The sequence below is a fragment of the Staphylococcus ratti genome, assembly GCF_020883535.1.
Lineage (GTDB): Bacteria > Bacillota > Bacilli > Staphylococcales > Staphylococcaceae > Staphylococcus > Staphylococcus ratti.
This window is the reverse complement of the sequence record NZ_CP086654.1, coordinates 1153432-1268774: the sequence shown is the minus strand read 5'-3', so window position 1 is coordinate 1268774 and position 115343 is coordinate 1153432. Positions and strand designations below refer to the sequence as shown.

Annotated in this window: 118 protein-coding genes, 1 other RNA gene and 1 riboswitch (2 of these 120 only partly in view); of the genes, 16 read left to right on the top strand and 103 right to left on the bottom strand. The window is 35.0% G+C overall.

The features are described 5' to 3' along the window. The 7 genes from LN051_RS06180 to LN051_RS06150 form a co-directional block, all read right to left on the bottom strand. Positions 1–284 carry the 5' end (the start) of a dynamin family protein gene (locus LN051_RS06180; RefSeq protein ID WP_229291674.1) on the bottom strand. Its footprint begins 3169 nt before the window's first position, so the window shows 284 of its 3453 coding nt (coding positions 1–284); the start codon lies at positions 282–284; its stop codon lies off the left edge, out of view. A gap of 149 nt (positions 285–433) precedes the next feature. Then, a complete protein-coding gene (rarD, locus tag LN051_RS06175; protein ID WP_229291673.1) occupies positions 434–1348 on the bottom strand; it encodes an EamA family transporter RarD in 915 nt (304 codons plus the stop codon). A 42-nt stretch (positions 1349–1390) separates the two neighbouring features. Then, positions 1391–2515, bottom strand: coding sequence for a THUMP domain-containing class I SAM-dependent RNA methyltransferase (locus tag LN051_RS06170; protein ID WP_229291672.1), 1125 nt, complete (start codon positions 2513–2515; stop codon positions 1391–1393). A 267-nt stretch (positions 2516–2782) separates the two neighbouring features. Continuing rightward, positions 2783–3165: RNase P RNA component class B (rnpB, locus tag LN051_RS06165), an RNA gene on the bottom strand. Positions 3166–3207: 42 nt separating this feature from the next. Continuing rightward, positions 3208–3543 (bottom strand): cell division regulator GpsB, encoded by a 336-nt coding sequence (gene gpsB / locus LN051_RS06160; RefSeq protein ID WP_229291671.1) that lies wholly within the window; start codon positions 3541–3543, stop codon positions 3208–3210. A 21-nt stretch (positions 3544–3564) separates the two neighbouring features. Continuing rightward, entirely contained in the window at positions 3565–4122 is a 558-nt protein-coding gene (locus tag LN051_RS06155; protein WP_229291670.1) for an SLOG family protein, read from the bottom strand. Next, positions 4115–4447 carry a DUF1798 family protein gene (locus tag LN051_RS06150; RefSeq protein WP_229291669.1) on the bottom strand — a complete coding sequence of 111 codons (333 nt, stop codon included), beginning with the start codon at positions 4445–4447 and terminating at the stop codon, positions 4115–4117. Before LN051_RS06150 ends, LN051_RS06155 begins: the two co-directional genes overlap by 8 nt. 373 nt (positions 4448–4820) lie before the next feature. Between LN051_RS06150 and recU the strand changes: the two genes are divergently transcribed. Both recU and LN051_RS06140 read left to right on the top strand, forming a co-directional pair. Then, complete coding sequence (gene recU / locus LN051_RS06145; protein ID WP_229291668.1) at positions 4821–5447, top strand: Holliday junction resolvase RecU; 627 nt, start codon at positions 4821–4823, stop codon at positions 5445–5447. After that, positions 5444–7651 (top strand): transglycosylase domain-containing protein, encoded by a 2208-nt coding sequence (locus tag LN051_RS06140; protein WP_229291667.1) that lies wholly within the window; start codon positions 5444–5446, stop codon positions 7649–7651. Before recU ends, LN051_RS06140 begins: the two co-directional genes overlap by 4 nt. A 94-nt stretch (positions 7652–7745) precedes the next feature. On the opposite strand, the gene LN051_RS06135 is transcribed toward LN051_RS06140, so the two are convergent. The 24 genes from LN051_RS06135 to cmk form a co-directional block, all read right to left on the bottom strand. Then, positions 7746–8069: a YpoC family protein gene (locus LN051_RS06135; protein ID WP_229291665.1), complete on the bottom strand. Its 324-nt coding sequence runs from the start codon at positions 8067–8069 to the stop codon at positions 7746–7748. Next, positions 8066–8740: an endonuclease III gene (nth, locus tag LN051_RS06130; RefSeq protein ID WP_229291664.1), complete on the bottom strand. Its 675-nt coding sequence runs from the start codon at positions 8738–8740 to the stop codon at positions 8066–8068. The genes LN051_RS06135 and nth overlap by 4 nt, the downstream gene beginning before the upstream one ends. Beyond that, positions 8730–9422, bottom strand: coding sequence for a DnaD domain-containing protein (locus tag LN051_RS06125; protein WP_229291663.1), 693 nt, complete (start codon positions 9420–9422; stop codon positions 8730–8732). The genes nth and LN051_RS06125 overlap by 11 nt, the downstream gene beginning before the upstream one ends. Positions 9423–9507: 85 nt before the next feature. After that, complete coding sequence (asnS, locus tag LN051_RS06120; RefSeq protein ID WP_229291662.1) at positions 9508–10800, bottom strand: asparagine--tRNA ligase; 1293 nt, start codon at positions 10798–10800, stop codon at positions 9508–9510. A gap of 102 nt (positions 10801–10902) precedes the next feature. Further along, positions 10903–13587: a helicase C-terminal domain-containing protein gene (locus LN051_RS06115; protein ID WP_229291661.1), complete on the bottom strand. Its 2685-nt coding sequence runs from the start codon at positions 13585–13587 to the stop codon at positions 10903–10905. Positions 13588–13605: 18 nt separating this feature from the next. Continuing rightward, positions 13606–14577 (bottom strand): biotin--[acetyl-CoA-carboxylase] ligase, encoded by a 972-nt coding sequence (locus LN051_RS06110; protein WP_229291660.1) that lies wholly within the window; start codon positions 14575–14577, stop codon positions 13606–13608. Then, complete coding sequence (locus LN051_RS06105) at positions 14564–15766, bottom strand: CCA tRNA nucleotidyltransferase (RefSeq protein ID WP_229291659.1); 1203 nt, start codon at positions 15764–15766, stop codon at positions 14564–14566. The genes LN051_RS06110 and LN051_RS06105 overlap by 14 nt, the downstream gene beginning before the upstream one ends. Further along, the gene (gene bshA, locus LN051_RS06100; RefSeq protein ID WP_229291658.1) at positions 15759–16895 is read right to left on the bottom strand and encodes an N-acetyl-alpha-D-glucosaminyl L-malate synthase BshA; all 1137 of its coding nucleotides are present in this window, start codon (positions 16893–16895) and stop codon (positions 15759–15761) included. Before bshA ends, LN051_RS06105 begins: the two co-directional genes overlap by 8 nt. A 20-nt stretch (positions 16896–16915) precedes the next feature. Next, positions 16916–17236 (bottom strand): nucleotide pyrophosphohydrolase, encoded by a 321-nt coding sequence (locus LN051_RS06095; RefSeq protein WP_229291657.1) that lies wholly within the window; start codon positions 17234–17236, stop codon positions 16916–16918. 148 nt (positions 17237–17384) lie between these two features. Continuing rightward, positions 17385–18080 (bottom strand): zinc metallopeptidase, encoded by a 696-nt coding sequence (locus LN051_RS06090; RefSeq protein WP_420853965.1) that lies wholly within the window; start codon positions 18078–18080, stop codon positions 17385–17387. 271 nt (positions 18081–18351) lie between these two features. Beyond that, positions 18352–18897, bottom strand: a complete 546-nt coding sequence (locus tag LN051_RS06085) for a YpiB family protein (protein WP_229291656.1) — start codon at positions 18895–18897, stop codon at positions 18352–18354. A gap of 9 nt (positions 18898–18906) precedes the next feature. Continuing rightward, positions 18907–20148, bottom strand: coding sequence for a tetratricopeptide repeat protein (locus LN051_RS06080; protein ID WP_229291655.1), 1242 nt, complete (start codon positions 20146–20148; stop codon positions 18907–18909). A 1-nt stretch (position 20149) separates the two neighbouring features. Further along, positions 20150–21439 carry a 3-phosphoshikimate 1-carboxyvinyltransferase gene (aroA, locus tag LN051_RS06075; protein WP_229291654.1) on the bottom strand — a complete coding sequence of 430 codons (1290 nt, stop codon included), beginning with the start codon at positions 21437–21439 and terminating at the stop codon, positions 20150–20152. Beyond that, on the bottom strand, positions 21440–22504 hold the full coding sequence (aroB, locus tag LN051_RS06070) for a 3-dehydroquinate synthase (RefSeq protein WP_229291653.1): 1065 nt from the start codon (positions 22502–22504) through the stop codon (positions 21440–21442). It abuts the gene before it with no gap. Between the two features lie 14 nt (positions 22505–22518). Further along, complete coding sequence (aroC, locus tag LN051_RS06065; protein ID WP_229291652.1) at positions 22519–23685, bottom strand: chorismate synthase; 1167 nt, start codon at positions 23683–23685, stop codon at positions 22519–22521. Between the two features lie 274 nt (positions 23686–23959). After that, a complete protein-coding gene (ndk, locus tag LN051_RS06060; protein WP_229291651.1) occupies positions 23960–24409 on the bottom strand; it encodes a nucleoside-diphosphate kinase in 450 nt (149 codons plus the stop codon). A gap of 81 nt (positions 24410–24490) precedes the next feature. Next, complete coding sequence (locus tag LN051_RS06055) at positions 24491–25447, bottom strand: polyprenyl synthetase family protein (protein WP_229291650.1); 957 nt, start codon at positions 25445–25447, stop codon at positions 24491–24493. 16 nt (positions 25448–25463) lie between these two features. Next, positions 25464–26177 carry a demethylmenaquinone methyltransferase gene (locus LN051_RS06050; RefSeq protein ID WP_229291649.1) on the bottom strand — a complete coding sequence of 238 codons (714 nt, stop codon included), beginning with the start codon at positions 26175–26177 and terminating at the stop codon, positions 25464–25466. Further along, positions 26178–26756, bottom strand: a complete 579-nt coding sequence (locus tag LN051_RS06045; protein ID WP_229291648.1) for a heptaprenyl diphosphate synthase component 1 — start codon at positions 26754–26756, stop codon at positions 26178–26180. It lies immediately after the preceding gene. A 274-nt stretch (positions 26757–27030) separates the two neighbouring features. Further along, positions 27031–27303, bottom strand: a complete 273-nt coding sequence (locus tag LN051_RS06040; protein WP_037564282.1) for an HU family DNA-binding protein — start codon at positions 27301–27303, stop codon at positions 27031–27033. Between the two features lie 288 nt (positions 27304–27591). Further along, positions 27592–28590: an NAD(P)H-dependent glycerol-3-phosphate dehydrogenase gene (locus tag LN051_RS06035; protein ID WP_229291647.1), complete on the bottom strand. Its 999-nt coding sequence runs from the start codon at positions 28588–28590 to the stop codon at positions 27592–27594. 16 nt (positions 28591–28606) lie between these two features. Further along, positions 28607–29917: a ribosome biogenesis GTPase Der gene (der, locus tag LN051_RS06030; protein ID WP_229291646.1), complete on the bottom strand. Its 1311-nt coding sequence runs from the start codon at positions 29915–29917 to the stop codon at positions 28607–28609. A gap of 373 nt (positions 29918–30290) precedes the next feature. Next, positions 30291–31475, bottom strand: coding sequence for a 30S ribosomal protein S1 (rpsA, locus tag LN051_RS06025; RefSeq protein WP_229293633.1), 1185 nt, complete (start codon positions 31473–31475; stop codon positions 30291–30293). 277 nt (positions 31476–31752) lie between these two features. Next, on the bottom strand, positions 31753–32424 hold the full coding sequence (gene cmk / locus LN051_RS06020; protein WP_229291645.1) for a (d)CMP kinase: 672 nt from the start codon (positions 32422–32424) through the stop codon (positions 31753–31755). A gap of 72 nt (positions 32425–32496) precedes the next feature. Here cmk and LN051_RS06015 point away from each other — a divergent pair, with 72 nt between their 5' ends. Further along, entirely contained in the window at positions 32497–33465 is a 969-nt protein-coding gene (locus LN051_RS06015) for an asparaginase (RefSeq protein WP_229291644.1), read from the top strand. Positions 33466–33508: 43 nt separating this feature from the next. On the opposite strand, the gene ypdA is transcribed toward LN051_RS06015, so the two are convergent. From ypdA to LN051_RS05995, 4 genes are all read right to left on the bottom strand, one after another. Further along, the gene (gene ypdA, locus LN051_RS06010; RefSeq protein WP_229291643.1) at positions 33509–34495 is read right to left on the bottom strand and encodes a bacillithiol disulfide reductase YpdA; all 987 of its coding nucleotides are present in this window, start codon (positions 34493–34495) and stop codon (positions 33509–33511) included. A 304-nt stretch (positions 34496–34799) separates the two neighbouring features. After that, positions 34800–36398, bottom strand: a complete 1599-nt coding sequence (locus LN051_RS06005) for a LysM peptidoglycan-binding domain-containing protein (RefSeq protein WP_229291642.1) — start codon at positions 36396–36398, stop codon at positions 34800–34802. A 167-nt stretch (positions 36399–36565) separates the two neighbouring features. Next, positions 36566–37942, bottom strand: a complete 1377-nt coding sequence (locus LN051_RS06000) for a RecQ family ATP-dependent DNA helicase (protein WP_229291641.1) — start codon at positions 37940–37942, stop codon at positions 36566–36568. A 1-nt stretch (position 37943) separates the two neighbouring features. Next, on the bottom strand, positions 37944–38888 hold the full coding sequence (locus LN051_RS05995; protein ID WP_229291640.1) for a helix-turn-helix domain-containing protein: 945 nt from the start codon (positions 38886–38888) through the stop codon (positions 37944–37946). A 105-nt stretch (positions 38889–38993) separates the two neighbouring features. Here LN051_RS05995 and LN051_RS05990 point away from each other — a divergent pair, with 105 nt between their 5' ends. After that, positions 38994–39242, top strand: a complete 249-nt coding sequence (locus LN051_RS05990; RefSeq protein WP_229291639.1) for a ferredoxin — start codon at positions 38994–38996, stop codon at positions 39240–39242. Between the two features lie 101 nt (positions 39243–39343). On the opposite strand, the gene LN051_RS05985 is transcribed toward LN051_RS05990, so the two are convergent. The 6 genes from LN051_RS05985 to LN051_RS05960 form a co-directional block, all read right to left on the bottom strand. Beyond that, on the bottom strand, positions 39344–39889 hold the full coding sequence (locus LN051_RS05985; RefSeq protein WP_229291638.1) for an ECF transporter S component: 546 nt from the start codon (positions 39887–39889) through the stop codon (positions 39344–39346). A gap of 343 nt (positions 39890–40232) precedes the next feature. Further along, on the bottom strand, positions 40233–41984 hold the full coding sequence (locus LN051_RS05980; RefSeq protein ID WP_229291637.1) for a sensor histidine kinase: 1752 nt from the start codon (positions 41982–41984) through the stop codon (positions 40233–40235). Beyond that, positions 41968–42693, bottom strand: a complete 726-nt coding sequence (locus LN051_RS05975; RefSeq protein ID WP_229291636.1) for a response regulator — start codon at positions 42691–42693, stop codon at positions 41968–41970. Before LN051_RS05975 ends, LN051_RS05980 begins: the two co-directional genes overlap by 17 nt. 126 nt (positions 42694–42819) lie before the next feature. Beyond that, entirely contained in the window at positions 42820–43563 is a 744-nt protein-coding gene (locus tag LN051_RS05970) for a pseudouridine synthase (protein WP_229291635.1), read from the bottom strand. Continuing rightward, positions 43560–44105 carry an SMC-Scp complex subunit ScpB gene (gene scpB / locus LN051_RS05965; protein WP_229291634.1) on the bottom strand — a complete coding sequence of 182 codons (546 nt, stop codon included), beginning with the start codon at positions 44103–44105 and terminating at the stop codon, positions 43560–43562. The genes LN051_RS05970 and scpB overlap by 4 nt, the downstream gene beginning before the upstream one ends. Next, positions 44089–44823, bottom strand: coding sequence for a segregation and condensation protein A (locus LN051_RS05960; protein WP_229291633.1), 735 nt, complete (start codon positions 44821–44823; stop codon positions 44089–44091). The genes scpB and LN051_RS05960 overlap by 17 nt, the downstream gene beginning before the upstream one ends. A gap of 90 nt (positions 44824–44913) precedes the next feature. Between LN051_RS05960 and LN051_RS05955 the strand changes: the two genes are divergently transcribed. After that, positions 44914–45423, top strand: a complete 510-nt coding sequence (locus LN051_RS05955) for a DUF309 domain-containing protein (RefSeq protein WP_420854006.1) — start codon at positions 44914–44916, stop codon at positions 45421–45423. Positions 45424–45447: 24 nt separating this feature from the next. Here LN051_RS05955 and xerD read toward each other — a convergent pair whose 3' ends face one another. From xerD to LN051_RS05940, 3 genes are all read right to left on the bottom strand, one after another. Continuing rightward, positions 45448–46335, bottom strand: a complete 888-nt coding sequence (gene xerD, locus LN051_RS05950) for a site-specific tyrosine recombinase XerD (RefSeq protein WP_229291631.1) — start codon at positions 46333–46335, stop codon at positions 45448–45450. Between the two features lie 26 nt (positions 46336–46361). Continuing rightward, positions 46362–46823, bottom strand: a complete 462-nt coding sequence (fur, locus tag LN051_RS05945) for a ferric iron uptake transcriptional regulator (protein WP_229291630.1) — start codon at positions 46821–46823, stop codon at positions 46362–46364. Between the two features lie 104 nt (positions 46824–46927). Next, positions 46928–47470: an NUDIX hydrolase gene (locus LN051_RS05940; RefSeq protein ID WP_229291629.1), complete on the bottom strand. Its 543-nt coding sequence runs from the start codon at positions 47468–47470 to the stop codon at positions 46928–46930. 78 nt (positions 47471–47548) lie between these two features. Here LN051_RS05940 and LN051_RS05935 point away from each other — a divergent pair, with 78 nt between their 5' ends. Together LN051_RS05935 and proC are read left to right on the top strand one after the other, a co-directional pair. Next, positions 47549–48457 (top strand): aldo/keto reductase, encoded by a 909-nt coding sequence (locus LN051_RS05935; RefSeq protein ID WP_229291628.1) that lies wholly within the window; start codon positions 47549–47551, stop codon positions 48455–48457. Positions 48458–48697: 240 nt separating this feature from the next. Next, positions 48698–49519 carry a pyrroline-5-carboxylate reductase gene (proC, locus tag LN051_RS05930; RefSeq protein ID WP_229291627.1) on the top strand — a complete coding sequence of 274 codons (822 nt, stop codon included), beginning with the start codon at positions 48698–48700 and terminating at the stop codon, positions 49517–49519. Positions 49520–49626: 107 nt separating this feature from the next. Here proC and rnz read toward each other — a convergent pair whose 3' ends face one another. Further along, positions 49627–50544 (bottom strand): ribonuclease Z, encoded by a 918-nt coding sequence (gene rnz / locus LN051_RS05925; protein ID WP_229291626.1) that lies wholly within the window; start codon positions 50542–50544, stop codon positions 49627–49629. Positions 50545–50702: 158 nt separating this feature from the next. On the opposite strand from rnz, the gene zwf reads away from it, so the two are divergent. Continuing rightward, positions 50703–52187 (top strand): glucose-6-phosphate dehydrogenase, encoded by a 1485-nt coding sequence (gene zwf / locus LN051_RS05920; RefSeq protein WP_229291625.1) that lies wholly within the window; start codon positions 50703–50705, stop codon positions 52185–52187. Positions 52188–52291: 104 nt separating this feature from the next. Continuing rightward, the gene (locus LN051_RS05915; RefSeq protein ID WP_229293632.1) at positions 52292–53149 is read left to right on the top strand and encodes an AraC family transcriptional regulator; all 858 of its coding nucleotides are present in this window, start codon (positions 52292–52294) and stop codon (positions 53147–53149) included. Positions 53150–53211: 62 nt separating this feature from the next. Here LN051_RS05915 and gndA read toward each other — a convergent pair whose 3' ends face one another. Beyond that, positions 53212–54615 carry an NADP-dependent phosphogluconate dehydrogenase gene (gndA, locus tag LN051_RS05910; RefSeq protein ID WP_229291624.1) on the bottom strand — a complete coding sequence of 468 codons (1404 nt, stop codon included), beginning with the start codon at positions 54613–54615 and terminating at the stop codon, positions 53212–53214. A gap of 77 nt (positions 54616–54692) precedes the next feature. Then, positions 54693–55805, bottom strand: coding sequence for a tripeptidase T (locus tag LN051_RS05905; RefSeq protein WP_229291623.1), 1113 nt, complete (start codon positions 55803–55805; stop codon positions 54693–54695). Positions 55806–55982: 177 nt separating this feature from the next. Between LN051_RS05905 and prli42 the strand changes: the two genes are divergently transcribed. After that, on the top strand, positions 55983–56084 hold the full coding sequence (prli42, locus tag LN051_RS05900) for a stressosome-associated protein Prli42 (protein WP_229291622.1): 102 nt from the start codon (positions 55983–55985) through the stop codon (positions 56082–56084). Positions 56085–56940: 856 nt separating this feature from the next. Here the strand turns inward: prli42 and LN051_RS05895 are convergent. The 20 genes from LN051_RS05895 to LN051_RS05800 all read right to left on the bottom strand — a co-directional run bounded on the left by LN051_RS05895 (position 56941) and on the right by LN051_RS05800 (position 76689). Beyond that, positions 56941–57918 (bottom strand): aromatic acid exporter family protein, encoded by a 978-nt coding sequence (locus LN051_RS05895; protein WP_229291621.1) that lies wholly within the window; start codon positions 57916–57918, stop codon positions 56941–56943. An 11-nt stretch (positions 57919–57929) separates the two neighbouring features. Then, the gene (gene brxB / locus LN051_RS05890; protein ID WP_229291620.1) at positions 57930–58367 is read right to left on the bottom strand and encodes a bacilliredoxin BrxB; all 438 of its coding nucleotides are present in this window, start codon (positions 58365–58367) and stop codon (positions 57930–57932) included. A 66-nt stretch (positions 58368–58433) separates the two neighbouring features. After that, complete coding sequence (locus tag LN051_RS05885; protein WP_229291619.1) at positions 58434–59714, bottom strand: dihydrolipoamide acetyltransferase family protein; 1281 nt, start codon at positions 59712–59714, stop codon at positions 58434–58436. 11 nt (positions 59715–59725) lie between these two features. Beyond that, positions 59726–60709 (bottom strand): alpha-ketoacid dehydrogenase subunit beta, encoded by a 984-nt coding sequence (locus tag LN051_RS05880; RefSeq protein WP_229291618.1) that lies wholly within the window; start codon positions 60707–60709, stop codon positions 59726–59728. Continuing rightward, positions 60702–61700 carry a thiamine pyrophosphate-dependent dehydrogenase E1 component subunit alpha gene (locus tag LN051_RS05875; RefSeq protein WP_229291617.1) on the bottom strand — a complete coding sequence of 333 codons (999 nt, stop codon included), beginning with the start codon at positions 61698–61700 and terminating at the stop codon, positions 60702–60704. Before LN051_RS05875 ends, LN051_RS05880 begins: the two co-directional genes overlap by 8 nt. A gap of 23 nt (positions 61701–61723) precedes the next feature. Further along, positions 61724–63142 carry a dihydrolipoyl dehydrogenase gene (gene lpdA, locus LN051_RS05870; protein ID WP_229291616.1) on the bottom strand — a complete coding sequence of 473 codons (1419 nt, stop codon included), beginning with the start codon at positions 63140–63142 and terminating at the stop codon, positions 61724–61726. A gap of 12 nt (positions 63143–63154) precedes the next feature. Continuing rightward, complete coding sequence (gene buk / locus LN051_RS05865) at positions 63155–64213, bottom strand: butyrate kinase (protein ID WP_229291615.1); 1059 nt, start codon at positions 64211–64213, stop codon at positions 63155–63157. A gap of 53 nt (positions 64214–64266) precedes the next feature. Continuing rightward, positions 64267–65169 (bottom strand): phosphate acyltransferase, encoded by a 903-nt coding sequence (locus tag LN051_RS05860; RefSeq protein ID WP_229291614.1) that lies wholly within the window; start codon positions 65167–65169, stop codon positions 64267–64269. A gap of 15 nt (positions 65170–65184) precedes the next feature. Next, positions 65185–66858: a DNA repair protein RecN gene (recN, locus tag LN051_RS05855; protein WP_229291613.1), complete on the bottom strand. Its 1674-nt coding sequence runs from the start codon at positions 66856–66858 to the stop codon at positions 65185–65187. A 12-nt stretch (positions 66859–66870) separates the two neighbouring features. Next, positions 66871–67323 carry a transcriptional regulator AhrC/ArgR gene (gene ahrC, locus LN051_RS05850; RefSeq protein ID WP_229291612.1) on the bottom strand — a complete coding sequence of 151 codons (453 nt, stop codon included), beginning with the start codon at positions 67321–67323 and terminating at the stop codon, positions 66871–66873. 369 nt (positions 67324–67692) lie between these two features. Next, complete coding sequence (gene dxs, locus LN051_RS05845; protein WP_229291611.1) at positions 67693–69567, bottom strand: 1-deoxy-D-xylulose-5-phosphate synthase; 1875 nt, start codon at positions 69565–69567, stop codon at positions 67693–67695. 34 nt (positions 69568–69601) lie between these two features. Further along, positions 69602–70486, bottom strand: a complete 885-nt coding sequence (locus LN051_RS05840) for a polyprenyl synthetase family protein (protein WP_229291610.1) — start codon at positions 70484–70486, stop codon at positions 69602–69604. Further along, complete coding sequence (locus tag LN051_RS05835; protein WP_229291609.1) at positions 70464–70688, bottom strand: exodeoxyribonuclease VII small subunit; 225 nt, start codon at positions 70686–70688, stop codon at positions 70464–70466. The genes LN051_RS05840 and LN051_RS05835 overlap by 23 nt, the downstream gene beginning before the upstream one ends. After that, positions 70672–72018 (bottom strand): exodeoxyribonuclease VII large subunit, encoded by a 1347-nt coding sequence (gene xseA / locus LN051_RS05830; RefSeq protein WP_229291608.1) that lies wholly within the window; start codon positions 72016–72018, stop codon positions 70672–70674. Before xseA ends, LN051_RS05835 begins: the two co-directional genes overlap by 17 nt. A gap of 8 nt (positions 72019–72026) precedes the next feature. Next, a complete protein-coding gene (nusB, locus tag LN051_RS05825) occupies positions 72027–72419 on the bottom strand; it encodes a transcription antitermination factor NusB (RefSeq protein ID WP_229291607.1) in 393 nt (130 codons plus the stop codon). Between the two features lie 18 nt (positions 72420–72437). Next, entirely contained in the window at positions 72438–72815 is a 378-nt protein-coding gene (locus LN051_RS05820) for an Asp23/Gls24 family envelope stress response protein (RefSeq protein WP_229291606.1), read from the bottom strand. Positions 72816–72836: 21 nt separating this feature from the next. Further along, the gene (gene accC, locus LN051_RS05815) at positions 72837–74192 is read right to left on the bottom strand and encodes an acetyl-CoA carboxylase biotin carboxylase subunit (RefSeq protein ID WP_229291605.1); all 1356 of its coding nucleotides are present in this window, start codon (positions 74190–74192) and stop codon (positions 72837–72839) included. Position 74193: 1 nt separating this feature from the next. Beyond that, on the bottom strand, positions 74194–74652 hold the full coding sequence (gene accB / locus LN051_RS05810) for an acetyl-CoA carboxylase biotin carboxyl carrier protein (protein WP_229291604.1): 459 nt from the start codon (positions 74650–74652) through the stop codon (positions 74194–74196). 389 nt (positions 74653–75041) lie between these two features. Then, positions 75042–75599, bottom strand: coding sequence for an elongation factor P (gene efp / locus LN051_RS05805; protein WP_229291603.1), 558 nt, complete (start codon positions 75597–75599; stop codon positions 75042–75044). A gap of 28 nt (positions 75600–75627) precedes the next feature. After that, complete coding sequence (locus LN051_RS05800) at positions 75628–76689, bottom strand: M24 family metallopeptidase (protein ID WP_229291602.1); 1062 nt, start codon at positions 76687–76689, stop codon at positions 75628–75630. A 101-nt stretch (positions 76690–76790) separates the two neighbouring features. Here LN051_RS05800 and LN051_RS05795 point away from each other — a divergent pair, with 101 nt between their 5' ends. Together LN051_RS05795 and LN051_RS05790 are read left to right on the top strand one after the other, a co-directional pair. After that, positions 76791–77393 carry a hypothetical protein gene (locus tag LN051_RS05795; RefSeq protein WP_229291601.1) on the top strand — a complete coding sequence of 201 codons (603 nt, stop codon included), beginning with the start codon at positions 76791–76793 and terminating at the stop codon, positions 77391–77393. A 12-nt stretch (positions 77394–77405) separates the two neighbouring features. Further along, on the top strand, positions 77406–77630 hold the full coding sequence (locus LN051_RS05790) for an SA1362 family protein (RefSeq protein ID WP_229291600.1): 225 nt from the start codon (positions 77406–77408) through the stop codon (positions 77628–77630). A 68-nt stretch (positions 77631–77698) separates the two neighbouring features. Here LN051_RS05790 and LN051_RS05785 read toward each other — a convergent pair whose 3' ends face one another. Beyond that, positions 77699–78529: a lipoate--protein ligase family protein gene (locus LN051_RS05785; protein ID WP_229291599.1), complete on the bottom strand. Its 831-nt coding sequence runs from the start codon at positions 78527–78529 to the stop codon at positions 77699–77701. Positions 78530–78676: 147 nt separating this feature from the next. Here LN051_RS05785 and LN051_RS05780 point away from each other — a divergent pair, with 147 nt between their 5' ends. Further along, positions 78677–79063 carry a rhodanese-like domain-containing protein gene (locus LN051_RS05780; protein WP_229291598.1) on the top strand — a complete coding sequence of 129 codons (387 nt, stop codon included), beginning with the start codon at positions 78677–78679 and terminating at the stop codon, positions 79061–79063. 161 nt (positions 79064–79224) lie between these two features. On the opposite strand, the gene gcvPB is transcribed toward LN051_RS05780, so the two are convergent. The 23 genes from gcvPB to LN051_RS05670 all read right to left on the bottom strand — a co-directional run bounded on the left by gcvPB (position 79225) and on the right by LN051_RS05670 (position 99728). Continuing rightward, positions 79225–80700, bottom strand: coding sequence for an aminomethyl-transferring glycine dehydrogenase subunit GcvPB (gene gcvPB / locus LN051_RS05775; RefSeq protein ID WP_229291597.1), 1476 nt, complete (start codon positions 80698–80700; stop codon positions 79225–79227). Further along, positions 80690–82039, bottom strand: a complete 1350-nt coding sequence (gene gcvPA / locus LN051_RS05770) for an aminomethyl-transferring glycine dehydrogenase subunit GcvPA (RefSeq protein ID WP_229291596.1) — start codon at positions 82037–82039, stop codon at positions 80690–80692. Before gcvPA ends, gcvPB begins: the two co-directional genes overlap by 11 nt. A gap of 12 nt (positions 82040–82051) precedes the next feature. Continuing rightward, positions 82052–83140: a glycine cleavage system aminomethyltransferase GcvT gene (gene gcvT, locus LN051_RS05765; RefSeq protein ID WP_229291595.1), complete on the bottom strand. Its 1089-nt coding sequence runs from the start codon at positions 83138–83140 to the stop codon at positions 82052–82054. Between the two features lie 76 nt (positions 83141–83216). Then, positions 83217–83311, bottom strand: a riboswitch (glycine riboswitch). 6 nt (positions 83312–83317) lie between these two features. After that, a complete protein-coding gene (locus tag LN051_RS05760) occupies positions 83318–83833 on the bottom strand; it encodes a shikimate kinase (protein ID WP_229293631.1) in 516 nt (171 codons plus the stop codon). 158 nt (positions 83834–83991) lie between these two features. Next, positions 83992–84429, bottom strand: coding sequence for a prepilin-type N-terminal cleavage/methylation domain-containing protein (locus LN051_RS05755; RefSeq protein WP_229291594.1), 438 nt, complete (start codon positions 84427–84429; stop codon positions 83992–83994). 466 nt (positions 84430–84895) lie between these two features. After that, positions 84896–85111 carry a prepilin-type N-terminal cleavage/methylation domain-containing protein gene (locus tag LN051_RS11500; RefSeq protein WP_420853963.1) on the bottom strand — a complete coding sequence of 72 codons (216 nt, stop codon included), beginning with the start codon at positions 85109–85111 and terminating at the stop codon, positions 84896–84898. Further along, a complete protein-coding gene (gene comGC, locus LN051_RS05750) occupies positions 85089–85409 on the bottom strand; it encodes a competence type IV pilus major pilin ComGC (RefSeq protein WP_274704558.1) in 321 nt (106 codons plus the stop codon). The genes LN051_RS11500 and comGC overlap by 23 nt, the downstream gene beginning before the upstream one ends. 12 nt (positions 85410–85421) lie before the next feature. Next, positions 85422–86489: a competence type IV pilus assembly protein ComGB gene (gene comGB, locus LN051_RS05745; RefSeq protein WP_229291593.1), complete on the bottom strand. Its 1068-nt coding sequence runs from the start codon at positions 86487–86489 to the stop codon at positions 85422–85424. Further along, on the bottom strand, positions 86458–87432 hold the full coding sequence (gene comGA, locus LN051_RS05740) for a competence type IV pilus ATPase ComGA (protein WP_229291592.1): 975 nt from the start codon (positions 87430–87432) through the stop codon (positions 86458–86460). The genes comGB and comGA overlap by 32 nt, the downstream gene beginning before the upstream one ends. Before the next feature lie 57 nt (positions 87433–87489). Then, positions 87490–88113: an MBL fold metallo-hydrolase gene (locus tag LN051_RS05735; protein WP_229291591.1), complete on the bottom strand. Its 624-nt coding sequence runs from the start codon at positions 88111–88113 to the stop codon at positions 87490–87492. A 15-nt stretch (positions 88114–88128) separates the two neighbouring features. Beyond that, the gene (locus LN051_RS05730; protein WP_229291590.1) at positions 88129–88440 is read right to left on the bottom strand and encodes an MTH1187 family thiamine-binding protein; all 312 of its coding nucleotides are present in this window, start codon (positions 88438–88440) and stop codon (positions 88129–88131) included. Next, the gene (locus LN051_RS05725) at positions 88441–89427 is read right to left on the bottom strand and encodes an ROK family glucokinase (RefSeq protein ID WP_229291589.1); all 987 of its coding nucleotides are present in this window, start codon (positions 89425–89427) and stop codon (positions 88441–88443) included. Further along, positions 89424–89627 carry a YqgQ family protein gene (locus LN051_RS05720; protein WP_229291588.1) on the bottom strand — a complete coding sequence of 68 codons (204 nt, stop codon included), beginning with the start codon at positions 89625–89627 and terminating at the stop codon, positions 89424–89426. Before LN051_RS05720 ends, LN051_RS05725 begins: the two co-directional genes overlap by 4 nt. 1 nt (position 89628) lies before the next feature. Further along, positions 89629–91068 (bottom strand): rhomboid family intramembrane serine protease, encoded by a 1440-nt coding sequence (locus LN051_RS05715; protein WP_229291587.1) that lies wholly within the window; start codon positions 91066–91068, stop codon positions 89629–89631. Next, positions 91065–91625, bottom strand: coding sequence for a 5-formyltetrahydrofolate cyclo-ligase (locus LN051_RS05710; RefSeq protein ID WP_229291586.1), 561 nt, complete (start codon positions 91623–91625; stop codon positions 91065–91067). The genes LN051_RS05715 and LN051_RS05710 overlap by 4 nt, the downstream gene beginning before the upstream one ends. A gap of 113 nt (positions 91626–91738) precedes the next feature. Then, a complete protein-coding gene (gene rpmG, locus LN051_RS05705) occupies positions 91739–91903 on the bottom strand; it encodes a 50S ribosomal protein L33 (protein WP_257053265.1) in 165 nt (54 codons plus the stop codon). A gap of 55 nt (positions 91904–91958) precedes the next feature. Then, complete coding sequence (gene phoU, locus LN051_RS05700) at positions 91959–92603, bottom strand: phosphate signaling complex protein PhoU (protein WP_229291585.1); 645 nt, start codon at positions 92601–92603, stop codon at positions 91959–91961. Positions 92604–92610: 7 nt separating this feature from the next. Beyond that, positions 92611–93483, bottom strand: a complete 873-nt coding sequence (gene pstB / locus LN051_RS05695) for a phosphate ABC transporter ATP-binding protein PstB (RefSeq protein ID WP_229291584.1) — start codon at positions 93481–93483, stop codon at positions 92611–92613. A gap of 29 nt (positions 93484–93512) precedes the next feature. Continuing rightward, entirely contained in the window at positions 93513–94391 is an 879-nt protein-coding gene (pstA, locus tag LN051_RS05690; protein ID WP_229291583.1) for a phosphate ABC transporter permease PstA, read from the bottom strand. A 1-nt stretch (position 94392) separates the two neighbouring features. Further along, positions 94393–95319 carry a phosphate ABC transporter permease subunit PstC gene (gene pstC / locus LN051_RS05685; protein ID WP_229291582.1) on the bottom strand — a complete coding sequence of 309 codons (927 nt, stop codon included), beginning with the start codon at positions 95317–95319 and terminating at the stop codon, positions 94393–94395. Between the two features lie 81 nt (positions 95320–95400). Beyond that, positions 95401–96372, bottom strand: a complete 972-nt coding sequence (locus LN051_RS05680; RefSeq protein WP_229291581.1) for a PstS family phosphate ABC transporter substrate-binding protein — start codon at positions 96370–96372, stop codon at positions 95401–95403. A gap of 439 nt (positions 96373–96811) precedes the next feature. Further along, positions 96812–98848, bottom strand: a complete 2037-nt coding sequence (locus LN051_RS05675) for a peptidoglycan D,D-transpeptidase FtsI family protein (protein WP_229291580.1) — start codon at positions 98846–98848, stop codon at positions 96812–96814. A 280-nt stretch (positions 98849–99128) separates the two neighbouring features. Next, entirely contained in the window at positions 99129–99728 is a 600-nt protein-coding gene (locus tag LN051_RS05670; protein ID WP_229291579.1) for a superoxide dismutase, read from the bottom strand. Positions 99729–100081: 353 nt separating this feature from the next. Between LN051_RS05670 and ispG the strand changes: the two genes are divergently transcribed. Beyond that, positions 100082–101191: a flavodoxin-dependent (E)-4-hydroxy-3-methylbut-2-enyl-diphosphate synthase gene (gene ispG / locus LN051_RS05665; protein ID WP_274704557.1), complete on the top strand. Its 1110-nt coding sequence runs from the start codon at positions 100082–100084 to the stop codon at positions 101189–101191. Positions 101192–101251: 60 nt separating this feature from the next. Here ispG and LN051_RS05660 read toward each other — a convergent pair. The 6 genes from LN051_RS05660 to LN051_RS05635 all read right to left on the bottom strand — a co-directional run bounded on the left by LN051_RS05660 (position 101252) and on the right by LN051_RS05635 (position 106995). Beyond that, a protein-coding gene (locus LN051_RS05660; RefSeq protein ID WP_229291578.1) for an IS3 family transposase occupies positions 101252–102393 on the bottom strand; the annotation gives its coding sequence in 2 pieces (ribosomal slippage) (positions 101252–102123 and positions 102123–102393; 1143 coding nt in all). 182 nt (positions 102394–102575) lie between these two features. After that, a complete protein-coding gene (locus LN051_RS05655; RefSeq protein WP_229291577.1) occupies positions 102576–102986 on the bottom strand; it encodes a Fur family transcriptional regulator in 411 nt (136 codons plus the stop codon). Next, positions 102949–103836, bottom strand: coding sequence for a metal ABC transporter permease (locus tag LN051_RS05650; RefSeq protein ID WP_229291576.1), 888 nt, complete (start codon positions 103834–103836; stop codon positions 102949–102951). The genes LN051_RS05655 and LN051_RS05650 overlap by 38 nt, the downstream gene beginning before the upstream one ends. Then, positions 103833–104603, bottom strand: a complete 771-nt coding sequence (locus LN051_RS05645) for a metal ABC transporter ATP-binding protein (protein ID WP_229291575.1) — start codon at positions 104601–104603, stop codon at positions 103833–103835. Before LN051_RS05645 ends, LN051_RS05650 begins: the two co-directional genes overlap by 4 nt. Before the next feature lie 144 nt (positions 104604–104747). Beyond that, positions 104748–105641, bottom strand: coding sequence for a deoxyribonuclease IV (locus tag LN051_RS05640; RefSeq protein WP_229291574.1), 894 nt, complete (start codon positions 105639–105641; stop codon positions 104748–104750). 13 nt (positions 105642–105654) lie between these two features. Beyond that, the gene (locus LN051_RS05635; RefSeq protein WP_229291573.1) at positions 105655–106995 is read right to left on the bottom strand and encodes a DEAD/DEAH box helicase; all 1341 of its coding nucleotides are present in this window, start codon (positions 106993–106995) and stop codon (positions 105655–105657) included. A 178-nt stretch (positions 106996–107173) separates the two neighbouring features. Between LN051_RS05635 and LN051_RS05630 the strand changes: the two genes are divergently transcribed. Next, positions 107174–108142, top strand: a complete 969-nt coding sequence (locus LN051_RS05630; RefSeq protein WP_229291572.1) for a 4-hydroxy-3-methylbut-2-enyl diphosphate reductase — start codon at positions 107174–107176, stop codon at positions 108140–108142. A 46-nt stretch (positions 108143–108188) separates the two neighbouring features. Here LN051_RS05630 and LN051_RS05625 read toward each other — a convergent pair whose 3' ends face one another. From LN051_RS05625 to ccpN, 6 genes are all read right to left on the bottom strand, one after another. Continuing rightward, positions 108189–109289 carry a Nif3-like dinuclear metal center hexameric protein gene (locus LN051_RS05625; protein ID WP_229291571.1) on the bottom strand — a complete coding sequence of 367 codons (1101 nt, stop codon included), beginning with the start codon at positions 109287–109289 and terminating at the stop codon, positions 108189–108191. Continuing rightward, positions 109286–109963 (bottom strand): tRNA (adenine(22)-N(1))-methyltransferase, encoded by a 678-nt coding sequence (locus LN051_RS05620; protein ID WP_229291570.1) that lies wholly within the window; start codon positions 109961–109963, stop codon positions 109286–109288. The genes LN051_RS05625 and LN051_RS05620 overlap by 4 nt, the downstream gene beginning before the upstream one ends. A gap of 190 nt (positions 109964–110153) precedes the next feature. Further along, on the bottom strand, positions 110154–111263 hold the full coding sequence (gene rpoD / locus LN051_RS05615) for an RNA polymerase sigma factor RpoD (protein WP_019165210.1): 1110 nt from the start codon (positions 111261–111263) through the stop codon (positions 110154–110156). Positions 111264–111280: 17 nt separating this feature from the next. After that, complete coding sequence (gene dnaG / locus LN051_RS05610; RefSeq protein ID WP_229293569.1) at positions 111281–113065, bottom strand: DNA primase; 1785 nt, start codon at positions 113063–113065, stop codon at positions 111281–111283. A 70-nt stretch (positions 113066–113135) separates the two neighbouring features. Next, positions 113136–113960, bottom strand: a complete 825-nt coding sequence (locus tag LN051_RS05605) for a pyruvate, water dikinase regulatory protein (protein ID WP_229293568.1) — start codon at positions 113958–113960, stop codon at positions 113136–113138. Positions 113961–113974: 14 nt separating this feature from the next. Continuing rightward, entirely contained in the window at positions 113975–114598 is a 624-nt protein-coding gene (gene ccpN / locus LN051_RS05600) for a transcriptional regulator CcpN (protein ID WP_229293628.1), read from the bottom strand. A 421-nt stretch (positions 114599–115019) separates the two neighbouring features. Between ccpN and LN051_RS05595 the strand changes: the two genes are divergently transcribed. Then, positions 115020–115343, top strand: partial view of a glycine--tRNA ligase gene (locus tag LN051_RS05595; RefSeq protein WP_229293627.1) — the 5' end (the start) only. Its footprint extends 1068 nt past the window's final position; 324 of the gene's 1392 nt are visible here — the first part of the coding sequence; it begins with the start codon at positions 115020–115022; the stop codon falls past the right edge of the window.

Here is a 115343-nt window from a genome sequence, read left to right as displayed (position 1 = left end):
TGTCCTTCAATATTCGCTGTAATACCAGATTCGTTTGCAACGGTGACCAGTGCAGTGTTACTTGTTGTTGGTACAGGAGAGCTCGGTAAAATATCTTGTCCTATTAAACGATTGATCACCGTGGATTTACCAGCTGAAAAATGGCCTACAAATGTCATAGTGTAATGTTCTAAATAAACTTTTTTTATAATTTGATTAATGGTATGTACAAAGGAAGTACGATTGGATTTTTCAACTTCCTTTTTTAATTTATATAAAATATCTAATTGTGCTTCGTTATGCATGATTGATTCCCCTTGTTTAGTTGGTACTATACTATTGTATTATATGTGACATTAACTAAAAACCCAATCATCTTGATAAATATAAATGGAGCAGAACAATGAAATATTATCGATTTCTGCTCTGCTCACATCAGTATTTTGTTATTGAACTATTCTTGGTATTTTAATGGTTTCGGTCGTCTGATTATTTTTATGACTTGTGAAACGATATATACGAATATACCAAACCATATAAAACAGAAAGTAATAAACTGGTCCATGTTAAAAGGTTCTTTGAATACAAAGACACCTAGAATAAAAATTAATGTAGGTCCTATATATTGGATGAAGCCCATCAATGAAAGCGGGATTCGAACGGCACCCGCTGAAAAGGCTAAAAGTGGGACGGCAGTAATCACGCCGGAAAAGAGTAACCAGAATGACGACATATTGAGCCCGATACTTAAACTATGATACATCATCATATAAATAAAATAAATGATTGCCATAGGTGCCGTCACTATAGTTTCGATTGTAATACTACTCATAGCATTCAATGGAACGAGCTTTTTTAATAAGCCATAAATGCCGAAAGAGAACGCAAGTATTAATGAGACGAAAGGAAACTCTCCTAATTTTAGAGTCATATATAAAACGCCTATAAAAGCAAAGAGAATTGCGACCCATTCTAAGCGATTGAAGCGTTCTTTAAAGAAAATCATAGCGAGTAAAATACTAACCAAAGGATTAATATAATAACCCAAACTTGTTTGAAGGACATATCCCGCTTCAATTGCGAAGATGAAGGTTCCCCAATTCAGCGTGACCACATACCCTGATACAATAATAATAAGTAATTTTTTGGGTGAAGCGATGAGTGAATGTAAATCGTTTTTAAAAGACCCCCATTGTTTCACGAGAGGTAGAAGTATGAGCATAAAAACTAAAGATAAAACAATTCTTACCATTAATGTTTCAAGTGCATCAATACCTTTAATAAGAGACCAATATAATGGCAAAGTCCCCCATATTATATATGCCACAAAAGCAAATCCAACGCCTTTTTTAAAATTTGATTCTTGCATTTTCAGCCTCCTTTTACATATGTACTCAGTTGAACATATGCGTTATTTCTTTGGAGCCCAATATTGATAATAGGTTGTTTCTATATAACCATTAAAAAGTTTGCGTCGTTTCGTTGCTTTGCGATTGACTAAGTATTCGAATTCTTTGTTACTTGTCATAATGTAAAGTGACAGATTTGAATGTTGATGTAACAATGTACCTAAATAGCGATACATTTCTTCGACTTCTGCACGATCTCCTATACGTTCACCATAAGGCGGATTGCCAATAATACCTATAGGACTTTCTTGATTAACAGTGAGTGTATTAACATCTTTAACACTAAATCGAATAATATCTCCCATACCGACTTCATCGGCATTTGCCTTAGCGATTTCGATCATTTGTGGATCAATATCAGAGGCATAAATTTCTACTTCTCTATCGTAGTCAGCTGCTTGATCGGCTTCTGCACGCAATTCATCATATAAGTTGCTAGGCATCATTTCCCATGATTCTGAAACAAATGAGCGATTGAAACCTGGTGCGATATTTTGAGCAATCATACACGCTTCAATTGCGATGGTGCCAGAACCGCAAAACGGATCGATTAATGGTGTATCTCCTGTCCAATTGGCAAGTTTTACTAAAGCGGCCGCAAGCGTTTCTTTAATTGGCGCTTCCCCTTGTTTTAAACGATAGCCGCGTTTATTTAACCCTGAACCAGAAGTGTCAATTGTAAGTAAAACTTGATCTTTAAGAATATTTACTTCTACAGGATAATTCGCCCCAGATTCTTCTAACCAGCCAGGGACATGATATGCTTTTTTTAAACGTTCCACGATTGCTTTTTTTGTAATGGCTTGAACATCAGGAACACTGAATAATTTTGATTTTAGACTTCGTCCTTGAACAGGAAACTTTCCATCTTCACTTATAATTGTTTCCCAAGGCAGTGCTTTGGTTTTTTCGAATAATTCATCAAACGTTAAAGCTTGAAACTGACCGACAATTAATTTTACACGATCGGCTGTTCTTAGCCATAAATTGGCTTTCGCAATCGCACTTTCATCGCCTTCAAAATAAATTCGACCATTCTCAATTTGTGTTTCGTAACCTAAGTCTTGGATTTCTTTTGCCACAATGGACTCTAGTCCCATCGGACAAACAGCTAATAATTGATACATGTTGAACCTCCTTTTTAATGAAACGGTGTAAATTTCTCAGTAATTTTAGAGCTTAATACTTAATCAAACTTTATGGTGTCCATGAAACATAAAAACGAACGGCATATAGACGTTAGCTAATTATGTATTATGTATAAATAAATTAAATTGTATCGTACAGGTGGATGCTTTTACGGTTGTATACATTGATGCTATGGTTTTATGTTTAAAAAAGCAAATTTTGGGGCTGGAACAAGTATTGTCCCAGCCCCTGACTAGTGGCGATATTCATATAAGCCATGTTCTGTACCGTTGTACTCATGATGTGCACTAGTTACACTGGTACGTCGGTCGTAATCATCTGTCTGAAAAGTAATTTTTACTTTCCCTCATCTATACGTTCATTTCCGTTAGACAAGTGCTCCTACCAAATTTGGATTGCTCACTCGAGGGGTTTACCGCGTTCCACCTTCGTTATTTCTAACAGAAGCTACGTCACTGTGGCACTTTCAAACTAATGTAACCTTATCCAAAGACTTAGGTTAGGTCGTTGCCGTCAATATTGCTATTGCCTTGACTTATTGTTTCATCAAGCACGAACACTACAATCATCTCAGATTGTGTGAGCATGGACTTTCCTCTATATTAAAATATAGCGATTACGCAAAATATCACCTAAAAAATTATATCACTTTGTTGCGTAAAAGCAATGTTTATTTGCCAAACACTGCTTTTTCGAGGTTAGAAATACGCTTAAGAATGTCGACATTACTATTTTGAGTTGCGCTTTGGTTAGCAAAACTTTTATTGTCGTGTGAGCGACCTGATGCGACACGAATGCGTAAATCTTCAATTTCTTTTTTTAATTTGTGATTCTGTTCTGATAATTTGATAACCTCGCTATTAAGGTCAGCCATTTTTTGATAGTCAGCGATAATATCGTCTAAAAAAGCATCAACTTCTTCTGGACGATAGCCACGTACCATCGTTTTTTCAAAATCTTTCTCATAAATATCTTTGGCAGATAGCTTTAAAGAAACATCTGACATGATTCCTTCACCTCATTTGATTCAAATTTCTTCAGACCATTGTAAATCATTGATAAAGCTTGTAATTTCGTCAAACGTCACAATATCACAAGTATAGTTTGTTTTTTCTGTAAAATCAACTAACTTACGTTTGAAAAACTTAGGACTCGCCTCTTGTTCTTCATCGTAAATTAATACAGTGATGTCAGTGTGGTCTAACATGAATTGGTCTCCGGCTTGAAATTGGTGAGGCCCTTCATAGGGACGTTGATAAATAGCGTTCACATAATCAGCTTGACCTATGACATGTTGATAACGCAACAGATTGGTGTCATTCCACTTTTCTGTGTGATTTTCAAAGGGGGTGATGACACCTAATTTCAAATCGGGGTATACCGACTTTAAATCAATGACACATTCTGCTGCCCATAATTCAATACCCAAATGACCTTGAATTAACACCCATTCAAGTCCGTCTTCAATATAGCCTGTTAATTTATGCGCAATAAATTTCTTTAGATAAGTGACTTCTTTAGCGGTCTCGTTAAAAATATTTAATTCATAAGGTTTGTAGCCAGTAATATACATCGTCTTATACATGTTTCGATTCACTCATTTGTTTAATATAATTCAAATCATGTGTAATGACTTTTTCTTTCTCATTAAAAATTTTAGTGCTTGTAGTTGCATAATGACATTCTATGGAGGTTTCTTCAATGAGTTTGATAAGCTGATGAAATTTTTGTTCATTGAAATATGGTAATTGAATGATTTTTGCTTGGTAGGTTTTAAATTTCGAAATAATAACATCTACATCATTTATAAAAGGTTTAATTTCAGTATCAAATTGGAAGGATTGGCCGCGTTTAGCTAAAATAAAACGATTTTGAATTTGCTCGTTGATTAAAATAAGTTGTTCTATCATTTCTAAAGGTCTCCTCACACAACTTTATGTTTTCTGAATGATATGTTGCGCTTGATTAATTCGATGTGAATAAGGGTAACGCAACAATAGCTTTTATGATACAATAATATCAGTTTATGAATACATTTAATTTGAGTTCATCAAACTTGTTGTTGACATTGCTATTGTGGAACACATGGCTACAGTATTGTAACTAAATCAATGATATCTCATAATACTGTAAAAATGAATGCGGAACAGAAATTTAATTACCAAGTATCTTATCTCTTGTATGCGTGCATGTAATGGTTTGTTATCTTTGTGGTAGCTACATTTTAAGATGAAGATATGTATATGTTCCTAACATTATATTTTTTAGAATTTAGGTGGCATTATGAATTATCCTAATGGTAAGCCTTTTAACCCAAATCAGACTAGAGGCGGAATCATGAACAGAGAGAGACGTAGTAAAATTGAATATGGTGGGCGCGGAATGTCATTAGAAAATGACATCGAACGTTCTAATCAATTTTATATAAAAAATAAACAGGCGGTTATTCATAAGAAACCAACGCCTGTACAAGTCGTTCATGTTGATTACCCGAAACGCAGTCAGGCGGTGATTAAAGAGGCTTATTTTAGAACGCCCTCTACAACCGATTACAATGGTATTTATAAAGGTTTTTATATTGATTTTGAAGCGAAAGAAACAAAAAATAAAACTTCTTTTCCATTACAAAATATTCATGAACATCAAGTTAAGCATATGAAACAGGTGTTGTCACTAGGTGGTATTGTTTTTTTATTGATTCGTTTTAAAATGCAAGATGAGGTATTCCTTTTACCATTCAAACACTTTCTCCCTTTTTGGGAAAGATGTCAACAAGGTGGAAAAAAATCAATTTCGGTTGAAGAAATTCAAGAAAATAGTTACTATATTCCTTATCAATATCAACCAAGATTAAATTACCTCAATGCAGTTGATAAGTTGATATTAGATGAAAGTGAGGACCGCGTATGACGGAAAAGAAAAGGACTTCTAACAGTTCATCTAAGAAGTCCGGTCAAAAAAAGAATAGAAATATCAAGCGTACAGTCATTAAAGTATTAAGTTTTATAGCTTTAGCCTTTGTAATATTAGGCTTGCTCTCTGTTTTGCTTTTTGCTTATTATGCTTGGAAAGCGCCGGCATTCAATGAAGCTAAACTGCAAGATCCAGCGCCAGCCAAAATATACGATAAAGATGGCCAATTAGTGAAAAAGCTTGATAATGGTGCAAGACGTGAGCACGTGGATTTAAAAGATGTCCCTAAGCAAATGAAAGATGCTGTTTTAGCAACTGAGGATAATCGATTTTACGATCATGGTGCACTTGACTACAAACGTCTTTTTGGCGCAGTATTGAAAAACTTCTCTGGTGGATTTGGTTCCCAAGGGGCTTCTACGTTAACACAACAAGTGGTAAAACGTACTTTCCTTACTGACCAAAAATCAATCGAACGTAAAGCGCAAGAGGCCTACCTCTCTTACCGTTTAGAGCAAGAGTATTCTAAAAATGAAATCTTCCAGATGTACTTAAACAAAATTTATTACTCTGACGGGGTGTACGGTATTAAAGCAGCCGCTAAGTATTATTTTAATAAAGATGTTAAAGATTTAAACTTAGCAGAATCTGCGTACCTTGCTGGTTTACCTCAGGTACCGAATACGTATAATATTTACGATCATCCTGAACAAGCCGAGCAACGTAAAGATACGGTGTTATATTTAATGGCTTATCATAACCGCATTACTGAGAAGCAAAAAGAAGAAGCTCAAAATACACCTATTACTGAAAACTTAGTACAACGTACAGCGAAAGAGCGAGAAGTGAAGCCTGATGATAGTACGAAGCAATATGATTCGTACGTTAACTTTGTTAAGCAAGAGTTAATGGCTAATCCTGAGTTCAAAAATGAAAGTCTTTCTGACCTTTTAAATAGTGGTATTAAGATTTACACGAACATGGATAAAAATGTTCAAGACACACTACAAGAGCGTGTGAACAACGGTGGCTTTTACAAAAATGATGAACAACAAGTAGGTGCGACAATTGTAGACAGTAAAACCGGTAGCTTAGCAGCGATTTCCGGTGGTCGTAATTATGAAGATGTTGTAGAGCGCAACCAAGCAACTGATTTACACCCTACTGGTTCAACATTAAAACCGTTCCTAGCTTATGCGCCAGCAATTGAAAATCTTCAATGGGCAACAAATCATGCGCTACAAGATGAATCGGCTTACAATATCGGTGGCGGTACATTTAGAAACTATGATCAAAAGAGCCACGGTACAGTCGCTATGTACGATGCCCTACGTCAAAGTTTTAACATCCCTGCCCTAAAAACTTGGCAACAAGTTAAAGAACAAGCCGGCAGTAGTGCCCCAACGGATTTTGCTAAAAAAGTAGGTCTAGAGTATGAAAATACGGACATAGGCCCTTCTGATGTCTTGGGTGGTTCTTCATCTGAATTCTCTCCTACGCAACTTGCATCTGCGTATGCATCTTTTGCTAATGGTGGAGAATACAATAAAGCTCATGCGATTAAACGTGTAGAAGAAGCAAACGGTAATACGATTGAGTTTGATCATACGAGCCATAAAGCAATGCAAGATTACACAGCTTATATGATTACTGATATTCTCAAAGGTACATTCCAAGCTTACGGTTCAGCTTATGGTAATAATCCAGGATTCAATACAGCAGCAAAAACAGGTACAGGAACTTATGGCCAAGAAGTTTACCAACAGTATAATCTACCAGATTCAGCTGCGAAAGATGTTTGGATTGCTGGTTATTCACCAAAATACACAATGTCTGTATGGATGGGCTTTAATAAAGTTAAGCCATATGGTGTAAACTCCTTTGTAGGTAGTAGCGAGCAAAAAATGCCACAATTATTATTCAGAGAGGTTATGTCGAGCATTCACCCTCCTGGTTACAACGATGACTTCCATCGTCCAGATTCAGTTGCCGGAAGCGGTAAGAGTCTCCATGTAGCTAACTCTCCAGATCATAATACAACTAGCAATTTCACTGAAAATAGCGGTGGTACAAATGCTGGTGGTGGTCAAAGAGAGGGACATACACATCAAAATGGTGCAACAGCGCATAACGGTGCTTCTAACCAACAGAACCGATCAACAGGAGTAAGTGGTTTTATTCGTAACTTCTTTGGTTTCTAATCATAATCAAAACGCCTAGACATCATGTCTAGGCGTTTTGTGTTGTATATAAATCATTATAGTTTGAAGTGCCTTACTTTACAGTTGTAATTTATTATTTTGAATAACGTACACGGTAGGCAGCGTGCATTTTGATTAATTCGTTTTTTAATGTTTTCATTTGTTGGTAGCCCATATAATGATGTTTACGCTCTTGAATATAAGATAATCTTTCTGCGAGATTAAATGGATGAATCTTAAGATGTTGTTGGTTTAAATCAGCTAATGTTGAAATTTCATTTATCTCTTTCAAATATGCGATTAACAATGCGTAATATTCGTCTAATAATTTAAAAGAAGGTGCTTTACCAACTTGCCTTGTTTTAGCTAATCGATCTAATTCGTTTTCCAAAGATAGAAATTGTGCTTTATAAGTCATGATGCTCCCCCACTTACTGCTTTTATAGAAGCTCTATAACGTTTTTGTCCCTCTCTACAATCTTCAAATAAAGGACATTCCCCGCATTTAGGTTTTCTCGCTAAACAATGGTATCTTCCAAAAAAGATAAGCTGGTGGTGGCTTTTAGTCCAACGATCTTTAGGTATGATTGAAGTTAATTTTCGTTCGACTTCAGTTACATTATCTTTCCAACGACAAATGCCTAATCTTTTAGAAACGCGCTCTACATGTGTATCCACTGCTAAAGCAGGTTCCCCAAATGCGACACTCATTACTACGTTAGCCGTTTTTCGCCCAACGCCTGCTAAACTTTCTAATTCTTGATGTGTGCGTGGCACTTGTCCATCAAATTGATTAATTAAAGACTGCGACAATTTTTGTATGTTTTTAGCTTTATTTCGATACAACCCGATACGACGTATGTCATTTTCTAATTCAGAAAGTTCGACGTTTAAATAATCTTCAGGTGTATGGTATTTTTTAAATAAGTCTTGAGTGACTTTGTTTACGGTATTATCTGTACACTGTGCAGATAACAAAACTGCGATCGTGAGTTCGAAAGGATTGTTATGTTTAAGCTCACATTCAGCATCAGGAAACATTTCATCAATCGTATCTATCATTTCTAACGCTTTTTTCTTACTTACCATTTGGTGACTCCCCATTTAACCAATCAAACTTAGGGAAATTTTCGATTTTTTTCGGCCCTTGTTGTGATTGTATTTTAAATTTTGCCCGTATAGGTTTTGTGTCTTCGACTGAAGTAACATTATTTTTTTGCCAGTTTAGCAATATTCTATCAATATACTTTAGGCTTAATTTATTATGACTGATAGCTTCATCAATAGCAACCTCAATAAGTTGATAGTGATATTGGTCAACATCTAACCATTGTGAAAGTGTTTCGATTTCAAGTGGAGATAGTGCTCGACCAAAAGCAGATTCGATTTTTGTAAAGAGTTGTTTGAAATGTGCCGTTTCATCTTCTTTTTCAAGATATTGTGTCTCTTGTGCTAAAATTTGTGAAAATTGATTAAAGAAGCCATCTAAATTGATGAACTCTGAAAATTTGCCTTCATTATTTTTTTGAACTTTCATAGATAACAAATCAAGGCGAATCAATTTTTGAATAATCATCGTGATTTCTGTTTCTTGCATCGTTGTGCCTTGTTTGAGTGTTTCTATTGAAGGTTGTAAGTTAGAGACGTCATAAGCATGTAAAATTTTTATGAGTATTATTAAATCTGCTTCATTTAAACCGAGTGATTGGTAATGATTCAGCAACTCGTAGCGTATCACTACAGGGCGGATTTGAAGTTCTCTGGCGTTCATTATGTCACCTCTTTCAATTGCGATATAAAAAGACCAAGCTCAATTAATGATTATAATGAGACTTGGTCTACGGTTAGTAAAGTGTCTATGGATATAAGCGATTTAATAAACGTGGGAACGGTGCTGTTTCACGTACGTGTTCTACGCCGGATATCCAAGCTACAGTACGTTCTAAACCAAGACCAAAACCGCTATGAGGCACAGAACCATATTTACGTAAATCGAGATAGTATTGATAACTTTGTGGATCTAATTGATGTTCATCTATACGTTGTTCTAACAATTTCAAGTCATTAATACGTTCTGAGCCCCCGATAATTTCGCCATAACCTTCAGGTGCAATTAAATCTGCACATAAGACAGTATCGGGATTTTCTGGATTCGGCTCCATATAGAACGGTTTAATTTTTGTAGGATAGTTGACAATGAATACAGGTAAATCATAATGATTCGCAATAGCTGTCTCATGAGGGGCTCCAAAATCATCGCCCCATTCAATGTCGTCAAATCCTTCTTTGTGTAAAAATTCTATTGCATCATCATAAGAGATTCTTGGAAATGGTGCATTGACTTTTTCTAATTTAGATGTGTCCCGTTCTAATGTTTTAAGTTCAATTTTACAATGTTTAAGTACGGATTGAACAACAAAAGACACATACTGTTCTTGTATTTCTAAGCTTTCTTCGTGTGTGATAAAAGCCATTTCTGGTTCAATCATCCAAAATTCAATTAAATGACGGCGTGTTTTTGATTTTTCAGCACGAAAAGTAGGTCCAAATGAAAATACTTTGCCATGCGCCATTGCTGCTGCTTCCATATAAAGTTGACCACTTTGAGTTAAAAAGGCATCTTCATCAAAGTATTTCGTATGGAAAAGCTCACTTGTTCCTTCAGGTGCACTAGCTGTAAGAATAGGTGGATCGATTTTAGTGAAGCCATTCATATTAAAAAATTCATATGAAGCACGGATAATTTCGTTACGAATTTTCATAACAGCATGTTGTTTCTTAGAACGTAACCATAAATGACGATGGTCCATTAAAAACTCTGTACCATGATTTTTAGGTGTAATTGGATAATCATGGGCATCTTGGATGACTTCAATCGTCTTTACTTGCATTTCATAACCTAAATCAGAGCGATTATCTTCAGTGATTTCGCCTGTAATATATAGGGAACTTTCTTGAGTGATTGATTTTGCAAGTTGGAATGTTGACTCATCAACTGCGGCTTTTACGACCACACCTTGCATAAATCCTGTACCATCACGTAATTGTAAGAATGCAATCTTACCGCTTGAACGCTTATTGGCAAGCCAAGCTCCTATAGTAACTTCTTGACCTATAAACTTCTTAGCTTCTTTAATCGTTGTTTTCATAACCAGTCTCCTCTTACATGTTTACTCTTTATTATTTTATCAAAACTTCTTTATAACTTCTACATACTCAGTAAGGGCATACATACTAAATTATAAAAATGATTATTTAGGTAATAATTCTATTAATAGTTTGTCAAATTCTTTAAGTGTCCCTTGATGTTGTTGAAAAGGTTGAAGTGTTTCATTAAAAAAGTGCTTATAATGTTGATTAACTAATCGATTGTCAAATGAAACAACGACACCTTGATCTTTTTCGTTTCGCAGTAATCGGCCAAGACCTTGTTTGAATCGTGAAACGGCTTCGGGTAACACATATTCTTTGAAAATATTGTCGAATTCATCTTTTAATAAAACAGGCTTAGAGTGGTATTGGCTCATAAATGGTAATTTTGTAATCATAACACATTTAATACCATTTGCTTGATAGTCAAAGCCTTCAAAAAACATTGTTGTTCCAAGTAAAATCGCTTTTTCAAAATGATTGAATTGTTGTACGATTTTAAAGTTTTGGCTTGGTTGTTGTGATAAAATGACATAATCTTCAAGTGTTTCCATATCTTGTAAATAAGACATCACTTCATATAACATTTTATAACTTGTAAATAAAACGAGACACTTACCTTGTACGACTTCTGCGTATTCAATAATGTATGAAACGATGGATTGTACATAATCATCATGATTTTGATAATCATAGCGCGCAATATCTGATGGAATAAACAAATGACCTTTAGGTGCGGATTGCGCAGGCGTTTTTATAACAAATGTATGGAATGCTTCATTATTAAACCATCGCTTATAGGTGTCAAACGCGCCATTAAAAGTTAATGTACCAGAAACAAATGTAATGGAGTCAAATTTTTGTAGCACTTTTTCGGTCAATATCGTTTTGATTTTAGTTTCTTTAATATGAATTTTTAAAGTAGATTTTTGATGCGTATTTTTTAATGAAATATAAAAAGGTTCTTGTTGATGTAAGGCATCTTCAAAATGTTTCATCATATCGCGAATATATAGCAAATGTTTACGTATCGCCTTTACCGTTTTATGTTTCATATTGTTGAAATTTTCAAGTGTATAATTAATTTGATGAATAAGGCGGTTTAAAGGCTGCTTGAGTTTAGATGTGTCCATGTCGTAAACATAAAATGTTTTCGTACTTTCATCTTCGTATATTTTTGATTGGTGTGAGACTTCGAATAGCCAATCAAACAATTTTTCATTTTCGTCATGTATTTTGTCAATATCTTGCTTAATATTAAAGATGTCAATAGGTGGAATATCTAATTTTTCAGTGATGCGTCGTTGTTCTAGTGCATCTAATTGACGTAATAGCTTTTCATTTTCAGTTTTACCTATTAATCCAAGTTGATATTTAATATCAGAGTAACCAACTTCTTTGATTGCCCTTTCAAAAGCATAGTCTGGTAATCGATGTGCTTCATCTATAATACAGTGATTAAATAACTGGTAAATCGTATCGTTAGGTGACGAATACATTAAGTGTGCGTGATTGGTTACACCAATTTGAATACGACGAGCATTTTGTTTAATGTGATGATAATAATGAACATCGTTTTTTACAGGTATGTACGTTTCAACTTTTTGGTTGAAATATATTTTTTGACCTCCACGTAAATTGAGCTCTTGAATATCTCCTGTTTCAGTAGAGAGCAACCAAATTAATAACTGCATTTTTAACAAGTTGACCTCATAATTGGGCGTTTCTTCTTCTAAAATTTGCCCCACAAGACCAAGAGAAATGTAATCTTGTTTGCTTTTAATCATACGGGCATGAAGTTGTGTATTGAGCGCGCGATTAATTATAGGAATGTCATGTGTTAATAATTGATTTTGTAGTAGCTTCGTATTCGTTGATATCATCACGTGTTCGCCCGTTTCAATATGAAACATAAGGGCCGCAATAAGATACGCAAGCGACTTACCACTTCCAGTATCTGCTTCGATTAACGTTTTTTCATTATGCATAATTTGGTTGTAAATCGTTTCAGCCATATAGAGTTGGGTTTTTCTATATTGATAACCTGCAGCATCAATAATGGTTTGGTATAAAGTTTGAATATCTCCTTCAAAATGAAGCTGAGATTGCTTTAAATCTGCAACAGGTTTATAGAAGATATTGTTAAATTGAGCATACTGCGTTTTTTCTGAATGTGCTTTAGATTGTCGCACTAAATCAAAGAAATAATGATCGAGTTGGAACTTTAAGTGTTTACTTAAAAAATAGAGTTGCTTCATCGTTTCTAATGGAAGTTGCTCAAATTGATTAAATGCTTCAATCATAAGTTGTGCAGTAGTACGTGCATCTTCATCTGCACGATGCGCATTTTCTAAAGAGATTCCTTTTGAATCGGCTAATTCACTCAACTGATAACTTTTCTCCATTGGAAAAGCAATCTTAAACAATTCTAACGTATCGATAATTTGCTTAGGATGATAGTCGATATGACACCGTTTAAAAGCGTGTTGAAGAAAATTCAAATCAAAATTAACATTATGTGCTACGAAAACACAGTCTTGTAGTTTGAGATAAATCTCTCGTGCCACATCTTTAAAATACGGTGCTTGTGTAAGCATATCTTTTTCGATGGACGTTAAAGCTTGAATAAAAGTTGGGATTTCAAGATCAGTTTTAATCATAGAATGATATTGGTCTACAATTTGATTATTTTGAACAAAAGAAATACCTATTTGAATCATTTCGTCATAACCGACTTGATTTCCTGTTGTTTCTAGATCGACAATCGCATAACGTGTTTCTGACATGCCCTACCTCCTTTCTTATTATAATTCGATATCTGCGCTCATTAAACGATGAATAGAACCAGATTCATCAACTACATGTAAGAAACCTAAATCATCTATTTCAATCACTTTACCATAAAATTGCTGTTCTCCTTCAGTAAAACGTAATTTGCGATTCCATATGTTAGATGCTGCAATATATTCTTGTTTTATTGAGGTAAATGGTTGGCTTAAAAATTGCGTATAACGCATTTGTATATGTGAGATTAACGTTTCTAAAAAAAAGTAACGGGTAATAGCTTCACTGCGTTGGATTTTAATACTTGTAGCAATTTTCCGTGTTTGTTGATCCCAATCTGTTTCGTCTTGGTTAATATTAATGCCTATACCACAAATGACTGCTTCAATGCCATCTGCATTGGCTACCATTTCTGTTAAAAAACCACAAATTTTCTTTTCGCCTACGTAAATATCATTAGGCCATTTGATTTTTACTGCTTCATCCACATATTCTTGGATGGCATCACGAATCGCTAGAGATATGAATAAATTAAAAGTTGTAAGCATGGAATAAGAAATCGAAGGTCGTAATACAAGAGACATCCATAACCCCTTTCCTTTTGAAGAATGCCAAGGCCTTTTGAAACGGCCACGCCCTTCAATTTGCTCATCACTAATAATTAACATAGATTCGTCATGTTCGATTAAACGATGCTTTGCTTCTAGTTGTGTGGATCCTACACTGTCAAAAGCATAAACGGTTTGAAATAAAGATTGATGTTGTAATACGGAACGGATTACACTTGCATGCCATTTTTGAGGGAAATGATTGAGTCGGTGTCCTTTATTATGTACAGAATCGATAGAAATATCTTCAGATTTAAGTTGGTCAATCACCTTTTTCACAGTCATTCGTGAAATGTTAAGTTCTTCTGCAATGGCTTGGCCAGAAATATAGTTTGGCCGCGCATCTGTAATTAATTTTAATATTGGCTCTCTATATTTCGACATTATATTTCACCCACTCTATAATTTCAGCTTGTATATTACGTACTTTTTTTGTGACGATAGCGCATTCAATTTCACGTAGCGTGTGTTTGAGCCACGGACCACGACCAAGGTGGAGTTCATCTATTAAAACTTTCCCATTGATATCCATATCTTTTCTAGAGTATATAGGTAAATGTTCTGAAATTGTTTTAATAGTATTGAAATTAAAGACCAATGGTGAAGGTAATTGGATAGAATGCGATTCTAAAAGTGTTTTTAAATTTAAAATGGTTTGAGCACATTCTATACCATAGTCATATATCCAAATCGTTAAAGATGACTTGGAAGTTATACTTTGTAAAGATTGAACGGCTTGATACAATTTTTCAGCTTCTTTTAAAGTTTGATTACTTAATTTTAAAGAGTTAAGGCCTTCTTTTTTTCCTTCAATTAGGTGAATAAAGGCTAAAAACTGCGCTAAAGTTATGGATGTATTAATTTCCACATTTTGCCAGTTAAACATTTTAAAGTAAGGAATATGTGCCATTAAATCGAGATGCAACAAGACCTTAAAAGCTTTTGCAATCCCTTTTCCTTTTAACAATTTTTCAAATTCAGTCATAATACGTTCCACAGATAAATACTTAATATCTTTCGCACACGACTTCATCGCCTCGTATGTCTTTGTTTCAATATCAAAGTCTAATTGAGATTGAAAACGTAAGCCTCGTATTATTCGAAGGGCGTCTTCAGAAAAGCGTGCTACGGGATTTCCTACTGTGCGTATACAACGCGCTTTTAAATCTTCTAAACCATTAAAATAATCGTATAACTCAAATTTTGTATCCATTGCCATTGCATTAATCGTAAAGTCACGACGTGCGACATCTTCATATAATGACCTTACAAAATGTACATGACTTGGGCGGCGATGATCTTCATAGTTATCTTCTGTGCGGAACGTAGTGACTTCATAGTTACATCCCTTCCAAACGACATTAATCGTGCCATGTGCTTTTCCTACAGGAATGGTATGGTCAAACAACTGTTCAATTTCATTAGGCATAGCACTGGTTGCGATATCAACATCATTTATCACACGTGCAAGATAAAAATCACGTACTGCCCCACCTACAAAGTAAGCGGTATAACCGTGCTTTTGAATATGCTCCATAATCGGTATGGCGTCATAAAAAGCTGATTTAGACATTTGTCGTTGATTCTCCTAACATTTTTTCATAGTAATATTCATATTGATCTGCAATTTTTTTGGAATGGAATCTCGCATGAATATCTTCTAACATGACTGACTGCATTTGTTTATATTTGGTTTCGTCTTGGAGAATTTCAATAGCATAATTGGCTGCAGCATCACAGTCTCCGATATCTACTAAAAAGCCTGTTACTTCATGCTTAATGACTTCTTGTATGCCTCCTGTACGTGTGCCAATAGGGAGAACGCCGGAATTCATCGCTTCTAATAATGTTAGACCAAAACTTTCTTTTTCACTCATTAGTAAAACAAGATCTGAAACTTGATAGAAATTACTCATGCAGTCCTGTTTACCTAAGAAAAGCACATCTTCAGTTAAGTGAAGCGATTTAACATGTTGACGCATATCTAACAATTCCGGACCATCGCCAATCAATAACAATTTAGCTTTCATATTTTGTCGAATACGTGCAAATGTGTCAATAATCGTATCTATACGTTTCACTTTTCTAAAATTAGAGACGTGAATGATTACTTTTTCATCCTTATCTATACCATAACTCGCTCTTAAATCTTGTTGGCGCCCAATAGGAAAATCTTGTTCTTTTACAAAATTATAAATCGGTATAATTTCTTTATTAGGTTGAATGATATCATACGTTTCTTCTTTTAGAGACTGGCTTACACTTGTGACGATATCACTTTTCTCAATTCCAAATTTAATCGCGTTACGTAATGCATGATCATAGCCTAAGACTGTAATATCTGTGCCGTGTAACGTCGTCATAATTTTAATATCTTTTCCTGACATTTGACGCGCCAAAATACCACAGATGGCATGTGGAATGGCGTAGTGCATATGTAAAATATCCAAATCATATTCATTAATTACATTTGCGATTTTTGTACTTAAAGAAATATCATATGGCGGATATTGGAATACAGCATATTGGTTAATATCTACTTGATGAAACGTAATATTAGGTACCGGTTTATTTAAGCGAAAAGGCATGTTGGATGTAATGAAGTGAACTTCATGACCACGTTCAGCCATTAAAATACCTAATTCAGTTGCGATAATTCCAGAACCACCTACTGAAGGGTAACAAGTAATTCCGATTTTCACAATGGCTCACTCCTTATTGCTTATTTTCGTTCAAAACGATTTTTATCTCGCTGATTGAACTTTTCCATTGTTTGGTTAAAACTGTCTGTCATATCTATATTTAAAGAATTGGCTAAGCATAATAACACGAATAGGTTATCACCGAGCTCAGCTTCAATCGTATTGGCTGCTTCTGTTGACTTCTTTTGTTTTTCACCATGAAAGTGATTGATTTCTCGAGCAAGTTCGCCTACTTCTTCTGTGAGTCGTGCTAGGTTGGCAAGTGGCGAAAAGTACCCTGCTTTAAATTGAGAAATATAGTCATCTACTTCTTGTTGCATCATTTTCATTGATTTTTCCATTTAAATGCACCCTTTCAATACCTTAATCTATATCTTACATGAAAGGAGCAGTTAACGGCAATGTTTGAACATTATGAATGAAGAAAAGTAGTAAAGACGTAAAAAAACACCCACTCTTTTCATTAAGAATGGATGTTAAAACTTATGATTAGTCTTCAGAACGTGCGATAAGAATTAATCTTACTAATTCAGCGACTGCTACCGCTGTAGCGGCAACGTATGTCATTGCTGCAGCACGTAAAACACGGCCTGCATGTTTGTATTCTTTTTCATTTACAATGTTTAAGCGTTGGATTTGATTCATTGCACGCTTACTTGCATCAAACTCGACTGGCAATGTGATAATCGAGAAAAGTACGGCAAACGCCATAAAGAATATTCCGATCCATAATAAGGTTGAACCAAATGCGATATGCAACATTGAAAATATGAAACCAGCTGTAATTAATAAGTAGGATAAAGAACTACCTAGATTAGCTACAGGGACTAACGCAGAACGAAAACGTAAGAAGAAATAACCTTCATAATGTTGAATTGCATGACCAACTTCGTGGGCAGCAATTGCTGTTCCAGCGACGCTTGGACGATTATAGTTTGAAGGTGACAACACGACCACTTTTTTACTTGGATCGTAATGGTCCGTTAAAAAGCCCTCGCCTTCTTTAACTTCTACATCATAAATGCCGTTTGCATGTAAAATTTCTAATGCAACTTCTCGTCCCGTCTTGCCGCTTGTCGATCTAACTTGAGAGTATTTTTCATAGTTAGATTTAACTTTATGTTGCGCATACATTGGGAGGATCATAAGTATTACAAAATAAATGATTAAAGACATAAAAGACATTATGCTCACTCCTTTAATACTATTGTAAGTGGTTGATTAATAATGGTCAAACTTTTTAGCCTGAGATGCGCACTATTACAACCGTTGGTATTATGGGCAACTAAAAAGTGATTGAGCACACTATAGATTTTTCATTTAACAACCTTATAAAACTGAAGTAATCATTATTATAGCGTAAAACCATATTTAATGAAAGACATACAGTGTCCAGTTTCATAAGCTATAAAACGATATTATGCTTACTTAAAAATGAATGGATATCGTTAGCGCTTCAATGCTTATCATTTTGAAGTAAACGTAATAACTGACTATACCACCGAAAAGCTTGCTTATCTTTAATTTGCAAGCTCAAATCGACCTGAGATTCCAAAAGATGAATGAGGTATTGGTATGAGGTTGAAGTTAATCGAATGTTTAAAATATCTTCAACATAAGGCTGATTTGCTTGATTGGTAAGTAGTTGATGTAAGATGAGATGTTCTAATCGATCATCGTGATAACGTGCATGTGAAAAATGAATTTTTATATCAAAGTTTTCATTACTTTTTATTAAAATATCAAAAATTTCATTTGAGTTAATCAGCGTTTCGCCTTTGAACTTTAAACGAATCGCAGGTTGTGTGCTATTTTCAGTCGCAAGTTCCAATGTCTGATGTCCATCAATCATGCGATCTACAAAGTGGATGCGTTTTACACGTTGTGCATTGACTTTCATATAGTTTAATATCCAAACAGAAATGCGAGATTTAAATTGGTATTGGAATAATAGATAATCGATGAAATGTTGCTTTTCTAGGTATAAAGGTTTCTCAAACATTTGATCACCTTAACTGAGTCTTGCGTATTCATCATGCCATTTTTCTTGATTAGGTTCTTTTTGGATTAGTTTTTCAAGTATTGATTTCGCTAAAGTTGTCTCTCCTATTTCTATGAGATAGTCATAGTAATCGCTTAAGAAATCTGTATTATCATTTAATGAAGCAAAGGCTAAATCATAAAAATGTTGCGCTTCTTTATCACGCTCTTCTTGACCTAAAGCGTAAGCGAGTTGCCAAGTAAACACAGGATCCATATCTTCTTCGTTAGCATATTGAACTAACTCGATTAACGCTTTATAGTCTTCTTCGTGACGATAAAAATCAGCTAACATTAACAAAGGTTCTTGATAACTTGGGTCCACTTCAAGTGCTTGTTTTAACAATGCAACAGCTTCATTTTGGTCACCGTGTTCTATTTTTAGTGCGCCTGTACTATACATTAATTCTTTATAGTATTGGTTTAAGCGTAAGCCTTCTTCTCCAATTTCAATCGCATCTGCAAACATTTTTTCGTTTTCGTATAACTGTTGTAAGTAGAAATAAGCTTGAATAAAGTCAGGGTCTTTATTTAAGAGTGCCTTTGTGATTTTGATTGCTTCTTGAGTATGGTCATTTTTTTCATACGCAACCGCTTTTTTTAAGTAATCTTCAGGAACCATTTCTTGTTCGTTGATTTCGTCATACCATTTTAACGCATCTTGGTAGTTACCACTTTGCAAACTGCTGTCGGCTAAACGAGAAAACAGATTGATACCGTTAACTTCATATTCTCCACTTTCTAAAACAGTGTCATATTCACGAGAAGCACGTAAATATTGACCATCAAAATAAAGTAATTCAGCCAACGCGAAGTGAATAATAGGATCGTTTGGCTGTAATTCAAGTGCACTTTCTAGCTTATCTGTAGCGACTTCAAGCATATTAATTTGTTGATATAAATCAGCTTCAAGCATTAGCTTTTCAGGGGTCATCGGTACTTCGTTTAAATATTCTAAGGCTTCGTCAATTTGATTTTCTGTTACGAGCCCTTCAATGAAATAAATAAGTACCTCTCCTTCATCTGGATATTTGTGATATAACGTACGAAATACTTCGAGGCCTTGAGGCGTTAAACCATATTGGTACAAAGTTTCTCCGAGTGCAAATAAACCTTCATCATCATCAGACGTTAACGCTTCTTGAACGCGTGAATCAATGTTATCTAATTTTTGTAAGTTGATATCATCTATTAATTTATAGATATCTTGCATGTTATCCCTCATTCTCTAATTGTTTTAAGATTGGTAAGAATCCAGGGAAAGAAACGTTGACACTTTCGAATTGTTTAATGTGAATAGGTTGCTCACTTAATAAAGCACTCACCGCGAGCATCATTCCTATTCGGTGGTCTGTATGACTATCCACTTCTTGTGGTGATGTTAATGTAGATGGATAAATAACCATACCATCATCAGTAGGTTCGAGGTGGAATCCTAATCGATTCAACTCACTTGCAGTTGTGTCAATTCTATTTGTTTCTTTGACCTTCAATTCCTCAGCATCTTTAATGATACTTGAACCTTTAGCTTGTGTACAGAGTAAAGCAATGACAGGTAATTCATCAATACAACGTGGAATGATGTTGCCACTTATTTCGACTGGTTTTAAATGCGGTGTGTATTGGACATGTAATGTCGCTGTTGGTTCGGCAGTATCAGTGAAGTCGAGAATATCAAGTTTGCCACCCATTTTTTGCACGATTTCTATAATGCCATCACGTGTTTTGTTCATACCTACATTGTGTAAATAAATATCACTTCCGGGTGTAATCAGTGCAGCTACAATAAAAAACGCAGCGGAAGAAATATCACCTGGCACTTCAAAATCTTTAGCTGAAATATGTTGAATGCTATCGCTAGGTAAAGTGATTGTTCCCTCGGAAACGTGTATTGGAAGGCCGAAGTGTTTGAACATGGTTTCAGTATGGTTACGTGATATATCGATTTCTTCTATTGTTGTAGCCGTATTCGCAAATAAACCCGCAAATAATAGAGCACTTTTAACTTGAGCACTAGCGACAGGCATTTTGTAGTGAATTCCCTTAATGTCTCCACGATTAATAATTAGAGGCGTGTAATTGTTGTCTATGCCAGTTATATTGACGCCCATTTTTTGAAGCGGTTCAATCACACGTTTCATCGGTCGTTTACCAATTGAAGCATCTCCAGATAATACACTCTTGACACCAAGGCCGCCTAACAAGCCGGCCATTAAACGGGTTGTTGTACCAGAATTTCCTGTGTAAAGGACTTGATGTGGTGTTTTAAAAGAGGCGTAGCCTGGTGAACGGATGTCTAATCGGTTTTCAAAAAAGTGAATATCAACACCAAGTGTTTGAAAAATTTTAGCGGTTCTCAAGCAATCTTCACCGAGTAAAGGGTGATGAATCGTTGTTTTCCCTGTCGCTAATGATGCGAGCATGATTGCGCGATGCGTCATAGATTTATCGCCTGGAATGGTAATATGCCCTTTTAAGGGGCCGTTAATTGATATCGTTTCCATTTATTTCACCTCATTATGCAATTGAAGTAGTTGTTGAAAAGCTTCTTTTAAAATATATTGAGATACGTGCATGACTTTTGGTTGTCCTATTTGTTGGAGTAAAACCATTTGAATGCCTGTGGCATCATTTTTCTTATCTGATAACATACGTGTATACAATTGATCAAAGTCAAAAGCTTCTATGACCGTTAATGGATATTGAAGGTCTTTTAAATACTGGTAAAATGTATGTGGTTGAAATCGAGCATTTAAAACTAAGTTTGCAACAATATATTGAAATAAAATGCCTATCATTACGGCGTGTCCATGTGCCAGTTGATGTTGAGATTCGATAGCATGTCCAAAAGTATGACCTAAATTCAAAAATTTACGCTGTCCGTGTTCTTTCTCATCAGCAAGCACGATATTTAATTTGGTTTCAATACCGGAAACGATAAAAACTTCAATGTTTTGTAACGTATATAAATGTTCGGCTGTAGGGTATTGCGTTTCAAGTTGAGTAACTGCCTTATGGTTAGTTAGTAAAGCATGCTTATAAACTTCAGCATAACCGCTTAGAATTTCGGTTTTAGGGAGTGTTTGTAAAAAGTCTAAGTCATAAAGGACGGTTTTCGGACGATGAAAAGCACCGATTAAATTTTTACCTTTGGGTGCATTGATGCCTACCTTCCCTCCTACACTAGAATCATGAGCGAGTAAAGTCGTAGGAACTTGTATAAAATCGACACCTCTTAAAAGTGTGGCCGCCATAAAGCCTACGAAATCTCCGGTAGCACCACCGCCTATCGCTACAAGACAAGTATTGCGTGTAGGATGATATTCAAGAATTTGATTCATGAAAGTCTCATAATAATTCAAGTGTTTAACTTGTTCTCCTGCTGGAATTTCAATCAATACGGCGTGGTTCCATTTGTTTTTAAGGAAAGGCCACTGTTGAGCAACATGCTGATCAATTAAAATAAAAACATGTTGATAATGGCTCAAAGCCTTTTCGAGTTGTTCAATGGCTCCTTTTTCAACGATAATTGGATAATTATTTTGATCATATCGTGTGTTTAATAGCATAAGTATCACCTATTTTAAAATGTGATGTTACGTTGTCTACGCGCATCTACTTGTGTTTTTAATGTATCAAAATCATTGGATTCAAATTCTTCTAATAATGCTTTTGCAATTTCAAAGGCTACTGCGTGTTCGCAAACAATACTTGCAGCTGGGACAGCACAACTGTCTGAACGTTCAATCGTTGCTTTGAATGGCGTTTTCGTTTGAATATCCACGGATGCAAGAGGCTTGTATAATGTAGGAATAGGTTTCATTACGCCATTAACAATAATTGGCATGCCATTCGACATTCCGCCTTCAAGCCCACCTAAATGATTGCTTTCTCGGTAATAGCCTTTAGTTTCGTTATATAAAATAGGATCTTGAACTTGCGAGCCTAAGCGCGAACCCGCTTTAAAACCAACACCAAAGCTGACGCCTTTAAAAGCGTTGATACCCACAACGCTTTGGGCAATACGACCGTCTAATTTACGATCATAATGAACATAGCTACCGATGCCCACTGGCATGTTATCCACGATAACTTGAACGACGCCTCCTATTGAATCACCGTCTTCTTTTGCTTGATCAATTTTGTTTCGAATAGCTTGAGCAACTTCATCATCAATAACGCGGACATCATTAGCATCTTCGTATCGTTTGATGGTATCAATATCATACTCGCCTTCATCTTTAATTCCGCCAATCTCGACGACACGACTAAAAAGGTCAATATCTAACTGAGAAAGCAGACTTTTACAAATGGCACCAACGGCTACACGTGCTGCTGTTTCACGTGCTGAAGAACGTTCTAAGACATTTCGCAAGTCTTGGTGGTTATATTTTATGCCTCCTACTAAATCAGCATGTCCAGGACGAGGTTTAGTAATTACGCGTTTCATATTTTCTTGTTGCTCTTCTGTAATAGGCTCAGCGCCCATAATATTTCTCCAATGGGTAAAATCATCATTTTTGATAATCACAGTGACAGGGCTGCCTAATGTATAACCATGTCGAACGCCCGACACGATTTCCACATTGTCTTTTTCAATTTGCATGCGTCGCCCACGACCATATCCGCCTTGGCGTTTAAACATTTCTTTGTTGATTTGATTAATATCTATTTTCATATTGGCAGGTAACCCTTCAATGATTACTGTTAATTGTGGGCCATGTGACTCCCCGGCAGTTAAAAATCTCATACTTAGGCATCTCCTTTTGAATGATTTTAGTGCTTTACATAAAGCTTATCATAGCTGAAAACACACACATAATGTTAAAGTAAATATGCTTTTTATCATAGCATAAATCTAGTCTTAAATTAACTGAAAAATGAGAAAAAGTTTAGCGCTTTTATGAGTTAAAGAATATAAAAGAAGCAAAGAGGCTAGGACATGATCATATCATGTCCTAGCCTCGTAAAGATGACATATCGATATTCAATTAATGCGATACATATCATCAATATAGATGAAACTATTCGTATAACCAAACTTCATCAGGAGATTGGTAGCTGCTAATTTCTTCAGGTTTAAACCATAAATTAATTTCGCGTTCTGCAGACTCAACAGAATCTGAACCGTGAACAACGTTACGCCCTACTGTTAAGCCTAAATCACCACGAATTGAACCTGGTGTAGCTTCTGAAGGGTTTGTTGAACCGATAATGTGGCGTGAAACAGCCACTGCATCTTCACCTTCAACAACCATCGCAAAAACGGGTGCAGATGTAATGAAAGAAATTAATTTTGAGTAAAATGGTTTGTCTTTATGTTCGCCGTAATGTTCTTCGGCTAATGATTGTGGTACAGTCATTAGCTTAGCGCCGACTAATTTTAAGCCTTTTTGTTCAAGACGTTGTATGATTTCTCCGATTAATTTTCTTTGAACTGCATCTGGTTTAAGCATTACAAATGTTTTTTCCATTTTAAGGATCCCCCTGTGTTTATGTATAGATTACAAGAATATCCTACCATGATAGTAAAGCGCTTTCAATTGTTTTATTGGTTATACTTTGCGATTTTTAAGTTTTTGAATCAGTTTATTAAATAAAGCTCTTGCTTCATTATCTGGCAAAGTTTCTAACAAGTCTTTAGCTTTTTGTAAGTAACGCTCGCTAATTTGTTTTGATAATGCAATAGAATCAGAGTTACGTACGTGTTGAACACAACTTTCAAACGCCTTATGTGAAGCTTCGGGATGCAGTTGAGCTATACGTTGTTTAAATGCAGGATCTTTTTTCATCTCAAGCAACGTTGGCAATGTCATATGTCCATTACGTAAATCGCTTCCAACAGGTTTTCCGAGCTTTTTTTCAGTGCTTGTAAAGTCTAAAATATCATCGATAATTTGGAAACTCATGCCTATATTGTAGCCTATGGTACGCATCGTTTTAATGGTCTTTTCATTAGCATTGGCACTCATTGCGCCCACTTCAGTAGCGAGTTGAATTAGCAATGCAGTTTTGCGTTTGATGCGACGTAAATAATTTGTAATAGATTGATTTGCGCGAAACTGGTCTTGAAATTGAAATAATTCCCCACGACACACTTCTACAATTGCAGTCGATAGTGTTTGATGGATTTGATAATTTTCAATCGTAGACAAATGTTCTAAGGCACGTGCTAATAAAAAATTACCTGTTAAAATGGCTGTAGATTGATTCCATTCTTTTTCAATCGTCGTTTCTCCACGCCTTTTCTCGCTAAAATCAATTACGTCATCATGAACCAAAGTCGCCATATGAATCAATTCTAATGCAGCTGCGACGCGATAAGTAGCATCTGTTGGTGTTTGCCCACTTAAATAACTACTTAATATTACGAATAATGGTCGTACACGCTTTCCACCAGAAGATAATAAATGCTCAGATGCTTGCTGAAGTGTGGGTGTCTCACACTGCATTAATTGCGCTAATGATGTTTCAATATTTTTTATTTCACGATTCATATTAATTTTCGACATGGTTCCTCACCTTTAATTAATTCGTTTTAGGTTTTTGAGCTAAATGCATGGCTGCAACACCACCAGTAAAATGACGTACTTTTACATTTTGAAATGAAACAGACTCGAAAAGTTGTTTTAGCGTTTCGCTGTCTGGGAAATCAAAAGCTGATTGTTGTAACCATTCGTATTCTTCTTTTGACTTTGCAAAAAACTTACCAAATAGCGGCATAATAAATTTAAAATAAAGCTTGTATGCTTGTTTGAAAACGGGAGCTGTCGGTTGACTAGTTTCAAGACAAACTGCAATGCCTCCAGGCTTTAATACACGATACATTTCAGAAAGTGCTTTTGTATAATCAGGAATATTACGCAATCCAAAGCCAATAGTAACGTAGTCGAAACTGTTATCTTCAAAAGGTAAATCCATAGCATCTCCTTGGATTAACCTTATATTCGACATGTTAGCGGTTTTTGTTTCTCCAACTTTTAACATGTTTTCACTAAAGTCTAAGCCAGTCACTTCCCCATCAGGACCGACAGCTTTACTTAATGATATCGTCCAGTCCGCTGTGCCACAGCACACATCTAAAGCTGTAGTGCCTGGTTGAACCTTCATTGCTTTCATTACTTTTTTTCGCCAAACTTTATGCTGTTCAAAGCTGATAATATTATTCAGTTTGTCGTATTTTGTCGAAATATTTTGAAAAACTTCATGAACTTTCTGTTTGTCTGCTTTGTTTTTAGTCATTTAGACCACTCCATTATACTTATATTTTGAGTGTAACGTATCAATCACATGTTGAATCTCATTTTCGTTTAGAAAGTTAAGATAAGTTAGTTGATTGACTTCTACTTGTGCAATGATGCGAGAGTGAAGCTTTTCTTTCAAGTTTTTAAGTTGATATACTTCTATTAAAGCATCGATGAGGTGTGTTTCGATTTTAAAAACAGTCTCAATGAATGTGTCTTCTTTGAGTGCATGATGTTCATTTTGAAGGTATGACTTTAACGCATTTATTTTTATAATTGCTTCACTCAAGGATTTTTGGAAATGCGTAGATTGAATTTGTGAGACGACGTAATAATAATGTGCGCTATATAAATCTCCAATCAATATTGCATCACGTTCAAAATGATAATAACTAATTCGATCTAGATGATTCATCGCTGTATCAATTGAAAGAACGGCCACTTTTGCTAATTCAGGTATTGTCAATGTATCGAGAATATCACTCATTTTGTGATTTACTAATACATTAGTCGGTTTATGTATATGTGTTAATGTGTTACTAATTTGGCTCTCTAATAATTCAAAGGTTTTACTCATAGGTCACACCTCAATTTTTAATCACTTACTATCTTAACATTATCAATATGAAAATAAAATCTGAATTATCTCGAAATCTCTTGAAAGTTAGTAGGTAACTTGGAATCGACGTTTTTTAATCATTATTAAATGAGTGTTTATTAAAAGCGAGCAAGCCGTATTTTAAATTTGAAGTGCGTGAATCTAATAGCATGAGATATACTTGTGCTTAGAATAGCCTCTAATATAAAAGAAAAAAGCCCTGTAAAAAGGGCTTTCTAAGTAAATAATTGAATTATTTCACTGCATCTTTTAAAGCTTTACCTGCTTTGAAAGCTGGAACTTTGCTTGCAGGAATATCAATTTCTTTACCTGTTTGAGGGTTACGTCCTTTACGTGCAGCACGTTCACGTACCTCAAAGTTACCGAAACCGATTAATTGTACTTTGTCACCTTTTGCTAGTGATTTTTGAATTGATTCGAAAACGGCATCAACAGCTTGACCAGCTTCTTTTTTAGTTAAATCAGCTTGCTCAGCTACAGCGTTGATTAAGTCAGTTTTGTTCATGTCAATTCACCTCCTAAAGGTTTATGTAATGATAATTCAATTATCATTATGGTATGACTTTAACACAAGCTATGGCGGTACTGCAACGATTTATACAAGAAAAACACCGATTTAATGGCTTTTTATTAAATTCCTCGTCAATTTTAACAGAAACTACCATATAGTGTGCTAAAGAACAGTAGAAAATGCCCAACTAAGGCATAACGCGTATGTATACGCGCTTTTATAGTACCCCAATGAACGGAGGGATAAACGGCAAATTTATCATTTAATATAATATTTTTGCCATTATTCGGCTTTTTTATTTCTGCCCATTAATATTTTCAGTTCTTTTTCAACAGGTTGTTTTTCAAACAATACGCGATATAATGCTTCTGTAATTGGCATCTCAACACCTTGATGTTTGGCTAAATGATACACGGATTGTGTTGTATATACACCTTCTGCAACCATGTTCATATCTTTGAGTATATCATCAAGTTGTTCACCTTTACCGAGCTTATAACCTAATGAAAAGTTTCGTGAATGTGTAGATGTACATGTGACAATTAAGTCACCAATGCCACCTAATCCTTGGAAAGTTAATGGATCAGCGCCTAATTTAACGCCTAAACGTGTGATTTCAGCAAGGCCGCGAGTAATTAATGCAGCTTTAGCATTGTCTCCATAGCCCATACCTGACACGACACCACTCGCAATAGCAATGATGTTTTTTAGTGCCCCACCAAGCTCTACGCCAACTAAGTCATCGTTGGTATAAACACGCAAATAATCTGTCATAAATAAATCTTGAATCAGCTGTCGCAATTCAGAATTATTTGATGCAGCAGCCACGGTTGTAGGTTGTTTTATTACCACCTCTTCTGCGTGGCTAGGACCTGAAAGAATACCAATGCCACCATTAAATTCCGGTGCGATAGTGTCTTCTATCATTTCAGAAACACGTTTAAAAGATTCATTTTCAATACCTTTAGTCACGTGAATAAAAGATTTTTTAGAGTTAAGCTTTGTATTGACACGCCCCATTACGTCGCGAATCGCTTTTGTTGGCAGTGCAATAATAAAAGTATCAGAATGTTTGATGGCTTGATCTAAATCAGTTGTTGCTTTAATAGATGAATTAAGTTGGGCCTCTTTTAAATAACTTATATTGGTATGATTTGAATTGATTTCGTCAATTGTAGCTTGATTTTTGCCCCACATTAAAACATGGTGACCATTTTCAGCAAGAACATTGGCAAGTGCACTACCAAAACTTCCGGTACCGAATACTGTAATATTGGTCATTTCTATCCCTCCGAATTTAATTTCGTTTTCTAGCAATGATATGAACAGGTGTTCCTTCGAATCCAAAAGCTTGTCGAATTTGATTTTCTAAATAACGCTTGTATGAAAAGTGTAGCAACTCAACATCGTTAACGAAAACAACAAATGTTGGTGGTTCAATAGCCACTTGCGTCGCGTAAAATACGTTTAAACGGCGTCCTTTATCGGTTGGTGTAGGATTCATTGAAATAGCGTCAGTAATGACTTCATTTAATGTAGAACTTTGAACGCGCTTTTTATGGTTTTCGCTTGCTTCATTAATCAGTGGAAATAGAGTTTGAAGACGTGCGCTTTCTTTTGCTGAGACAAATGCGATTTGTGCATAATCTAAAAATTGGAAATTTTGACGAATATCATCCATAAAGCGCTTCATCGTTTTACTGTCTTTTTCGACAGTGTCCCACTTGTTGACCACAATTACGATCGCTTTACCTTCCTCGTGCGCATAACCTGCAACACGTTTATCTTGTTCGATAATTCCTGTTTCTGCATCAATGACAACAAGTACAACATTGGAACGTTCAATTGCTTTAAGTGCACGTAGAACAGAATACTTTTCTGTAGATTCGTAAACTTTACCTTTTTTACGCATACCTGCCGTATCAATAAGGACATATTTTTGGTCTTCGTACGTATACTCGGTATCAATAGCGTCTCGCGTTGTCCCAGCAACATTTGAAACAATGACACGCTCTTCGCCTAATATCGCATTGACTAAGCTTGACTTTCCAACATTTGGACGGCCGATTAAAGAGAGGCGAATCGTATCTTCATCGTATTCTTCTTCCTCTTTGTTTTCAAAATGACTGGCAACTGCATCTAATAAATCCCCTAAGCCAAGACCATGCGATCCTGATAATGGATAAGGTTCTCCAAAACCTAGTGAGTAGAAATCATAAATATCATTGCGCATTTCAGGATTGTCTACTTTGTTTACAGCTAATACAACAGGTTTTTTAGATTTATAAAGCATTTGTGCTACCATTTCGTCACTTTGAGTGAGCCCTTCGCGAACATTGACCATAAAAATGATGACATCAGCTTCTTCGATTGCTAATTCTGCTTGAGCTCTTATTTGTGTCTGAAACGGTGCATCCCCTATTTCCACACCGCCTGTGTCGATGATATTGAATTCATGTGTGAGCCAATCACCACTTGAATAAATTCTGTCGCGTGTAACGCCTGGTGTATCTTCTACAATAGAGACGCGTTCACCGACGATGCGATTAAAAATTGTTGACTTTCCGACATTTGGCCGTCCAACAATCGCTACAATTGGTTTCGTCATGATTGTTCTTCCTCTCTTTAAATATCTTTATTATTTTAGCATATGGGTCATGTTTTCAAAAGGACATGTAAAAGAAAATAAAAGGTGTCAGCATATTGTTTTAGCATATACGTTTGATGTGTTTTATTTCATGAGGTTTTCATGAACTTATAGTAGCTAAAATGTGTGCCTTCTCTACCAATATGAATTACATTCAATTATAGCACGGAGAGAAAAGCTTTGAAAAATAAAAGTAGAGGCAAGGACATTCGCATATCCTTGCCTCTTAATAAGATGTAAATCTTAATGAAAACGATATATTCGAATACGAAATGCACTCGAGTGTTTTGTACATAAAACCCAGAGATACGCATTCCAATATAATATCTTCAAATTATAGGTTTAAATCTTTTAATTTATCTCCAAAAACGTCACCAAGTGTCGGATTGTTTTCATTTTCATCCTCAGCTGCTTGTGTGTAACTTTGCGTTGTTTCCTCAGAAGCTTCATTTGTTTCTTCTTCTGGTTGCGCAGCTTTAATAGATAAAGAGATGCGTTCCTCTTCAGGATTAATACCTAAAATTTTAACTTTAACATCTTGACCTGGTTCTAGTACTTCGTTCGGTGTACCGATATGTTTGTGACTAATTTCAGAAATGTGCACAAGACCTTGTAAGCCTTTGTCAATTTCGATGAACGCACCAAAACTTGCTAAGCGCATGACTTTACCATCAACGATGTCGCCTTCGTTATATTTTTCTTGAATTGATTCGAAAGGGCTAGGCAATGTCTCTTTAATGGATAAAGAGATACGTTCTGAATCTTGCTCTACTGAACGGACTTTTACTTTAACCGTTTCACCAATCGTCACCACTTCTTCAGGTGATTTCACATGTTCATGAGATAACTCAGATACGTGTACTAAACCATCTACGCCACCAAGATCAATAAATGCACCAAAATTAGTTAAACGTGCAACTTTTCCTTCGATTACGTCGCCAGCTTTAATAGACTTTAACAGTTCTTCTTTTTTCTTTGCGTTTTCTTCTGCTTCTACTGCTTTACGGCTTAGGATGACACGATTATTTGATGGATCAAGTTCTTCAACTTTAAGTTCAAGAACTTTTCCTTCATAATCTGAGAAATCTTCAATGAAATCAGTAGAAATAAGCGATGCCGGAATGAAACCTCTTTGCCCAACGTCAACGACTAAACCACCTTTAACCACTTCAGTTACTTTCGCTTCAATGGTTTCGTTATTGTCTAGTTTTTCTTGCAGAAATTCATAAGATTTCTCTTCTTCTAATTGTCTTTTTGATAGTATGTAACTACCTGATTCATTTTCTTCATCGATTTCGATTTTAGTTACATACGCACCAATTTCATCTCCGACTTTTACAACTTCATCTGCATTATCAATATGATGTGTAGATAACTGGCTTATCGGGATGATACCATTAAATTTACCCCCATTAACGTGTACAACAACATGTTTGTCTTCGATTTGTTGTACTTCTCCTGTTACCTTATCGCCTTCTTTAATGTCATTAATCATTGATTCATTGAATTCTTCAGTCATCATGAATGCCTCCTTATACTACTACATATTACTAACATCTTATAAAAGTGTAAAATTGTCAAGAAATTTAAATGAGTCAAAATTAAGCGTTTTAATACACCTAATTGGATAAATTTTTATAAAAATTAGGATATGCCCTAATTTAGATAGATGTTTTAACGCTTAACAGGTCATATAATTTTATTTTGAAAAATTTTAGAGTGCTCAATAGAAAGTTGTATTACCACCCCTCGTTTTTAGAGGAATGGTAATACATCACTTTAGAGCGTATGGGCTACTATGCATTTTGAATAGCTTCATTTGCTAATGAAATGATTTGATTTGTCACTTCTTCAATTGTTAATCCAGTCGTATCAATTTCGATAGCATCCTCTGCTTTTTTTAGTGGTGAAATTGCTCGATTCATATCGTAAGCATCTCGGTCAGCGATATCTTTTTTGAGTTGTTCATATGTGGATGCAATACCGCGTTGTTCATTGTCTTTTAATCGACGCATTGCACGCTCTTCTACAGAAGCAATCATATAAACTTTTAATTCAGCATTAGGTAAAACAGTTGTGCCGATGTCACGTCCATCCATAACAATGCCTTTTTCTTTTGCTAATTTTTGTTGATAATCCACTAAAAATGTCCGTACTTCTTCGATTGATGCAACATAAGAAACGTTTTCTGTAACATCGTTTTCTCTCAATTGTTCTGTGATGTCTTCATTTTGAAGCCACACACGTTGACCTTTTTCTTCATCATATTTTAACTCAAGTTGAATGTTAGAAATGAGTGTTTTGAAATCTGTAAAACTTGATTTATTTTGTAGATAATGATACGTAATCGCACGATACATTGCGCCTGTATCTACATAAATCATACTTAATTTTGCAGCAACACGTTTAGCAATCGTGCTTTTTCCAGCAGCTGCGGGTCCATCTAATGCAATATTAATAGCAGTCATTGAATACCTTCCTTGTTGTTTAGTTAATAATATTTTATCATAATAACGTATGTTTTATCGAGGAGGAAAACTATGAAAACTTTGTTAGTAATACATACTGGCGGGACGATAAGTATGTCTGAAGATGAATCGAATCGTGTCTTAACTAATGACGAAAATCCCATTGCGCAACATCATAATTTAATTGAAAAGTATGCGATAGTAGAAGAAGTTATGCCTTTTAATTTGCCTTCTCCGCATATCACTTTGGCTCATGTGAAACAATTGAAGTCTATTATTGAGGAAAAAGCTGAAACAGCGCAATACGATGGCTTTATTATTACGCATGGCACCGATACGTTGGAAGAAACGGCATACTTATTGGATTTAACGATTAAGACACGAAAACCTGTTATACTTACAGGCGCGATGCGTTCTTCTAATGAAATAGGTTCTGATGGCTTATATAATTTTATTTCTGCCATTCGAGTCGCAATACATGATGACGCTCATGACAAAGGTGTTATGGTCGTGTTTAATGATGAAATTCATACTGCTCGAAATGTAACGAAAACGCATACTTCCAATACGAATACTTTTCAAAGTCCTAATCATGGTCCATTAGGTGTGATTACAAAGTCTGGCATCCTCTTTCACCATAAACCGTATCGCCAAAACGTCTTTTCCAATATTGATAACACGCTAAACGTGCCCCTTATTAAAGCGCATATGGGAATGGGAAGTGAGATGTTGGTGTATTACGCAAATCAAAATGTTGAGGGAATCGTTATTGAAGCTTTAGGGCAAGGTAATCTGCCTCCAACTGCAATGGCAGGATTAAATCATTGTTTAGACAAACAGATCCCCATCGTACTCGTCTCTCGCTCATTTAATGGTATCGTGAGTGCTGTATACGCATATGAAGGCGGCGGCCATCAACTACAAAATAAAGGTGTTATTTTTTCAAATGGCTTAAATGGGCCAAAGGCAAGATTAAAATTATTAGTTGCTTTAAGCAATCAATTAAGTCAAGAAAATATGAGAACTTACTTTAACCAGTAAAAAAGCAACGCATCCATGATTTCGGATGTGTTGCTTTTTTTGTTTAAGATTCTAGTGGTGCTTGTTTTTTAGCTAAAATATCATGTGCGATGTAATTGGCATGGTACTTTCCGTTCTCGATGAAAATAGTATTTGCATCATTACCTGCTGCAATAACCCCAGCAATGTAACAATTAGGGACATTTGTCTCGTACGTATCTTTATTATAAATCGGTGCTGTACCATATTCGTTTGTACATGTTTCAATTCCAATTGAATTTAAAAACTCATAATCAGGGTGATAGCCTATCATTGCAAACACGTAATCATTTTGTATCGTTGTTTCGTTACCATTTGTTTCGAAAGTGACAGTATCTTCAGTAATTTTAGTAACGTTGCTGTTAAAATGCATTTTAATATTATCACGACGTACTAGTGAATCGAAGTTAGGCAGAATCCATGGTTTTATAGATGGAGAATAATCGGCACCTCTATAAATCACCGTGACACGTGCACCAGCTTTTTCCAATTCAATCGCTGCATCAACAGCTGAATTTTTCCCGCCTATAATAACGACATCTTGATCGAAATATGGATGTGCTTCTTTAAAATAATGCATGACTTTAGGCAATGTCGCTCCTTCGACTTCTAACGTATTATGCTGACCATAATAACCGGTTGCTATCGTTAAAAAACGACATTGATAGACGTTTTTAGTCGTCGTAATCGTAAAGTGATTATCAATTTTACGAACGGTAAGGACTTCTTCAAATGCATTAATATTAAGCTGATGATGTTTAACGACTTCTCGATAATACACGAGTGCTTGATTTCTACGAGGTTTTAATTCTTCAACGGTAAAAGGTACATCTCCAATACTTAATTTATCGCTTGAAGAAAAGAATGTTTGATGTGTTGGATAATGATAGATTGCATTGACAACATTACCTTTTTCTATGATTAATGTTTCAATGCCCTTTTTCTTTTGTTCTATTGCAGCGCTCAATCCACATGGGCCGCCTCCTACGATGATACTTTCAACTTTTATCATACTCTGCGACTCCTTTTAATGATTTTTCAATCATATTACAAAAGAGTCTACCTCCTAACTTATCGATACTTCGAACAATTTAATCCACGCTTTATTATAGCAATATCGTTATAATATCTAAATGAAAAAGTTCGACATTAAAAAAGTTGCCACTTATTCTCTTTTATTAACTGATTTATAAATAGTAATGGTCAGGAGAAAAATGGTAAAAGATGATTTGTTTTTGGTTATTTTGAATTAACGTAATAAAGGACTAGAACATTTACGCCCTAGTCCCTCGCATAATGAATAACGATTCATTCGATTACGGAATGATCAAGTTTTGACCGTTATTAATGTTATTACCAGAAATACCATTGGCTCTTCTAATTTTTTCAACATTTTCTGGAGAACCATTTCCATAATAACGTATAGCAATTCGGTATAAGTTTTCGTTACCTGAAACCGTATGAGTGTGTCCGCCATTATTTTGTTGGTTTTGCGGGTTTTGCTGAGTTTGACCTTGTTGTTGATTTAAACCACTTTGTGCATGATTTGAATGGTTTTGATCATTTGCATTTTCATTTTGATCATTTGTAGTGTTGGTGTCTTCTGATGTTTTATTTTCTTCTGTAGACTTTTCTTTGTTTGCGTCTTTATCTTTTTCAGCATCTTTTTCTGCTTTTTCACTATCATTGGATGCTTTACCTTTTGAATCATCTTTTTTCGCAAGCTCTGTATTTTGGTTTTTATCGTGGCTGTCATCGCTATGTTGGTTGAATAAGTACATACCTCCGAAGATAGCCAAAGCACCTAACAATAATAACGCAGCAATAAGCGGTAATAAGCGTTTTAAACCACGCTTGTTTTTTGGGTCTTTATCATGGTGCTCGTGATGTGTATCTGTGGCATTTGTATGATGTTTAGCAGCGGCTCCAGTAGCACCTACAGCTCCGACGCCAGCAGCAGCTTTTTTACCTTTTCCGTCGTGTTGTCTGTTGTCACGTTGCACGTCGTGGTTATTGTGTTGTTTTTTATCATGATGATGCTTAGCGGCGGCACCTGCAACACCTGCAGCTCCGACGCCAGCTGCAACTTTTTTACCATTTCCATCACGTTGTGCATTGTCAGGTTTCTTATTGTGAGGCTGTTGTTGCACATGATCGCGTTTATCTTGTGAGGTTTTAGAATCACGTTTTTGGTTCACATCGTGATCGTTGTGTTGTTTTTTATCATGATGATGTTTGGCAGCGGCACCTGCAACACCTGCAGCCCCAACGCCAGCAGCGGCTTTTTTGTCTTTTCCACCTTGTTGTGCATTGTCGTATTTTGCATCACGACGATGTTGTTGTGCGTTTTCACGTGTATTTTTTGGCGTGTTGGAATCATGTTTTTGATTCGTGTCGTGATGATGTTTGGCATCAGTGTTTGTAGCTCCTATACGCTCTGGTTTATCGTCATACTGATAATTTTCTTTATCAGTATGAATTTGTTCACGATGACGACCGCCGTGATGTTCTGGTTTTCCATCGTTTCTATTCTCGTGTTGGTCATTATTTTTATTAGAGGTATGATGCGCTTCTTTAGCATAGTCTCTAATTTTTTCGCCACGTTCTGTAGTTGGTGGTTGTTGCGACTCTTGATTTTTATTTACAATACCTCCCAACAGGCCTGGACGTTTGCTCTTTTGGTGTTCTTGTTGTTGGTCGTTATCGTCATTATGCCCAGTTTTTTCAGAGCTTGTCCCTATATCACGTTTACGATGTCGGCGAGACGCGTTTCTTGGTGGGAAGTGCTGTTTTTCATCATTAGTCTTAAATGATGATGGTTCTGCCTCTTCATGATGATTTGATTGTTCTTTATGATTCGGTTTAATCTCTTGGCGATTACGTTCGAAATCATCTTTAAAGTTATCTTTTGACAAAATTTTCACCCTTTCTATTATTTATAGTATATATAGCTTATCTTTGGTCATCTAAAACATTCTTTTTAACATTAACGATAAAACTTTGCATGAACGAATAAGCTTTTAATACTGGTGTGTATATTAATTATAGCGATATCAAAATTCGAATGTAAAGCGAATTGACGCTATTCTAGTAAACTTTCTAACTTTTCTACATAATTTAATTGTCTTTTTACTTTTTTGCTATTTTTTTCTTTAATAGATTGAATGTTGTCGCAAAAATCACAACAATGGTGATATTGGGTTTCATAAGTATCGAAATATTTTAAAATGGCAGAACGTCTGCATTGCTGGGTCATGATGAAGTGCATCATATAGCGATAAGCATGCATTTTTAGATGTGCTTGTTTTACGAAAATGGTTTTAAGAGTTTCTAAAGAAAAACTTTGAGTAAGTGTGTCTAGCATTTCCTTTTTTACTTCATCAATGAGTTCGGCTTGTGAATAGAGATGAAGATCAGTGACGTCTATTTCATTGCTCTTCATTAAATTTTCCATTAAAAACTGGTCGTCAACGTGATAAAGTAAGATGGCTTGGCTCTCTTTACCATCACGTCCAGCTCTCCCGATTTCTTGGATATAATTTGAAGGGCTATAAGGCGCGTGAAAATGTACAATGGATCTAATATTTGGTTTGTTAATTCCCATGCCAAAAGCGCTAGTGGCGACGATAATTTTGATGTCATCATTTAGAAATTGGTGTTGTACTGTTTGGCGCTCTTGATAGGACAAATCCCCGTGATACAACCCAGTGAGGTACCCTGCTTCATAAATGCGCTCTGCAAGCATTAAACCCACTTTTTTAGAAGAAACATAAACAATAGTTGGGCCACTTTCTTCAAGAAAATTGAGAAGCCAATCGATTTTGTCTTCAAACTGCGCCATAAATTTTACGCTTAAAGCAATATTAGAGCGATTGACTGCTGACTGAAAGACTGAGAACGGTTTGGAAATGACTGTTTCGATATCTTGATGTAATTGTGGTGTAGCGGTTGCCGTTAGTGCTAAAATTGTAGCTTCATTGAAATGATGAATCACGGTGCCAATGAGTGCATAGTGTGGTCTAAAATCGAACCCCCATTCAGATAAACAGTGTGCTTCATCAAGAACGATAAGTCCAAAAGCAATATTTTTGAAATGCTTAAAATGATGTGGTTGTAATATAAGTTCAGGACTTACAAAAACAAAGCGTGCATGACGCAAATGATGAAATGCGCGCCGTCTTTCTTGTTCTTCCATACCTGAATGGATAGCCACAACATGCCGTTCTCCATTCATTTTCATTTGCATCACTTGGTCATCCATTAACGAAATGAGCGGTGAAATAATTAACGTAGGTAGTTGTTTAATATAGGTGGGAAGTTGAAAACATAAGCTTTTACCGCTTCCAGTTGGCAAAATGCCTAATGTATTTTGACCATTAAGAATATTCGTGATAATTTCTTCTTGGCCACTTTTAAAAGTATCGAAGCCAAAGTGTGTTTTCAGAGCCTGTTTAAGCATGTTAGAGTACTCCTTTAGCAATACAAATAATAATTAATTTGATTTCAAAATAACTAAACATATTAAAAGACGTTTTATAAAATTTTAAGCGTTGATTCGGTTGAGCATGATAAAATGTTACAAACCGATTCAAATCCTCAGACTGCTTAATAAATTGATGTAAATCCGTAAAATAGTTATTAATAAACAAATCCACTATATGATCATACACCGTATTGATTGAAATGCGATTTATTTTTGAAACAGCTTCAATGGATTGGCCTTCTTTAATATTTAAATATGTTCGATAAACCGCGCTAGAAACTTCAAGGTTTGCGCGACATTGTGAGAGGATTGGGAAACACGTCGTATCTTCAAGTAATGTATATATCGTATATAAGTCATGATAGATTAAAAGTGACAGTTCATCAGGATTTATTTTTTCGATAAGCGAAACTTGGTGAGGTGTATACATAACTTCATCATACCCCGTTAAAAAATAATGAATGACAGAAGTTGTTCCACTTGTGTTTAAGCATTCAAAAAGAACATATATTTCTTTAACAGTAGCATCTTCTTTATGCGCTTTTTTAATTTGATGGTAGAGTTTTTTGACATTCTGATGTACGTCTACATGCGACGTCGTAGGCATAAATGTTTTAATTTCATGCTTTAAATATGAAAGGGTTTGTATGAGTAGTTGAAGATTTTCAAACGTTTGAACTAATATGTGATAATTCGCTTTATTTGATGTAGGAATATCTATGGAGTGTGGCATTTCTTTGATGTACGTAGTAAACGTCTCCCAAGTTAAGTCTTTTTTTATGCCAAATAAAGTGAATAAATTTAATGTAACCGCATCAAAAAACGTTTGATGTGATTTTTTACCTATGATAATATTGTATATGCTTTTGTCTGTTTTGTATGGTGAGGCTTGATGGTAAGCATATTGGACTAATGTTTTCATAATGATGACCTCATTCTTTAAACGAAAATATTGAAATTTAATTTATACCCATCTACAATAAAATTATAATGTGAGTGTGGTACTTTGAAAAGGGAGGCGAAAAAATTGGCTAAATACACAATCGTGGATATGGATACTTGTATCGCATGTGGTGCATGTGGTGCAGCAGCGCCTGACATTTATGATTACGATGATGAAGGTATCGCATATGTCATTTTAGATGACAACCAAGGTACAGCAGCTGTACCGGAAGAACTCTATGAGGATCTTGAAGATGCTTTTGAAGGTTGCCCAACAGATTCAATAAAAGTGGAGGAAGAATCTTTTGATGGCGATGCGCTTAAGTTCGAATAATTAATATCATTTTACTTGATATGACATAGATGTGTAAAAAACACTCGGCAAACCCTTTGGGCAAGCCGAGTGTTTTTGTTTAACGAATTCCACTGTAGCGATTATTTTAACGCTTTTGAAAGGCGTGGATAAAGCAATAAAAATATAATTGAAATGAGTACACCTTTAATAATATTAAAAGGAATGATGCCAGCGGTAATGATTACTTTTAAGTTATTTGTAATATCAGACAAGTTCATAATCATGCCATAAAGTGGTAAAAGTACAAAGTAGTTCATAGTACTTAATACTATTGTCATGACTAGCGTCGCGATAATCAGTCCTAAGATGAGCATATGGTGTGTGCGACTTTTACGGTAAATATAATAACTTGCTAATAAAAAGCTACTGCCTGCTAAAAAGTTAGCTACCGGCCCTACTGGATCACTCATATTAAAGAAAAAGTTCAATAAGTTTTTTATTATTTCAACCATAAGTCCCGCAATAGGACCGAAACTAAACGTAGCTATAAGTGCGGGCACATCGCTAAAATCTACAGTTAAATATGGTGGTAAAAATGGCAATGGAAATTTTAAAAACATTAATATCACTGAGATGGCACTTAACATGCTTATAAGAATCATACGTCGCGTGTGACGTTGTTTCATAACATGACCTCCTTACATATCCATCTAATATGAAGGTAGGATAGTCGTTTTGATTTATATTTACAAATGAACTCAATTTCTTAGTGATGAATATTTGAATTGTAATCATAAATCAGTTTGATAACTTAAACCTTTTAAACTAGACGAATGAAATAGATTTGGTAAATAATTGCATAGATTAGTATACAACAATCAAGTGTGAATTGGGACAAGTATAAATACATGTAGTAGAGAACGGATTATGACGCGCCCACTTTCATACATTTTCATAGTTTTTACGACTAAAATTTCTGTAATCGCTAGCATATCGTAACTATGCCATGTGAAGTTAAAATACTTTGACTTATCCGTCGTCATTGTGCGATTTAGGTAATTTAATTGAAAACTGTGTACCAACATTTACGGTGCTTTCAACAGAAATATGACCGCCATGTGCATCGACAATCATGCGCGTAATAAAGAGTCCTAGTCCAGTACCTTGCTTACCACGTTTGCGTGAAGCATCTACTTTATAAAAGCGATCGAACACATTTTCTAAATGTTCGGGTGCTATACCTACGCCGGTATCTGACACGGTTAAAATATAATCTGTAGGTGTTTCGGAAGCGGCTATTGTAATTGTATCTCCAGGCTGTGTATGACGTGCTGCATTATCCACTAAATTCGTTAGCACCTGTTCCATACGATCAAAATCATAATGCCAATTTTGCTTCATTACCCCATCGCGTTGAAACGCAAGTGTTAAACCTAAATCGTGTGTTTCTTGTTTATACTTCGTTGCCATTTTTTGGATTAAATCATACATAGGTTGCGATTGCTTCGTAACTGTAATACCTTCTGCATCCATTTTAGCAACATTTAACAATTCATTGACTAAACGGGATAAGCGTTTTGACTCATCTAAAACGATCAGTAAAAATTCTTGAATTTCTTCTGGTTCAGTAACCACACCATCTACGATAGACTCGGTATAACCTTGTAATAACGAAATTGGCGTACGCAATTCATGAGACACACTGGCAATAAAATCTTTTTTTACTTGATCCATATGGTGCTCATTTGTCATATCGCGCATTACTACGACAAGTCCGCTTTCTCCAGAAGGTTGAATACGTTCAATATAACTCATAATTATGACAAAAAAACGTTTGTTTATTTCGTATTCTTGATATTCAGTACGTTGCGTTTTAAAAGTTTGATTCACTTGAGCGTCATATTTAGCTTGAAGTGCTTTTGGCATTTCTTGTAGCAAATTTGTCGCAAGTTGATTAGATAAAATGATTTCACGACGGTGGTTCATTCCTAATACCCCTTCCACCATCGAATTGATAAGTGTATCACGTATGTTTTTAGATGTCGTAATCGCATCTATATGTGTTTGAATACTTCTACTCATTTTATTGAAGGTCATTGCAAGTGAACCAATTTCATCTTTTGTTTGTACAGGTACTCTTTTAGCATAATTCCCCCGTGCTACTTCTCTTGCTTGCGTTTTAAGTTGTCTCAATGGGTTGGTAATTCGTGTTGATAAGAAGAAAGCAAATACAGTCGTTATTGCCAAAAATATGAGTGCTGTAATTAATGTAATGATTGTAATGACATTATTTGTATCTTCAATACTTTTTAAATCTTGATAAATAAAAACAGCAGAAGGTTGACCGTTGTATGATTTAGATGGATAACCTAACAGTACAAAAGTGCGATCAATGCCATTAACATTGACTGTAATATGTTGAAGCACAGATTCTTGATTGTTCAGTACCTTATCAAATTCTCTATTTTCTTTAATTTCATCGAGCATTTTTTCTTTTATAGCATTTTTGTCTTTGTGATTTACGAAATCCGGAACAATTATCATACCTTTGTTTTTTTCTAACATAGCATCACTGAGACGAATTGCGCTTTGCCTATCGTTACTTTCTTCTAATACATGATTGATACTTTTAGCATTTTCAAATAAAGTGTTTTCTGTTTGTTGCGTGAAATAATATTGCATAAATGTGATGAGCGCTGCACTTAATAAAATTAAAACTGTCGTTACTATTAATAAAATAGTTAACCACAGTTTAATTACGACACTATTTAGGCGTTTCATTTTGTTCGTTGACTTCGAATTTATAGCCAACACCCCATACAGTTTGAATCATTTGCGCAGCATCGCTTGATACACGGTTAAGCTTTTCACGCAAACGCTTGACGTGTGTATCTACAGTTCTTAAATCGCCATAAAATTCGTAGTGCCAAACTTCTTTTAAAAGTTGTTCGCGATCAAACACTTTATTTGGTGTTTTAGCAAGATAAATTAAGAGTTCATATTCTTTAGGTGTTAAATTGACTGGCGTTTCGTCTGCTAAAACTTTATGCGCATCATTATCGATAACGAGATGTTTGAAAGAAATGATATCTCGTGCGTGTGGCTCGTTATGTTCTGTAGCATGAGTTTGAGTACGGCGAAGTAATGCCTTCACTCGCAACACAACTTCTCTTGGTGAAAATGGCTTGACAATGTAATCATCAGCGCCAGATTCAAAGCCTTCAACGCGGTTATTTTCTTCACCTTTTGCAGTTAACATAATGATAGGGGTTTCTTTGGTTTCGCGTAATGTTGTTGCTACTTCAATGCCATCTCGTTTAGGTAACATTAAATCTAATAAAATACATGCATAATCGTGCGTTTGAGCTAACTGAAGCGCTTCTTCTCCATCTATAGCTTCTACAACGTCATAGCCTTCTCGTTCAAGATATATCTTTAATAGTTTTCTAATACGTTCTTCATCATCCACGACTAAAATCTCGTTAGTCATTGTGACCTACCTCCCACACTACTGACAATTCATTTATATGCATAGTATAGCATATGAAATGTTTAAATAGATAATCTAACAATAATGTTGATATTCTAATTTACTGTATTTCAAATTTTGTGCGATTTATTTAGTTGAACCTTTACTAGCAAGTTGACGTAACGTTTTTACTTCATGCGGCGATAACACACGACCTTCACCGGCGCCAAGTCCTTTCAAATCAAGAGGACCAAAAGAAATGCGAGATAATTTAGTGACTTTAAAACCGAAATGTTCGAACATACGTCGCACTTGTCTATTGCGTCCTTCATGAATGGTGATTTCAATTAATGACGTATTTTTTGCCTTATCTTGTTTTTTTACTTTAACTTGTGCAGGATGTGTAAGGCCATCTTCCAGCTCTATACCATTTTCTAATGCTCTTACCTGTTCGCGTAAAATATAGCCTTCAATTTTAGCAATATATGTTTTAGGGATTTTGTATCTTGGATGCGTCATAAGATTGGTGAATTCACCATCATTTGTTAATAGTAACAAGCCAGAAGTATCATAATCTAAACGTCCGACAGGATAAATGCGTGTTTCTAAATCATCAAAATAATCTGTTACAACCCTTCTTCCACGGTCATCTGAGACGCTTGTAATCACTTGTGCAGGTTTATAAAATAAAATGTAAAGTTTGTCTTCTAGTTCTAAAGGAATACCTTCTACACTTACTTCATCTGAAGGGCTTACTTTTGTTCCTAATTCAGTGACTACCTTACCATTGACGGTTACTTTACCTTCTAAAATTAAAGTTTCTGCTTTTCGTCTTGATGTATAGCCACTATTGGCGATGCGTTTTTGCAATCGCTCTAATTGTTGTGTCATTGTGTTGCTCCTTTCTGATTGACGAGCTCGCTGAAGAAGTTTTCAATTTCTTCTTCATCTTCGTCCGTTGTAGGTAAACCTTCTAAATTTTCTAAGCCAAAGACATTTAAGAATAAGTCTGTCGTATAAAGTTGTTGGCCACGAGTTTCAGGATATTGTTTGGGCTCGATTAACCCTTTAGCAATTAAAGTTTTAACTGGTCCATCAGAGTTGATGCCACGAATCATTTCAATGTCATTTCGAGTCATAGGTTGATTATATGCAATAATTGCTAGAACTTCCATTGCTGCTTGTGATAATTTAGTGGTTCCTTTGTTGACGATCAGTGCTTCGATATAAGGCTCTGCTTCTTCCACTGTAGTTAAAACAAGTGTGTCACCAAATTGTTGTAAGTGCAACCCTGCAATGTCAAATTGCTCGATTAACGTTTCTAATGTTGGCGTGTCGACGTCTAAAATTGTTTTGAGTTGGTTGCGTTCGATACCATCTTCACCTACAGTATGTAAAATGGCAGTCATGATTTCATTAGGATTTAACGTCATAATTGACTCCTTTCGTAATATCAAAGTTATGAAAGGCTTCCGTTTGTTGGATTTGAATAATCCCTGTTTTCGCCATTTCAAGTAACGCGAGAAAATGTGTGACGACGTGTTCTATTGTTTCATTAAAAGTAAATAATTCAAAAAACGTAATGGATGATTGCTGTTGTAACTTTTGGTGGATATGAGCAGTCGATTGTTGAATGGTATACGTTTCTTTTTTTATTTGAACACGTGTCGGTTTTTTCAAAGCTACACGTGTTTTCATCTTTTGATATGCGACAATCAGTTCGGTCAAATCTATTGTAGTATCATCGGACATACGTTCTGATTTTTCATAATGCGATAAATCAGAAGGTGTTTTTGTATAGAGGCGTGCCCGTGCTTCTTTTTTATCATTTAATAACTCAGCGTACGCCTTAAAATTTTGGTATTCTATTAGTTTTTCAACAAGTTCCTCTCGGGGATCTTCATCAGTATCATCGATTTGATTAATATCTGGGAGTAACATACGACTTTTAATCATAAGAAGTTCGGAAGCTACAACTAAATACTCACTAGCCACATTGATTTCGAGTTGGTTCATAGCGTGAATATATTGCATATATTGTTTTGTTAAAGCTTTCATAGGGATATCATAAATATCTATTTCGAATTCCTTGATTAAATGGAGTAATAAGTCTAATGGTCCGTTAAAAGCGTCCAATTTTACTTCATACATGAGTTTTTGCCTCATTTCTTATTGCAAGTTGGATGCATTGTATCCGAAAATATTATAGCATGTTTATGAGTAACAATAAATTTTGGAGTGATGCATTTGCATAAGCAATTGGTTGAATTTTATGTACAATTTCATCAAGAACAGCACTATTTTTTATGCCATGATATTTTAGAAGAAGCTTGGAAGGCACAAAATGAATTTTCTAAGCATGATCCCGTCGTATCGTTGATTTTAGTAGCTACAGGATGTTATCACTATCGAAGAGGGAATTTTAAAGGTGCACATCGTTCGTTTAAAAAGGCTTTAAAAACGCTACAACGTTTTGATTCAACAGTATACAGTCAGCTAGGATTGCAATATCACTTATTTCAACAAGAAGTCAGCCAGTTGATTTTAGATGCAGAAAGCGAAATCCCATTTTCGCCAATTATGCTACCATTGACAGACGAAATGACGGAGGAAATTTTAAAATATTATCCACATTATCGCCCAACAACAACGATTAACGCCGCGCCTTTTATTTTACATCATCATAAATTACGTGATCGTGCTGAAGTGATTGCCGCGAGAGCCCAAGCACAGTACAATAAAAAACGTTAGCTTAAATAATTTAAGTTAACGTTTTTAAGCACGTGGGTGAAATGTTTGATACATTTTTCTAATTTGCGTTTTGGATACATGCGTATACAATTGCGTGGTAGAAATATCAGAATGTCCTAACATTTCTTGGACAGCCCGTAAATCTGCGCCATTTTCAAGGAGATGTGTCGCAAATGAGTGACGTAGTGTATGAGGCGTTAGGCGCTTTTGAATCGCCGCTTTTTCACCAGTTTGCTTGATAATTTTCCAAATGCCTTGTCTTGTTAAAGGTTTACCATGCATATTCAAAAACAACGTATGTGTGACATGTTGTTTTAAAAGTTGTGGACGTACGGTTTCAATATAATGGTTTAAAAAGTCGATAACGGTATCGCCTAATGGGACAATGCGTTCCTTATTTCCTTTACCAAATACTTTAACGAAGCCCATAATCAAATTAACATCTTCGATTTCTACGTTAATTAATTCGGAGACGCGCATCCCTGTTGCATATAATAATTCCAACATCGTACGATCTCGATAACCGTTGTTTTTTGAAATGTCAGGTGTTGTTAATAAATGGTCGATTTCCTCTATAGATAAAACGTCGGGCAATTTGCGTTCGTATTTTGGTGTTTCTATTAAGACGGTTGGATCTTTAGATGTGTATTTTTCGCGCAAAGCGAATTGATGGAAACTTCTTATTGTAGATGTAAAACGCGCAATTGATTTTGTTGAGCGTCCTTCATCATGAAGTACTCCAAACCATTGTTGCACGCTTTGTCGATCTATAAAGTCTAAATTGGAAATTTTTTGATTTTCTAAATAGCTTAAATAATGATTTAAATCTCGACGATATGCTGCAACGGTATTTTGAGATAATCCTTTTTCAAGTTGGATAAATCTTAAATATTCTTCCACCACTTCTTGCATGAAATCACCTTCTTATCGTCTCCTTCTCAAGAGGTCGAGTTGCCTTTACCCTTCTTCTGACATTCTTCGCACACACCATGAAATGTTAAACGATGATCTAAAATTTTAAAGTTAAATTCTTTTTCAACACGCTCTTCTACTTGTGGTAATAAATCTTCGTCAATTTCATCGACGCGGCCACACTCCATACATACTAAATGATGGTGGAAGTGTTCAGAGCCTTCTTTGCGTAAATCAAATCGTGCGACACTATCACCAAAACTCACTTTGTCCACTACTTTTAAGTCTGCCAAAAGCTCTAAAGTACGATACACTGTGGCTAATCCGATTTCAGGCGCTTTTTCTTTTACCTTTAAGTAAACATCCTCTGCACTTAAATGATCTGACTCGTTTTCAATTAACACCCTCACAGTAGCTTCTCTTTGTGGTGTAAGTTTGTATGAAGATTGCTGTAATTGTTGCTTCACGCGATTTAAACGTTCTTCCACGGAAGCTTCACCCCTCTACTGAAATTTAAAATCATTATAATTACGTAAGAATTACTTGTATTAAATTAACAGTAATTGAGAAAAAAAGCAACCCTTACGGAAAGTTATTTAGAATGATTATAATTTGATAATAGATATTGGAAAGCGATAAGGGTTTTAGCATCGTTGATTTGTGCGTGAGAAACTGCTTTTTCTACTTCTTCCAATGAATATAAAACATTCTCAACGAATTCATCATCATCTAAATGCATTTGCCCTTCCTTTAAGCTGTCGGTGAAATAAATTGAAATCAATTCATCACAAAAGCCTGGTGAACCGTATACCTCACCAATTAGTTTAAGATCATCTGCAATGTACCCGGATTCTTCTTCTAATTCTCGCTTAGCAGCGCTTTTTCTATTTTCACCGGGTTCTAATTTACCTGCAGGAATTTCTAATAACACTTTATCCATCGCTTTACGGTATTGTTTTACTAAAATGACTTTGTTGTCAGGCGTTAAAGCACAAACAGCAACAGCGCCATTATGTTTGACCACTTCTCTGTATGAAGTTTGTTGATTTGGTAATTCGACTAAATGCTTTTCTACTTCTATAATCTTCCCTTTATATATCGTTTCTTTTGATAAAGTGGTTTCTTTAAATGGCATAAAATGTCTCTCCTTTTCTTTTATCTCAATGGTTTGCTATGATGAATATGATTAAATTTTAACGGAAGGTGTGTACCTATGCAAAAAAATACTTTAAAAAGTGGTCTTCAACTTTCAGAAATAGGATTAGGGTGTATGAGTTTAGGAACAGATTATGAAAAAGCGCAACCTATTATTGAAGCGGCTTTAGAATCGGGCATCACCTATTTTGATACTGCAGATATTTATGACAAAGGTATAAATGAAGCAATCGTTGGAAAAGCTCTAAAAACATACCAAAACCGAGATGATATTGTTATTGGTACAAAAGTTGGCAATCATTTAAAAGACAACGGTGAAACCTTTTGGGATCCTTCGAAAAAATATATTAAAGAGAATGTCAAAAACTCCTTGCGTCGATTAAATTTAGAGCATTTAGATTTGTATATGTTGCACGGTGGAACGATTGAAGATCCATTAGACGAAACGATAAGTGCATTTGATGAGTTGAAAAAGGAAGGACTAATCAAGGCTTATGGTATCTCATCAATACGTCCAAACGTGATTCGATATTACTTAGAAAATAGCGAAATAGAAACAATTATGTCTCAATTTAGTTTGATTGACAATCGACCGGAAGCTTTATTAAATGAAATTGAACATAAAGGTGTTAAAGTGCTTGCGCGGGGACCCGTTTTTAAAGGATTATTAACGCAAAACTATCAAAAAGTCTTAAATGAGAAGTTTGAAGATGGCATTTTTGATTATTCTAATGCCGCACTGAACCAAACATTAGAATCACTTGTCAACATAGAGCCTAATTTATCTGCTCTCACTTTTAATTATCTTAAATCGTTTAATGCACTCGGTTCAATTATTACAGGTGCAAGTACGCCACAACAAATTAAGGATAATGTGAAACAATTAAATGTTGAAATTCCGAATGAAATAGTAGAAAAAGCACGTCAATGTGTTAAAAATCTTGAATATGAGCAACATCTTAAGTAAAGATGCAGCCCCTTTAAAGTGAAACTCTTTCCATTTTAAAGGGGCTATTTTACAAAATAAGTGACTATTCCGAATGACGACAAAAAGATGTGATCGTTTAATAAATGGGTATATAGAGATAGATGCACATACGATTTGGCGCTTGATGATATTTCATAAAACATAGTGCTCTGTACGTGTGTGCAATATTTTTTATGTTAATATAAACTTAGACTATGGATATAGGAAGTGAAATGACAGATGAAAATTGTTTTTTACGGTGCTGGGAATATGGCCAATGCGATATTCAAAGGAATTATCAATTCGAAAGTAATTCCAGCTGAAAACATCTATCTCACCAACCGTTCTAATCAACAAATGCTTGAAGACTATCATCGCGAATTAGGTGTACAGTATAGTTATGACGATGAAACGCTTTTAAAAAATGCCGATTACGTTTTTTTAGGTGCAAAACCGCATGACTTTGATCAACTCGCTGAAAGAATACGTGATCATATTGATGACAAAAATAAATTTATTTCTATTATGGCTGGCTTGCCGATTAGTTATTTGAGAGAAAAATTAAACCCTAACAATCCGATTGCACGAATTATGCCAAATACAAATGCACAAGTAGGTCACTCAGTTACGGGTGTGAGCTTTTCACGTAATTTTGGGCCACGGTCCAAAGATGAAGTCTTATCATTAATTAATGCTTTTGGTTCTGCAATTGAAGTTAAAGAAGCGCATTTACATCAAGTAACCGCGATTACCGGGAGTGGTCCTGCCTTTTTATATCACGTATTTGAAAAGTATGTAAATGCAGGGACTAAACTGGGACTTGAAAAATCAGAAGTTGAAGAATCCATTCGAGAATTAATTATTGGAACAGGGAAAATGATTGAACGTTCCGATTTAAGTCTGGAACAATTAAGAAGAAATATTACCTCTAAAGGTGGTACGACACAAGCAGGTTTAAATAAACTGTCAGATTATGATATTGAAGGTATTTTTGAAGACTGTTTAAATGCTGCAGTTGAAAGAAGTGTAGAACTTTCCGCACAAGAAGATAATGAAGGTTAAAGCCCTATTATGGGTAAAAAAGTAGGACGACGAAATGAAACGGTTTCGTCGTCCTACTTCTGTGCATAACAGTGCCATGATGTGATACTTATGCGCATTTATGTATTTTAAAAGCTGTAACTTGTGTAGTCACGAACAAATTGAAAAGAAACGGGCGTTTTTGATTTAATATCTTTTTCAATTTGTGCAATATCTTCAATCGTATAACGGTTACTTAAATGCGTTAAGAGGCCATGTTTAACATTTGCGGCACTTAACAGTTGCAATACATCATCAATATGACTATGGTGATAACTATTTGCGCGTGTTTTGTCCCCTTCTATATATGTAGATTCATGGACTATAACATCCGCATTTTCAGCGAGAATAAATTGGCTTTCGCAAGGTTTCGTATCACCAAATATGCTAACAACTGGTCCTTGTTTATTAGGTCCTTTAAATGGTGAGGCATCGTATATACGTCCTTCAAATTCAAATGTATCTTGTGTTTTAATCTGTTGATATAGTGGCCCAGGTTGAATACCTAATGCTTTCAATTTGTCTACGTCAAGTTTGCCAGGCGTACTTGGAGCTTCAACACGGTACCCAAAACATGGCACACCATGATTGAGTGGACGTACTTTAACTTGGAATTGGTTAAAGGATAAATCTATAGATTGATTAATTTCAATAATATGTAAAGGATAGTTCAAATGGGAATGTGTAAGTGCTAAATTTTGTTCCACAAATGCTTTAATACCTACAGGTCCAACAACTGTCAAAGGTTTTGAGTCTCCGCCTTGGAACGAACGACTCGTTAAAACACCTGGTAAACCAAAGATATGGTCGCCGTGCATATGTGTAATAAAGATGTGGCTGATTTTCCCTAATTTAATAGAATGATGTAAAATTTGATGTTGTGTGGCTTCACCGACATCAAACAACCATATATCTGTTTCATATGGTTCAAGTGAGAGTGCAATAGACTGCGTATGACGTTCTTTTGTAGGTAATCCTGCACTAGTTCCGAAAAAGGTAATTTCCATGGCGTGAGCCTCCTTAGCGTAATAGTATCACAAATTTGAGTTGAAGCGGGACATAAAATATTACATTATGTATAAATAATGCAGATTGTATGACCTAAATGAGTTGAATGTTTTATAATAATAAATATGATATAAATTAAGAATTGAGGTTTTGAATCTTGAATAAGTCAAAAAAGCAAATTCCAGCATTGATAACAATTTTTGGGGCAACGGGTGATTTAAGTCACCGCAAATTATTTCCTTCCCTATTCCATTTATTTCAACAAGACAACTTAGACGATCGTATCGCAGTTATTGGTATTGGGCGACGTCAATTGACGAATGATGACTTTAGAGCACAAGTAAAAGCTTCGATTCAAGCACACGTCCAAGACACAAAGCATTTAGATAAATTTATGCAACATATATTTTATCAACCACATGATGTAAATGATGAAGCGAGTTATAAAGATTTATTAGAATTAAGTGAAACATTGGACCAAGAATTTTCACTTGAAGGTAACCGTTTGTTTTATCTTGCGATGGCGCCGCAATTTTTTGGGACAGTTACAGATTATTTAAAATCATCGGGACTCACGCATACGAGAGGCTTTAAACGTTTAGTTATCGAAAAACCATTTGGTAGCGACCTAAAGTCGGCTGAAGAATTGAATAAGCAAATTCGACGTTCTTTTAAAGAAGAAGAAATCTTTCGAATTGATCATTATTTAGGCAAAGACATGGTACAAAATATTGAAGTGTTACGTTTTAGTAATGCCATGTTTGAACCGTTATGGAATAATAAATATATTTCTAATATTCAAGTGACATCCTCTGAAATTTTAGGTGTGGAAGATCGTGGTGGCTATTATGAATCGAGCGGTGCTTTAAAGGATATGTTCCAAAACCACATGTTACAAATGGTTGCGCTACTTGCAATGGAGCCACCTATTAGTTTACATAGTGATGACATTAGAGCGGAAAAAGTAAAAGTATTGAAATCGTTACGTGTGTTACCGTCTGAAGATGTAAGACATCATTTTGTTCGTGGACAATACGATCAAGGTAAAATTAATGGCCAAGATGTAAAAGCCTATCGTGATGAAGATAAAGTTGCTTCTGATTCTGTAACACCAACTTTTGTTTCAGGAAAAGTAATGATTGATAACTTTAGATGGGCAGGCGTCCCTTTTTACATTCGAACAGGTAAACGCATGAAACGTAAGTCCATTCAAGTCGTAGTGGAATTTAAAGAAGTGCCAATGAATTTGTATTATCAAAGAGATAAACATTTAGATTCTAACTTACTTGTCATTAATATCCAGCCTAATGAAGGTGTGTCTATTCATTTAAATGGAAAAAAATACGTCCAAGGGATTGAGACTGAGCCGGTGCAATTATCTTATGCGATGAGTGCACAAGACAAAATGAACACTGTAGATGCTTATGAAAACCTTTTGTATGACGCATTAAACGGAGATGCAACCAACTTTACACACTGGGAAGAACTTAAATCTACATGGAAATTTGTGGATTCGATTTCAGAGGCATGGTCTAAATTTGAACCAGAATTTCCTAATTATGTAGCTGGAACAAATGGTCCGCTTGAAAGTGATTTGCTTTTAAGTCGCGACGGGTTAAAATGGTGGGATGATATTCAATAAATATATTGAGAGCTAAGCATGTTTTTGATGATACTTAGCTCTTTTTGTTTTATAATATATGATTAAGTAATGCTTTACGTTAATGTAGTTTAGGAGTGACCATGTTGGACGTTATCAAAAAAATACAACAAGCGATTGTGTATATAGAAGACCACCTTTATGAATCATATGATTTACAACAATTAAGCGATTACGTTGAAATGTCACCGTATCATCTAGCACAATCATTTTTAATGATTGTGGGACAATCGCCAGAATCTTATTATAACGCGCGGCGACTTACTATTGCAGCACGTGAACTAAAGCAAAGTAATACGCGTTTAATCGACATTGCTAAAAAGTATCATTATTCAGATGTTAACGCCTTTGCCCATGATTTTAGCGATTATCACGGTATTTCACCACTACAAGTTAAAACGAAATCAGATGAATTAAATATGCAGCCGCAAATTTATTTAAAGTTAACAACAACAACTCAACCAGCCCCGCCATATCGTCTTGAAGCGGTGGGAGATTTTTCAATGGTAGGTTATTCACGATTTATTCCTTCTAATGGCCTTGAAGATCCTTTCAATGTTCCTGATTTTTTAGAAGACTTGAAATCGGATGGCCGTCTCGATGAACTGGTAAAATATAATGATCGCAGTCCTCATGATATTTATGTTGTAAGATGCCCGCTTGACCAAGGGTTAGAAATTTTTATTGGCGTCCCTAGTGAACGGATGCCTTCCCATTTAGAAAATCGTTACTTAGATAAACGTCAATATGCAATGTTTAATCTTCAAGGCGAAATAGACTATGCCGTTTCAGACGCATGGCACTACATAGAAACAACATTACAATTTTCAATACCTTACGTAAGGAATACATTATATTTGGAAGTTTACCCATTTGACTTTTCATTTGAAGATTCATTTACAAAAATTCAATTAGGCATCCCTTTAGATGATGAAGAAATGTAAAAACCAAGGTCAACGCACAAGTTGACCTTGGTTTTTTTATACTCGCTTTAGTGAAAAAGGTTTTATTTTGTCCATTCCGTATGGAATGTTCCTGACTTATCTTTACGCTCATAAGTATGTGCGCCAAAGTAATCGCGTTGTGCTTGAATGAGGTTAGCAGGTAAATCTTCAGTGCGGTAACTATCAAAATAGTTAATGCTTGCTGCAAATCCAGGAACGGCAATACCGTTTTGAACACCTGTAGCCACTACTTCACGTAAGGCATCTTGGTAGTCATTCACAATAGATTTAAAATAATCATCTAACAATAGGTTTTCGAGCTGCTCATTTTTGTCATAAGCTTCTTTAATTTTTTGAAGGAACTGTGCACGGATAATGCAACCTTCTCTCCAAATCATTGCAAGCTCACCAAGTTGCAAGTTCCACTCATTTTCTTCGCTAGCTGCTTTCATTTGATCAAAACCTTGAGCGTATGAGCAAATTTTACTCATATATAAAGCGCGACGGATTTGCTCTAAAAATGCTGCTTTATCTCCAGAAAATGTTGCTTTAGGGCCAGTTAATGCTTTAGATGCATTGACGCGTTGTGTTTTTAAAGAAGAGATAAAACGTGCAAAAACAGATTCGGTAATAATCGTTAATGGCGCACCTAATTCTAAAGCATTGATAGAAGTCCATTTTCCTGTGCCTTTTTGTCCAGCTTTGTCCATGATTTTTTCGACAAGCGGTTCGCCTGTTTCATCTAATTTAGTGAAAATATCACCGGTAATTTCGATTAAGTAACTTTCGAGTTCGCCACTATTCCATGATTTAAAAGTTTGTGAAATCTCTTCATGAGACATTCCTAGAAGTTCTTTCATCATAAAATAACTTTCAGCAATTAGTTGCATATCTGCATATTCAATGCCGTTATGTACCATTTTTACGTAATGACCAGCACCATTAGGCCCAATATATGTCACACATGGTGTACCGTCTTTTGCTTTTGCAGCAATGGCTTCAAAAATATGGGCCACTTTTTCATAGGCTTCTTGTTGGCCACCTGGCATCATAGAAGGTCCTGTTAAAGCGCCTACTTCGCCACCTGAAACGCCAGTACCGATAAAGTTAATACCGCTTTGGGCTAATGCTTGGTTTCTTCGCATCGTATCTAAATAATTTGTATTACCACCGTCGATTAAAATATCGTCATTATCAAGTAATGGTAAAAGACTTTCTATTGTTTTGTCCGTAGCAACCCCAGCTTTTACCATTAATAAGATTTTGCGTGGTTTTTCTAAAGAGTTTACGAACTCTTCTAATGAATATGTTGGAACAATGTTTTTACCTTTTGATTCTGCGACCATGATGTCAGTCTTTTCAGAAGAGCGGTTAAATACAGAGACCGTATAACCACGTGATTCAATATTCCATGCAAGGTTTTTACCCATTACCGCTAATCCTACTACACCAATTTGTTGTGTCATTATGATTACCTCTCTTAATATAAATTACGCACTCATTGTACCATATTCTACAAGGATAAACACTTGCTTCCCTTTCGTTAAGCGCTTTCAATAATTTTTAATACATAGCGTGTTAAGTCGTACAGTGATTGCTTAGCGATACGTTCTTCTGTAGTATGAATGAATTCATAGCCAACACCTAATATTACTGTTGGTATACCGAAGCCGTTAATGATATTACCATCAGATCCACCACCACCAACTGAAGTGTTTGCAGCAAAACCGAGCGCTTTAGATGCTTTTTTCGCAATTTGATAAACTTTTTCATCTTCATTAATTTTAAATCCAGGGTAGGATAACTCTGACGTTACTTCAGCTTTACATTGATATTGGGAAGCTGCATTGATGAACGTTTCTTTCATATGCTCGGTTTGAGCATCGATTTTTGCTTTATCATGCGAACGTGCTTCTGCCCAAATATGGACTAAATCTGTAACGACATTTGTTGGCCCGCCACCATTAAATGAACCAATGTTGGCAGTAGTTTCTTCATCAATTTGACCAAGTTTCATTTGACTAATTGCTTTTGCAGCAATATTAATGGCGCTGATGCCTTCTTTAGGTGTACTTGCATGAGCTTTTTTGCCATAAATTTGCGCATGCATTTTCATTTGATAAGGTGCACCAATCGTTATATCACCTACCGGCGCTGATGCATCAATTGCAAAATCATAATCTGCATCTAATAATGCAGAATCTAATGCTTTAGCACCTACGAGACCAGATTCTTCTCCCACTGTAATTACAAACTGAAGTTGCCCGTGAGGAAGTTGATTTTCTTTGATAACTTGTAACGCTTCAAAAATGACTGCTAATCCTGCTTTATCATCTGCACCAAGAACTGTCGTACCATCGGAATAAATGTAACCATCTTCTTTAAGAATAGGTTGTACATTTTGCCCGGGTTCAACCGTATCCATATGTGACGTGAAGTAGATTTTATCACGGTTTTGTTCAGACGCTTCTAACGTGCATATCAAATTGTTAGCGCCGAATTGTGTGAGCGCTTGAGCATTATCCTCTTTGACATCTAGACCTAATGCTAGAAATTTATCTTTTAAAATAGGTTGTATCGTTCCTTCGTGTCCTGTTTCAGAATCAATCTTTACAAGCGCCATAAAAGTTTGAATCAAACGTTCTTGATTAATCATTTTTTCACCTTCTCATAATATGTTTATTTATAGTTTAAAGTATTTATAAAACAATGCAACTGACGTGTTTGTCTATTTTATTGTAAGACAAATGTTATTGTAGAGTCAGATAGGCAATGTTATAATTTGCTTTACAAAAAGAAAGTTACTCACTTTAGAAGTTGGAGGCGTCATTTCGTGTTAAATGAAAAAGTTAGAAAAGTATTGTTAATTATTATGCTTGTGGCGATTGTAGTGTCGTTAATTTTGCCTGGTGTCGCACCGATATTAAATATGTAGCATGATGATACAAAATAAGCCTTCGCGCGTGTAGTATATATAACTAAACGTGTGAAGGCTTATTTGTAAGGCTGTACACTTTATATGGTGATTATATATAATACTTAAAATAGCAAAATACTGATGGTTACTTTCATATGTGTCTTATTTCTCCGTGAACATGTTTAAAAGGAATGATATACGTCTTCAGTACATATGCCAAAGTAAGTAAAAATCCCTAATAGTAAGGTTTTGATTTGACATTATAACCTTAGTATTAGGGATATTATACGTAAAAAACTTTTTAAATCTTAAAAACGAAAAAAACACTGTCACATCAACCATTTAGAGTTGTTTTACAAAAAGAATGTGATTTCTAAACAATGAAAATCGACCCTCTAAACCTTTAATACCAAGATAACCAAAAATTATCGATTTTACCTTGCTTCTTCACTAAAAATAAGCAATATATATATTCCTAAACCCATTAAATGGCAATAAAAACTAAAAGAATTGACCGTTTTTATAATATCTCCCGACAACGCATAAGCTAACAAACGTCCTAATATTATAATAATTATTAAAGCTATAAGAATATAACCATTCATTACCTTTTCTATATTCATTATCCTCACCTATTTCTTATTTAAAACAATGATCAGCGGTACCTTTATGAGAACCACCGGCACCACCGAAATAGAAGTACATCCTCTTATCATCCTAAAATGATGTTAAAAGCACTGTATTATAGCTATTTTCAATCCATTTTTACTTAATTTTCTCTTAAAGATTGTTGTCGTCTGTAGCTTGCACAAGAATAAATATCGTCTTATAGAATTATAAATAAATTTAGAGTGAATCCTTTACTATGGATTTTTTACACTTCATGATGCATTTTTAAGTTTCCAAATTTTGATTTAATTGTGAGGTATTCTTCGGTATCATACAACATTTGAATCATACTTGAGCGTGTATGCAAGGCTTCGTGTGTAGTTGGTAGTGGCTCTTTATCAATTTCTAATCGTACATGATAGACCATGTGCAAGCGTTGGGCTGTATAGTTATTTTCATTCACATTTTCTGCCATTTCTTTGAATACATCAGCTACACGTTTTGAAATTGGATCGTTAGCTTCTATATGATGAATATGATGGTGAATTCGTTTTAAAATTTCGACTTGATTTTCTCTCATATCAAAATAGTGATAATAGCTATTTTCGTTTCTCACAAAGTGGTTTTTGACATCTCTAAAGGCAATTGACTTTGCTTTTTGAATAGAGAGGTGTAGCGGTTGAAACGATATTTTAAGTTGATTGTCATGGGTAGCACAAGCGTGGCTATATTGATAAAAAATATCTCTAATTTGTGCTTCAATCTCCAGTTTATACTTTTTGAGATCTTTGTCTAAGCTCGGCATAATTGAATTCATTAAAAATGCAATAGTTAAACCAACGGTGATTAATAATATTTCGTTAACTACTAATGCAAAATTAATTTGAGGGGCATTGAAAAAGTGAAGTAATATAACGCTACTTGTCACAACCCCTTCTTGCATATTAATAACAACGGTAAGTGGAATAAATAATAAAACGATTAAACCTAATACGAGTGCATGCTGACCGAAGATTGGAAAAACTAATGAGCCAAAACCAATCGCGATTAAACACGAAACAAAGCGTGACACTATCGCATTGACAGAATGCATTTTCGTATCTTTAATACATAAAACAACTAAAATAGCACTAGATGCATAATTATCTAAACCTAAAAGCTTAGCGATAATAACGCCTAGTGCCATTCCGACCGCAGTTTTAATCGTTCTAAATCCTATACGATAGGGATTTAAACGCATCATTTAACGGCTCCTTACTTTTCTTCACAGTATTTATCAAATAAACGTTGTAACTGAGTAATCACGCTCATCGTATCATGACCTTCGATTTGATGGCGCTCAATCATTTCTGTAACTTTGCCATCTTTTACAAGTGCGAAAGATGGGCTAGATGGTGCATAGCCTTCAAAATAATCTCTTGCACGTTGTGTAGCCTCTTTATCTTGTCCAGCAAATACAGTTACTAAGCGATCTGGTAGTACATCATAATGAAGTGCGTGTGTGGCAGCAGGACGTGCGATGCCTCCTGCACAGCCGCAAACAGAATTAATCATGACAAGTGTTGTACCTTCTTTTGATAATACACTATCTACTTCTTCTTCTGTTGTTAATTGTTGGTAACCTGCTGTATCCATTTCTTTTCTTGCTTGATTCACTACATCATTCATATATAAATCAAAATTTAAATCCATTTGATATACCTCCTACTAGATAGTTATATTTTACTAAAGGCAACACACCAATTCAATATATCGACTTTAATAGATTTGAGTGCTTTCTAGTGTGTAGCGCTCAATACGTGATTTCACTTCATTTAAAAATTGCCCAGCTTGTAAACCATCTAGAATACGGTGATCAATGGACAAACAAAGATTAACCATATGACGAATCGCAATCATATCATCAATAACAACGGGACGTTTAACAATAGATTCTACTTGTAAAATAGCAGCTTGTGGATGATTGATAATTCCCATTGAGCTTACAGAACCAAAGCTTCCAGTATTATTCACTGTAAACGTTCCGCCTTGCATGTCTTCGCTTGAAAGTTGGTTTTGACGTGCTTTTTTAGCGAGTGTTGCAATTTCTCTAGCAATGCCTTTAATAGATTTTTCATCTGCATTTTTAATTACAGGGACGAACAATTTGTCTTCAGCTGCTACAGCGATTGAAAGGTTAATTTCTTTATGCATGTGAATTTCATCATTCTGCCATGAACTATTGAGCATCGGATATTGATGTAAAGCCTCTGCCACTGCTTTAACGAAAAATGCAAAAAATGTAAGGTTGTAACCTTCTTGTGCTTTGAATTGCGTTTTGTAGTGATTACGTGTTTTCGTTAGTTCAGTCGCGTCTACTTCTATTTTCATCCATGCATGTGGAATTTCTTGAACGCTTTGCACCATTTTTTGCGCGATTTGTTTACGCACACCTTTGACTGGTATTACGGATGACGCATCGCATGCTGGAGATTGAGGTGCTTGACTGCCAGTTATTGAAGAAGACGTTGGTTTTTGAGCAGTTTCTTGTGTGACGGCTGGTTGGCTAGACATAGATGCGACAAAAGCTTCGATATCCTTTTTCGTTACACGCCCTTCAAAACCCGTGCCTTGCACTTCTTCTAAATCAATATTATGTTGAGAAGCAATTTTGAAAACAACAGGTGAATAACGGCCGTTATTTTTAGCTTGTTTCGTCATCGGTGTATTTGGCGTCAATGTTGCTTCAATCTGATTACGTTCATTTGTTTCTGTGCTTTCCGCTTGTGTTTGAGGTTCTGCAGAATTCATTTCACCGGATGCTTCATCTTCAACTTCCATTTCACATATAACGGTACCTATTGAGATCGTTTCGCCGGCTGAGACATGAATCTTCGTTATTTTTCCTGAAAATGAGGACGGCACCTCTGCTGTGACTTTATCTGTAATGACTTCACATAATGGATCATATTCTTCTACGACATCCCCCACTTGAACAAGCCATTGTTCGATCGTGCCTTCATGGACACTTTCACCTAATTTTGGCATTTTAATTTCCATAATGGGCCTCCTTAAAATGTTGCAAGTTCACGCATTTTGTTTTTAATTTTTTCTGGATTAATCATAAATTCATCTTCAAGTGGTGGCGAAAATGGCATTGCTGGAACATCAGGACCTGCGAGTCTCATGATAGGTGCATCTAAATCAAATAAACAGTGTTCTGCAATAATTGCTGCGACTTCTGACATAACGCTACCTTCTTTATTGTCTTCGGTTATTAATAAACATTTTCCAGTCTTTTTCGCACGTTCAATAATTGTTTCTTGGTCTAATGGATACACAGTTCTTAAATCAACAACTTCGACATCAAAACCTTCTTCAGCTAATAAATCGGCAGCTTGTAAAGAATAGTTAACGGCGAGTCCATAAGTAAAGACTGTAATGTCGCTACCTTTACGTTTAACATCAGCTTTATATAAAGGCACTGTGTAATAATCTTCAGGCACTTCTTCTTTTAATAATCGATAGGCTTTTTTATGTTCAAAGAATAACACAGGATCGTTTGATTGAATAGCTGATAGTAATAAACCTTTGGCATCATATGGTGATGACGGGATAACAACGGTTAAACCAGGTGTTGAAGCGAAAACACTTTCAATACTTTGTGAATGATATAGCGCACCGTGAATGCCACCTCCGAATGGTGCGCGAATAGTTAAAGGCACTTGCCAATCATTATTAGAACGATAACGCATTTTAGCTGCTTCACTCATAATTTGGTTTGTTGCTGGCAAAATATACTCGGCAAACTGTATTTCTGCAATCGGTCTTTTACCCATCATTGCTGCTCCAATGGCGGAACCTACAATATTAGATTCTGCTAGTGGGGTATCTAATACACGATAAAGTCCATATTTTTCTTGAAGTCCTGCGGTAACACCAAAAACGCCGCCCTTTTTACCTACGTCTTCTCCGAGAATAAAAGTTTGGTCATCTTTTTCTAAAGCTAAATCTAACGCGTTTTTAATTGCATCCAAATATGTTAATTTAGGCATTTTTTTCATCCTCCTGGTCATAAACATGCGTATACGTTTCTGAAGGATCAGGGTAAGGAGAAGCCTCAGCTTGTTTCGTTGCTTCATGTACATACTGTTTATTTTGTTTTTCTATATCTTCAAACCAAGCTTCATCTATTTGAACTTCATCGATTAAATACTTTTTAAATTGCACATTACAGTCGTTCGACTTATCTAATGTTTTTTCATCGTCAGTTCGATAGCGATCATCATCATCAGAAGAATGTGCGGTTAATCTTGTACACATTGCTTCAATTAATGTGCTCCCTTCGCCATTAATACCACGTTCACGCGCAGTTTTCATCGCTTGATAAACCGCAATCGGATCATTTCCGTCTACAGTTTCCCCGAACATGCCGTAGCCCTTTGCACGATCTGATAAGTATTCTGCGCCATATTGCAATTCTTTAGAAACTGAAATCGCATATTTATTATTTTCAATTAAACATATAAATGGCAATTTATGTACACCGGCAAAGTTTAAACCTTCATGAAAATCACCTTGGTTTGAACTACCTTCTCCTAATGAAGTTAAAGCAATATGCTTTTTACCGTCCATTTTGAGTGATAATGCTGCCCCAACAGCGTGTAAAATTTGTGTTGCCACAGAGGACCCTTGAGACATGATACCTACTGATTTTTTACTAAAATGTGAAGGCATTTGTTTACCGCCTGAGCTAATATCATCGCGTTTACCAAATGCTGAATACATCGTTTCTAATGGCGTCATGCCTAAATATGTGACCAATGCTAAGTCGCGATAATAAGGTGCAGTAATATCACCTTTTTGTAAGGCATAGGCTGCTCCAATTTGCGTTGCTTCTTGACCTTGACAACTAATCACAAAAGGAATTTTTCCCGCACGGTTTAATAACCACATACGTTCATCTAACTTACGACCTAAATCCATAGCCGCATACATATTCTTTAAATCTTCAACTGTGAGATGGGCTTCTCTGTAATCTTTCATTGCCTTCTCCTCCTCAAAGGTTACTAAATGTGAATGGATTGTTTTTCAGCTTTTAAACCAAGTTCCATTAAAAGTTCTGATACTGACGGATGCGCATGAACCGCACTGCCTAGTTCTAAAGCAGAGCCATCCATAAAAGTTAATAAGCTTAATTCGTTGATGAGTTCTGTTACACGTGGCCCTATGAGTGAAGCACCAATAAAAGTATTAGATTGCTTATCAAAAACCAATTCCGCAAAGCCATCAGGGTTGTCGTTTGATTCAATTAAAGCTTTTCCATTTGCTTTAAAAGGTGCTTTAACTACGCGAGTTTCGATACCATTTGCTTTAGCTGTTTGCTCATTTTGACCAATAGAAGCGACTTCAGGTTGTGTATAGATACAACGTGGCATTTGATGATAGTTGATTGGCAAAGGCGTTTCATTAAACATGTGTTCAACTGCAGTAATTCCTTCTTTTGCACCAACGTGCGCAAGTTGCAATTGGCCAATAACGTCACCAGCTGCATAAATATGTGTATCTGCCGTTTGCATTAATGCATTCGTTTGGATTGTTTTTCTATCGGTGAGTTCCACTTTAGTGTTGTTTAAGCCTAAATCATCAGTGATAGCTTGACGTCCAATCGATACAAGGACTTTATCGACGGTAATGGTATCATCTAATTCAAATGTCACTTCATTATCTGAAATAGTGATATTATCCGAGGTGATAGATGTCTTTTCTAATATTGTAATGCCTTGACGTGAGAGCTGCTGTTTCATTTGACGACTCACATGTTCTGTTTCATTAAAAAGGATACGCTCCGAAGCTTCAATAAGCGTAACGTTAACACCTAGTGTATTTAAAAGACTTGCAAATTCTAAACCGATAACACCCCCACCTATAATAGCAATACGGTCAGGCAATGAAGTCATTTGCATCATATCATCACTGCTTAAAATCATATGATGATCAAAAGGTAAGATAGGTAATTCGATAGGTTTTGATCCTGTGGCGATTAACACGTAATCATTAGGCAGTAGTTCCGAGTCACCCGAATCATATTCGACGGACACTGTTCCGCTTTGAGGTGTGAAAATAGAGGCGCCTAATAAGCGACCTGTACCGTTAAAGACATCAATTTTATTTTGTTTGATTAAGTTTTGAACACCTTGATACATACTTTCAACAATTTTTGATTTGCGTTCTAAAATCGCATTAAAATCTATAGTCGGTGAATCAACATGAATTCCAAATTGTTGCGCATTTTGAATATATTTAAACACTTCAGCAGATTTTAAAAATGATTTTGTTGGAATACATCCACGATGTAAACATGTTCCGCCTAATTTATCTTTTTCAACGAGTGCAACTGATTTACCGAGTTGACTTGCACGAATCGCTGCAGAATAACCAGCAATTCCGCCGCCTAGTATCACTAAATCATATTTTTCTTTTGCCATTCGATAATTCTCCTAACTGTATGTATTAACAGGAATGTCTCCCTGAAAAGCGAGTGATGCATTTTCAGCTAATGCCTGCATTTCAAATTCACCAGGATACGCTGATACTGGTGCTATCCACTCAATATACGGTTTTAAAAGGTTGATAAACGATGCACTATAACTCATACCACCTGTAAAAAGGATTTGATCTACATTACCTTGTAACAATGCTGCTCTTTCACCAATCGCTTTAGCAATTTGAATTGCAAAAGCATCTATCACATGCCTTGTTTGAAGATCCGTTTCGTATTGGTCCATTATCCATTTGAAATCGGAAGAACCGACATAGGCTTGCAGCCCGGATTGTGCAGAAAACAGACGCTTCATTTGGTCTATACTGTAAGCATGTTCTGCTTGATATGCCATCAGTGCATCATTTGGAATGGAGCCTGACCTATTTAATGCCATCGGCCCTTCACCATAAAGTGCTTCATTTACGTCGATAACGTTGCCTTGTGCATGTGCAGCGACACTCACCCCGCCTCCCATATGTATGACAATTAAATTTAAATTGTCATAAGATTGGTTTACATCTTGAGCATATCGTCGTGCAGTAGCTTTATGGTTCAAAGCATGAAAAATACTTTTTCTCTGAATACCTGGAATACCAGTATATCTTACTGCATCTATTAATTCATCTACGACTACAGGGTCGGAAGTAAAGACAGGGATTTGATGATTTTGACCTAACTCATATCCGATAATGCCACTTAAATTTGAAGCATGTATACCGTAATTAAATGATTTTAAGTCGTCATATACATGTGCATTTACGTAATAAGTACCTCCAATTATAGGCTTAAGTAAGCCGCCTCTACAAGCAATAGCATCGATGGAGTCAAGTGTAATATTGTTATTATTGAGCCATTGTAATATAGCTTCTTGGCGCACAGGTTTTTGTTCAATTAACGTTAATTGAGTCAAATTGTTCTCATGAACTATAGTCGTGCTTAATACATTGATGTTGTCATCAAAAATAGCAATTTTACTCGAGGTGCTCCCTAAATTAAGGACTAAAATACGAACCATGGAACCATTCCTTTCTCGCTTGATTCTAAAGATGTCATTTTTATGAGTTTTTGTTAAGATAATGTTTTTAATGCGAGTAATACAGAATGCGTTTTATTTGCAACTGAATCAGCCCGAGAGGTTAAAACGATTGGATAAGGTGCACCAATGATTAAGCTTGCCACGCTAGCATGACCAAAATAAGTTAGTGACTTATACAATACATTTCCGACATCCAAATGCGGCACGATTAATACATCTGCATCTCCTGCAACTGTAGAATCAATGCCTTTTAAAGTAGCGCTTTGTTTGCTAATAGCATTATCTAAAGCAAGTGGACCGTCAACCTCAATATTATTTCTTTCGGGTTGGTTTGCGTAAAGGCATTTCAATTGAGCTGCCTGTACAGACGAAGGTAGCTTATCAGTTTCTTTCTCAACAGATGAAAGTAACGCTATTTTAAGCGCATCGTAACCTAGTTGAGTTGTAAAATGTGCAATGTTATCTATCATTTTATGATGCTCTTCTAGTGATGGTGCGATGTTAAGAGCTACATCAGATATCAACAGCAGTTTATGATAGGTTGGTATTTCACAACATGCGACATGATTTAAAAAGAATGGCTTCGCGTGTTGTTGTTTTAAATGTTTGAGTACTGCAGATAAAATTTGACTCGTTGAGATTAATCCTTTCATTAGGATATCGACACGTTGATGATTCAAATCATCTAAACATTGCGTTATCGCTTCTTCTTCCGAATTGAATGTGTGAATGTGTATGCGTTTTAAATGAGCCATTGGTAATTCATAAGACCTAATTAATTCTGATACGTCTTGATGGTTATATAACGTAAAAGTTGCATTTGTTTTAGACAATACAGTTTGTATCACTTGAATGGTTGATTCGTTGACAGCATTCACGATAGCAATGTTACCATTAAGTTTATCCGAATTTTGAAACAATGTATGAAAAGACACGATGCTGCACCTCTTTTAGCGTTGGTTTTGTTCAATCATTTCTTTGGCATTTTTTAGTGTGAGTTCTGTGACAGTTGCACCTGAAATCATACGTGCGACTTCTTCAATCCGCTCGTCGCCTACTAATGCTTTGATTTGTGTTGTTGTACGATCATCTTTTTCATGCTTAGAAATATATAAGTGATGATCACTCATTGACGCAACTTGAGGCAAATGGGAAATGCAAATCACTTGTATAACAGATGCAATTTGTTTCATTTTTTCAGCCATCTTTTGGGCAGCTTGTCCGGATACGCCTGAATCGACTTCATCAAATAAAATGGCAGTTTGACCACGGGCATTCACGAATATGCTCTTTAGCGCTAGCATAATACGGGATAGTTCACCACCGCTAGCTATTTTATTTAAACTTTTCAAAGGTTCCCCTTTATTTGGACTAATCAAAAATTCAACACGTTCCAACCCATCTAGCTGAGGTGTATCATACAAAGTGAATGCAATTTCTAAATTCGCATCTTTCATTTGTAGATTTTGGATTTCATCAACAATATGGTCTCGCAAAGTTCTAGCAACGTGTCGCCTTTCTTTAGATAACACTTTTCCATCTTCTTGGAGTTGATTTGCAAGCGTTGCGATTTCGGCTCTTAATTGAGAAGTGCTTTCTTCGTAATTTTCAATTTTATTAATTTCGTCCTCAATTTTCCCTTGATAGAGGATAAGCTCTGGAATGTCTTTGCCATATTTTCGTTTTAAATTGTTAAGCAAATTCATTCTCGATTCTAATTCATTTAAATATTGTTCATCAAAATCAGTTTGGTTAATTTCATCATAAATTTGATGCTTTGCATCTTCTAACGTGTAATAAAACTGATCGACGTCTTCTTTGAGTTTTTGATAGCGTTCGGGCAAAATTTGATCAATGCGCTGCAATTGCGTGTTTAATTCATACAGACGATCTGTAATAGCATGTTCGTCTGTTAAAGTAGTATAAGCTGCATTTAACGCGTGACTTAAATTTTCAGAGTTTTGAATACGTTTAATATCTAATTCTAATTGTTCCATCTCACCTTCTTGTAGATGGGCTTCTTTGAGTTCATCATATTGGAATTTCATTAAATCAAGACGTTGTAATAGAGCCTGGTCGGCTGATTCTAACTCTTCCAATTCTTTAATTTTTGTCTTATGACGTTGATATGTTTGAGCGTACGTATCTAAAGCTTCTTGATATTGAGGTTCAGCGTAGCGATCTAACAATTCAATATGATACTTTTGCTTTAAAAGAGATTGCGTTTCATGTTGTCCATGTATATCTAATAGTTGTTGCATGACTTTTCGTAAGTCTTGCAAAGTTACAGTTGTATTGTTGATGCGACACATGCTTTTTCCAGAGTTGAAAATTTCTCGTTTAACAATTAGGAAATCCTCTGTCAAATCAATGCCAATGTCATCAAGAATTTGATGTGCCTCTCTAGCATGATCTATATCAAATATACCTTCGATAATGGCTTTTTTCTCTCCGTGACGCACAAAATCAGACGACGCACGCATCCCAATTAATTGACCAATTGCGTCGATAATAATTGATTTACCAGCACCTGTTTCACCACTTAATACTGTTAAACCTTCACCAAATTGAATTTCAAGTTCATCAATAATCGCAAATTGTTTAATTGAAAGGCTTTGTAACATAACATCTCTTCCTTATAACATATTAAAAATTCGTGTCTTAATTTCTTCTGCATCTGAGGCAGTGCGACAAATGATAAGGCATGTATCATCACCACAAATAGTACCTAATACTTCTTCCCAATCAATTTGGTCTAATATTGCACCAATAGATTGCGCATTACCTGGAAGCGTTTTTAAAACTAATAAATTATCTGTACCATCAATTTTCACAAATGAATCCATTAAGTAACGACCTAATTTTTCTAAAGGATGATATCTTCGATCGTTTGGTAAACTATATACATATTGGCCAGTGGGCGCAGGAACTTTAATTAATTGAAGTTCTTTAATATCTCTTGAAACAGTAGCTTGTGTGACATTCATCTCATAATCGTTTAAGCGCTTCACTAATTCATCTTGTGTTTCAATTTGTTCATTTGATATAATTTCTCTAATTTTAATATGTCTAACAGATTTTTTAGGCATAATGGACACCTCGTAACGAATATTTATACATCGATTTTACCACACAATAGGATATTAACCTAGTTAAGTCCTATTTCATATCCTAAGCCCTGTTGTATAAAATAGTTTGATTTCTTAAAAATGATACTATAAGGGTAAAAAAGATATAAAAATGAAACTACTTTATACGAAAACGTATTATGATAATAATTGAGGCAAAGCTTCGATGATTACTTTCAGGTATAGCAGTATAGGAATATCTGAATAAGCGACTTCTTTTAGATTAATATATGGAAAGATTCCATGAGTAGAAGTGACAAAAAAGGACTAGAACGTTAAATGTCCTAGTCCCCTCGATACTTGGTTGCTATTATTATAGCAATGTATTTTTTATTTCAAACGAATCATTTTGTGCACTTCATCTACTATAGATTGAGGTGCAAGTTTAAGGTCCTCGAGAATTTGATTAACATTGCCATGCTCGATATATTCATCCTCGATACCTAATCGTTTAATTGTATTTTTATAGCCATTATCGATTAAAAATGTTGCGATCTGACTTCCAAGTCCGCCGTTAAGCATACCCTCTTCTGCAATTAAAATCGGCGTATGAGATTGACCCATTTCATGGAGCATTTTTGAATCCATAGGCTTAATAAAACGCGCATTGATAACTGTAGCTGAAATATCTTTATCTTTCAATAATTTTGAGGCTTCTACAAGCGTATGGACTGTCGGACCGTAACCTAACAATATCACATCTCGACCTGAACCGATTTTCTCCCAAGAACCAAGCGCTAATTGTTGCTTTTGTTCGTTTAAAGTCACGCCATAACCGTTGCCTCTAGGATATCTAATCGCAAATGGTCCTTTGTTGTGTTGCATTGCAGTATATACTAAATCGCGTGCTTCGTTTTCGTCTTTTGGCATACTTACGGTCATATTTGGAAATTGAGTTAAAAAACCAACATCAAAAACACCTTGATGCGTTTCGCCATCAGCGCCAACTAAACCTGATCGATCGATACCAAAGATTACATTAAGGTTTTGACGATCTACATCATGCAACACCTGATCGTAAGCACGTTGTAAAAATGTAGAGTAAATCGCAACGTATGGTTTGAAGCCTTCTATAGCTAATCCAGCAGCCATTGTTACAGCATGTTGTTCTGCAATACCTACGTCAAAAAATTGTTCTGGCAATTCCGATTGGAACCTAGTGAGCTTAGAACCTACAGGCATAGCTGGTGTAATCGCCACCACGCGTTTATCTTTTTTAGCATATGATAAGATTTCGTCACTCATAAATTGGCTCCACGAAGGACCAGTCGGTTGACCTTTAATTTGTTCACCTGTTTCAAGTTTGTAAGGTCCTAACCCATGCCAAGTGCCAATTTTATCATTTTCTGCCGGATGATATCCTTTACCTTTTTTCGTCACAACATGTATCAATACAGGTTTGTTAATTGAATCTGCAGTTTGAAGCGCATTTTCTAATTCTTCGAAATTGTGGCCATTTACTGGTCCGATATAACGAATACCTAACTCTTCAAAGAAAGCACCATCCACAACTAAATATTTTAAACTGTCTTTAATACGATCTGCAGACTCTCTAATTCTACTTCCACCTGGTAGACGATTAAGTACGGCTTCAGCATCTACCTTCAATTTATTATAGCCTTGATTCATGCGGATGCGCCCTAGCATATTGTGCATTGCACCTACGTTAGGGGCGATGCTCATTTCGTTATCGTTTAAAATAATTGTCATATTCGTGCGATCATGACCAATGTTATTCAAAGCTTCTAACGCCATTCCTCCTGTGAGCGCACCGTCGCCAATTACAGGGATAATATGATGATTTTGACGCATTAAATCACGCGCTTTAGCCATGCCCATTGCAGCTGATAGAGACGTAGAACTATGGCCTGCTTCCCAAACATCGTGTTCAGATTCTCTAAGTTTAGGAAAGCCACAAAGTCCTTTATATTGACGTAACGTCTCAAACTGATTTCCTCTGCCAGTTAAAATTTTATGTATATAACTTTGATGTCCAACATCCCAAAGGATTTTGTCTTGAGGGCTATTATAGTGTTTGTGAAGTGCAATAGTAAGTTCTACTACGCCTAAATTCGCGCCAATATGACCGCCGGTTTTAGCGCAAGTTTGTATAAGAAACTGTCGAACATCTTCACTTAATGCTTCTAATTCTTTAACACTCAAATTTTTTAAAAATGAGGGGTCTTTAATCTCACGTACATCCATTTATATCACCCTATATCATTGTATCATCAACGTTTTAGTGCTGACGTTGGTAAAATAGTTTTAATAGTTCGTTTAAATTTGTCACATCATATTCAGAGGCTAACGTTGCTAGAATTTGTTCAGCTTTACTGATATGTGATTGTAATTGTGCTTTTGCCTCTTCTTCTCCTAATAACGACACATATGTGCTCTTGTCATTAAGAATATCACTTCCTACAGGTTTACCCAATTTTTCTTGCTCACCATACACATCTAACAAATCATCTTTAATTTGAAAAATAATGCCGAGTTGTTGAGCAAACTCAGAAAGTAAATTTTTAACATTAGATGGCGCTTCGGCAATAATTGCAGCCCCTACGATAGCAAAGTGGATTAATGCGCCAGTTTTATGTTCATGAATCATTTTAAGTTGAGCTAATTCTAGCTTGTGGCCTTCACTTTGCATATCTAAAGTTTGTCCCCCGACCATACCTAAATGACCACTTGCATTTGAAAGTAGTTGGATAAGTTGAATTCGAACCTCTGGCGCTAAATTGACTTCTAAAGCGATGTGTTCAAAAGCTTTAGTTAAAAGTGCGTCGCCTGCTAAAATGGCAAGCCATTCACCATACATTTTATGATTTGTAGGTTTGCCACGTCTAAAATCATCATTGTCCATGGCAGGTAAGTCGTCATGAATCAATGAATAAGTGTGAACCATTTCTAAGGCAACTGCAGTCCCCATCCCTTTTTGATACCCCTCATCCACGAGCATATTTAAAGTCGTCAATAACAAAAGGGGGCGGATACGTTTACCGCCAGCTTCTAAAGAATAGCGCATACTTTCTTCTAATGAAGTATTTAATTTTGAACTTTGAATACTCGTATTCAAAGTAGTATTGAATTCTTCTAAAATGCTATTCAGTTTCGGGTTCATCATTTGAAACTGCCTCATTTTCCATCAATTTTGCTACTTTTTCTTCTGCATCTTTTAATGTTTTTTCGCAAGATTTTGAAAGGGTCATCCCTTTTTGATATAAATCCATGCTTTCCTCTAAAGATATACTATCGTTATCTAATTGATTAACAATTGTTTCAAGTTCTTTCATCATATCTTCAAAATTTTTATTTTTTGACGTCATTTTGGCACCTTACCTTTTCAATTATTGCGTCTATGCTACCGTCTTTCATCATAATCTCAATATCATCGCCTTTCGATAATTGCTTGCGACTCGTAATAACCTCATTTTCTCTTTTTACAATAGAATAGCCGCGTAACATTGTCTGTGTTGGACTGAGGTTATTCAAAATTTCAACCTTTTGAATTAAGTGTTGTTCTTTTTGTTTTAATATGGCATACATACGTTTTGAAAGTTGCTTTTTTAAATTCGAGTTTTTTTCTTGTTGTGTAACGATATATTGATAAAAATGTTTTAGATGAAAACGTTGTTGCATCATTATTAGTTTTTGGCGTTCAAATAAGAGACGTTGTTTCATCGCCTCGTGAAGCATACGATCTAACTCATCTCTTTTTTGAACATGTTGCTCATATAATAATGTTGGTTGTTTAAGCTTGTAATAGGACGTATATTGCGTCATATATTGTCTTGCATGTTTAAGGTATTGTTTAATAAAACGCGTCATAAATATACGACTTTGCGCAATCATTTGAAGTAGTTCTTTTTTGTCTGGCGTTGCAATCATAGCTGCTTGTGTAGGGGTTGCAGCGCGCACATCTGCTACATAATCACTTAATGTAGTATCTGTCTCATGACCTACAGCAGAAATAACAGGTGTTTCACATTGATAAATGGCTTTTACAACTTCTTCTTCATTAAAATTCCATAAATCTTCTATAGATCCTCCACCACGACCGATAATAATCGTATCTACGTTTAGCGTGTCTGCATAGCGTAATTTTTCAATAATATCAGCTTTTGCGGCTTCCCCTTGAACAAGTGTACTTATTTTAATTTGCTCAGCGAGTGGATAGCGTGATGTTAGTGTGTTTTGTATATCACGGATGGCTGCACCTGTTTGTGCTGTTAAAATTGCAATTTTAGAAGGATATTTAGGAATAGTTTTTTTATGTGATTCGTCAAAATATCCTTCTTTTGATAGTTTTGTTTTTAATTGTTCGAATTTTTGATAAAGATAACCAATACCGTCTAATTGCATTTGATTTACATAAATTTGATAACTTCCTCTACGCTCATATACAGATACGCGCGCTTCGACTAAAACTTGATCCCCTTCTTTAGGTACGAAATCCAACTTTGAAGCTTGTGCCTTAAACATCATAGCGTTAATTAAGCTGTTTTCATCTTTAATCGCAAAATAAAGATGACCACTACTATGTTTTTTGAAGTTGGAAAGTTCACCTTTAATCAAAACAGATTGAAGATGTGGGTCTTTATCAAATTTATATTTAATGTATTTCGTTAATGCAGAGACAGTTAAATAAGTTGTCATATCATCACTCAATCTTTGTTTAATTTACTTAAAACACCATTTACAAATCGATAATGATCGTCGTCGCTAAATTGCTTAGCTAATTCTATCGCTTCATTCATGATTACTTTTTTGGGTGTATCACTGTGCAACATTTCAAATGTTGCCATTCTAAGTATGATTCGGTCTGTCTTTAAGAGACGAGGAAGCGTCCACCCTTTTAAGTGAGGGGAAATCGTCTCGTCAATGACAGTTTCATGATCTTTCACACCCGAAACGAGCCAGTAAATAAAGTCAAAATCAAGATCAGGGTCGTCTTCTTTAATAAAGCGAATGGCCTCATCAATAGTTAACTCTGAATTTTTAGTTTCCAATTGGAATAATGTTTGGAAGGCTTGACTTCTAGCTTGCTTTCTACTCATTTCATCTTCTCCGTTTCATCATTTATGCTGTCCATTGCCACTCATTTCAAGATGTGTAATATGGACATTAATTTGTTTTGGGGTTAATGCAGTCATATTTTTAATCGCACTATGGATGGCTTCTTGAATTTTTAAAGCAGTTTCAGAAATTTTAGTACCGTATTTAAGGGAACAATATACATTAAGGTAGATTTCATTTTCTAAAATCTCTACTTTAATCCCTTTGCTTAAACTTTTACGTCCTAATTTTTCTAATGTTTGATTTCTAACATCAGTAAACATACCTCGAACACCATCTATTTCTGACACCGCAATGCTTGCAATAACAGAAATTACTTCGGGTACAATTTCAACTGTTCCAAGATTTGGATTAAAATTTCCAACAGATTTAGCCATACATTATCGCCTCCATATTGATTATGCTTCTTCATTCATAATATCGTAAATCTCTAAAAATTTGGTGCTAAAAAATCCTTCCTTAAATACAGAATGATTTAAAAGACGAATGTGGAATGGAATGGTCGTATCAATACCCATTACCACAAATTCGTTTAAAGCGCGTAAGCCAGACATAATCGCTTCTTCACGCGTAGGTTGATGTACAATCAATTTTGCGACCATTGAATCATAGTACGGTGGAATCATATAATTTGTGTAACAAGCTGATTCTATGCGTACACCATAACCTCCAGGGGTTAAGTATTGCGTAATTTTACCTGGTGACGGCATAAAGTTTTTATGGGGATTTTCTGCGTTGATTCTGAACTCTATCGCATGTCCATTAATTTGAATATCTTCTTGAGTATAAGGGAGTTTTTCGCCCATTGCTACTTTAATCTGTAATTTAACCAAATCGACGCCAGTTACCATTTCAGTTACAGGATGCTCAACTTGGATACGGGTATTCATCTCCATGAAATAAAATTGATCTTCGTCTAAGTCGTAGATAAACTCAATCGTTCCTGCATTGAAATATTCTACTGCTTTTGTTGCTCTAACTGCAGCATCGCCCATCTCTTTTCGTTTTTCGGGAGACAAAATTGGTGAAGGTGCTTCTTCCACAAGTTTTTGCATGCGTCGTTGAATGGTACAGTCTCGTTCCCCTAAATGAATGACGTTCCCATATTCGTCTCCCATAATTTGAATTTCAATATGACGGAAATGCTCTATAAATTTTTCTAAGTAGAGTCCGCCATTACCAAAAGCAGTTTCTGCTTCTTGTTGCGTCATTTTGTATCCGTTAATTAATTCTTCTTCATTGCGAGCGATTCGGATGCCTTTACCGCCGCCGCCGGCAGTTGCTTTAATAATCACTGGGTAACCTATCGCATTAGCAGTTTCAACGGCATGATCAATACTTTCTACTAAACCTTCACTACCTGGAACAACTGGGACATTTGCCCATTTCATTTCTTCTTTGGCTATATCTTTAATACCCATTTTTTGGATAGATTTGTAACTTGGTCCTATGAATTTCAGTTGCACAGCTTCACACAATTCAGCAAAATCTCCATTTTCTGCTAAAAAGCCATAACCTGGGTGAATCGCATCGCATCCTGTAGACGTTGCGATAGATAAGATATTTGGAATATTTAAATAAGAGTCTTTAGATTGCTTAGGTCCAACACAGTAGGCTTCATCGGCTAATTGAGTATGTAATGCTTCTTTATCGCCCTCAGAATAAATCGCTACAGTTTGAATTCCTAGTTCGTGGCATGCGCGAATAATTCGCACTGCAATCTCGCCACGGTTTGCAATAAGTATTTTTTTCATTTTATTTCACCTTGAATAGTGCTTGGCCATACTCAACCATTTGTCCATCTTCTACCAGGATTTCTACAATTTCTCCTGATACTTCAGCTTGAATTTCGTTAAATAATTTCATTGCTTCTAATATACATACTGTCGTACTAGATGAAACTTGGTCTCCAACTTGTACGTAAGGACTTTCTTCTGGAGATGGTGATTTATAGAACGTTCCAACCATTGGTGCTGTAATTGTTTGAAGATGATCATCTTGACTTGCATCATTGTTTTGTGGAGATAGAGTTGTTGCTGATACTTCAGGTACACTTGTAGCAATAGGCGCTTGTGTTGCTGGTGCGACTTGTTGTGTAACAATTTCTTTTTCTTTTTTCAAATTAACTACAGTGCCTTTATCTTCTATATTGATTTCAGTTAAATTCGAGTTGTCTAAAATTTCAATTAACTCTTTAATCTCTTTAAAATTCATAATGTTTCTCCCTTATGATTGAATTATTTCTATCTTACTATTTTACTTGAGGATATTGTCCAATTCAAGCAAATACCTAGTGATAATGACACAAAAAGGAAGTATATTCAAGATGGCGGAAAGGAAAGTATAGATTGAAAGCATAATTTGAAATTCCTTTTCACCACTCTATTTTTATTAAACACTTTAGTAATAGCACAGTAAAAAATAATGGATGAAGCTTGTGATGTTTAACTCGTTACGCATTTCAGTAACAAACTTTGAATGTTTTTATTTGTTGTAAAATTCCAATGAAAAAAGCAACTACACTTGTATCGTGAAGTTGCTTTAGCTGTTCACATATTTTTTTCGAACTCCTGGCATGCTAGATATAAGCATCCAATCGACAATTAAGCACGTGATACGTAACTACCGTCAGTGGTATTTATGACTAAAACGTCACCTTCATTAACAAATAAAGGTACATTTAATGAGTATCCAGTTTCAACAGTTGCTGACTTGGTAGCGCCTGTTGCAGTATCGCCTTTAATACCCGGCTCTGTCTCTGTTACTTCTAATTCAACAGTTTTTGGAAGCTCAACACCAATTGTTTCTCCTTCATAAGTTTGGATATGAACGTCCATATTTGCCTTTAAGAATTTTAATTCGTGTTCTAAATAAGCTGTTGTTAACTCTGTTTGTTCAAATGATTCATTGTCCATGAATACATGATTGTCTCCGTCTGCATATAAATACTGCATACGACGATTTTCAATCATAGCTGGCTCTACTTTTTCGCCTGCTCGGAATGTTTTTTCTTGGATTGCGCCTGTACGTAAATTACGTAATTTAGATCTAACGAACGCAGATCCTTTTCCAGGTTTAACATGTTGGAATTCAATTACTTTCCAAATCCCATTATCTACAGAAATTGTTAAACCTGTTTTGAAATCATTTACAGAAATCATGCTTTTTCCTCCTCAAGTATCACTCTTCTTATAAAATAATAAGGTCTTTTATTGAATTAGTAAAGCGTCGACCGCCATTTTCTGTAATTAATATGTCATCTTCTATTCTGACGCCCCCTAGGCCCTCTATATAAATGCCTGGTTCAATTGTAACAACATGATTTGGCTTTAAAATTTGATCTGACTTTTGTGATAAATTAGGAAGTTCGTGGACGTTAAGACCTACACCATGACCAAGTGAGTGTCCAAAGTATTGTCCGTAGCCAGCATCTGTTATAACATCTCTCGCAATCGTATCAATTTCTTTTCCTGTTAAGCCTGGACGTATTTGATTTACAGCTGTTTCTTGACTTTTTAGAACAATTTCATAAATTTCTTTCATTTTAGGACTCGGTTCACCTACTGCGAATGTACGCGTGATATCAGAAGCATAGCCTTCATAATATGCGCCGAAATCTAGTGTGACCATGTCGCCCTTTTCAATAACTTTATTTGATGCTAAACCGTGAGGCAATGCACCTCTATAGCCAGAAGCAACAATTGTATCAAATGACGTTTTTTCAGCACCTAAATGTAACATTTGACTTTCTAAATGTGCTTTAACTTCTTTTTCTGTCATACCAGGCTCTACGATTTTTAATATGTGAGCGTAGGCGTCATCAACAATTTGGGCTGCCTTATCAATGGCTTTAATTTCAGAGTCATCTTTGACCATGCGAATTTTTTCGATTTCATTGCCTAACGTGATGAGGTCATGACGACCACGATTTAAATGTATAAAAGTATCATATGAAACGAGATGACTTTCAAAACCAATATTGGACAATTGAGCTGTTTCAATTTGCTCAACTAATGTATCAAGAAGTGGTTTTGTATGTTGTACAATTTCAAATTGAGGTGCTTGTGATGTGGCTTGCTCTATGTATCTAAAATCTGTAACAAGAATATTTTTATCTTTCGTTATTAATAATCCACCGCTTGAACCGGTAAATCCAGAAATGTATCGGCGATTAAAATCAGTTAAGATGACGACGCCGTCTAATTGTTTGTGTTCTAATAGCGCTTTAACTTTAGAGATTCTCGACTTCATAAAGAAATGCCTCCTTAGCTTCTATTTGTTTGTGATTACTTCTATAATACCGTAAAATAAATAGATGTATAGGGAAAACATTGAATTTTAGGAGTCGTATTATGAAAAAGGTAGCAAGCATTTTTATAGTATCCTCAATACTTTTGACTGGATGTGGAAGTCAAAATCTATTACCGTTAGAAGAAAAAAGTACAAAATTGAGCGATAAAAACCATGAACTTAAATTAGAAAACCAAGAGCTAAAAAATGAGAATGCCAAAAAAGAAAAGCAACTAGAAGCGCTTAATAAAGACAATGAGAATAAAGGACAAGCACAAAAAAATCAGTCAATGTCTCAATATTTAAGTACTTCTGCTGACTATTATATGGAAGTAACGAATTTGATTAATGAATATCAAAAAATTGATAAAGAAATAATCAAAAACAAAAAAAGTAATGATATTAGTGATAAGTTAGATGCGCTAGTGAGCGATCATGACGATGCTGTACAAACATATAAAGATGCTTTAGATAGTGATAAAATTAAGAAAAATAAAAAAATGAAGCAACAAGATTCAGAGGTTCAAAAACTACAAAAGCAACTTAAAAAAGCATTTAATAAAATTAAAACCGGCTATGAGAAAAAAGATGAGCAAAAAATTAACGATGGTCGTCAAGAACTTGTTAACTTAGAAGTGAATGTTAAGAACGTTGAAAATCAATAAAGGAGCAGCGAGATGAAAGGATTTCAAAACGTATTTTTCTGGATCATTTTAACGGTAGCTTTGGTTGGTTTGGTATTTAATATTGATGCTGTTATCTTTAGCATTGTAAACACATTAATTATGCTATTTGTTATTTTGGGTATCATTTTCTTGATTTATTATTTTTACTTTTTAACACCAGATCAACGCAAATATAAAAAAGCGGTTTGGAAAAATAAATGGAAACATAGACGATAATATATTAAAAAGCACTGCAACGTTATCGAAATTGATATCGATATTGTTGACAGTGCTTTTTTATGAAATTACTTACGGTATAAAAACGCTTGGGATTTGTATTTTTCACAAAGTGTTTCAACTTCTTGTATTTGTGCCTCAGTAAGTTCAAGTGGTTTGAACTCAATGTTTAATCCATTTTTAAATCCTTCATAAAATGCGTCTTCCATTTCTTTAATGGTTACATGTTTATCGGAAAGGTCGTTAATCGCAATAGCTTTCTCAACAAAAGCTTCTTTCATTTTGTCTTTTAAACGTTTATTTTTAAAAATAAACATATCGAATAAATCATCAATATCTACATCCTGTAATATGGAACCGTGTTGTAGAATAACACCTTTTTGTCTTGTTTGAGCACTTCCAGCAATTTTTTTGCCTTCAACAACAAGTTCATACCAACTTGGTGCATCAAAACATACGGAGCTTCTAGGTTGTTTTAATTTATCGCGCTCTTCTTTTGTTTTAGGAACTGAAAAATATGCATCAAAACCTAACAACTTAAACCCTTCTAATAAGCCAGTAGAAATAATACGGTAAGCTTCTGTTACCGTTTTAGGCATTGCAGGATGAGCTTCAGGAACGATTACGCTATATGTGAGTTCTTTATCATGGAGTACACCTCGTCCACCAGTTTGTCTACGTACTAAGCCATAGCCCTTCTCTTCAACTTTTGCGATATCTATTTCTTTTTCAAGGCGTTGAAAGTAACCAATAGAAAGTGTAGGTGGATCCCAAGTATAAAAACGTATCACCGGATCAATTTCGCCGCGAGAAACAAAATTTAATAATGCTTCGTCAAAGGCCATATTATAATATGGATCGCGTCGTCCTGTGTTAATAAAGTGCCATGTTTCAGCCATAAGCAAAATGCCTCCAATGCGTTAAAAATAATTAAAGTATAGTCCTTTTGATAAGTCATAAACAAACCGAATTATCGTTAAAAAATTTTGATAAATTTGCTCATCACCTTTATAATAATAATATCGGTAATTTAGGGAGGATGCAAGATGAGCAACGGTTTGATAATCGCTATAATCATCCTTGTGGCAGTCATCGCATGGATGCTATTAAACTTCTTCTTGAACAAAAAAGCAGTGACTGAGCTTAATCAAGAAGCGTTCCAACAAGGACTGCGTAAAGCGCAAGTCATTGATTTGAGAGAAAAAGCGGATTATGATTACGGCCATGTTAATGGTGCGCGAAATATTCCAATGACAATGTTCCGCCAAAGATATCAAGGTTTACGTAAAGACCAGCGTATTTATCTCATTGATGCTAATGGGATAGCAAGCTATCGTGCTGCACGAACTTTGAAGAAAAAAGGTTATAAAGATCTGTACATGCTTAAAGGCGGCTATAAAAAGTGGACTGGTAAAATTAAGTCTAAAAAATAATATGAATTGGGGGCAGAACATGTAAATGGTTTGCCTCTTATTTTATGCGTTAAAAAGTTAAGCGTGTATGCTCTAAGATGAGATAAATGATTTCTCAGAGGAACCAAAAAGGAAGAAGTAGACATATTTATGTCTGAGCTTCTTCCTTTTTTAATAAAAGACTATTCTTTTTCGGCTTTTAAACCTTCAAATTTTAAGATTGGTTTACGTGCAGCTGTTGTTTCATCTAAGCGATCAATTATCGTTGTATGTGGTGCTTCTAAAACTTTATCTGGATCTTCTTCCGCTTCTTTAGCAATTTGGATTAAAGCATCACAGAAGTAATCTAATGTTTCTTTAGATTCCGTTTCAGTCGGCTCAATCATCATACCTTCTTCTACGTTTAGTGGGAAGTATACTGTAGGTGGATGAACGCCAAAATCGAGTAAGCGTTTAGCCATATCTAAAGTACGCACTCCAAGTTTTTTCTGTTTAGTTCCGCTAAGTACAAATTCATGCTTACAATATTGATCAAATGGGATAACGAATGAGTCTTTTAAGCGTGCTTTAATATAGTTTGCATTAAGTACAGCAGCTTCTGATACTTCTTTAAGACCTTTATATCCCATTGTACGAATATAAGTATATGCACGTAAATAGATGCCAAAGTTTCCGTAAAACGGTTTTACACGTCCGATAGAGTATTCAATGTCATTATCATAAACAAATTGATCGCCGTCTTTAACAACAAGTGGTTTTGGTAAAAATTGACGTAATTCTTTTTTTACGCCGATCGGGCCTGAACCAGGGCCCCCACCACCATGTGGGCCAGTAAATGTTTTGTGTAAATTTAAGTGTACGGCATCAAAGCCCATATCTCCTGGACGAACTTTATCCATAATGGCATTTAAATTTGCACCATCATAGTAAAGTAAGCCTCCCGCTTCATGAACAATATCACGGATTTCCATAATATTAGTTTCGAAAATACCTAAAGTATTTGGGTTTGTTAACATGATCGCAGCTGTTTTTTCACTTACTAATTCTTTAAGGTGATCAATGTCAACTTCACCTTTTTCGTTTGATTTAACTGTGACTGCTTTGAAACCGGCAAAGTGTGCAGATGCTGGGTTTGTTCCATGTGCCGAATCTGGAACAATGACCTCGTCACGCTGTGTGTCACCATTTTTAAGGTGATATGCTTTGAAAATCATTAACGCAGTCCACTCACCATGCGCACCAGCAGCAGGTTGAAGCGAAATTTCATCCATACCTGTAATCTCTTTAAGTTCTTCTTGTAGGCTGTAAATAATTTCTAATGAGCCTTGAACTTGATCAACATCTTGAAGTGGATGTGATTCTGCAAACCCACCGATTCTTGCGACTTTTTCGTTGACTTTTGGATTGTACTTCATCGTACAAGAACCTAGTGGATAAAATCCTGTATCTACACCAAAGTTTTTATTTGATAATTCTGTGTAATGACGTACTAAATCTAATTCAGCAACTTCTGGAAATTCAGCTTTATTTTTACGAATAAATTTTGGGTCTAAGATTTTTTCGGCTACACCGTTGTCAATTTCTTTCGGTGGTAATGAATAGGCAAATCTACCTTTTTTAGAGCGTTCAAAAATTAATGGACTTGATTTACTTACCATTAAGCTCACCTGCTTTCTTCACAAATGTGTCAATTTCGTCTTTTGTACGTAATTCAGTAACTGCAACTAACATATGATTTTTAAAAGCATCACCAACAACGCTTAAATCAAGACCTCCAATAAAGCCTTCATCAAGTAATTTTTTGTTGATTTCTTCAATTGATTGGTCGAATTTTACAACGAATTCATTATATGAAGTACCTTCTAATACTTCAAAACCATTTGCTTTAAATTGTTCTTTAGCATAGTTAGCATTTTCAATATTTTGAATTGCGATGTCTTGAATACCATGTTTACCTAAGGCAGACATAGCAATAGACGACGCTAAAGCATTTAATGCTTGGTTTGAACAAATGTTAGACGTTGCTGTTTCACGACGAATATGCTGTTCTCGAGCTTGTAATGTTAAGACGAATCCTCTGTTTCCGTGATCATCTTGTGTTTGACCTACTAAACGGCCTGGGATTTTTCTCATTAATTTTTTAGTTGTTGCAAAGTAACCACAATGTGGGCCGCCGAATTGTGATGGAATACCGAATACTTGTGTATCGCCGACGACAATATCCGCACCAAATTCTCCAGGTGGTGTTAATAATCCTAATGCTAATGGATTTGCATAGACGATAAACAATGCTTTAGTGCCTTCGATGAAAGATTTGATTTTCTCTAAATCTTCTACCGAACCAAAGAAGTTAGGATATTGAACAGCCACTGCAGCAGTGTCATCATCAATGGCTTCTTCTAGTTTTGCTAAATCAGTAATTGTACCATCTAAATCAATTTCAACGACTTCATATTGGTCGCGAATTTGTGAGTAAGTGTGAAGAACTTGTAACGCTTGATAATGCATGCCTTTTGAAACAATAAGTTTTCTTTTTTTAGTTTTATCCCATGCTAAAATACAAGCTTCTGCAAAACTTGTAATTCCGTCATACATTGAAGAGTTAGCAACATCCATAGCAGTTAATTCACAAATCATTGTTTGGAATTCGAAAATAGCTTGTAGTTCACCTTGTGAAATTTCAGGTTGATATGGTGTATATGCTGTATAGAACTCTGAACGTGAAATCATAGCGTCTACAACTGATGGTGTATAGTGATCGTAGACTCCTGCGCCTAAGAAACTCGTGTGTGTTTCTTTAGTTACATTTTTTGCTGCTACTCTATTTAATCTTTTTAAAAGTTGTGTTTCTGCTTCTGAATCGGCAATATTCAAATCTCTATCTAAGTAGACGTTTTCAGGAACATCTCCAAATAGTTCGGCAATTGAATTAACGCCAATGGTATCTAACATTTCTTTTTTGTCTTGTTCAGTTAATGGAATATAGCGATGACTCAATGTCTCCACTCCTTACTTTTCAATTTGATTTTTCTTAACAATTTGTGCTGGGACTTGACGCTTACGTACTTGGATAATGAGTTCTTTACCCATCTCGAATTCAGTACGTTCGATAATACCTAAGCCTATTGAATGTCCAGAGGAAGGTGATTGTGTACCTGAAGTCACGACACCGATTTCTTTGCCATCCGCATTTAAAATTGTATAACCTGTACGCGGAATACCTTTACCAGTCACTTTAAGTCCTACTGTACGACGTGGAGCACCATTTTCTTTTTGATCTTTTAGAACAGCTTTGCCAATGAAATCTGCCTCGATTAATAGTTTAACCGCAAAGGCGATACCGCCTTCGTATGGCGTAATGTCTTCTGATAAATCTTGGCCATGTAAAGGTAATCCGGCTTCTAGACGTAATGTATCACGTGCACCTAGACCGCATGGCGTAACATTTTCTTTTAATAGCGCTTCCCAAATTGCTGGTGTATCTTCGGCGCGACAATATATTTCAAAGCCATCTTCGCCGGTATAGCCAGATTGTGAAAGGATAACAGTTTTGCCAAATAATTCAATATTTTGTTTGAATTCAAACATTTTCATTTGGCTTATATCTTCAGTAACGTGCTTTTGAACAATTTCACGCGCGTTTGGTCCTTGTATTGCAAGTTGTCCGTATTGCTCGGAAACATTCTCAACGTTAACATCAAATTGTTTCGCATGCGTTTGGATCCAATTAAAGTCTTTTTCTGTATTTGCGGCGTTCACAACGAGTAAATATTTTTTATCCTCTAATTTATAAGCTACTAAATCGTCGATAACGCCACCTTTTTCATTACATAAAGTTGTATAATGCGCGTTTTCTGTAGTAAGCAAACTTGTATCGTTAGTAAGGACATACTGAACTAGCTCGTCTGCTTGTGCCCCTTCAACTAGGATTTCACCCATATGACTTACATCAAACAAACCTGCTTTAGAACGAACAGCATTATGTTCTTCTTTAATGCTTGAAAATTGGACAGGCATTGCCCAACCACCAAATTCTACAATTTTCGCACCAGCATCAACGTAATGTTGATATAATGGCGTTTGTTTTAAATTTTCCACTGTAATACACCCTCCTCTTAATAATGAAAAAACAGGGAAGTATACATACTCCCCTGTTGCGATACCTTCAGGAATGCGTCACAATATTATCCTTTTGCCTGAGAGATTCGCAATGCGTCATTACTTGCTCCTTCGGCGATGGGTTTAACCATTCTCTCTAATATTGATCATTCGCAGTTAGTTTAGTGCTTGTTTAATTTCATTAAGAATTTCACTTGAAGGCTTGTCAGTATCCACCTTAATGAATGCGATTTCATTATATCTTGAAACGCGACTTAAATACAAGCTTTTTAAATTTGAAAAAGACTTAGCGTGTGCGTTTGGACGATTGTCATCATGTTGAATGCGATGGTATAAAACAGCTATCGGTGCATCTAGCCAAATAATGGAGGCGTTTGTTTGTTTTAATAAATTAAAACTTTTAGAATGTTCGATAATTCCCCCACCAGTAGCTATAACTTGCGCTTTACATAATTGTGCTTGTAATTGTTCGTATTCATAATTCCGAAATCCATTTTCGCCAACAGTTTCAAATATTTGAGGGATGGATAATTGTACGCTTTCTACGATTTTGGAATCAATATCAACAAAAGGAATATTATACGCTTGGGCAAGTAATTTTCCCATCGTTGTTTTTCCACTTCCCATAAAACCAACTAAGACAATAGGTTTAAAACGTTTATTCAATAATATCCCTCCGACTTTCCATTACTTTTGTGATGGCTGTTTCATAATAATCGTCTAATGCATCTAATGTCTTTAATTTTAGACTATATATCACTAAATAAAAAGAGGTAAATATGAGATATAAGCTGAAAATGGTAAAAACAAGAGGAAGGGTAAAACCATTTTTAGAAGATAATTTCATGCGAACGTAGCACCTTTCCTTCTAGATATTTAATTTCCAATATGATGTGATGTTCAAAACCTTTACGAAAACGTAACTGATGTACTTGGTTGAAGACAGTAATATTTCCTTTTCCGTTCACAGACTTAACGATTTTTTGGTTATCAAAAGTATAAGTAATAGTTTCATTTTTAGTAGGTATAGTGATTTTTTTAGGATGCACCGTTGTTTTTGAAATGCTTGAGGCGCTCTTTGTTTGGCTGATTTCTTTAACCATCATTTCTAATATATAAGTACGATCATATAATATTAATGTTTTAAATTGTAATGCTACGATAATTAAAATAGGTATTAGAGAAATGATTATCGTTTGTATCATCAATCCAATTAAAGATTCAATAAGGGTAAAACCATTATTTTGAATGACAATATTTTTGATCACTCTGTATATCTTGAATACATATTTGATCTTTATGATTTGAAATTTCATATTTTGAAATTGTTTGCCTTTCTGTTGGGATGTTGCTTTTTATAATATTGTAAAAAGTTCGCTTCAGCATTAATTTTTGAGTCGTGTCATTATAAGTTACTTCAAGTTGGTGTATCATTGGAACAAGTAAAAAACAGAGTAGAGAGAGTATCATCATGCTAAATAAAGATTCCAAATAAATATAACCTGATTTTAATTTTCTAAAGATATTCGGTACCTCCCTTGTTCAATATGAAAAATAAGTGCAAACTTTTGATCATGATATGAAAAATAAAGTGTCCCAAATTTTGTGATGTTTCCGTCAGCATTAAAATGTAAATAGTCTAAATTAGAGGCGTTAAGCAAAACAAGTGGTTTTAAGGAGTCGAAAAATGGTTTTTGATTGCCAATCACTATTTTAATATCATTGTGAAAAGGCCTAAACACTAATAATACAGGTTTTTTTTTTTATAGCTAAAGATTGATAATAATCTATTTTACTTGTTAATAAAGTAGTTTGTGTTTCTAAGTCCATAGGTTGTATCAGTCGTTTGTGATATGAAACAGTCAAAAAAATAGTTAAAGCAACGATAGTTAAAACGAGTAATAATTCTACTAGTGTGAATCCACTTTTATGAGACAACAGCTTCGCCACCACGTAAAGTAATGGTCTCTCCACTTTTACACTTCTTTTGATGTTCTTTGATATAACCCTCTTGAACTAAGTCATCAATCGTTGTTGGTTTACGATTGAATTTGAGTGTATATGCTTCAACTTGACTATCAACTAATTTTAATTGTGCTGAACAGCCTGTTTTTTGAATATGATCCGACTGCTTAGCTATATTTGGAATAATGAGTATTAATAATACACTAATAATCAATAATACGAGTAACATTTCTATTAATGTGAAGCCTTTATTGTTTTTAAATAAGTTTAGAATGTTTTTCAATTGTTGTTCCCCCTAGTTTTGAATGGTTTGCATCATCTCGAAAATCGGAAGCATCATTACCAAATAGACAGAGAGTATAAGCAATCCTATTAAAGCAAACATGATTGGTTGTATATAACTAATGTGTTTTTTTATGAACTGTTCAATGTGATCTAGTAGAAATTCAGCATATATGATGAGTTCTATATCAAGTTTATCTCTCTTTTCTCCCTGCTCGATATAAGCTATAAAGTGGCGCTCAAAACATTGAAATTGGCGCATGATTTCAGCAAAATTCATACCTTTGTGTAAAGAGTTGCGCAAAGTTACACCCAGATATTGTAGGAATCGACTTTCCTCTTGATGTGTATAAATATGGACAATATCATTAAGTGAAATACCATTTTTAAAAAATAAGGCAAATTGATTTGCGATTTGATAGGTTGTAAAAAGACGATAGTACTTACTGAAGATTGGTATATTGGACAGAAATAGTATTTGACGAGGCATCGTTTGCTTTTGTAACCAAAATTTGAAAATATAAAATGAAAGTATTGTTAAAGCAAGCATGAGTATGAATAGTATAGGGAAATAAGCGATAAAAACACTTAAAATATTTTGCAAAGTGCTTTCTTCTAAGTCCATTGTACTGTACATACTACGAAATTCTGGCATGACAGTGTGGTTTAAAATCATTATTAAAAATAAAAAAATAATCAGTAATATAATAGGATATTGTATGCTTTTGTAAAATTGAGTTGTCAATTTTACATTTTGACTATAATACGCATGGCACTTTTTTAATGTGTTTGGCAATGCACCGTATTGTTCTGCAAAGTAAATTTGCATTAATACAGTGTTTGGAAACACTAAATATTTAAAAAGTTCAAAGCAAGTACTACCTTGATTAAGTAAGTTATAAAAACGTGCTTTATAATTTTTATCTTTGATATTTAATTGTTCAAATAAAAATGCTAGCGCTTCTATTAGTGTGAAACCATGAGAAAGTAGCGCATGTAGGCGTATCATAATAATAAGATGGTGTTTTTTAACTTGGTATATTATATATTTATTTTTGATATTTTCGTAGCGTATGTTCATCAATCTCCCCTTCTTTTTGCAATTCATAAAGTTTATCATTTAAACTTTTAAAAGTTTTAGGCAAGGCAAAGTCATGGTTTAAAAAATAGCCAATATCATCTTTAGTCATCGTTTCATAAACTAAACGACGCTCATCTGTATTTGTTGTAATTAAACGCTGATTGACAATTAAATTTAAAGCTTGAGTTAAGTCTTGCTGAGTAATGCCCATTTCTATGAGACGTAAGAGCACGCCTTGACAATCATTTGCGTGTATTGTAGACAATACAAGATGCCCACTTAAACTGGCTTGTATCACATCTTTGGCAATCAATCCGTCTCTGATTTCTCCGATTAAGATAACATCTGGATCACAGCGTAATATTGCTTTTAAAGAAGAACCATAGGTAATGTCTGCTTTTTCGTTTACTGAAATTTGGGTGACACCATTTACGAGCTGTTCTACCGGATCTTCAATCGTAATAATGTTTAGGTTCAGTTTTTCTTTGGCATAAACGACCATCTGATACATTAGTGTGCTTTTTCCAGCTCCTGTAGGACCGCTAAATAATATTAAACCTTGTTTTTTCTCCATAATATTTCGGATATCGTTTGATGTTTGTATTTTATCTGTTTGAAATAATTGAGGGGTTATTCTAATAACGCAACTTTCAGTTCCTAAATTTAAAGGTAAAGTTGAAATCCTTAAATAAAATAAATTTTCAAATTCATAAATGTATCTTCCGCTTTGCGCTTTATGCCTAGAAGAAACATCTAATCCTGCTTTGAATTTTAAAAGTGTTAAGATTTTTTGATACGTATCTAGATTGAGTGTGTCAAAGTATTTTAATGTATCTTTCACTCTTAGCTTTACGTCTACTTGAGATTGATTGGGGATGAAGTGGATATCTGAAGCTTCATGATTAATTGCATATTGTATTACATGATCTAACAGTAATTGCATAAAAAATCACCTCTTACTTATATACTCGTAAGAGGTGACGTGATTACTTTATTCTTTTTAACCATTGAGAAACGGATTTAAATATTCATTTTCAATTGTTGTACTTGGCCCATGTCCAGGATAAATTGGCATAGTGTCGTTTAATTCAAAAAGTTTATCTTTAATTGAATCTACTAACGTTTCATAGTCGCCTTCATACAAGTCGGTACGTCCGATACCGTTATTGAATAGTGTATCACCAACTATCGCAAAATCATCAAATACGTAAGATAAGCTTCCTGGTGAATGGCCTGGTGTAAATAGTACATCGATATCAAAGCCATGTAACGAAATTTTACCTTCATCAATAAACTGTGGAGATGCATCACTTGTAATGATAGGAAGACCAAGTTCTTTAAATTTTAAAGAACCGTTTTTTTCAGGTTCTTTGAGAAAATCGTTTTCATTTTTATGCATATATACAGGAACATTGTGCACTTTTAATACATCATCTAATGCCGCAAAATGATCAAAATGAGCATGCGTTAATAAGATTGCTTTAACCGGTTTATTTATATCGCTAATCTTATTTAATATTTTATGCGACTCTCCAGCCGGGTCAATGAGAAGTAAAGCCTCGTCATTAGAAATGAAATACGTATTCGTACTGACAAAACCTAATGCTAAATGAGAGATTTCCATACAAATAGCCCCTTTTTAAGATAAATGTTTTTGAACCGATGTAATTTTTTCGTTCATTTTACGTTTTTTATCACGACGATCATCGATACGAATATTCGTACAAACGCGATCTAGTCCTTTATTAAAAGGAAGTTCGTGTATCGTTTTAACAACAGTCAGTAAATCTGAAAGTTCACCTTCTATTAGGGTGTTCATTGGTGTGAGTTGATACTCAATTAAGCCTTGTTGTTTGAATTTTTCCAGTTCTACTTGAATTTCTGCGATATATTGACTTACACTAGGACCATTTGTTCCTACTGGAATGACAACGACATCAACAATAGCCATTTAAATACGCTCCTTTTGAATTACATAAGTTTTAATTAATCCAGCTGCGCCAGTAATACCTGCATCATTACCTAATTCAGCACGTACAATTTCAGTGTTTTCTTGTGCTGGCGTAAAAGTGAGATGGCGATATTCTGTTTTAATATTTTCAATTAAGATGTCTCCAGCTTCAGACATCCCTCCACCCAAAATAATATATTTCGGATTTGTAGTTACACTGATAATGCTCGCTAAATAGGCAATGTGTTGCGCGACACGTTCAGTAATAAAAATACAGAACTGATCGCCTTCTTTGGCTGCATCAAATACTGCTTTTGCAGTGACTTTGTTTTCTTTAATTAAAGATAGAATGGAAGATTTAAAAGTTAACTTAGGATAATAAAAATTAACTAAATTAACCACACCTGTCGCTGAAGCCACTGTTTCAATGCATCCAGATTTTCCACAGTTGCAACGGAATCTTTGGTCGTGGTCAACACGAATATGTCCTAATTCTGCGCCAGCACCATTGTGTCCATGGACTATTTCTCCATTTGAAATAATACCGCCCCCTAGGCCAGTGCCAAGTGTAATTGCAACAACATCATTGGCTTGTTTACCAGCGCCGTTATGTTTTTCTCCAAGTGCTGCAATATTAGCATCATTATCAACAAAAACTGGAAAATTCACAAATTCTGACATGATGGCGTGTACATTTACCTTATTGGGCCAGTTCAAATTTACTGCACCATGTATTATACCAGTTTCAAATTCAACTGGCCCGGGAATACCAATCCCCATTCCAATGACACGATTCATATCATAATTAAGAGAATCACATTTTTTAACGAAAGCATCATATATTTGTTTAAGCAGTACACGTCCAGTAGGGTCTGATATATCTGTTTCAAGTGACCATTTTGTAAGACGGACTAATTGGTCACTAAAAATGCCAAGTTTACATGTTGTGCCACCTACATCTACTGCTAAAATTAAATCTTTTTTCATCCACGATTCATCCTTCTTTGATTAATTAACAATTTTGATTGCATGAACGTTTCGTTATTGATAAGTCCATGTTTATAAAGCGTTCTAATCTCTTGCTCTACCATTTCTAGCATATCACCTTCATCATCAAAGTAAATAATGAATCCGAATTGTTTTAATAATTGTAATACATCATAAAATGTTTTGAGATTTGTTTGCATGTCAATCATCCAGTTCTTTTTTTAAGTTTAAAACATTTTGAATGCTTGAATCAGCTTCTAAAGCTTTTTTTACAAATTTTTTGGCACTTTTGTTATCACCTAAAGCTCGATTTGCAATTGCCATTTGATAGTTGAGTGGTACAGAATTTGGAAAGGAGCGTAATCCTCTCTCCCATTCAGCCATTGCTTCTGCTTTTGAATTTTTTGCGGCAATAACAAAACCAGATAAATAATAGGTTTCATCATCTGCGTAACCTTTTTTCATAGTTTCACCAATCATATGTTTTGCTTCAGTCAAATTATCATGATTCATTTCACTTTGAATGATTTTATTGTAAATATTTACATCTTCAATTAAAAAAATACGCACTAATAATCCGATAACTAATATAGCCAGTATACTTAACAATATTTTGAATCCTTTTTTATATGTTTGAAAAAAGTAGCCTATGTAAATAGCTAGGCCCCCAGCAAATAAACCTGACAGATGGGCAATGACGTTTACATTTTTCATGAAAAGTGAGATGACAGCCATAATAATAGCTGCGACGATAACTTGTAACATCATTTTTTGCGTGAATTGCTTACTGATGAGCATAATTGCAATAAGCGCACCCAAGAGACCAAAGATGGCACCACTTGCACCTAAAGAAATCTGTGTATTAATGAAAGCCAATGAGAATAAGTTTCCCATTATGCCGGCAAAAATATAGACGACTAACATTTGCCAATGTCCAATTATAGATTCTACGAGTTTTCCAAAAATGAACAAGGACAACATATTAAAAAGTAAATGCTCAAAATTCAAGTGTAAAAACATAGAGGTAATTAATCTATAAATTTCCCCATGGACAAAATTGAAGTGAGAAAGTGCGCCTAAATTAATAATTTCTAAATCTGTTCGATGCGCTGTGAACAACAGTATAGCTAACCATATACATACATTTAAAGCTATTAAACCATAAGTTATAGGAGCAAATTGATACATCGCATGCTCTACTGGATTTTGATTAAGTGTACGTTGCTTAAAATAGTTAAGAGACTGTGAATCGGCTGATGTTAACGCTCTTTTTAAAAGTGGATGTTTTATATGTTGGTATAAATCCTTTCTTGAGTCAATGGCATGAAATTGAATTTTGATAGGATAATGCTCATTGAATTGGTTCAATTCTATAGGTTTCGCGTTCATAACATAAACATCATATTTCCGAACATCAAAAGATAAAAATGAATTAATATCCTCTTTATGTTCTTTTAGTCTGTCATAAGTAAATGTTAATTCTTGAGATGTAAATTCGCCAGATTTAAAAATGGCAATGTGACGACGTTTAGAATGCGCTAACCAAATTTCATTTTTTTCTCTATCGTAATGGGCACACTTATAATTTAAGTATTTAATCCATAAATAGGCGGATTTCCATTGAAATTTTTCTTCAATCATATATTGCCTCCGTCTTTCTGAGTTTTAGCTATGATTAATTCTTGGACTGGATAGTCATGTGGTTCAACAGGAATTTGATCAGATAATTGTATATCATAGACTAAACTGATTGTAGAAGGTTGATGCTTCGAGAGAAATTCATCAAAATAGCCTCCACCATAACCTATTCGATAGCCGGCATGATTAAATACAACACCAGGGACAATGACTAAGTCTAAATGGTCTGTTATTGGTGTATTAGCATTAACGTAACGAATAGATTTACAATCCAGTGCGACTTGGTTTAAATCTTCGAGTTTTTGGAACTGCATTTGATGCGTTTCATAATTTGTGGATGGTACATAAATGGATTTTTGTTGATTGAGTGCATATTGAATAATTTGATCAGTTTGTACTTCGTGTGGCATTGATAATACGAGCCCAATAGTTTGTGCGTTTTTGAATTTATCATGTTCTATAAGTTGCTTAAATAAAAAATCATCTGCTTTTGCTTTTAAATTATCATTTAAACCACGCATTAAAGCCAAGGTCGTTTTACGCATTTCCTTTTTACTCATTTACCATCCCTCCTCCAGAATCTATGTATATTATAGCGTTCCTATATAGTAATGTCATGAAAATCAAGTTAAAAAAACAGCTAGAACACAATGTGCCCTAGCCCAAGAAAAAATTATTTAGTTTCACGGTGTAATGTATGTTTGTTTTCACGTGTACAGAATTTTTTCATTTCGATACGTTCAGGATTCGTTCTTTTATTTTTTGTTGAAATGTAGTTACGATCTCCACATTCTGTACAAGCAAGAGTTACGTTTACGCGCATATTAACCCTCCTCATCTTTCTTAAAATACGACTTTATTATCATACCATCTTCATACTTAAATGGGAAGCGTTAATTATTATAAGATTCATATCTTTCGCCAGTAATAAAATAGTACATATGTTCAGAGATATTAACGATATGATCTCCTATGCGTTCTAAATATCTTGCAACTAAATGTGCTTGTCCAGAGACAAACGGATCGTTGTCGATTAAATACGTTGTATTAACAATTTGTTTGTATAAATCGTCGATATCTTTATCGCGATCGATGATTTCTTTTACAAGTTCAAGGTCATTACTTTTTGCTGCATCATTTAAATCTTTAAGCATTAAAAGTGCTAATCGCCCCATCGTTTCTAGGCGCATTACTAAATATTTGTCCGTAAATTTTGCGCGTGTACGAATTTTTGCAATATTGGCTGCATTGTCAGCCATTCTTTCAAATTCTGAAGCAATTTTTAGAGCAGACATCATCAAACGTAAATCTTTTGCGATAGGCTGCTGTTTCGTAATTAACATAACGATTTTCTCATTAATATCAAATTCTAATTTATTAATTTCTTTATCACTTTTAATGATTTTTCTTGCATGTGTAATTTGGCTATCAGTAAGAACACGAATGGATTGATCAATCATTGAATAAGTTCGAAGGCCAAGTGTACGAATATCTTTGAACAATTCGTTAAGTTGGCCTTCATAGCGTTTTCTAATCATAGGTGTATTAACCAAAACGTCCTGAAATGTAGTCTTCAGTTTGTTTATCTGAAGGATTAGAAAAAATCTTATTTGTATCATCGTATTCATTAACATAGCCATTTAGGAAAAACGCTGTTTTATCAGAAACACGTGCTGCTTGTTGCATATTATGTGTCACGATAATAATAGAATAATCTTTTTTAAGGTCTTGTACTAACTCTTCAACACGTAATGTTGAAATAGGATCTAACGCAGATGTTGGTTCATCCATTAAAATTACATCTGGCTCAATCGCAAGACAGCGCGCAATACAGACACGTTGCTGTTGACCACCTGATAAGCCGTAAGCATTTTGATTTAAGCGATCTTTTAATTCATCCCAAATGGCTGCACCACGTAATGATTTTTCAACTATCTCATCTAAAATCTTTTTGTCTTTAATTCCATGGATACGTGGTCCATATGTGATATTGTCATAAATTGATTTTGGAAATGGATTGGGTTGTTGGAATACCATCCCTACGTTTGTACGTAATTTTTCTACAGGGTAATTTTTATCGAAAATATTTTGATCGCGATATAGAATTTTCCCTGATGTTTTTACCGAAGGCACAAGCTCTACCATTCTATTTAAAGCTTTAACATATGTTGATTTCCCAGATCCTGACGGACCAATGATAGCTGTAACGTTTTTTTCTAAAATATCAAGATTTACGTTTTTTAATGAATGTTGTTCTCCATACCATAAATCTAAATTTTGTGTTGAATACACAACGCGTCTATCTTCATCTTTTAAAATCTCTTTATTCTGAGTTTGGTCATGTGACGTAAATGTCTCACTTTCGGTTTGTTCATTTACATTTGCTGTATGTTTTTCTAGCTCTTTAACATTATTCATAAAAAAACCTCTTTTCAACTAACGACAAATTAATATTTTTTTGAAAACTTATTTCTAATTAACACTGCAATCGTATTCAAAATGAGTAAGATGATTAATAAAACGATGATTGCTGCTGACGAAAGTGCTTGGAAGTCTAGACCAGGTTTGCGTGCCCAGTCATAGATTTGTAATGGTAATGTTTGGAATGAATCCAAAATACTATTAGGTGTACGTAATAAAATTGTTGGAATACCAATAGCAACTAATGGTGCTGTTTCACCGATTGCACGAGAAATTGCTAAAATAACACCTGTAATAATACCTGGGATTGCGGCAGGTAACACGACGTTTTTAACCGTTTGCCATTTATTTGCACCAAGTCCATAAGAAGCTTCTTTTACAGAGTTAGGTACAGCGCGAATTGCTTCTTGGCTTGCCACAATGATGACCGGTAAAATCAATAAAGCCAACGTTAATGCAGCAGCAATGACAGAATTGCCAAGTTTTAATAAGGCCACAAAAATTGTCGCACCTAATAAACCATAAACAATAGAAGGTACTGATGCTAAATTTGAAATATTGATTTTAACGAATTTCGTAAATGCATTGTCTTTTGCGTATTCTTCAAGATAAATGGCGCTCCCTACACCAAGCACTAATGCAATTGGAATTAAAGTCATCATAAGCCATAGCGTTCCAATTAAAGCTCCTTTGACCCCGGCTGTACGGGCAGATGAGCTTGAAAAGTTTGTGAAAAAGTCAGCTGACATTACAGGAAGTCCTTTTCTTAAAATATCTGCAATTAATATCGCAAGGACGATTAATCCAATTAGTGTACATGCGAAAAATAAAGCTTTGAATACTTTGTTTTTAGTCATACGGCCAGAGAGCTTTTTTTCAACAGCGGATTGATCGATTAAACTCATATTAATACTCCTCTCTGAAACGTTTCGTAATCCATTGTGATATGAAATTCATTATTAGTGTAAATATAAATAACGTGAAACCAACTGCATAAATACTGTAATATAAATCTGATCCGTTCGTTGCATCACCTTGTGATACTTGAACGATATATGCAGTCATTGTTTGAATCGAATTGGTAAGATCTAAATCAAATGAAGGACTAGAACCTGCTGCCAAAGATACAATCATTGTTTCACCAATAGCACGTGAAATTGCGAGTACAATTGAAGCCATAATACCTGATGTTGCTGCAGGAATAATAACTTTAATAATCATTTCGATTTTTGTAGAACCAAGTCCTAAAGCGCCTTCTCGAATTTTATTGGGAACTGAGGACATCGCATCTTCACTCATACTTGCAATCATAGGAATAATCATAACTCCTACTACTAAACCAGGACTGATTGCATTAAAGCTAGAGATTTCTGGAAAAATCGATCTTAGAATAGGTGTTACTAATGTTAATGCGAAGAAACCATAAACAATTGTCGGAATACCCGCTAATACTTCTAAAACAGGTTTGATAATTTTTTTAGTACGTTTAGATGCGTATTCGCTTAAATAGATAGCGGCGCCTAAACCGACAGGAACCGCAAAAATCGTTGCGATAACTGTAATTTTTAAAGTTCCCAAAATTAAAGCCCAAATACCATATTTAGGATTCGAACTAAAAGGATTCCAATCAGTTTCTAAAAAGAACTGTGACATGGGCACTTTTGTGAAAAAAGTGATTGTTTCTGTAAGTAATGTTATGACGATTCCAATAGTAGTAAGTATTGAAATCGTAGCGATTGCTGCTAAAATAATCGGCATAATTTTATCACTTTTTGATGATCCGGCGTTGCTTTTGTTATGAATCATTTCACGAACATTATGCTGTGACTTCATACATTTTTGCTCCTTTACTTAAAAAAGGGACTTAGAAAATCAAGTCCCTTTAATTCCCTTTAATTCTTTTCCATTAGTGTATTACTTTTCGTTTTTACCAGTTAATTTTTCAAGTTCAGAAAGTTGATCTTTGTAATCTTTTTCTGGTAATGCTACATAATCTACACCTTCAGCTTCAGCTGCTTTTCCTTGATCTTCTAAAGTGAATTTCATGAATTCAGCGAAAGCTTTATTGTCTTTAAGTTTTTCATTGTTAGCATAGATGAATAGAGGACGACTTAATGCATAAGAACCATCTTGAATTGTTTTTTGATCTGGTTCGATAGCTTTACCATCTTCTCCCTTAATTTTTACTGCTTTTAAGTTATCTTGGTTTTCTTTGTAGAAATTATAAGCGAAGAATCCAATACCATCTTTGTTATCTTGTACAGATTTTACGATAACGTCAGTATTTTGGTTTTTCTCAGCTTTAATATCAGCTTTATCCATAACTTCCTCACTGAAGAAATCGTAAGTACCGTGAGATTGGTCAGGTGAAAAAGCTTTAATTGGTTCTTTAGGGAATTTTGGATTTACATCAGACCAATTTTTAGCTTCGCCAGAATAAATTTTCTTTAATTCATCTAATGAAAGTTCATCAACAAAATCGTTGTCTTTATTAACAGCAACTGTTAAGCCATCTTTGGCAATTTCAAATTCAGTATATTTGATATTTTTACTGTCAAGCTGTTGCTTTTCTTCGTCTTTAATTGGACGAGATGCATTAGAAAAGTCTGTTTTGCCTGCGATGAATTGTTTGAAACCATCACCTGTACCAGAAGTTACGTTTTCTACTGTTGCTTTGTCATGGTTTTTAGAAAATTCTTCGTTTAATTTTTCAATAATAGGTGCAACTGTCGATGAACCATTCCCTTTTACAGTTCCTTCAACATTTGAATTTTCACTTTTTTGGTCGCCGCTTTTATCTCCGCTTTGTTGACCAGCGCCGCCACACGCACCTAATAATAATGATGCACTCACAATTGTAGTACCTAGTACTTGCCATTTCTTCATTGAAACATCCTCCTAGTAATTGAAATCACTACTTTTGATTACATTAATAGCATACAAACTAATTGTTAACCTTGAATAAAATGAGTGTAAATTTTGTGTTAATATTAAGAAAATGTGGAGAAATGCACTAAAAAAACGTAGTCCCATATAGGCTTGCGTTTGGCCATAACAAGTTATGGTTAATATGGAGATGAAGTATATGCTTATATAGAAGGTAGTTTTGTTTCAAGCTATTAATTTTTGGACTTCACTACTTTATAGATAATACTGTCTTTTTGTATATCTTTTAAAAAGTTATATAAAAAGACAAACCTCCCTTTTATGCATAGGAGGTTTGTCTATAAAATAGTCAGGTTAATGTATCGCACATGATTGTTCCAAAAAAGAGTAATGGCTTTTGTGCTAACCCAATTTTAAGGTTTTAGTATGATTATTTAAGTTAACTAAAAAAGTAGTTAATGACATCGCGTCCCAAATCCCCACCGTTTAACCATGGCTCAGGGACAGGTTGATTAGTATAGACTATAGAAAAAGATAATTTAGGGTCATCGGCAGGCGCATAACCGACATATGTGGAGTTAACTCTTGGTTCCCCATCTTGAAACACTTCTGCAGTTCCGGTTTTTCCAGCAGAACGTACTTTCGTTTTGCTAAAGCTTGCATATCCTGTTCCTTTTTCCTTATTAAATACCATATCGAATCCTTTTTGAACTTGTTTGATTTCTTCTTGCGAGTTATTTACATGATTTAGTACACGACCTTGTATGGTTTTTTTAACAGGGCCTAATTCATCATCACGTGTCGCATGACGAATTTCTTTTCCTATATGTGGCTGAATGCGAACCCCATCGTTTGCTATCGTTGAAACATATTGGGAAAGTTGCAATGGAGAGTAAGTATCATATTGACCAATAGCTAAATCTAAATAATTTCCAGGATTGTCTTTTAAAGGCTCAATTTGACCTGTTACTTCATTTGGTAAGTCAACACCTGTTTTCACTCCTAGACCAACTTGGTTCAGTCCTTTTCGAAGTTTTTGGCCAGGAACACTTACATCATTTGGCAGAGGCATATTATTAGTATAATCAAGACCTGCTATCTTTAATGCTGTTTTGAACATATAAACGTTTGAAGAATGCATTAGTGCTTCACTATCGTTAATGCGAACTTGGCTATTTTTATTGAAATAAGACCGTTTTGTTCCGCCATCTTGGAAGTGAAGGGGCTCATCTATCATCTCTTGCCCTACTTTTATAGCATTATTTTGATAGCCAGCTAATAAAGTACCACCTTTTACGGAAGAACCTACTGCATATTGTGTTGTAAAGTTACCTATGTCAAAATCAGTAAGCTCCCCGCTTTTATCAATCTTTTTACCGACCATAGCAAGAATATCTCCGTTTTTAGGGTCTTGAACAACCATCATAGCACTGTCCATATCTTTTGCGCCTTCTGAGCGTAATTTTGAGATTTGTTTTTCTAAATAAGATTCGGCTTTTTGTTGTAATTTAATATCTATTGTTAATACTAAATCATCGCCACGTGCGCCTTCGTTAATCACTTTTGAATCAATGACTTCGCCAGACTTATCTGTTGTATATTGAATTTCTTTCTTTTCACCACGTAAAACATTTTCATATTGACGTTCAATGTAAGATTTACCAACACGGTCATTTCGAGAATAACCTTTTGACAAGTAATCGTCGGTCAACTCTTTAGGTAAACCTTCTTCGGAGGTAGAAACTTGACCTAATACCCCTCTTAAAGTGTTGCCATAAGGATATTTACGCTCCCAGTCCATACTTGTATTGATTCCCGGCATATCAGAGAGTTGTTGTGAAACTGAAGCGTACTCCTCATCAGTGACGCCTTCTTTTTTGATGGTTCTAGGGCTCAAAGTTGTCCCTTGTGACATCTCACGATAAACTGCTAAAATTTGTAAGTCTTTTTTTGAAAGTTGGCGGATATCTTTTTCAGTAATTTTGTTTCTTAAAGTTTGATCAAATTGTTCTTGAGAAATATCGCCACTTTCAATCATCGATTGTTCTTTTTTCATTAACGATTTAACTTTTTCAGGATTTTTTTGAATCCAATAATCTTTTTTATCACGTTCTGTAATCGCGTCCGTTTTCATATTAATGATATTTGAAAGTTTTTCTGCAGTCGCCATTATTTCTTTTTGACTTGTATTTTTACCACGTGTGTATGTAATCGCTTTTTGTGAAGCATTATCAACAATGACATTTCCGTTTCTATCGAGAATTCGTCCCCTCGGTGCAGATTCATTAACGGTAACATTCTCGCTTTCACGTATCATTTGATTAAAATGTGCGCCTTGTGCGATTTGCAAATAGCCCAATCTCAAAACTATCAATACAAATGCGAGAATGATAACAATAAATATGAAATTGATACGGTGATTCATCGTTTGACGCATTTTTTCGTCATTTGTTTTTTCTTTTAATCGTTTTAGCAACTCAACCTACCTCTATTCCGTCATACTACTAAAAATGATAAATGAAAATGATTATTTTTGCTAATGTTTTCTGTCTATGTTGAATGATTTATGAAAGAAACTTAGTCTGTAAAAAAGAAGATATATGTAAATGTGTGATTTCATGAGGTTTTTAATGTTAGATAAGAGTGTAGCAACTAATAAGAATATGTTTTGGATTTCTAAATAATTACCATGGAGTGTTTTAGATTAGAAAAAGGGATAGGACCTCAACAGCCCTACCCTTTTATTTAATGCAATCTTATTTTGCTGCATTGTATAATTCGTTAACTTTTTCCCAGTTCACGACATTCCAGAATGTACTAATATAGTCTGGACGTTTGTTTTGATATTTTAGGTAATATGCATGTTCCCAAACATCTAAAGCTAAAAGAGGCGTTTTCCCTTCTGTAAGTGGATTATCTTGGTTAGGTGTTGTAACGATTTCTAATTGACCATTATTCATAACAAGCCAAGCCCAACCTGATCCAAAACGCGCTGCTGCTTTATCTGCAAATTCTTTTTTGAAAGCATCTAAAGAACCCCATTGTTCTTTAATTTTTTCAACAACTTCACCTTTTTCTTCAGAGTTAGGTGAAAGTGATTGCCAGAATAATACGTGATTTAAATGACCGCCACCGTTGTTACGTACAGCAGTTTGTTTATCTTCAGGCACACTATTTAAGTTTGCGATAATTTCTTCAATTGGTTGATTTTCTAAATCAGTATCTTTAACAGCATCATTTAGCTTTGTTACGTAAGTGTTATGATGCTTGCTATGGTGAATTTCCATTGTTCTTGCATCAATATGTGGTTCTAACGCATCGTATGCATAAGGTAGTTTTGGTAATTCAAAAGCCATAAATAATCATCCTCCTAAATTTTGTTCATGTATATTGTAGCAAGTAATATGGCTAAACTACAATGAATATGCTTAGTTAATCACTTTTTCAACCCTTTAAATATGAGCTTGAGAATGTACTTTAAAATGCTATTTTCAAATCTCAAAGCGCTCAACTTAAGAATGCGATTAGTGTTTTTTAAACACTATATTTATCTTATATTTTTTTATGACATTCATCAACTTTATGAAACAAATTAATGTGATTGTTTTGAATATCTAAGATATGGTATTGTATAATAAGGTTTAGCATTGAAACACATGATGTAACGTGCGTTTTCAATTAAATTTAGAAATTAAAGGAGTTTCTATTCATGTCTGAAATTACACATCGTAAAAATACGCGACCTGTAAAAGTGGGCAATTTGACTATTGGTGGTTCAGATGAAGTTGTGATTCAAAGTATGACAACAACAAAGACACACGATGTTGAAGCAACAGTGGCTGAAATCAAAAGATTAGAAGAAGCTGGTTGTCAGATTGTACGTGTCGCATGTCCGAATGAAGAAGATGCACATGCTATTAGAGATATTAAAGCACAAATTAATATCCCTTTAGTCGTTGACATTCACTTTAATTATAAATTGGCGTTAATTGCTATCGAAAATGGTGCCGATAAAATCCGTATTAATCCGGGTAATATAGGTCGTCGTGAGAAAGTAGAGGCTGTTGTAGAAGCCTGTAAAGCCAAAGGTATTCCGATACGAATAGGTGTTAATGCAGGTTCACTAGAAAAACATATTTTGAAAAAGTATGGTTATCCAACTGCTGATGGCATGGTAGAAAGTGCATTACATCATATTAAAATTCTTGAAGATTTAGATTTTCACGATATCATCGTATCTATGAAAGCAAGTGATGTTAATTTAGCTATTGAAGCCTACACGAAAGCAGCTAAAGCATTTAACTACCCGCTACATTTAGGTATTACAGAAAGTGGTACTTTATTTAATGGAACGGTGAAGTCTTCTGCAGGACTTGGAGCTATTTTGGCGCTAGGAATAGGTAATACATGTCGAATTTCATTATCAGCAGATCCAGTGGAAGAAGTAAAAGTGGCTAAATCGCTTTTAAAAGCATTTGGATTAGCAAGTAATGCTGCGACACTTATTGCCTGTCCAACTTGTGGGCGTATTGAAATCGATTTAATTTCAATTGCTAATGAAGTTGAAGATTATATTGAAAAATTAAAAGTACCTCTTAAAGTGGCAGTACTTGGTTGTGCTGTTAATGGACCAGGTGAAGCACGCGAAGCTGATATAGGTATTGCTGGTGCACGTGGTGAAGGTTTGTTATTTATGAAAGGTAAAACGGTTCGAAAAGTACCTGAGGAATCAATGGTAGACGAATTGAAAATGGAAATTGACAAACTTGCTGCTGAATGGGAAAAGAAAAAAGAAGAAGAAACTGCTACATCATCATAATCATCATAAAAAAACGCTACCGACGAATTAAGGCACTGAACCCTTAAAATACACTATGCGCTAGGCTGCTAATTCTCTGTATTTTACAGGGGATAAGTAGCCTAGTTTTTGTTGAATTCGATTATTATTATAGTTTTTAATGTACTTTTCGACAATATCTATTATAATGTGGTTAGAGCTATTAAGCTTTTTATTGAGGTAGAAAGTTTCAGACTTTAGCGAGGAATGGAAACTTTCTATCGGGGCATTATCGGCAGGTGTTCCCTTTCGGGACATACTTCTGATAATGCCTTTTTCTTCACATAATTGATAATAAGAATAGGATGTATAAACACTGCCTTGGTCACTATGCAGTATGCAACCCTCAGGTATCTGAATTTGATTTAATGTATCATTAACTAAACTTTGGTCTTGTTTATCACCTATTTTATACGCCACAATTTCTCCATTATAAATATCCATTATCGAAGATAAATACAACATAGAATGACCAAATGGTAAATAAGTAATATCCGTTGTTAATACTTCCATGGGACAACTCGCTTTAAATTGTCTTTGTAATAAATTATCTGTTTTATAATAAGGCTTACCTAATCTTGTCGTCTTTTTAGGTCTAACTCGGCAGTTCAAGTGATACTTCTGCATAATTCTCTGTACTCTTTTGTGATTAATTGGTGATGTATAACATTGATTAACCAATGCCGTTATCTTACGATAACCATAGGTATAGTGATTAGCTTCACATAATTCAATAATTTTTTGTGTTACGGTATCCTTTTTAAGGGGCTTATTTTTCCACCGGTAAAATGTTGATTTAGATATGTTCAATACTTCTAGTATCAGTTTGATTGAATATTTATCCTTTAATTGATCCACTAAATCTATGATTACTGTTGGTACCACTTCCTTTCCAATGCCTTGTACTTTTTTAAAATTTCCAATTCAACATCTTTTCTCTTATTCTCTAATTTCAATTGTTCTACTTCTGAAAGTTCTTTTGGCCCTTTACCATAAGTATATTGTTTACCTACGTGTTGTGAGAATCTATAACTTTCACCATTTCGATACCATCGCCACCAAGTATCCACTTGTGTTTTATTTCTAATATTTAATGCGTTCATAATTTCTTTTGTCGTAAACCCAGCTACTTTCATTTCAACTACTTTATATTTTGTTTCTACTGAATAAGCCACTCTTTTCATAGAAAAAACACCACCGTAGGATTCATTTTAATATGAATTCAACGAAAGTGTTTTTATATTATTCCCAATATTTGGGGTCAGCTCATTAATCATGTCGGTAGCGTTTTTTAGATGCTCAGTCGATCCGTTTTTCTAGGGGCCTCTTCTTTTATATGGTCACATTTAAATACGATAATATGTGTTTAAGATTTACAATTTTCACATACACCATACACTTCTAGTTTATGCATTGCGATGTCTACTTCAGGTAAAGCTTTTTTTATTTCAGTCATCGGACAATAATTAATGACTTTTGTATCACCGCACGAAGTACAAATAAAATGATGATGATGATGTGAAGTACAAGCAATTCGAAATTTCATTTCCCCATCCATTTCTGTACTTTCAATAATACCGAGTGTTTTGAAGAGATGAAGATTTCTATAAATGGTATCAAATGAAATACCAGGATAGTCTTTATTCATCACTTGTTGCACATATTTGGCATTAATATATTTATCTTCTTGAATGAAAATATTGATAATGTCTTTACGTTTATCCGTATATTTATGTCCATTATCTTTCAACATGCGTATGGCTTCTTGCGTTTTCATTCAAATCCACTCCTTTTCCCTTTCCTTTGGTTACTTTTTGCATTATAAAAGTTAAGCTGAGTAGCATGATTAAAATAACTACAATGACACCGCCTGGTGATATATCAAGGTAAAAGGCAGTGATTAATCCAGAAACGACAGAAAATTCACCTATTAAAATACTAATGATTATAAATTGTTTAAACCCTTTTGTCCAACGCATTGCAATAGCGACTGGTAATGTGATTAATGCGCTCACAAGTAATACCCCTATGACACGCATTGAAGCTGAAATCACTAATGCAACGATAACGATAAATAAAAATGAAATCCATTTTGGAATACCGATGACTTGGCTATACTCTGCATCAAGCGAAAGAATAAACAATTCTTTATAAAATAAAAGAATAAAAGTGACTACAAGAACAGCAATAATGGTAATGGTGATTAAATCATTATACGATACCGCACTAATTGAACCGAATAAAAGGCCAACTAGTTCTTGGTTAAATCCGTCAGCTAAAGAAATAAAAATAGCGCTTAACCCTATGCCAGAACTCATTAATATAGGGATTGCAATTTCTTGATAATTTGTATAAGACGTTCTTAATTTTTCAATAAGTAATGCACCAACAACTGAAAATAATATCCCTGTCCAAATAGGACTTACAAATGCAAATGCAGTCGATGCACTCATGATAAACATGCCGAAAGAAATACCGCTCAAAGTGACATGACTTAAGGCATCAGCAATCAGAGAAAGTCGCCTAACCACAATGAATGTACCGATTAGTGGCGCAATTAAGCCTATTAACAGTCCGCTAATAAAGCTATATCTAATAAATTCAAAATTTAAAATTGCATCTATCATTTACAACACGCCCTATCATGTTGATGATCAACGAATTTGATTGGATGACCATAAATTTTAGAGATTTGGACTTCATCTAAAGATTTAAATTCATGTGCACTGCCGTGGAAATGTAAGTGTTTATTGAGACAAGCTACTTCAGTTGCTGTGTCTGCAACAACACCAATATCATGTGTCACAAGAATAATGGTCACCCCTTCTCTCTTTAAGTTTTCTAACGTCTCATAAAATTCACCGACATGTTTAGCGTCGATACCATTCGTAGGTTCATCTAAAATAAGTACAGACGGATCAGAAACAAGGGCCCGTGCGATTAATACACGTTGCTGTTGTCCTCCTGATAATTCTGAAACATTTTTGTATTTTAAGTCTTTGATATTAAGACGTTCTAATACATGATCCACTTTCATAGTGTCGGTTTTATTGAACCATTTAAATAAGCGCTTTTTTCGAGTTAATCCACTTAAAATAACTTCCTTAACCGTAGCTGGAAAGCCAGCTGTGACTGAGGAAGCCTTTTGAGAAACATAACTTATTTTATCTGTTGTTAATTTTTTATGATATGTCGCACCGTCAATAAATATTTCTCCACTTTGAATAGGCAGTAAGCCTAATATTAGTTTTAATAATGTTGATTTACCTGCTCCGTTCGGTCCAACAATTGCTAAAAATTCACCTTTATTGATTTTGATATTAATATGCTCTAACACTTTTTTATGTTCATAATGAAAATCAATGTTTTTGAGTTCAAATATAGGTTGGTTCATCCTCTCACCTCAACATAATATAATACCGCTTTATAAAAGTGATGTAAATAGTAATGTTTACGAAAATAAAAGCAATTAATGACGAAATTTTAAGCTAAAAAAACACCGAACAGCTTGCGTATGTACTGTCCGGTGCCTATATCATTATGCTTGCGTTAGTATTTTATTTTTCATTTCTGGATCGAACTGACTTTGTTTAAAAGCTTCGATCTCATATTTGTATGGGGGTTTCTTATTCTTTTTGTCTTCCCCTACATAAGGAGTTTCTAAAATTTTAGGAATATTTTCGAATTGCTTATGATGTACGATATAGTTTAATGCGTCAAAACCAATATGACCAAAGCCGATATTTTCATGTCGGTCTTTGTGTGCTTCTCTAGGATTTTTACTGTCATTAACATGAACTACTTTAATACGATCCACACCGATAATTTTGTCGAATTCGTTAAGTACACCATCAAAGTCATTAACAACATCATAGCCGGCATCGTGTATATGACAAGTATCTAAACATACGGATAAACGTTCGTTATGTGTAACACCATCAATGATTTGAGCAATCTCTTCAAACGTACGTCCAATCTCAGAACCTTTACCTGCCATTGTTTCAAGTGCGATGCGTACATCATTTTGATTTGTAAGTACTTCATTTAAGCCTTCAATAATACGTTTAATACCCACATCAGCACCAGCACCTACATGACTTCCTGGGTGTAGTACGATATCTTTAGCGCCTATAGCCTCTGTTCGTTCTATTTCATTTTGTAAAAAATTAACACCTAATTCAAATACTTCGGGTTTGTTTGTATTCGCAATATTAATAATATAGGGCGCATGTACTACAATATTTGAAAGTCCATATTCTTTCATTGTTGCTTGTCCAGCCTCGATATTTAAATCTTCAATCGCTTTACGGCGTGTATTTTGAGGTGCACCAGTATATATCATAAAAGTTGATGCACCATATTGGTGTGCTTCTTCAGCAGATGCTTGCAACATTTTTTTACCGCTCATTGAAACGTGAGAACCAATTAACATTTAAATCCAACCTTTATTTTTTATTTTTCCGATCAAGACGCTTTTTACGTCTACTATGTTGTCGTTTTTCTTGTCGTTTTAAATTTTCTACCTCTTGCTTAAATTTCTTTTTGTAACCCGGTTTTACTTTTTTCTTATTATTACGTTTAACTTTATTTTTAACTTGTTGCGTAATATGATCATCTTGTTTTTGTCTTAAACGACGTGTATTATGTGCTTTAATAGGCTTTAACTCACCATTTTTAATATCTACATTTTCAAAATGATAACCTTTTTGTTCGATTTGTTGAATCAGATATTCTTCATCAGGTTGATAGAGCGTGATGGCAATCCCTTTATAGTTACCTCTACCAGTACGACCCACACGGTGCGTAAAGAAATCAATGTCTAACGGTACATCATAATTGATTACGTGACTTACACCTTCGATATCAATACCTCGAGAAGCTAAATCACTCGCAATGACATATTGAAAATCTAAATTTCGGATGCGCTTCATTTGCTGTTTGCGTTCACGAGGTGATAAGCCTCCATGAATCATTCCGACTTGAATCCCTTTATGATTCAAGTTTTCAGCTAACGTATTTGCGTTGTCGCGACTATTACAGAATATAATACCCAAATAAGGATTGATTGTATCGATCAGTTCGATAGTTTTTTCTAACTTTTCTGTACCTCTTGTAGGTATTAAATAGAATGTAATATTTTTCTTGTTTTTTTGTTCAGTTTTAACTTCTACAAATTCAGGATTTTCTAAATATTTATTTAAAAATGGATGCAATGATTTAGGAATGGTAGCACTAAATACCGCTGTTTTAGCTTCTTTATCTAATCGTGCAGCAACTTGGTCCACTTCTTGTATTAAGCCTAAATCAATCATTAAATCTGCTTCATCTATAATAAGTTGCTTAGCAAGATGTACATGTAAAGCGCCAGATTTTGCTAAATCATTGATACGTGTAGGCGTACCAATAACAAGTTGCGGTTGTTGGGTTGTTTTTTGTTTGTCTTTTTCAAAATCTGTCCCCCCAATAAATAAGCTTACTTTTATCCCTTCTTTATGTGAAGCCAGTTGTAACGCAGCGTGATACAATTGTGTCGCTAATTCCCTAGTAGGCGCAAGAACAATGGCTTGCGGCTCTACTATCGATGCATCGATTAATTGAAAAATTGGAAGTAAAAATGAATGTGATTTCCCTGTCCCTGTTTGAGATTGCCCTATTAAATTCACTCTTTTTAATAATTTAGGAATGACACGTTGTTGAACGTCTGTCGGTTGTTGAAAGTTTAATTCATCTATTGCTGAAATTAAACTTGGGTCAAAATTAAAATGACCAAATGGGTGTTTAGGCATGAGTGGCCCTCCTTATTCTATCGTCCCTATATTATATAGGAATTTCTAGTGATTGAAAACTACTCCTCTCTAAACATAGCGATCCATCATAAAAATGGAAGCTGTTTCGCGTTCGAATAGTTTAAATCACTGTCTGAAGTTGCTATAATATAAATTTGAAGGAGGGTACGTGTATATTATGGAAATTATTAAAATCACTCCAAGAGGCTATTGTTATGGTGTTGTTGATGCGATGGTGATTGCGCGCAATGCTTCTTTGGATCCGAATTTACCACGTCCAATCTATATTTTAGGAATGATCGTTCATAATAAACATGTAACGGATGCTTTTGAATCAGACGGTATCATTACGTTAGATGGACCAAATAGATTAGAAATTTTGAATCAAATAGATAAAGGAACTGTCATCTTTACAGCTCATGGCGTATCCCCAGAAGTGAAAAGACGTGCTAAAGAAAAAGGACTCACTTGTATAGATGCCACGTGTCCAGATGTGGAAAACACACATACACTTATAAGGGAAAAGAAATCAGAAGGTTATCATGTCGTGTATATAGGTAAAAAAGGGCATCCTGAACCTGAAGGTGCTGTAGGGGTAGCCCCAGATGTTGTACATTTAGTTGAAACTAAGACAGACGTTGACGCGTTACCTGAAAAGCTTAACGACTATCCACTTATCGTGACGAACCAAACCACTATGTCGCAATGGGATGTTTTACATTTAATGGAAGATTTACAAGAAAAATTTCCGCATATCGAACAGCATAAAGAAATTTGTCAAGCGACACAAGTGCGCCAAGAAGCAGTTGCTGATCAAGCAGGAGTAGCGGATTTACTTATTGTTGTCGGGGACCCCAAAAGTAACAACTCCAACAGATTAGCACAAGTTTCAAAAGACATTGCACATACGAACTCATATCGTATAGCAGATTTGTCCCAATTGAACCTTGAATGGTTAAATGGTGTGGAAACTGTGGCGGTCACTGCAGGTGCTTCTACCCCTACACCTATCGTTAAAGAAGTAATTAATTTCTTGAAAAATTATGACCCAATGAATGCGGAAACGCATGATGTACAGTCTAATGTACCGGTTGAAAAAATCTTACCAAAAATTAAGCAAGCTAAACCAGTTAAAATTATGGAATAATAAACAACACGTCAATTTACAAAGATTGACGTGTTGTTTATAAAATTTAATAATACGTATAAGGGTCTGTATGCGTTTCTGATGGTATCACTTTAAATGAATGTGTTTCATTTAACCAATCTTCTAATAAATCTACTAGGCCTTCTTTCATCACATACTCACTGTAATGGTTGATATCGATTAAATTCATTCCAGCAATTTTTGCATCTAAAGCTTCATGATGTTTGATATCTCCTGTTATAAAGACATCTGCCCCTTTTTGCATCGCTTGTTTTTCAAAACCAATTCCTGAACCACCAATAATAGCTACTGTTTTTATTTCGGACTGAGTATCTCCAATAAACCTAATACTCGGCATATTTAACACGTTTTTTAAATGTGTCGTGAACGCTTCTACTGAATATGTTTTGTCGAGTTGACCAATCATTCCGAGTCCTTGATTATGTTCCTTTACTAATGGTATGAAATCATACACTGGCGTCTCATATGGATGATGATCTGTAATGAGTTGTACAGCGAGTGTCTTTTGTTTGTCTTCAACCATGAACTCTATTTTTAATTCTTCTACATTTTCAATTTCACCAATTGTACCAATAGTTGGATTGGCATTACCTACTGGTCTGAATTGTCCTGTCCCTTGAGCATTGAAAAAGGCATATTCATAATTCCCTTCTTTAGCGATACCGGCTTCACTTAATGCATCTTTAAATGATTTTGCAGCTGTAGCTGGAATAAACACTTGCACCTTATAATAATTCATTTCATTTGGATTTAAAATCGCTGGCGTACGTATTCCAATTCGATGCGCTAACATTGCATTGACACCTTTAGGATGTACATCCAAATTTGTGTGTAAGGCAATTAAGTTAATGTTATTTTGAATGAGTAAATATAATATAGAGCCATACGCATGGTCTTCTGTAATAGATTTAAGTCCTTTAAAAATAAGAGGATGGTGTGCAATAATTGTATTACACCCTTTATGAATTGCTTCAGTCACCACTTCGTATGTGCAATCTAAAGTAGTGAGCACACCACTTATTTCACTATCTTCATTGCCGACTAACAGGCCTACATTATCCCATGACTCAGCAGAATCAAAAGGTACATTTTTATCTAATAGAGAAAGTAATGCTTTTATTTTCATTGATTCAACACCTCTTTAATGAGTAATTGTTGATGTGTGATTTCTTGGTAGCGTTGTTGATGTTTTTCTGGATCTAAATGCTTTTTAATTTCATCTAGCGCCTCCAATTCACGTTCCCATTTTTCAATAAATAATTCATTAACATTCGTATGTAAAAAAGGACCGAATTTAAAATCTTTGTCCGTTAAATGCATTTCCCCTTTTTCAGCAACAATGATTTCATAAATGTGGGCACGTTCTTTAACTAAAACTTCTGTGATGATTTTATACTTATTTTCTTGTAAAAAACGTCGGATGGGTTCGGATTGTATATTAGATTGTAATAATAAACGTGGTCGATTAGGGATATGATGCCATCCATTCTTTAAGATTCGGGCGATTAATGGTCCACCCATACCGCAAATCGTAACGGTATCTACTTCATCTGTTTCTCCTAAAACAGTTAGACCATCTCCAAGACGAACGTCAATTTGTTTTGATAGACCGTGCATAGCGACGCTCTTTTGAGCAGCAGTAAAAGGCCCTTTTATGATTTCTCCAGCAATTGCTGTTTCTATTTGATTGTTTTGAATCGCATAAATAGGCAAGTAGGCATGATCGGACCCGATATCAGCAAGTTTAGATCCTTTAATGTATTCGCTTACTTTTAACAATCGACGATTAATTTGAATCATGGTGACGCTCCTTTAATATAAAAATAAGGGAGTTCAAACAGTACATCGAATGTTATCGCACATTGATAAAACTGTAATCTCCCTTTCATGAATCTATCTGTATGGAATCAAAGATATGCGAGCGATTAAAGCGAGTTAGCTATGCTCTTTTTATGATTCAATCACAAATATGAGATAAATATATTTAAAATTAGTCCATAAAGTCTTTTAAACGTTTACTACGGCTAGGATGTCTAAGCTTACGTAATGCTTTTGCCTCAATTTGTCGAATACGTTCACGCGTCACACCAAATACTTTACCTACTTCTTCAAGCGTACGTGTACGTCCATCGTCTAAACCGAAGCGTAAACGTAAAACATTCTCCTCACGGTCTGTCAAAGTGTCTAAGACGTCTTCTAATTGTTCTTTTAATAATTCATATGCAGCATGATCTGACGGACTTTGAGCTTCTTGGTCTTCAATAAAGTCTCCGAGATGACTATCATCTTCTTCACCAATTGGTGTTTCAAGTGATACAGGTTCTTGCGCAATTTTTAAAATTTCACGTACTTTTTCAGGTGGTAAATCCATTTCTTCTCCGATTTCTTCTGGTGCTGGATCGCGACCTAAATCTTGTAGCAATTGACGTTGAACACGAATTAATTTATTAATCGTTTCAACCATATGAACTGGAATACGAATTGTACGTGCTTGGTCTGCAATGGCACGCGTAATGGCTTGTCTTATCCACCACGTTGCATATGTTGAAAATTTAAATCCTTTGCTAAAGTCGAATTTTTCAACCGCTTTAATCAGACCCATATTCCCTTCTTGAATGAGGTCAAGGAAAAGCATGCCACGACCAACGTAGCGCTTCGCAATACTGACAACAAGACGTAAGTTAGCTTCAGCTAAGCGTGCTTTTGCAACTTCATCCCCTTGTTCAATACGTTTCGCAAGTTCAATTTCTTCTTGTGCGCTTAATAAATCAACACGACCGATTTCTTTAAGGTACATACGTACGGGATCGTTGATTTTAACTCCTGGAGGCGCACTTAAATCATTAGGATTCAACTTATCATCTGTATCTGAGCTGTCTTTTTCATTGACAAGCTGGATATCATTATCATTAATCATGTCAAAAAATTCATCCATTTGATCTGAATCCATGTCGAAGTTTTGAAGCTTATCTGCCACTTCTTCATGGCTAAGGTGACCTTCTTTTTTCCCTTTTTCAATAAGTTGTTTTTTTACATCCTCTAACGTTAAAGTTGGATCGATAGTCTCTTTTTTAATTACTTTTACCTGATTATCTGACATACAAAGGCCTCCCGATATTAATCTTGACGCTTCAATCTATTTCTGTTTTTATTCACTATCATTTCTAGATAATATTTTTTAGATGCTTCATCTTTATTACGTACAGCTTCACGCAATTTTTCATGAAGGTGTTCGAGTGAATCTGAATGACGATGTTCAGTCATTACATTTATATAATCAGACATTTCGTTCTCATACGGTTCTTCGTTAAGCGGATAATCTATCAAATATATCAGCGCTTCTTTAATTTCGTTCTGATTGATATAATTAATGCATTCACTTATTTCGAACTTTTCATGTTCAGCATAAAAGTCTCGTAAAACACTAAATATACGTTTAAAATACTCATTTGTAAAGTCGGTTTCTTCAATATTTTTATGAAAATTTAAAAAAACGTCTTTATCATTGATGAAATGCTTTAAAATAGCCCGTTCTGCCACTGCATTTTTATTTAATCTCACTTCTTGTTTTTGAGATGGTCTAACGTGTACATGTGATTTCGAGGATTGCGGCGAAATCTTTCCTACTTCATTATTTAGACTATCTAAAGAAACTTTAAACAAACGTGATGCATCTTGTAATACTTTTTTCTTAATAATATGCGATTGAATCTTAGAAGCATCATGAATAAAAGTTTTGTAAAATTTCTCATAAGCAAGGTCGTTATTTTCTATTTGGTTTTGATTTTGTAGCAGTTTATATAGCACAAACGCTTTTTTCTCTCCATTTACAAATTCTAAAAATTTGTCTTTACCATACTTTTCGATATATTCATCCGGGTCCATATCTTTAGGCAATTGAACGACAAATACATCGATGTTCTGATTTAAGAGCAGTTGACCAGTTTTTAATGTTGCTTGTGCCCCTGCACTATCACCATCAAATAATAAGGTCACGTGATTACACAGTTTTCTTAAAAAATGGATGTGTTCATCTGATAGTTGAGTACCCATACTAGCAACCACATTATGCAAGCCAGCCTCATCTGCTTTAATCACATCCATAAATCCTTCTAAAATGATGGTTTCATCTTGAGTACGAACATGTTTTCTTGCCCGGTCTAGATTATAAAGGAGTTTGCGTTTTTGAAAAATAGGCGATTCAGGGCTATTCAAATATTTTGGTTCTTGATTTTTATATGTTCGTCCAGAATACCCTACTATTCGCCCTTGCGCATTCGCAAGAGGAAACATAATTCGATCTCTGAAACGATCGTAATAAGTAAAATCTTCTTCGTTTCTAGATAAAATTCCAGCTTCAAAACCGAGATGCAGGTCAATCCCTTTTTTCTCAAAAAAATCAGTTGCGAAATGAGAAGAATTTGGGGCGAGGCCAATTTTACGCTCATTAATCATTTTGTCGGTAAAACCTCGATCATACAAATAGTGAAGCGCTTGTTCTCCTTCAACGGTTTTTATTAAAATATAATGATAATACTCCAATAAAGATTCGTGCATTTGAATCATTTGTAAATCATTAGATGCGATGTGGTGTGATGGTTCACCTTGACCAACATCTACCTTGATATTAATACGTTCCCCCAGCTGTTTAACCGCTTCCGTAAATGAGACATTTTCAATCTCTTGAACAAATTGGAAAATATTCCCACCTTTTTTACAACCGAAACAGTGACATATTTGTTTATCTTCAGAAACCGTAAATGAAGGCGTTTTTTCATCATGAAAAGGACACAAACCAATATAATTGCGTCCTCTTTTTTCAAGTTTGACATACTCACTTACGATATCTAATATGTCTGTATTATCTTTAATTTGATCAATGGTTGATTGTGGTATTCTCAAATTTATCACCTTAACCGTTTCATAAATAGCAACTAGCGCATTCAACTCAGTTTTAATATTATATTAGATTTTAATTAGAAAAGAAATTGTTATGCTCAATAAGCTGGATAATATTATTCGCGGTTTCTTCGATTGCTTTATCTGAAACATCTAACACTGGACAGCCGATACGATCAACGATTTTATTGAAGTACTCTAATTCTTCTTCTATGCGTGTATCAGTTGCATAACGTGCTGAATCAGAAAGACCGAGTTGTTTTAATCTTTCTTTTCGAATCGCATTTAATTTTTCTGACGTTATTTTTAGCGCAATACATTTCTTTGGATCGATTTCAAATAACATTTCCGGAGGCTGTACTTCTGGGACGATAGGTACGTTCATCACTTTATATCGCTTATGTGCTAAGTATTGAGAAATAGGCGTTTTTGAAGTTCTTGAAACACCAATCAGTACGATATCAGCTTTAGGAAGACCTTTAGGATCTTTACCATCATCATATTTAACAGCAAACTCCATTGCTTCAATTTTTTTAAAGTAATCTTCATCTAACTTGTGAACAATTCCAGGTTCGTTTATAGGTTGTTGTTGGAATGATTCTTCCATCATATTCATAATCGGGCCCATGATATCAACAGACTTAAGTTGATTTTCAGTAATAAGTTCGGCCATATACGCTCTTATATCTGGGCGTACTAATGTGTAAATAATCATAGAATTACTTTCTTTTGCCATTTGGATAATTTCGTCAATGTTTTGTTTAGTTTCAATGTAAGGATATCGAATGATATCTGAAGTGTTTTCAACATTTTTAAATTGAGAAATACAGGCTTTCGCAACGAGCTCTGCTGTTTCACCTACAGAGTCTGAGGCAATAATAATTTTCACTTTCGTCATAAGTCATTGACCCCCTATTGATCGAATAAAGAAACGAATAGTTTTGTAATTGTGGTTTTAGAAATGCGCCCAGTCACAGTATATTTACCTGCACCTTTAGATTTCACGATTGGAATCGAATCTATTTCTTTTGAAATCATTTGTCTCGCTGCATATAAGAGCAAATCATCTTCTTCTAATAAAACAATATTCGGCATACGTGTCATAATAATATTTACAGGAATATTATGAATATCTTGCCCTGCCATAGAAGCACGTAATAAATCTTTTCTTGAGCACACTCCCACCAAATCATTGTCCTCATTAACTATAAATAAAGTGCCTACATCCTCGATGAAAATTGCACAAATTGCATCATAAACTGTAACATCACTTTTTAATATAACTGGATGTGATTGGTAATCTTTAACGATATAATGTTTCAATTGTTCTGTAAGCAATTGAGAACTCGATTTACCTGAATAGAAATACCCTACGCGCGGTCTCGCTTCCAAATAGCCCGCCATAGTTAAAATCGCTAGGTCAGGTCGTAACGTAGCGCGCGTTAAATTGAGTTGTTCTGCAATTTTTTCACCCGTAATAGGCCCTGAATTTTTTACGATATCTACAATGTGTTCTTGTCGTTTACTCAGTTCTATATTGATCTCTGTCTATTTAAAACCTTATTGGTTATGCTAATTAAATAGCAGAAATGCCTCCTTTGAGATACTAGCATCATATTTATTTTCATATGCAACGTTTTGATTTGATGAAGTATACAAATCAGTATGTTATCAATACGACTTTCATAAAAACATTCATTTATCATTATAACGGTTTATCAATAACTACACAATTATGATTTTGCTTGCGATTCTCTTAAGTATACTTTAAAATTAAAGCAAAGCGAGTTAAGGATAGTGAAAGCTTAACATCTTAAATGGCTACATTAATGAGATGAATAAAAGTGAGTGGACACACTAATTTGGGTGGAACCGCGGATTAATATATTAATTCGTCCCAAGGCAAAGTATTTTCTTTGGCTTGGGGCTTTTTATATTTTTTAAGGAGTGTTAAATGATGGAAAATAATATGGATAAAATTGTTCAACTTGCAAAGCATAGAGGCTTTGTTTTTCCAGGTAGTGAAATTTATGGCGGTTTAGCAAACACATGGGATTATGGCCCATTAGGTGTAGAATTAAAAAACAATGTTAAAAAAGCTTGGTGGAAAAAGTTTATTACACAATCCCCATATAACGTTGGATTAGATGCTGCCATTTTAATGAACCCTAAAACGTGGGAAGCTTCTGGTCATTTAGGTAACTTTAATGATCCGATGATTGATAATAAAGACAGTAAAATTCGTTACCGTGCAGACAAAATTATTGAAGACTATATGCAT

Coding starts and splice junctions, on each gene's coding strand:
- accC (WP_229291605.1), bottom strand. CDS start 74,192: ATGAAAAAAATACTTATTGCAAACCGTGGCGAGATTGCAGTGCGAATT.
- LN051_RS06170 (WP_229291672.1), bottom strand. CDS start 2,515: ATGTATCAATTATTAGCTGTTTGTCCGATGGGACTAGAGTCCATTGTG.
- LN051_RS05895 (WP_229291621.1), bottom strand. CDS start 57,918: ATGATGCGTTTAAATCCCTATCGTATAGGATTTAGAACGATTAAAACT.
- recN (WP_229291613.1), bottom strand. CDS start 66,858: ATGTTACAAAGCCTTTCAATTAAACAATTTGCGATTATTGATGAACTT.
- LN051_RS05935 (WP_229291628.1), top strand. CDS start 47,549: ATGCAAAAAAATACTTTAAAAAGTGGTCTTCAACTTTCAGAAATAGGA.
- LN051_RS05875 (WP_229291617.1), bottom strand. CDS start 61,700: ATGAAAGATTACAGAGAAGCCCATCTCACAGTTGAAGATTTAAAGAAT.
- LN051_RS05785 (WP_229291599.1), bottom strand. CDS start 78,529: ATGGCTGAAACATGGCACTTTATTAACACAGGACGACGCGATCCATAT.
- brxB (WP_229291620.1), bottom strand. CDS start 58,367: ATGGATTTAAATTTTGATTTATATATGAATGATGTAGTGAATCAAGCA.
- asnS (WP_229291662.1), bottom strand. CDS start 10,800: ATGAAAACAACGATTAAAGAAGCTAAGAAGTTTATAGGTCAAGAAGTT.
- LN051_RS06135 (WP_229291665.1), bottom strand. CDS start 8,069: ATGACTTATAAAGCACAATTTCTATCTTTGGAAAACGAATTAGATCGA.
- rpmG (WP_257053265.1), bottom strand. CDS start 91,903: ATGAGGAGGGTTAATATGCGCGTAAACGTAACTCTTGCTTGTACAGAA.
- LN051_RS06115 (WP_229291661.1), bottom strand. CDS start 13,587: ATGTCAGAAACACGTTATGCGATTGTCGATCTAGAAACAACAGGAAAT.
- LN051_RS06110 (WP_229291660.1), bottom strand. CDS start 14,577: ATGTCGAAATATAGAGAGCCAATATTAAAATTAATTACAGATGCGCGG.
- ypdA (WP_229291643.1), bottom strand. CDS start 34,495: ATGATAAAAGTTGAAAGTATCATCGTAGGAGGCGGCCCATGTGGATTG.
- dxs (WP_229291611.1), bottom strand. CDS start 69,567: ATGGATGTACGTGAGATTAAAGACCCCTCATTTTTAAAAAATTTGAGT.
- LN051_RS05985 (WP_229291638.1), bottom strand. CDS start 39,889: ATGAAACAACGTCACACGCGACGTATGATTCTTATAAGCATGTTAAGT.
- nth (WP_229291664.1), bottom strand. CDS start 8,740: ATGGTAAGTAAGAAAAAAGCGTTAGAAATGATAGATACGATTGATGAA.
- LN051_RS05975 (WP_229291636.1), bottom strand. CDS start 42,693: ATGACTAACGAGATTTTAGTCGTGGATGATGAAGAACGTATTAGAAAA.
- ispG (WP_274704557.1), top strand. CDS start 100,082: ATGTCTGAAATTACACATCGTAAAAATACGCGACCTGTAAAAGTGGGC.
- LN051_RS06125 (WP_229291663.1), bottom strand. CDS start 9,422: ATGAACGCCAGAGAACTTCAAATCCGCCCTGTAGTGATACGCTACGAG.
- LN051_RS05645 (WP_229291575.1), bottom strand. CDS start 104,603: ATGAACCAACCTATATTTGAACTCAAAAACATTGATTTTCATTATGAA.
- LN051_RS05680 (WP_229291581.1), bottom strand. CDS start 96,372: ATGAAGAAATGGCAAGTACTAGGTACTACAATTGTGAGTGCATCATTA.
- LN051_RS05715 (WP_229291587.1), bottom strand. CDS start 91,068: ATGATTGAAGAAAAATTTCAATGGAAATCCGCCTATTTATGGATTAAA.
- LN051_RS05735 (WP_229291591.1), bottom strand. CDS start 88,113: ATGGAAATCTCTCATTTAGCATTAGGTTTTGTCAGTACGAATACGTAT.
- LN051_RS05670 (WP_229291579.1), bottom strand. CDS start 99,728: ATGGCTTTTGAATTACCAAAACTACCTTATGCATACGATGCGTTAGAA.
- LN051_RS05730 (WP_229291590.1), bottom strand. CDS start 88,440: ATGGCTATTGTTGATGTCGTTGTCATTCCAGTAGGAACAAATGGTCCT.
- der (WP_229291646.1), bottom strand. CDS start 29,917: ATGACGAAACCAATTGTAGCGATTGTTGGACGGCCAAATGTCGGAAAG.
- LN051_RS05630 (WP_229291572.1), top strand. CDS start 107,174: ATGGAAATTATTAAAATCACTCCAAGAGGCTATTGTTATGGTGTTGTT.
- LN051_RS06085 (WP_229291656.1), bottom strand. CDS start 18,897: ATGTTTGAGAAACCTTTATACCTAGAAAAGCAACATTTCATCGATTAT.
- LN051_RS05795 (WP_229291601.1), top strand. CDS start 76,791: ATGAAAAAGGTAGCAAGCATTTTTATAGTATCCTCAATACTTTTGACT.
- rnz (WP_229291626.1), bottom strand. CDS start 50,544: ATGGAAATTACCTTTTTCGGAACTAGTGCAGGATTACCTACAAAAGAA.
- LN051_RS06080 (WP_229291655.1), bottom strand. CDS start 20,148: ATGCAAGATATCTATAAATTAATAGATGATATCAACTTACAAAAATTA.
- LN051_RS05650 (WP_229291576.1), bottom strand. CDS start 103,836: ATGATAGATGCAATTTTAAATTTTGAATTTATTAGATATAGCTTTATT.
- LN051_RS06015 (WP_229291644.1), top strand. CDS start 32,497: ATGAAAACTTTGTTAGTAATACATACTGGCGGGACGATAAGTATGTCT.
- xseA (WP_229291608.1), bottom strand. CDS start 72,018: ATGACAACTTATTTAACTGTCTCTGCATTAACGAAATACATTAAATAT.
- LN051_RS05820 (WP_229291606.1), bottom strand. CDS start 72,815: ATGGCTAAATCTGTTGGAAATTTTAATCCAAATCTTGGAACAGTTGAA.
- LN051_RS06140 (WP_229291667.1), top strand. CDS start 5,444: ATGACGGAAAAGAAAAGGACTTCTAACAGTTCATCTAAGAAGTCCGGT.
- aroC (WP_229291652.1), bottom strand. CDS start 23,685: ATGAGATTTTTAACTGCCGGGGAGTCACATGGCCCACAATTAACAGTA.
- LN051_RS06055 (WP_229291650.1), bottom strand. CDS start 25,447: ATGTCGAAAATTAATATGAATCGTGAAATAAAAAATATTGAAACATCA.
- LN051_RS05905 (WP_229291623.1), bottom strand. CDS start 55,805: ATGATTAATCAAGAACGTTTGATTCAAACTTTTATGGCGCTTGTAAAG.
- aroA (WP_229291654.1), bottom strand. CDS start 21,439: ATGGAAACGATATCAATTAACGGCCCCTTAAAAGGGCATATTACCATT.
- LN051_RS05710 (WP_229291586.1), bottom strand. CDS start 91,625: ATGAGTAAAAAGGAAATGCGTAAAACGACCTTGGCTTTAATGCGTGGT.
- LN051_RS06045 (WP_229291648.1), bottom strand. CDS start 26,756: ATGAGTAAAACCTTTGAATTATTAGAGAGCCAAATTAGTAACACATTA.
- lpdA (WP_229291616.1), bottom strand. CDS start 63,142: ATGGCAAAAGAAAAATATGATTTAGTGATACTAGGCGGCGGAATTGCT.
- LN051_RS05720 (WP_229291588.1), bottom strand. CDS start 89,627: ATGCAAACAAATCTCAAAACATTTTATGATGTATTACAATTATTAAAA.
- comGB (WP_229291593.1), bottom strand. CDS start 86,489: ATGAACATACGCTACGAAAATATCAAAAATAAATATATAATATACCAA.
- nusB (WP_229291607.1), bottom strand. CDS start 72,419: ATGAGTAGAAAGCAAGCTAGAAGTCAAGCCTTCCAAACATTATTCCAA.
- LN051_RS05995 (WP_229291640.1), bottom strand. CDS start 38,888: ATGAAAACATTAGTCCAATATGCTTACCATCAAGCCTCACCATACAAA.
- buk (WP_229291615.1), bottom strand. CDS start 64,213: ATGGTTCGTATTTTAGTCCTTAATTTAGGGAGCACCTCGAGTAAAATT.
- LN051_RS05605 (WP_229293568.1), bottom strand. CDS start 113,960: ATGACGAAAGTGAAAATTATTATTGCCTCAGACTCTGTAGGTGAAACA.
- LN051_RS05885 (WP_229291619.1), bottom strand. CDS start 59,714: ATGGAAATTAAAATGCCAAAATTAGGTGAAAGTGTCCATGAAGGCACG.
- comGA (WP_229291592.1), bottom strand. CDS start 87,432: ATGCAATTACTGTTAGATCATGTAATACAATATGCAATTAATCATGAA.
- gndA (WP_229291624.1), bottom strand. CDS start 54,615: ATGACACAACAAATTGGTGTAGTAGGATTAGCGGTAATGGGTAAAAAC.
- LN051_RS05625 (WP_229291571.1), bottom strand. CDS start 109,289: ATGAAAATAAAAGCATTACTTTCTCTATTAGATAAAAATGTACCTTTT.
- LN051_RS05940 (WP_229291629.1), bottom strand. CDS start 47,470: ATGCCATTTAAAGAAACCACTTTATCAAAAGAAACGATATATAAAGGG.
- LN051_RS05655 (WP_229291577.1), bottom strand. CDS start 102,986: ATGAAAACGCAAGAAGCCATACGCATGTTGAAAGATAATGGACATAAA.
- LN051_RS06095 (WP_229291657.1), bottom strand. CDS start 17,236: ATGGAAAAATCAATGAAAATGATGCAACAAGAAGTAGATGACTATATT.
- LN051_RS05635 (WP_229291573.1), bottom strand. CDS start 106,995: ATGCCTAAACACCCATTTGGTCATTTTAATTTTGACCCAAGTTTAATT.
- ahrC (WP_229291612.1), bottom strand. CDS start 67,323: ATGCCTAAAAAATCTGTTAGACATATTAAAATTAGAGAAATTATATCA.
- LN051_RS05955 (WP_420854006.1), top strand. CDS start 44,914: ATGCATTTGCATAAGCAATTGGTTGAATTTTATGTACAATTTCATCAA.
- LN051_RS05880 (WP_229291618.1), bottom strand. CDS start 60,709: ATGCCTAAATTAACATATTTGGATGCAATTAAAAACGCGTTAGATTTA.
- LN051_RS05970 (WP_229291635.1), bottom strand. CDS start 43,563: ATGACACAACAATTAGAGCGATTGCAAAAACGCATCGCCAATAGTGGC.
- proC (WP_229291627.1), top strand. CDS start 48,698: ATGAAAATTGTTTTTTACGGTGCTGGGAATATGGCCAATGCGATATTC.
- rpoD (WP_019165210.1), bottom strand. CDS start 111,263: ATGTCAGATAATCAGGTAAAAGTAATTAAAAAAGAGACTATCGATCCA.
- LN051_RS06035 (WP_229291647.1), bottom strand. CDS start 28,590: ATGACCAATATTACAGTATTCGGTACCGGAAGTTTTGGTAGTGCACTT.
- LN051_RS05960 (WP_229291633.1), bottom strand. CDS start 44,823: ATGTATGAAGTAAAATTGGACGCTTTTAACGGACCATTAGACTTATTA.
- LN051_RS06040 (WP_037564282.1), bottom strand. CDS start 27,303: ATGAACAAAACTGACTTAATCAACGCTGTAGCTGAGCAAGCTGATTTA.
- gpsB (WP_229291671.1), bottom strand. CDS start 3,543: ATGTCAGATGTTTCTTTAAAGCTATCTGCCAAAGATATTTATGAGAAA.
- pstB (WP_229291584.1), bottom strand. CDS start 93,483: ATGAATAATGTTAAAGAGCTAGAAAAACATACAGCAAATGTAAATGAA.
- rpsA (WP_229293633.1), bottom strand. CDS start 31,475: ATGACTGAAGAATTCAATGAATCAATGATTAATGACATTAAAGAAGGC.
- LN051_RS06150 (WP_229291669.1), bottom strand. CDS start 4,447: ATGATAGAACAACTTATTTTAATCAACGAGCAAATTCAAAATCGTTTT.
- cmk (WP_229291645.1), bottom strand. CDS start 32,424: ATGACTGCTATTAATATTGCATTAGATGGACCCGCAGCTGCTGGAAAA.
- LN051_RS06000 (WP_229291641.1), bottom strand. CDS start 37,942: ATGCTTAAACAGGCTCTGAAAACACACTTTGGCTTCGATACTTTTAAA.
- LN051_RS05780 (WP_229291598.1), top strand. CDS start 78,677: ATGAGCAACGGTTTGATAATCGCTATAATCATCCTTGTGGCAGTCATC.
- gcvPB (WP_229291597.1), bottom strand. CDS start 80,700: ATGGTAAGTAAATCAAGTCCATTAATTTTTGAACGCTCTAAAAAAGGT.
- efp (WP_229291603.1), bottom strand. CDS start 75,599: ATGATTTCTGTAAATGATTTCAAAACAGGTTTAACAATTTCTGTAGAT.
- rarD (WP_229291673.1), bottom strand. CDS start 1,348: ATGCAAGAATCAAATTTTAAAAAAGGCGTTGGATTTGCTTTTGTGGCA.
- LN051_RS05725 (WP_229291589.1), bottom strand. CDS start 89,427: ATGAAAAAAGATTTAATTTTAGCAGTAGATGTAGGTGGCACAACATGT.
- accB (WP_229291604.1), bottom strand. CDS start 74,652: ATGAATTTTAAAGAGATTAAAGAGTTAATTGAAATTTTAGACAACTCG.
- LN051_RS06105 (WP_229291659.1), bottom strand. CDS start 15,766: ATGTCTAAATCAGCTTTTTATGACGCCATACCGATTATGGAGCATATT.
- phoU (WP_229291585.1), bottom strand. CDS start 92,603: ATGATTAGAAAACGCTATGAAGGCCAACTTAACGAATTGTTCAAAGAT.
- LN051_RS05840 (WP_229291610.1), bottom strand. CDS start 70,486: ATGATGAACCCGAAACTGAATAGCATTTTAGAAGAATTCAATACTACT.
- LN051_RS05620 (WP_229291570.1), bottom strand. CDS start 109,963: ATGATTCAAATTAATCGTCGATTGTTAAAAGTAAGCGAATACATTAAA.
- LN051_RS05790 (WP_229291600.1), top strand. CDS start 77,406: ATGAAAGGATTTCAAAACGTATTTTTCTGGATCATTTTAACGGTAGCT.
- scpB (WP_229291634.1), bottom strand. CDS start 44,105: ATGACGTTAAATCCTAATGAAATCATGACTGCCATTTTACATACTGTA.
- xerD (WP_229291631.1), bottom strand. CDS start 46,335: ATGCAAGAAGTGGTGGAAGAATATTTAAGATTTATCCAACTTGAAAAA.
- LN051_RS05835 (WP_229291609.1), bottom strand. CDS start 70,688: ATGACGTCAAAAAATAAAAATTTTGAAGATATGATGAAAGAACTTGAA.
- LN051_RS05640 (WP_229291574.1), bottom strand. CDS start 105,641: ATGTTAATTGGTTCTCACGTTTCAATGAGCGGTAAAAAAATGTTGCAA.
- LN051_RS06050 (WP_229291649.1), bottom strand. CDS start 26,177: ATGACTAAAAACAAAGCAGACAAACAGAAAGTTCATGAAGTTTTTCAA.
- LN051_RS05980 (WP_229291637.1), bottom strand. CDS start 41,984: ATGAAACGCCTAAATAGTGTCGTAATTAAACTGTGGTTAACTATTTTA.
- LN051_RS06155 (WP_229291670.1), bottom strand. CDS start 4,122: ATGTATAAGACGATGTATATTACTGGCTACAAACCTTATGAATTAAAT.
- LN051_RS06090 (WP_420853965.1), bottom strand. CDS start 18,080: ATGTCTTTTATGTCTTTAATCATTTATTTTGTAATACTTATGATCCTC.
- aroB (WP_229291653.1), bottom strand. CDS start 22,504: ATGCTATTAAACACACGATATGATCAAAATAATTATCCAATTATCGTT.
- pstA (WP_229291583.1), bottom strand. CDS start 94,391: ATGAGTTTAATCGATCAATCCGCTGTTGAAAAAAAGCTCTCTGGCCGT.
- recU (WP_229291668.1), top strand. CDS start 4,821: ATGAATTATCCTAATGGTAAGCCTTTTAACCCAAATCAGACTAGAGGC.
- LN051_RS05800 (WP_229291602.1), bottom strand. CDS start 76,689: ATGAAGTCGAGAATCTCTAAAGTTAAAGCGCTATTAGAACACAAACAA.
- ndk (WP_229291651.1), bottom strand. CDS start 24,409: ATGGAAAAAACATTTGTAATGCTTAAACCAGATGCAGTTCAAAGAAAA.
- pstC (WP_229291582.1), bottom strand. CDS start 95,319: ATGAAGTCACAGCATAATGTTCGTGAAATGATTCATAACAAAAGCAAC.